Here is a 113462-nt window from a genome sequence, read left to right on the forward strand (position 1 = left end):
CAGAAAGTCAGCCTCTCCATACGGATCAAGCCTGACGGAATTCGATTTCAAGGACGAAGCGTGGTGTGCGGTCGACACGCCTGGGGCAAACGAGGCCCTGGCCTTGGCGCAGGATGCCCTGCTCGTCAGCGACGCCTGTATTCTCTGCATATCGCCGACGCCGGATGATGCCGTTCTGGCCGCACCTTATCTGCGCGCCATCGAGGCCTCCAGCACGCCCTGCGTGGTCTTCATCAATCGGATGGACGAGCCGCGCGGTCGACTGCGTGATGTCATTGCCGCACTTCAGACCTATTCCAACCATCCCCTCGTCTTACGACAGGTCCCGATCCGTGAAGGCGACACGATTGTCGGCAGCTGCGACCTGATTTCCGAGCGCGCCTGGCGCTACCGGGAGGGGCAGCCCTCCGCGCTGATCGAACTGCCGCAGGATGCCGCCGAGCGCGAGCACGAGGCGCGGGCAGAGATGCTCGAGCAATTGTCGGAGTTCGATGACTGGCTTCTCGAGGAGCTCATCGAAGACCGGGAGCCGGCAAGTGACACGCTGTTTGCCATCTCCTCGCGCATCCTCAAAGAGAACCGGGTTATCCCCGTGCTGTTCGGTGCCGCCTCCCACGGCAATGGCATCATGCGCCTGATGAAGGCCCTGCGCCACGAAGCCCCACCGGCAACGGCACTACGGACCCGTCTCGCAACAAGTTCCGGTGCGGAAGAAGCGGCACTTTCCGCCGCCAGTTTCCATGCTTATCACAAGGCCAATGTCGGCAAGACGGTGCTGGTTCGCGCGCTGGCCGACGGCTTGAAGCAAGGTGCCTCCTTGGGCGGCGCAACTCTGGGCCCGCTGCAGGAGGCCGGCAGCGGAAAGCCGATCAGTGGCAGCGTGCAGCCAGGCGGCGTCTTTGCCGCTCTGAAATCAGACCATCTGCCCGCGCCCGCCCTGCTGACACAGTCGGCAAGCGTCGAACCGCCCGACTGGACTACACCGCCGACACCGATGCTGGAGAGAATACTTGTTCCCGGCAGCGAGCGTGATGAAACCAAGCTCTCGGCAACGCTGGCGAAATTGGCGGAAACCGATCGCGGCCTGAAGGTGATGCAGGAGGAAGGCACCGGCGCAGCGCTGATCTGCGCTCAGGGACCGGTCCATCTGCGCGAACTTCGCAAGACGCTGTCGGAGGTCTTCCGGGTCGAAGTTTCGGACCGCGCGCCAAACCCAATCTACCGGGAGACCATCTCGAAGCCCTCGGACGTCCGCTACCGGCACCGCAAACAGACGGGCGGCGCCGGACAATTCGCCGATGTGCAGCTCAGCGTCCGGCCGAACGAGCGCGGCCAGGGCTTCACGTTCGGCGAAAGCGTCAAAGGCGGCACTGTGCCGCGAAACTACATACCGGCAGTCGAGGCCGGTGCCCGCGAAGCGATGGAGAAAGGGCCGCTCGGCTTCCAGGTCATAGACGTCGACGTGACTTTGACCGATGGCCAGTATCATTCGGTCGACAGCTCTGATTTCGCCTTCCGTGCGGCCGGCAAAATGGGCGTCAAGCAGGCACTTTCACAGGCGTCCGCCGTTCTCATGCAGCCGGTCGTACGGGTGGAAATCCACATCCCCTCGATCTTTTCGGGCGGCATTGTAACGCTCGTCTCCTCAATGAGAGGCCAAGTGCTCGGCTTCGATCGGGACGAGAACGCGAAGGGCTGGGACATATTTCGGGCACTCGTCCCCGGCGGGGTGCTTGACGAACTGGGGCGGTCGCTCAGGTCCGCAACGCAGGGCATTGGCCATTTTTCAAAGACTTTCGATCACTTCGAGGAGCTCTATGGCAAGGAGGCCGACACCATCATCAATGCGCACGGCGCGGGGGCACAAGCGCACTGACGATCATGCAGACGGCACGTCGAATACCTCGCCTGCCCTGAGCGGACGGAACCGTTCGGGCGGTATGCCATGCTCAGCCATGGCGGCTTTCAGCGCCTTGACCGGCGCATCGATCGCCTCGTCGGTCAGCTGGAACGTCGCAAAGTGATGCCCTGCCACATAGGCCGCATTCGCCAGCTGCATGCCCATCACCGCTTCCGCAGGATTCTGATGCTGGCCCTTCATGAACCAACGCGGCTCGTATGCCCCGAAGGGCAGGATGGCGAGGCGAAAGGCGCCATGCTTTTGCCGTGCAGCCTCATAGTTGACGCCGCCGTGGAATCCCGTATCCCCGACGTGGTAGATCTTCCCGGCCGGCGTCGCCAGGACGAAAGCAGCCCACAGCGCCATGCGGCGATCCCCGGTGCCGCGTGCCGACCAATGATGCACCGGTTCAGCATCGATGCTGATTCCCGCCAGGGATAGGCGCGTGCCCCAATCCATAGCCGTCACCTGCATGTCGGGCACCGCACTGCGAATGATCGTGTCGTTGCCGAGGGGCGTCACAACATGCGGCCGATGCTTTGCGTGCAAGAGCTTGAGCGTCACAACATCAAGATGGTCGTAGTGATTGTGGGACACAAACACGAGATCGATCGGCGGCAGATCGTCGATTGCGATGCCCGGCGCAACGGCGCGCTTCGGGCCGGCAAAGGTGAAGGGGCTGGCGCGCTCGGACCAAACCGGATCCGTGAGGATGTTAAGTCCCGCGACCTGCACCAACAGTGTCGCATGACCGACCATGGTCACCCGCAAATCATTTCCATCCACGCGCAGATCGGGTTTTGCTGGTGCGAACGGGCTTGGAACCGACCTCGGCCAGCGATCGCGACCGCCGCCGAACTGCCATCTCATCAAATCTCGGAAGCCGAGAGGCTCGATACCATCCGGATTGAAGAAATGCGTGCCGTCGAAGTGATCGGAAACGGGCCCCTGATAGTATGGATTGCGTCGCTTGGCTGTCGGCATTCGAAAGCGGTTCCGTTTGAGAGCAGAATAGGATCTGGGTTTGGGCGCGTGCTTTTGAAAGACCCGCGCGTGGTCTTTTCTCGGCGTTCCCTTGACTCCTGGCCCGTTTTCCTATTTATCGCCGCTCAATCTGCGACGAGCTTCAAGACTCGAGCCACCGACCGGGACCCGTTAAGAGGTATAAAGAGATCCCGGAGGTCCACACCCGACAGCGCGATGCGCCCTCGGGTGCTTTTTGGTTATGCGTCTTGTTTTCGTCAAGGAAAAGCACGAGGTTTCCGCTATCCCGGAAACACAAGGAAGAGCCGATGTTTGAAAACCTCCAGGACCGTCTTGGTTCCATTCTGAATGGACTGACAGGCCGTGGCGCGCTTTCGGAAAGTGATGTTTCCGCAGCGCTGCGCGAGGTTCGCCGTGCGTTGCTGGAAGCCGACGTCGCGCTCGACGTGGTGCGTGCCTTCACCGACCGCATCCGCGAAAAAGCCGTCGGCGCCGAGATCCTGAAGTCGATCAAGCCTGGCCAGATGGTCGTCAAGATCGTCCATGACGAGCTGATCGAGATGCTCGGTGGAGAAGGCGTCGGTGTCGACCTACACGCAGCCGCCCCCGTCGTCATCATGATGGTCGGTCTGCAGGGCTCGGGCAAGACTACCACGTCCGCCAAGATTGCCCACCGCCTGACGACGCGCGAGAAGAAGAAGGTGCTGATGGCATCGCTCGACACGCGCCGTCCGGCAGCGCAGGAGCAGTTGCGCCAACTCGGCGTCCAGGCGAGCATCGACACGTTGCCCGTCATCGCGGGCCAGTCGCCCACCGACATCGCCGCCCGAGCCGTGCAGGCAGCCAAGCTCGGCGGCCATGACGTCGTCATCCTCGACACCGCCGGCCGCACTCATATCGACGAACCCTTGATGGTCGAAATGGCCGATATCAAGAAGAAGTCGAATCCGCACGAAATCCTGCTGGTCGCAGACTCGCTGACCGGTCAGGACGCCGTCAACCTCGCCCGCAATTTCGACGAGCGCGTCGGCATCACCGGCCTCGTTCTGACCCGCATGGACGGCGACGGCCGTGGCGGCGCCGCGCTGTCGATGCGCGCCGTGACAGGCAAGCCGATCAAGCTGATCGGTGTCGGCGAGCGCATGGGCGAGTTGGAGGAATTCCATCCCCGCCGTATCGCCGACCGTATTCTCGGAATGGGCGACATCGTTTCGCTGGTCGAGCGCGCTGCCGAAAATATCGACGCCGAAAAGGCGGCCGCCATGGCCGCCAAGATGGCCAAGGGCAAGTTCGACCTGAACGACCTCGCCGACCAGCTGCGCCAGATGCAGAAGATGGGCGGCATGGGCGGCATCATGAGCATGATGCCCGGCATGGCCGGCATGAAGGACAAGATGGCCTCCGCCGGCCTCAACGACAGCCTGTTCGGCCGTCAGCTTGCCATCATCGGTTCGATGACCAAGGCCGAACGCGCCAACCCTGACATGCTCAAGCATTCGCGAAAGAAGCGCATCGCCGCCGGTTCCGGTACCGATGCCTCCGACATCAACAAGCTTCTGAAGATGCACCGTCAGATGGCCGACATGATGAAGATGATGGGCGGCAAGGGCAAAGGCGGGATGATGAAGCAGATGATGGGCGGCCTTGCCGGCAAGATGGGCCTCGGTGGCCTTGGCGGCGGCATGGGCGGCATGCCTGACCTCTCCAACATCGATCCGAAGCAGCTCGAAGCATTGCAGAAGCAGGCGGAAGCGGCCGGCCTCGGCAAGCCGGGCGGCGGCATGCCTGGCCTCGGCGGTGGTTTGCCGGGTCTGGGCGGCGCCAAGCTCCCCGGCCTTGGCGGTGGTTTCCCGGGTCTGCCCGGCTTGCCCAAAAAGAAGTGAAGGGTCGCGTAGAAGATGATTGATCCTGAAATCAAGGCCCAGCTTTCGAGCTATCGCCAGTCGATCGACAACATCGACGCGGCATTGGTCCATATCCTGGCCGAACGTTTCCGCTGCACCAAAGAGGTCGGCGTTCTCAAGGCCAAGTATAAGTTGCCGCCGGCCGATCCGGCGCGCGAAGAATACCAGATCGAACGCCTTCGCCACCTGGCGAAGGATGCCAATCTGGATCCGGATTTCGCCGAGAAGTTCCTGAACTTCGTCATCAAGGAAGTCATCCGGCATCATGAGCAGATCGCCGCGGATCACGCCGAAAACGGCGCCGCAGCAAAATGAACCATACCGCCAAACCAGGCGGTCCAAAAAATCCAAGGAGTAAAGAAAATGGCACTGAAAATTCGTCTCGCCCGCGGTGGCTCCAAGAAGCGCCCGTACTACCATGTTGTCGTCGCCGACGCCCGTTCGCCACGCGATGGCCGCTTCCTCGAAAAGCTCGGTTCGTGGAATCCAATGCTCGCCAAGGACGATGCAAAGCGCATTGAACTGAACGCCGAGCGCATCAAGCATTGGCTCGACAACGGCGCACAGCCGACCGACCGCGTTCTGCGCTTCCTCGACGAAGCTGGCGTTGCAAAGCGCGAAACCAAGAACAACCCGGTCAAGGCAAAGCCTGGCAAGAAGGCTCAGGAGCGCGCTGCTGAAAAAGCTCAGAAGGCCGCTGACGCTGCCGAAGCTGCTGCTTCCGCAGAATAATCGGGATCCTTCCCTTATGACGCGGGCGGCATGGCGACATGCCGCCCGTTTTCGTTTCCATTCCGCCGCACTTCGGTTAAGAGAAGCCCCAGATTTGCGGCTTCATGTGAAGGACGTCATGGCAAAGCTTGAAAATCCGGTTCTGATGGCAACGATCGGTGGTGCCCAGGGGCTGCGCGGCGAAGTGCGGGCCAAGGCCTATACCGCCGACCCGACCGCGCTCGGCGACTACGGCAATCTGCACAGCATGGATGGGCGCACCTTCGAGATCCTCGATATCCGGGAAATGAAGAACGTTGTCGTCGTCCGCTTCCGCGGCATCAACGACCGCAATGCGGCCGAGGCGCTGAACGGATTGGAGCTCTACATCGAGCGCGACAACCTTCCCGACGAGGAGCTGGAGGAGGACGAATTCTTCTACGCCGATCTCGAGGGGCTGGAAGCGCTCGACGACCAGGGCGTCAGCTACGGCACCGTGACCGGCGTTTTCGACTTCGGCGCCGGCGATCTCCTGGAACTGAAAGGGCCTGGCAAGCGCCCGGTACTGATCCCCTTCTCGGAAGTCTCGGTGCTCGACATCGACCTCGAAGGCGGCAAGATCACCATCGATCCGCTGGCCGCCGGCCTCGTCGACGGTGAGGATGGCGGCCCGAAATTCACGCCCGACAAGCCGAAAAAGAAGAAGTGAGGCCGTCGATGGCGTTCCGCGCGACCGTGCTGACCCTCTACCCGGAAATGTTTCCGGGCCATCTCGGCTACTCCCTTGCCGGCAAGGCAATCGAACGTGGCCAGTGGTCGCTCGATACCGTGCAGATCCGCGATTTCGCCACAGACAAGCACCGCACCGTCGATGACACGCCCGCCGGTGGCGGCGCCGGTATGGTGCTGAAGCCCGACGTTCTCGCCCGCGCCATCGATAGCGCCTGCGAAAATGACACCCGCCCGCGCCTGTTGATGAGCCCGCGCGGCAAGCCGTTGACCCAGGAGCGCGTGCGCGAACTCGCATCCGGCGACGGCGTTATCATCGTTTGTGGCCGCTTCGAGGGGGTGGATCAGCGTGTCATCGATGCACGCGAGCTCGAAGAAGTCTCGATCGGCGACTACGTGCTATCGGGAGGCGAACCGGCCGCGCTGACCGTGCTCGATGCGATCGTCCGCATTCTACCCGGCGTCATGGGCAACGATCTTTCCGGATTGCATGAGAGCTTCGAAGGCGGCCTGCTGGAGCATCCGCACTATACCCGGCCGCAAGAATGGGAAGGCCGGGAAATTCCGGCGATCCTTACATCGGGGAACCACGGTGCGATCGACAAATGGCGCCGCGAGCAGGCACTTCAGCTGACCCGGGAACGGCGCCCGGACCTGCTGGAAGAATAAGAAATGCCCGGGCGAAGCCGGGCACTCGATCGTCGGGGTGGTCAGCTGGTGGCTCCGACCGCCGAGCCGCGCGCGCTCATACGCAACACGTAGTAGACGAGGCCGCCAATGCCGACGCCGAAGAACCAGCCATAGGTCGCCCACCAATCCGGCAGGATTGACGTGAAGGTCGGCAGGATCGATGAGAACAGCGCACCGATCACGAAGGCGATGAAGGCATTCGTGTGCCAGCCGTTCTGGAAGCGGAACTCACCATTCTCCTGATAGAGGGCCGCAACGTTCAACTCACCCTTCCGGATGAGATAGTAGTCCACCATCATGATCCCGAAGATCGGCCCCATCGTCGAACCGATGAAGTTGACGAAGTGCGCGGCACCCGTTTCCCACGGTGCGAACGGATAAAGCGCCAGCGCAATCAGAGCAGCGATGTAACCACCCCGCTTGAAGCTGATCTGCCGGGGAAAGACATTGGAGAAATCGAAAGCCGGCGAGACGAAGTTTGCAACCACGTTGATGCCAAGCGTTGCGACGGCGAAGGTCAGAGCCGCAAGCAGCGCCAGGAACCAGCTGTCGAATTTCGCCGAGATCGCCTCCGGATGCAGCAGCACTTCACCGTAGACGGTGAACGCAGCCGTGGTCGTAACGCCCGCGACGAGGCAGAAGGCGATAAGGTTGATCGGCAGACCCCAGAGATTGCCCTTGCGAAGGGTTTTGGTGTCCTTGGCATAGCGGGAGAAATCGCAGAAGTTCAGGTAGAGAGCCGCGAAGTAGGTGATCCATGTCGCGGCAACCGCGGCAAGAGCCGGGAACGAGCCCGGTTCGCCCGGAATGCCCGCATCCTTCGTCTTCTCAAGCAGGACGTCGCGCGGGATCTCGGCTCCGAAGGAGAAGCTGCCTGCCTTGATGACAAGATAGACCGCCAGGACAAGCATCATCACCCAGACGGCCGGACCAGCCATATCTTGGAACTTGCGCACCGTCTCCATGCCACGCTGGATGATCAGGAGCTGCAGGGCCCAGACGACGACGAAGCATATGACCTCCAGCGTCGAATGGCTGAGCATGTGGCTACTTTGATGGAAGGCGAGCATGCCCTCGTTGCGGATCAAAAGGGCAACAATCGCGCCGGATGCCGCCGCCGTTTGCGCGCCGTACCAGAAGCAGGCGACGACCGCGCGCACGAGGGCCGGGGCATTGGCCCCGAACGTACCGAACGAGGCGCGGGCAAGAACCGGGAACGGCACCCCCGTCTTGACGCCGGCATTGCCGACGAGGCTCATGAGGAAGAAGATGACCAGCGATCCGATACCAATTGCGATCACGAAGTTGATGAAGCTGCCGCATAGCAGGAAAAGGCTCGCGGCAAGATAATAACCCCAGAGGCTGTGAACGTCCGAAGTCCACACATTGAAGATACTGAAGGCGCCCCACTTCCTCTCCTGCGCAGGCGCCAAGTCCTCGTTATATAACGAGGGCGACGGATTGCTTATTGTCATTCATTCCCCTCCGAAACCGAAACGGATCACAATTTGACCCAAACGAGAATCTGCTCCCCTCTTGTGCATTTGACAAATATTTAATCAAATGAGTCACAGGCTTGACAGCGAGCAAAGCCGGCAAAAGTCGCGTTTGGCGTTCGGCGCGGCGAAATTTCCAGCCCGAAGGGGTGACAAAGCCTGCGTAATAGGGTATCCGCACGCCCGGAATGGGAAATTTCCCATCAACCACGTAAAGAAAAACAGACGAATTCGCTCCTGCCCTCACCGGCAAATATCTGCGGCTTGACCAAGGATAGATCGTCAGAGCGCTCTGGCTGTTGAACCAACAAAGAGGTTGAGTCATGAATATCATTCAGCAGCTTGAGGCCGAACAGGTCGCCAAGATCGAAGCCCAGCGCACGCTTCCGGAATTCTCCCCGGGCGACACCGTTCGCGTCAACGTCCGCGTCAAGGAAGGCACCCGTACCCGCGTACAGGCCTACGAAGGCGTTTGCATCGCTCGCTCCGGCGGCGGTCTGCAGGAAAACTTCACGGTTCGCAAGATCTCCTACGGCGAAGGCGTCGAGCGCGTATTCCCGGTCTACTCCCCGGCTATCGAAAGCGTAGAAGTCGTTCGCCGCGGTAAGGTCCGTCGCGCCAAGCTCTACTACCTGCGCGACCGTCGCGGCAAGTCGGCTCGTATTGTCGAGAACACCGGCACCCGCGCCCGCAAGCTCAACGACGCCGAGCGTCAGGCCGTTGCCGAGGAAAAGGCACGTCTGGAAGCCGAAAAGGTTGCAGCAGCTCAGGCGCTCGCAGCCGAGAAGGCAGCACAGGAAGCCGCAGAAGCCAAGGCAGCAGCAGAAGCTGCAGCCGCTGCGGAACCGGCAGCAGAATAAGTTCTGCGGCAACGCAAAAATCTTCGCATGGAAAGGCGGTCTTTGGGCCGCCTTTTCTGTTTTTGGATGCCCGCATACGGCAATGCTCTTGCCATCGGCTTCGCACCTATGACAGGTTTCGCGAGCTATGTTTCGGGGAGATATTCAATGCCGTTTTACCGCACCGTCCTTGCTGGACTGACCGCTCTCATTCTGTCGCCACTGGCAGCCTTCGGCGCCGATCTTCCGAACCTTCAAGGCAAGTCGGTCGTCATCGTTACCGAGAACGCCTACCCGCCGCTGCAGTTCGTCGATCCGAAGTCGGGCAAGGCGATCGGCTGGGAATATGATGCGATGGACGAGATCGCCAAGCGGTTGAATTTCAAGGTCGAGTACCAGAACGCCAGCTGGGACGCGATGATCCAAGCCGTCTCGGACAACCAGTACAACATCGGCATGACCGGCATCACCATCAAGGATGATCGCAAGGCCAAGGTGGATTTCTCCGATCCCTACATGCGCTCGCAGCAGTTCATGCTGGTGCGCGGCGACGAGAAACGCTTCACCGACGCCAAGACGTTCGGTGCCTTCAGCGACGGCCTCGTCGGCGCACAGCCGGGTACCTCGCCTTTCTATACAGCCGTTTACGAGATTCTTGACGGCAACGAGCAGAACCCCCGCGTAAAGCTCTTCGAGACGTTCGGCGCCACCGTGCAGGCCCTCAAGGCCGGCGACGTCGACGTGGTGCTGACCGACAGCGTCGCCGCCAAGGGTTACGTCGATGCCTCCAACGGCGGCCTGAAGGTTATCGGCGGCCCGCTCGGCACCGAGGATTTCGGCTTCATCTTCCCGAAAGGCTCCGATCTGGTTGCGCCGGTGAATGCCGCGATCGCAAGCCTGAAGGCCGACGGCACCTTTGATGCCCTAAACAAGAAGTGGTTCCTCGACTACAAGATGGGCGAATGATCCTGTCTTCGGCTAACACGTGATGGCTCCTCAGCAAGCCCCTGGCGGGCATAGTAAGGGCGACTACCCCTGGTGGCTGGTCGCCCTTATCGTGATCGGCATCGTCCTTGCCGTCGTCATCATTACCAACGACATCTATGCGCAGGTCTTCCGCACCATCTTCAACGGCGTCGGCGTCACCACCTTCGTGACGTTGGTGGGATTCGCACTGGCGACCATCCTCGGCCTCGGCATAGCGCTGCTTGGGCTGTCCGACAGCGTCGCGCTGCGCCAGATCTCGCGCTTCTATATCGAGGTTATCCGCGGCGTGCCGATGCTGGTGCTGCTGTTCTATGTCGCCTTCGTCGGCGCCCCTGGCATCGTCGCCGCCTACAATTTTGTGACCACGCCGCTGGTCCAGGCCGGCGTGAGCGAGCCGGTGATGGTACGGGATTTCTCGCTGATGTGGCGGGCGATCATCGCCCTGATGATCGGCTATTCCTCCTTCATCGCCGAGGTATTCCGCGCCGGCATTCAGTCCGTCGATCATGGGCAGATCGAAGCGGCCAAAGCGCTCGGCCTGTCGCGCTATCACCGCTTCCGCTTCGTCGTCTTCCCGCAGGCGATCAAGGTGATCTTCCCGCCGCTGTCGAACGATTTCGTGGCGATGGTGAAGGACAGTTCGCTGGTCTCGGTACTCGGCGTTTCCGACATCACGCAGATGGGCAAGATCTACGCCTCCGGCTCGTTCCGCTTCTTTGAAACCTATTCGATCGTCACCTATATCTACCTCATCCTGACAATCGGTTTGTCGCTTGCCCTGAGGCAAGTGGAGAAACGGATGCGCGGTAGGGATCAGCGATAGCGGCTGAATGATTCGAATTGCCGCCGTCGCGAAAAATTGGTATGTGACAGCCCATGGAATCCAAGTTTAGTTGCATTGGGGCGCATATTTTCGTGCTGCAGGATCATTACCGCCTGCCGGCACGTTTCTTTGCGGCCGTTTCCGGTGCACTCAACAGCCGACTTCGTTGATCGAATGACGGCGCGGCGGACCCGTCCGCCCCCAGCTCCATTTCTCCATATGCATCCAAAAAACGGACTTACCGCCATGAGCGCACCGCGTACCCTTTACGACAAGATCTGGGACGACCATCTGGTCGATCAACAGGGCGACGGCACCTGTCTTCTCTACATCGACCGCCACCTGGTCCACGAAGTTACCTCGCCGCAGGCTTTCGAAGGCCTGCGGATGACCGGCCGCAAGGTTCGTGCGCCTGAAAAGACACTGGCTGTCGTCGACCACAACGTTCCGACCTCGCCGGATCGTCATCTCGGCATCAAGAACGAGGAAAGCCGCATCCAGGTCGAACAGCTGGCCATCAACGCCGCTGAATTCAACGTCGAATACTACTCGGAGAACGACAAGCGCCAGGGCATCGTCCACATCATCGGACCGGAACAGGGCTTCACCCTGCCGGGCATGACGATCGTCTGCGGCGACAGCCACACCTCGACGCACGGCGCCTTCGGCTCGCTTGCACATGGCATCGGCACCTCTGAGGTCGAGCACGTGCTCGCAACCCAGACGCTCATCCAGAAGAAGGCGAAGAACATGCTGGTGCAGGTCGACGGCCAGCTGCCGGCTGGCGTCACTGCCAAGGACATCGTTCTCGCCATCATCGGCGAAATCGGCACGGCCGGCGGCACCGGCTACGTCATCGAATATGCCGGCGAAGCTATTCGCGCGCTGTCGATGGAAGGCCGCATGACGATCTGCAACATGTCGATCGAAGGCGGCGCGCGCGCCGGCCTGATCGCGCCTGACGACATCACTTTTGAGTACATCAAAGGCAAGCCGCGTGCGCCGAAGGGCGAGACGCTGGAGCAGGCTATCGCTTACTGGAAGACCCTGAAGTCAGACGAGGGCGCGCATTTCGACCGGGTTGTGAAGCTCAACGCCGCCGAGCTGCCCCCGATCGTTTCCTGGGGCTCCTCGCCGGAGGATGTCATTTCCGTTCAGGGCGTCGTTCCGAACCCGGACGAAATCCCGGAAGAGACGAAGCGCGCTTCCAAATGGCGTGCGCTTGACTACATGGGCCTGAAGCCCGGCACCCCGATCACCGAAATCAACATCGACCGTGTCTTCATCGGTTCCTGCACCAACGGCCGTATCGAGGATCTGCGCGCCGTTGCCAAGGTCGTCGAAGGCAAGACCGTTGCCTCGACCGTCAATGCCATGATCGTTCCAGGCTCCGGCCTCGTGAAGGAACAGGCAGAGCAGGAAGGCCTCGACAAGATCTTCAAGGCCGCCGGCTTCGACTGGCGCGAGCCGGGCTGCTCCATGTGCCTGGCCATGAACGACGACCGCCTGAAGCCCGGCGAACGCTGCGCCTCGACCTCGAACCGCAACTTCGAAGGCCGTCAGGGCTTCAAGGGTCGGACGCACCTCGTCTCGCCGGCAATGGCCGCCGCTGCCGCGATCGCCGGCCACTTCGTCGATATTCGCGAGTGGAACTAACAATGGATAGCCTCCCTCTCGCAGACGAGGGGGAGGTTATCCCAGCAGACGCCGGACGTATTTGGTGAGACAATAGCTGCGTTCGATCCTGGGCTCCTTTTGGATGAGCAACATGAACGCCGCAAAGTCGACCGCGAAACGACGCCTCCTGCTTCTTCGCCACGCCAAGTCCGCGTGGCCTTCCGACACCGCGGACCACGACCGCCCGCTTGCCGGTCGAGGCGAGAAGGCGGCACCGCTGATGGGCCGCTATCTCGCTCACGAAAGACTTATTCCCGATCTGGTGCTCGTGTCGTCCGCTCGCCGCACGCAGGAGACTTGGGAACTCCTCGCCAAGAAGCTTCCATCCTCGATCACAAAAGAGGATGCGGAAGAATTGTACGAAGCGTCCGCGGCGAAAATCGCTGCCGTCATGCAGACCATCGGCCCGCAGGTTCGAACGCTCATGCTGATAGGGCACAATCCGGGATTTCAGGATCTCGCAGACGGTCTGATCGGCGAAGGCGATCCGGAGGCATGCGCTCGCATCAGAGAGAAATTCCCGACGGCCGCACTCGCCGTCATCGATTTCGATGCCGATCACTGGAAGGATCTGAAGCCGAGAAGCGGCATGCTGGAACGGTTCATCACGCCGCGCTCACTTGGCTGACTGCCAAAGACGGTATCTCCCCTCTCTCGAAGCGGAGAAGGGAGAGCGAAGTTTCGATCAGAAGTTGGCCGTGTACGGATCCGGCCCCATACGGGCGCCCTTGTCGTCGAGCTTGGCAATCGCCGCCATGTCGGTCGCATCGAGCTTGAAATCGAAGACCTTGAAATTCTCCTCGATGCGCGACGGCGTCACCGACTTCGGAATGACGACGAGGCCGCTGTCGATATGCCAGCGGATGATGACCTGCGCGGGCGTCTTTCCGTGCTTCTTGGCGATATCGGCAATCGTCGGATCGGCGATCAACTTGCCCTGACCGAGCGGGCTCCAGGATTCGGTGACGATGTTCAGCTTCCTGTGTGCTTCCTGCGCTGCCTTCTGCTGGAAATCGGGATGCAGCTCGATCTGGTTGATGACGGGAACGACGCCCGTGTCGCCGATGATCTGTTCGAGATGATCGGGATAGAAGTTCGAAACGCCGATGGAACGGGCGCGGCCTTCTTCCCTGATCTTCACGAAAGCCTTCCAGGTTTCGCGATACAGCCCACGGTGCGGAGATGGCCAGTGGATGAGGTAGAGATCGACATACTCCGTGCCGAGCTTCTTCAGACTGCCCTCGAACGCGCGCATTGTCGCGTCGTGGCCTTGGTCGGTATTGCGAAGCTTGGTGGTAACGAAAATGTCCTTGCGATCGAGACCGGACGAGCGGAGGCCTTCACCGACACCTTCCTCGTTGTCATAGCCGGAAGCCGTGTCGATGTGACGATAGCCGGCGGCAATGGCCGTACGCACCGTCGGTGCTGCGATGTCCTGGGGTGTCTGCCAAACACCGAGGCCGACCTGGGGAATGGAATGTCCGTCATGGAAAGTGATGATGGGTTGCTGTGCCACAATATGTCTCCGGAAGTTTAAGGAATTGGACGGGGCGTGATTGAACCCGCGTCCGTTGCGGATTTCCCTGCGCGCATTTCAGCCCGTGCGCCGGTCGAAAGGCATATAGGTCAGCAGGGCTGGTTTATCACCCCCACGGATCAAAGAACGCGAATGACTGTGCCCTTGCGCATGAAGGGCAGAAGGCGCCGCATATCGCGCGGATGAACCGCCACACATCCCGCGGTTGGCTCGTAGCCGGGCTTGATCAGATGCAAGAAGATTGCCGAGCCGCGATTTCGTGTCCGCGACGTGATATTCCAGTCCATGACGAGGCAGACGTCATAGAGCCCGTCCTTGCGCTTCATTTCCTCGTGGCTCGGCCGAAACGGCGCTCTGACGAGCCTGTTGTAATTCGCATTCTCGGGCTGGTCGCACCAAAGCATATCGCCACGAATGCGGCGAACCGCAAGTGGCGTCTCAAGACGGATGGGTCGGTCGCCGCGGCGGAAGCCGGAAAGCAGCGTCATCGAGGCTATGGGGGTGGCACCATCTCCCTCGCGCTTGCCAACCGTTCGGCCTGAACGACCGATTGCGGCGGGCACGGTAATCGTGCCGAACTGGATCAAAGCCCTGCTTTTTTTGCCCGGAGCAGGACGAACGAGGAGGGTCGTCGACTTTATCGGTCTCGGACGCCTTGTTTTCTCCATTTTTCTCACATGTGGTTGCGATTGCCAGGACAACGATTGAAATCATATAGCATCGTATACGACAACAGCTCGGTCGCCCGATCTTTGCCAATGGTAGAAAATTGGCGTAGGAATGAGGGACCGCAGGCGAGGGATAGAGCCGCATGACCGCACGCACCATTCTCTTGGTGGATGATGATGACGACCTCCGCGAGACACTCACGGAGCAGCTTTCTCTCTATGACGAGTTCACGGTCCTTCAGGAAATGACGGCGGCCAAGGGTGTCGAGCGCGCGCGATCAACGCCGATCGACCTGCTCATCATGGATGTGGGCCTGCCTGACATGGACGGCCGCGAGGCCGTGAAGCTGCTGCGCAAGGGCGGACTAAAAGCCCCGATCATCATGCTGACCGGCCATGACACAGACTCAGATACGATCCTTGGCTTGGAGGCCGGCGCCAACGACTACATCACCAAGCCATTCCGCTTTGCGGTCCTGCTTGCCCGCATCCGCGTACAGCTGCGACAGCATGAGCAAAGCGAGGATGCTACCTTCAATGTCGGCCCCTACGTCTTCAAGCCGAGCCAGAAGCTCCTTACGATGGACAGCGGCCAAAAGATTCGCCTGACCGAGAAGGAAGCGGCGATCATTCGCTACCTCTATCGCGCGGAACAAAAGGTCGTCACCCGTGACGTGCTGCTTGAAGAGGTATGGGGTTACAATTCCGGCGTGACGACGCACACGTTGGAAACCCATGTCTATCGGCTGCGCCAGAAGATCGAACGCGATCCCTCCAATGCCGAAATTCTGGTAACGGAAAACGGCGGCTACAAGATCATACCGTAAGATGGCACTGAACGATGACATCCGGCTGCTGTCGCAGCTTTCGCTGTTCCACGGCATGTCCGAGGATCAGTTGCGGCTGATCGCCTTCGGCGCGGATAGACGCGTCATTTCAGCCGGCCAGATGCTCTTTCGGGAGGGCTCGCCGGCGGAAAGCGCCTATGTCATCCTCGGTGGCGGCGTCGAACTCAGCCGGATGGGTCGCGATGGTCAGCCCGAAATTCAGAACACCGTCGGACCCGGCACACTTCTGTCCGAACTTGCGTTGATTACGTTGGTCGAGCGCAAGTTTACGGCCATTGCAACGGAAGACACCAGCATTATCCGCATCACCCGCTCGCTCTTCCATCGGCTGATCGAGGAGTATCCGGATGCCGCACGACTGATCGAGCATCGCATCCGCGACAACATCGCGGAGCTTGCGGCCAAGGCCGCTGCCCAACTTCACCGCTTTGTCTGACAGATCAGAGATTGAAGTGCGCCGTGACCGGCACATGGTCGGACGGCCGTTCCCAGCCGCGCGCTTCCTTCAGGATATCGATGCGCTGCAGGTGCGGCCCAAGGTCTTTTGAGGACCATATATGGTCAAGGCGGCGACCGCGGTCAGCTGCTTCCCAGTCCTTGGCGCGATAGCTCCACCATGTATAGAGCTTTTCGTTTTCCGGGACGTGCTGCCGCATCAGGTCGAGCCAGGCGCCACGCTGCATCACCTCGAGAAGACCTTCGGTCTCCACGGGCGTGTGGCTGATGATCTTGAGCAGTTGCTTGTGTGACCAAACGTCGTGCTCGAGGGGAGCAATGTTAAGGTCGCCGACAAGGATTGCCGAGGTGTTCGCCTCGCTATTTGCCTTGAGTTGTTTCATTTCCTCGACGAAATCGAGCTTGTGGCCGAATTTCGGATTGATCGTCCGATCCGGTTCGTCACCGCCGGCTGGCACGTAGAAGTTATGCAGGCGAATACGCCGGCTACCGCGCTCGAAGACGGCCGAGATGTGTCGCGCGTCACCGACGTTGCAGTAGTCCTGGCGGTGGTCCTCGACCAGCGGGAAACGCGATGCGATAGCAACGCCGTGGTAGCCCTTCTGGCCATGGATAATGATATGTTCGTAGCCCATTGCGCGCAATGGCGAGGCAGGAAACAGGTCGTTCGGAACCTTCGTTTCCTGAAGGCAAAGGATGTCTGGCTTATGCTTGAGGACGAATTGCTCGACGATCGGCATGCGCAGCCGCAGAGAATTGATATTCCAAGTAGTAACCGAGAAGCCCATTCGATTGCCTTTCAAAACCGGACAAACTGGCTTTAGAGCAAAGGCTGTGCCGATGGAACGGATGCGCGAAAAGAAAAACGCCCCGCGGGATCGCGGGACGTTCGTCTCGCAAAACAGCAGAAATCAATCTCGGTAAGCGGCCGTTCCCGGGATCACCTCGTACGGCACCCTGAACACCTTGTCGTCGAACTGGACGCCGGTCTTGACGTTGAAGACCATGACCGAGGTGTCCTTGCCCTGGTTGTCGGTGATCGTCCACTGGCGGAGATCGTAGGTCTTCGGATCGAACATCATGGTAATTGTCGAGTTACCAAAAACCGTGTTGTTGCCGAGAGCGATTGTCGTCAGGTCAGATTCCTGCTTGACGCTCTTCACCGACCCGGCCGACAAATCGATACGCTGCGCCAGCAGCAGACTGAGAGGCGTCTTGGACAGCGGATACAGATCCCACGTCTTGAGCTTCATATTCCCGACAGCCACGTTCTTTCCGTCAGCAATGACGCGGATCGGCGACGGGTTATCATAGTTGAAACGCAGCTTACCGGGGCGCTGGATGTAGAACTTTCCGCCCGTCTGCTCGCCGCGCGGGCCGAATTGAACGAATTCGCCCTGCATCGTGGCGACACTCGAGAAGTGGTCCGCGATCGCCTGTGCTGTAGCGTTGTTGGAAGCAGCGGATGCCGCCTGGGCATAGGCAGCGATCGGAATCGCGGACGCCGCAGCGACCGCCAGCGTACCCAAAAGATGGCGCCGGGTCAGCGAGATGCGGTCCAGGATGGAATCGGAGTTGTTCATCTATGTCTCCTTTATGCAATTTGAATGCTGCGGAAACGCGGCGCCTTCATGGCGTAGTTCGCAGACCTGCATAAACTAACGGTTTCAAGGCAATCAGGTTTCCGTGAAGACGGCGTCATTCAATTGCTGCCGACTTCAGCGGTCGAGAATATCGCCTTCGGTCGGAACCAGGATCTCGCGTTTACCAGCATGGTTGGCGGGGCCGATGATGCCTTCCTGCTCCATCCGCTCGATCAGTGATGCGGCGCGGTTGTACCCAATGCCAAGTCTGCGCTGAATATACGACGTTGACGCCTTTCCGTCACGCAGAACGATGGCGACGGCCTGATCATACGGATCGTCGGAATCGGAGAGATTGGACGTCCCGGCCGGACCACCACCGTAATCGCCATCGTCGTCCTCATCGGCCGTGATGGCGTCAAGGTACTGCGGCGCGCCTTGCGTCTTCAGATAAGAGACGATCTCTTCCACTTCCATGTCGGCAACGAACGGGCCGTGGACACGCTGAATGCGTCCGCCCCCGGCCATGTAAAGCATATCGCCCATACCGAGCAGCTGCTCTGCGCCCTGTTCACCGAGGATGGTGCGGCTGTCGATCTTCGACGTCACCTGGAAGGAGATGCGCGTCGGGAAGTTCGCCTTGATCGTACCCGTGATGACGTCGACGGACGGACGCTGCGTCGCCATGATAACATGGATGCCGGCAGCGCGCGCCATCTGCGCCAGGCGCTGCACCGCGCCTTCAATGTCCTTGCCAGCGACCATCATCAGGTCAGCCATCTCGTCAATAATAACGACGATATAAGGCATCGGCTGCAGGTCGAATTCCTCCGTCTCGTACATTGCCTCGCCCGTATGGCGGTCGAAGCCTGTCTGGACGGTTCGCGAGATCACGTCACCCTTGGCGAGCGCCTGTTCGACGCGGCTGTTGAAGCCGTCGATGTTGCGGACGCCGATCTTGGACATCTTCTTGTAGCGCTCTTCCATCTCGCGGACGGTCCACTTGAGCGCAACGACAGCCTTCTTGGGATCCGTGACGACGGGCGAGAGAAGGTGCGGAATGCCGTCATAGACCGACAATTCGAGCATCTTCGGATCGATCATGATCAGGCGGCACTGCTCGGGCGTCATACGATAGAGCAGGGACAGGATCATCGTGTTGATGGCGACCGATTTGCCGGAACCGGTCGTACCGGCGACCAGCAGGTGCGGCATCTTCGCAAGGTCGGCGATGACAGCCTCGCCGCCGATGGTCTTGCCGAGCGCCATGGCGAGTTTCGCCTTCGAGCCTTCGAAGTCGCGGGAGGCGATGAGCTCGCGCAGATAGACGGTCTCGCGCGTCGAGTTCGGGAGTTCAATACCGATCGCGTTGCGGCCTGGCACGACTGCGACGCGGGCAGCGATCGCGCTCATCGAACGGGCGATATCGTCGGCAAGGCCGATGACGCGGGACGATTTGATGCCCGGCGCAGGTTCCAGTTCGTAAAGCGTCACGACGGGACCCGGGCGAACATGGATAATCTCGCCCTTGACGCCGAAATCCTCGAGCACGCCTTCGAGCATGCGCGCATTCTGTTCCAGCGCATCAGCAGACAGCGTCGAATCACGCACGACATTCTTCGGTTCGGCCAGCAGGTGCATCGACGGAAGCTGGAAGCCTTCGGGACGAATGAACGATCCCTGCTGTTCGCGTTCGACGCGGGCACCGGGTTTGGGCCGCGCCGCAGGCTGCACGACGCGCGGCTCCGCACGCCCGGTGGGCTTGGCTGGGGCACGCATCATCCAGTCGTCGTCATCGGGCAGGATATCGGCCGGACGCGGCGGCATATCGTCGAACGGCAGATCGTCGTCATCCTCGTCATCATTAAGCGAAATGGATGGCGCAGAAACAACACGGCGCTGCGAGGCAGCGCGCGTTTCCATTGAAGGTTCCATGCGCTCTGCGCGCGCGAGCGGCGCCTTTGCGCGGACCGGCTCGTTCAGCTTGCCAAACTCATCATCATTGAAATCGTAAGGCGACTCGAAATCGCTCTGCCGCCGCTTGCGGGGACCCATGCCGAGCAGGCGCCGCATCCGAGCCTGGCTCATGTACCAGGCGTGTGTCAGCGCACCGAAGGCAAGCCAGCCACCATCATCGTCATCCTCGTCTTCATCGCCCACCGAACGCAGCTTCGAGCGAGTGTTTGCGTATTGCGCCTCTGCCTCGTCCTCTTCATCCTCGCTGCGACCGACGATACCGGCGGCAAACAGCATCATCCACACTGTCGGGACAGCAAACACGCAGCCGACCGCCGTCGCGAAGGCACCCGTCGGATAGGCGCCAACAAACAGCGCAGGAAACCGCAGGATCATATCGCCGATGACGCCGCCGATGCCATTCGGGATCGGCCAGGTGAGCGGCGGCGGGAAGCAACCGATGACGGCCGAGGAGAGCACGGAACCGAGGCCCCAGGCGGCGGCTCGCGCCGGAATACGGCTGAAACGGCGGCCTGAGATCAATGCGAGCGCCCAAGCCACGACCGGCAAAAGCGCGACGACACTGGCAAGGCCGAAGAATTGCATGGCGATGTCGGCGAAAGCGGCGCCGCTGTAGCCCAGAATGTTGCTCGGTTCGTTCCCGGTCGCATAGGAATAGCTCGGGTCCGCGACGTTCCAGGTCGCGAGCGCTGCGACTGCCAATGCGAGCAGCAGGAAGATCGCGAAGCCAAAAAGCGTCTGCGCCTGCCGGAACATGAAACCCGAAAGGGAAAAACGGTCCGGCCGGCCATCCATTGCTGGCGATGTGCTTCTTGCCATATGTGTACCCGTCCAATGCGTGAGAGCGTACGAATCGCCAAGCGGCTGCGCTCAGTGCCTTCGCCCCACCTAATCAGAGGACGGTTAAAGCGGTATTAACCATGCCGTCCCCACATCTTGCACCGGAAAATAAAAAAGCCCGAACCTATGGAGGTCCGGGCCAAGAGCGGTCTATTCGGATGAACAGGCCGCGACGGGCTGTTCAGCGGCGCCTGCTTCCGCAAGCGCCGCAATGCCTTGATTACGAGTGGTAGGCTGCTTCGCCGTGGGTTGCGAGGTCGAGACCTTCGCGCTCGGCTTCGACAGAGACGCGCAGACCAATGACGACATCAACGATCTTGTAGAGGATCGCGGAACCGACGCCCGACCATACGAGTGTCGTCAGGACGGCCTTCAGCTGAGCGAGAACCTGCGTCGCCGTACCCGGATAGCTGGCTGCGAAATCAGCCGTCGAGTAATCGACGATGCCTGCACCACCAAGTGCCGGGTTGACCAGGATACCGGTGCCAATAGCCCCGAGGATACCGCCGATGCAGTGAACGCCGAAGACGTCAAGGCTGTCGTCGTAGTTGAACTTGTTCTTCACGACGTCGACGAAGAAGTAGCAGACCGGCGAAACGATGAGGCCGAGAACGATCGAACCCATCGGGCCGGCGAAGCCGGCTGCCGGGGTGACGGCAACGAGACCAGCGACGGCACCCGAGGCTGCACCGAGCATCGAAGCCTTGCCGCGTGCAAAGTTTTCGACGAGGCACCAGGACACAGCGGCAGCAGCCGTTGCAACGAAGGTGTTGATCATAGCGAGCGAAGCATAGGCGTTGGCTTCGAGGTTGGAGCCGGCGTTGAAGCCGAACCAACCCACCCAGAGAAGCGAAGCACCGACCATGGTCAGGGTCATGGAATGCGGAGCCATGATTTCCTTCTTATAGCCCGTACGCTTGCCGAGCATGATGGCGCCGATGAGACCGGCAATACCGGCATTGATGTGGACGACCGTGCCGCCGGCGAAGTCAAGCGCGCCGTAGGAGAAGATCAGACCCGATGGCGAGGTGTAGGAGCTCGGACCGCCCCAGAACCAGACCATGTGTGCCATCGGGAAGTAGACGAACGTGACCCACAAGATAACGAAGAGCATGACAGCGGAGAACTTGATGCGCTCGGCAAAGGCGCCGACGATCAGCGCCGGCGTGATGCAAGCGAAGGTCATCTGGAAGCAGACGAAGGTCAATTCCGGAATGGCAACGCCCTTCGTGAAGGTCTCGGACAGGGTCGTCGTGTCGACACCCGCGAGGAAAGCCTTCGAGAAGCCGCCGACGAAGCTGTTGAGCGAACCGCCATCGGTAAAGGCGAGCGAATAGCCGTAAGTTACCCAGATGATCATCACCACGGCCGTGATCATGAAGACCTGCATGAGAACCGAGAGCATGTTCTTGGCGCGAACGAGACCGCCATAGAACAGGGCAAGGCCCGGGATCGTCATCAAAAGGACGAGAACCGTCGAGATCAGCATCCAGGTGTTGTCACCCTTGTCGACCGTCATCGCAGGAGCAGCAGCGGCGGCAGCAGGCGCAGCCGTCGTGGCGGCATCCTGCGCGAAGGCAGCGATCGGCGCGAGCAGCGCAGCCGACGCAGCAGCAAGCCGCGCATATGTGGAAGAAAACTTCGAAATTGACATTGAAAGAGGCTCCCTTGCTCTGCGGCTCTTACAGCGCTTCTGTGTCGGTTTCGCCGGTACGGATGCGCACGGCATGGTCGATCGAATAGACGAAGATCTTGCCATCGCCGATCTGGCCGGTCTTGGCAGATGACGCGATAGCCTCGACGGCCTTGTCGACGAGTTCGGAGGCAACCGCGATCTCGATCTTGAGCTTCGGCAGGAAGCTGACCGCATATTCGGTGCCGCGATAAATCTCAGTATGCCCCTTCTGGCGCCCGTAGCCCTTCACTTCGGTCACGGTCAGGCCCTGAATGCCGATCGCCGTGAGGGCTTCACGCACCTCATCCAGCTTGAACGGCTTGATAATGGCCATCACAATTTTCATCTGGTTTTCCATCCTTCGTTACCCTCGGCGCGGAGCCGACTCTCCTTGCCGCTGACGTTTTCCCAACAGCGACCGCGGATATACATTCAAAGGGCGTGCCAGATTCGAAGGGTTAAACTAACTCATTGAAAACTAAAACATATATAAATTGGCGCCAATAAACAGGCAAATGATTGCCCAATAATCGCGCATAAAAAATCCAAATGAACAAATATGCCTATAATTTATTCATTTGCCCTTTTACGAATCAGTCCCTCCTGCGCCACCGACGCAATCAGGAGACCGTCTCTCGTAAACAGACTACCGCGGGTCAGCCCCCTCGCGCCCGAGGCGGAGGGGCTGTCCTGCGTATAAAGAAGCCAGTCGTTGAGTTTTGTCGGCCGATGGAACCACATGGAATGATCGAGGCTGGCGACCTGGATCGCCTGGTCGAAGATCGACGTTCCATGCGGATGAAGCGAGGTATCGAGCAGGGTCATATCGGAGAGATAGGCAAGAATGGCAGCCTGATAGTACCGATCGTCGGGAACCGGCCCCGTTGCCCGAACCCAGACATGCTGCACCGGATCAAGCTTCTTATCCGAGAAATAGTGCGTGAGCGATATCGGCCGGATTTCGATCGGCCGTTCGCGCTCCCAGTATTTGCGAATCGGGGCCGGCGCGTTGGCGAGAAACTGAGCTGCGATCTGCTGTTCATCGAGCAGCCTCTCGGGAACGGGCACATCAGGCATGGCAATCTGGTGATCGAAACCGGGTTCCTCGATCTGGAACGAAGACGATAGAGCGAAAATTGCCTTTCCATGCTGGATGGCCACGACCCGGCGCGTATTGAAACTCGATCCGTCACGAATCCGCTCCACCTGATAGACGATCGGCACCGAGGGATCGCCGGGGCGCATGAAATAAGCGTGCAACGAATGCACGGTTCGTTCGCGCTCCACCGTGCGCTGTGCCGCCATCAACGCCTGCGCAATAACCTGACCGCCGAAAACGCGCTGCCAGCCGACCTGCGGGCTTCGTCCACGAAAGATGTCAACCTCGATCGGCTCAAGATCCAGCGTCGAAAGCAGGGTCTCCATCGCAGTCGGTTTTTCGGTGTCGCGCGTCATTTTGTATAGCTCCGGGCGGTAGGAAGTGCGGCAGCGATGATCTATATAGATCAATACGATATTCACAAGAAACGGAGCGGAACTCCATGCGGGACATGCTAGTTGTAGGCGCGGGTTATGTAGGGCTTTCCGCTGCCGTGGCAGTCAAGCAGGCGGCGCCTCACCTCGATATCGCGGTCGTCGAAGCAGCGCCTGCTGGTGTGTGGCAGAAGGACATGCGCGCCTCGGCCATTATCGCCGCTGCGACCAGGATGCTTGAGGTTTTCGGCATCTGGGACGAGATCGAGCCCGAAGCGCAGCCGATCACAAAGATGATCGTTACCGATTCGAAGGCATCCGATCCCGTGCGCCCGGTCTTCCTGACTTTCGACGGCGAAGTGGAGGATGGACGGCCTTTCGCGCACATGATTTCAAATGTCGCATTGGTCGGGGCACTCCGCGGAGCATGTGACCGGCTTGGCATCGAAATTCGTCACGGCTTCAGCGCGACCGGGCTTTCCATTGCCGATACGCATGCAACGGTCACGGCCTCGGATGGCAGCGTGCTGGAAGCCCGGCTCGTCGTCGCCTGCGACGGCGTCCGCTCACACGTACGGGATCTGGCCGGCATCAAGACAGTCTCTTGGGACTACGGCCAGTCGGGGATCGTCACGACGGTCGAGCATGAACGTCCGCATCATGGTTGTGCGGAGGAGCATTTCCTTCCGTCTGGACCTTTTGCCATCCTGCCGCTGAAAGGGAACCGCTCCTCGCTTGTCTGGACGGAGCCGACATCGGAGGCCAACCGTCTCGTCACATCCGACGATCTCATCTTTGAGGAAGAGCTGGAGCGCCGCTTCGGTCACAAGCTCGGTATCTTGAAGGTTGTCGGCGAGAAGCGGGCCTTCCCGCTCGGGTTGACGCTTGCAAGGGCTTTCGTTGCGCCGCGTGTAGCACTGGCCGGCGACGCTGCGCACGGCATTCACCCGATTTCGGGCCAGGGCCTGAATCTCGGCTTCAAGGATGTTGCCGCGCTTGCCGAGACCATCGTCGAAGCCGACCGGCTCGGCCTGGATATCGGTTCAATCAATATCCTCGAGCGCTATCAGGCATGGCGTCGCTTCGACACCTTCCGCATGGGCGTCACCACGGACGTGCTGAACCGGCTCTTTTCGAACGATATGGCACCACTGCGCGTCGCCCGCGATTTCGGTCTGGGTATCGTCGATCGCCTCCCCGGCCTCAAATCGTTCTTCATCGGACAGGCTGCCGGCACCACCGCCAGGGACAATCCCCGCCTGCTGGCAGGGCAGACAATTTAGTCAGTCGTCTAGCCCGCGCGCCTCTGAGACCAGCATGATCGGAATGCCATCACGGATCGGATAGGCTAGGCGCGCCTTCTCCGACACGAGTTCATTGTGCTCCCGGTCGTAGCTAAGCCGCCCCTTGGTCAGGGGGCATACCAGCAATTCCAGAAGCTTCGGGTCAACGCGGCTTAGCTTTTCATCCATAAGACGAACCTACTGCAGAACCGTGTCCGAGTCACCGAAGACACGCGCCAGCACGATCTCCGTGATCGCGATCAGCGTTTCGGCTCGCGTCTTTAGATCGGGCGCCTCCAGAAGGGCTTGCTTCTCGGCCGGTCCGAAGGGCGACATCATCGCGAGCGAATTGACCAAGGTCAGATTGCTGGCGCGCTCGACGCTTTCCCAATCGGCCTCGAGCTTGTTTGCGTCGAGATAGGCCTTGAAGGCGGCTAGAAGCGCTGCACGATCAACGGCATCCTCCTCGTCGCGCGCGGAAAGATCGGCAATGAAGGGCGCGATGCGAAAAGTCCGGAACGGATGATGTGTTTCCCGTTCCTCCAGCAGGCGAAAACGGCAGATACCCGTGAGGGAAACGATGTAGCGACCATCACCTGTCTCGGCGAACGAGGTAATGCGCCCAAGGCAGCCAACCGGGGCCAGATGAGCCTCGCCCGGCCCTTCCTGGTCGCCCAGGGCCGGCTGAACGATGCCGATTAGCCGATTGCCTGCCAAGGCGGCATCGAACATCGCAAGATAACGCGGCTCGAATATATTGAGGGGCAACTGACCGGTGGGCAGCAGCAGCGCGCCGCCAAGCGGAAAGACCGCGATCGTATCGGGCAGATCACCGGGTTTCAGATATCGTGCATTCCCCACTTGCATAGAGACTGGTCCTGCGTCACCGGCAAGCGCGACACGATGCGCCCGCACAAACGGAAATGTGGGGCCCGGCTCCGAAAACGCAAGGGCGCTGATCGAAACTTAGGGGGCGGATTAGGAAAACAGCATGGCGGAAAGCTTGCGCCGCGCCGAAACCGTGGCAGAATCCTTGAAACCCCAGACGTCGAAGAACTGCAGCAGCTGGCGGCGAGCACCATCGTCGTCGAAAGCCCGGTCCTTGCGCATGATATAGAGCAGATGCTCTGCCGATTCCTCGCGCCGACCCTCAACGTTGCGGATCTTAGCAAGTTTCAGCCGGGCTTCGTGATCATCGGGATTTCGCACCAACTCCTGCTCCAGGGCAACGGGGTCACCGAGCTTGCGCGCCTCCTCGATCTGGTCGAGCTTCTTCGATACGGCCTGGATCGCCGGGTCCTTCGCCGTTTCCTCTGGCAGTTCGGTCAGCGCCTCGCGCGCGCGCTCATGCTGGTTTGCCGCAATCATGCACTCCGCCATTCCCGCCAGCGCCTTGGCATTTTCGGGTTCGGCCTGCATGACGGCGCCGTAAAGCTGTGCGGCACCGTTGATATCGCCGGATGCCAGCAGCTCGTCAGCCTCCTTCAGCACGGCCTCGATTTCGGCCGCCTGATCGGCGCCGGCCGGACCAGCGATGCGGTCGATGAACTGATGAATCTGGCTTTCCGGCACAGCACCCATGAAGCCATCGGCAGGACGACCGCCGACAAAGGCGATCACGGCCGGAATCGACTGGATGCCGAGCTGGCCTGCGATCGAGGGATGGTCATCGATGTTCATCTTGACCAATTTGACGCGCCCTTGCGCTTCGTTGACGACCTTTTCGAGCACCGGAGTCAGCTGCTTGCAAGGACCGCACCAAGGCGCCCAGAAATCCACGAGAACCGGCTGGTTGCGTGATTCCTCGATGACATCCTTCGCAAAACCCGCCGTCGTCGTATCCTTGATATAGCCGCCCGCGCCCGGGGCCGGTGCTGCCCCGTAGTTTGCCGTAGCCGTCATCTGGCCAAAGGAATTGTTGTAAGGATTGTCGTTGCCGCTCATGGATATCTCCCGCCGCGCCGGTCAACCGGCTTTTCTAGCGCTAAAATCGTATGTCAGGACGTCACTTTCAAGACAAGCGGCTTGTGCCCTGTCGCTTCCATAAAGCGAATGAGGTCGCTGCTTGCGATCGATGTCGTGGCATCATTGGACAACGGATGACAATTGATGGTCTCGTCTTCCATCAGATCGACATCGAGAACGAACGTTACGTTTCCGCCCGTGTCGTTGATCGCTCCAAACGCCGTGACCGAACCGGGAACGACGCCAAGATACTCCATCAGCTTTTCCGGCTTTCCGAACGAGACCTTGCTGGCGGCGCCGATTAGCGTATGCACCGTCTTCAGATCCACCGTCGCGTTCTCTTCCACCGTCAGCAGGAAGAATTGATCCTTCTTGTCTTTGACGAAGAGGTTCTTTGTGTGGCCGCCGGGGATCTCGTCACGCAGCGCGACCGATTCGGCGACCGTGAAGACGGGCGCGTGATCCTTGGTGCTGTGCTTGATATCCAGGCCGTCAAGAAAGGCAAAAAGATCATCTCTGGTCTTCGGCGTCGCGTCGGTCATCATAAAATCCATGCGGTCAGGAGAGCGATAGGGTGCCTGATTACGTCCCGCCACCGTCTTTTGCAACGCTCGGAGTCGACGCTTTGCCCTGCATTTGCGGCACTTCCGATGACTTCAAGCGAGGTTCGAGAATTTTTCTTCGACTTTCCGTCATTTCCCTGTTGCATTTGAAAATCGTTTGGGCGATATAGCGCCCGTCGCCGCAAGGTGGCGCCCACGGTCCTCACAACTACCCCGGACCGCTGCGGATTGAGCGGGTGTAGCTCAGGGGTAGAGCACAACCTTGCCAAGGTTGGGGTCGAGGGTTCAAATCCCTTCGCCCGCTCCAATTTCCTCAAGGAAATCAACATCATAACAAGAGCCGCCGTAGGCGGTTTCGTTGTTCGAATTTCGTGTCGCCACCTTGTCGCCACCGCGAAAAAAAATCTGGCTTGGAAACCGCGAAGATCGCGGCCCGATATCACTTCACGACACCTCAAGACCCCGAAAGGGCGGAATTATGCTCACGGGTCTCCGCTTGGGAATGCGTCGACGGCTCACCGGCCGTGTCTCCCACAAGGTTTCAAAATAGTCCTTTCGTACTTGGACTATTTCCATCTTGCGGGCGGTGTGGATATCAGTAGGTTGCCGTACATGGTTTCGACGCAAGGACACTCATCGACTGTCGATGCGATCGGCGTAGGTTCATACACCGCGCCGGAAGCCGCTAGGCTTTTGAAAACGTCCGCTCTCAATGTGAACCGCTGGCTTCGCGGCTACACGTTCCGGCGCTCGGGCAAAGAGCACCACATGCCGCCGCTCTGGACAACCCAGCATGCGGAGATCGAGGAGCATCTGGAAACCGGCTTCCGCGATCTCATCGAGCTTCGGTTCGTCAAGGAATTCCTAGATGCTGGCGTCGGCCTATTGGCGATACGCAATTGCCTCGACTTTGCGCGCACATTCGCGAACGACGAGCGACCGTTCTCCACGCGTCGCTTTCAGACGGACGGCCGCACTATCTTCCTACAAAGCATCGAGCGATCCGTAGAGCCGAAGCTCCTCGATCTAAAGCGCCGACAGTACGTGTTCCAGCAGGTCGTTGAGCGCACGTTCAAAGAACTCGATATCGAGGACGATGCTGTTGCCCGGTGGCGTCCTTTCAACGGCAAGCAGTCGATCGTGATTGATCCCGGTCGCGCATTCGGTCAGCCGGTTGCCTCACAGTCTGGCGTTCCGACTGTTGCGCTTGCCGATGCCGTCGAGGCAGAGGGATCGGTCGAGGATGTCGCACGAATATTCGAAGTGTCAGTCAGCGTGGTTCGCGACGCGGTGCAGTTTGAACACGGATTGAAGAGAGCTGCGTGAAGGTTTTGGTGGACGAAAACCTTCCGCCCGCGCTCGCCCTCTCCCTACACGCATTGTTTTCTGGATGAAGCTCACGGGCCAAATGCCGTGGCCGCCGCGACTCGATGAGATCGCTGGGGAACAAAAAACGACGATCGGCGGCGCCAATTGTCGATTCTCGGATTTCGGAAACAGGATTAGCGGGAAGAATCGCGGGACGAGGTCCAGGCATTTTCCGCTGCATTCTTAGAAGGACTATTGTCGCACTGACCGCCGCGCTCGGTACCGTCGCGAGACGCTTCCACCTGCCGGTCGGCAATGTAAGGCGCCAGCATCTGCTCCAAATGAGCAGCGGTCAGGCCTGCTGCAAAGCTTCTCATCACATCCCTCACACTGTTTACGCTTTGTAAACATTTATCGGCTCGTGGCGCCGATCGAAACAATTCGATCGAACTCTCCACGGCTTTTGTTCGGATAAGACGAGCGACCCCCTAGCTAGGGTACGGCGACACCGAGTCGCTCGGCATGGGACACGAGCGAGGCCATGATGTTGGGGTGTAGCGCGACCCCTTCCGTCAGGGCGTTGCGCTTGCGCGCCAGGCCGTTCTCTCCCGGCAGCCGAACATGGGCAACGCCCGGTCGGGGCGGATTGCTGCGGCACGCATCGGCGAGCCAGCCGGTCTGCCGCAGAAAGGCATCGCGACCACCAAAGGCGTCAGGATCGAAGACCTGGACAGTGACAGCAGCGTTCGTGCCCTTCGGTCCGTCAACGCGGCCAAGTCCGGCAAGACCTTGCGTGAAAGCTTCGGCGTGAAGGGCCATGCCGTAGCCCTTCTGGCCATGATCAAGCCCTCCGACCGGTAGGAGCGTGCCGCCCCGTTCGATTACCCGCGGATCGCGGCTAGGCTCGCCATTCTCGTCCATCAGCCATTCGTGCTCATATTGCCGGCCTTCGCGAATCAGGCGCTGCGCCATGTTGACTGTCGTGATCGAAGCACTGATGTCGATCAGAATCGGATCGCCGGGGGTCGGGATGCCATGTGCGACCGGGTTCGGCGTGTAGACGCCCTTTCGGCCCCCGAATGGCGCGACCTGCGCGCCGGATGGGCTGGAGCTTGCGATGCTAACCATATAGCCGCGATCGGTAGCAATGGTTAGATAGGCGGCAAGGCAACCGATATGATGGCTGTCGGCGATCGCGATCGTCGCCGTGCCGTAGGTCAGCGCACGCTCGCTGGCAAGCTTCACTGCCTCCGCTGTCAGCCAGGCACCGGGAAGGCGGCGTCCCTGCCATGCAATGGCCGGCCCGCGGTCGGATATGACCTCAGGCATGCCTTCGCGCTTCATCACGCCATCGGCGATACTTTGCAGATACCAGCCGGCCAACGCCAGACCATGCGTCGTGTGCCCCATCAGATCGGCTTCGACGAGATAGTGAGCGACGGCGGTGGCCTTTTCCCCCTCAAGCCCGGCAACAGTAAACAATGCCCGCGCGAATTGGCGCAGCGTATCCGGTGCGTAGCGGATATCGGACGTCTCGCCCATAATTCTCTCCATCGGTTGCCGGCATCAGGCGGGTCAGCGCGCCAGAAAGCTGGGTCCAAGTGTTCGGCCGTCAAGCGCCGCAAGCACGTTCTCGGCCGCCATGATCGAAACGGCGCGTTTCGCATCGAGCGTGACGCCGGCGACGTGCGGCGTCACCAGTGTGTTCGACAGCTGGAACAGGGGATTGTCGATGCCGGGCGGCTCGACGGCGAAACTGTCCATCCCTTCTTCAAGGGCGGCGATCAACGCGTTCTCGTCGACGACTTCGCCGCGCGCCGTGTTGATCAGGAACGCGCCCTGCTTCGTCAGCCGGATACGGCGGGCGTCGATAAGGTTCTGTGTCTCCGACGTCAACGGACAGTGCAGGCTGACGATGTCGGAGTTCGCAAGAAGGGTATCGAGATCGGTCTCGCGGCAGACGCCATCGTGAAAGGCGCAGTCTGGCGCATGTGGATCGAAGGCCGATACGATCAGGCCGATGGCACCCGCCATTCTGGCAAGCGTCTGACCGATGAAGCCGAAGCCTACAAGACCGAGCCGCTGGCCGCGCAGTTCGCGTCCCCTGTACTGGTTCTTGTCCCAGATACCGTCCCGGATCAGCCCATCTTGGCGCGGCAGATCCTTGACCAGCGCCATGATCAGCGCAAGCGCATGTTCGGCAACCGAATGCCCGTTGCTGCCTGGGGTCATCGACACGGGAATGCCGAGCGCCGTGGCCGCTTTCACATCGATGTCGTTCGTTCCGACGCCATGCTTGGCGATATGCCGCAGCTTTCCGCTCGCTTGCATTTCCTCCGACCCGAGAAGATCGGCGAGCAGGCGCACAATAACCGCATCCGGCGTGTAGGCCTTCATTATCTCGACAACGGCCTGCCGGTCGATATAGGGAGGGGTGGCGATGACGCTTGCTCCGGCTTCTTCCAGAAGGGCACGGCCTTCCGGCGCCAGCTCGCCGCCGAGAATGACAACTGTCTTTTCCATCGCCACATCTCCTTCAAAGAGCAAAGCGGATCTAGCGGCGCAACGCTGCGTCCTCGACGATGCGGATAGCTTTCGGGACGTTAGGCCGCCTGCCGGCGCGGAGACCGCGCCATCATCCGCGCATAGGCGATAGCCGAAAGCATATTCACGTGGTTGGCCTTGCCCGTGCCGGCGATATCGAAGGCCGTACCGTGGTCAACCGACACGCGATCGATCGGCAGGCCGAGCGAGACGTTGACCGCCGTGTCGAAGGCGATGAGCTTGATCGGGATGTGGCCCTGGTCGTGATACTGCGCAATGACAAGATCGAAGGCGCCGTTATAGGCACGCGCAAACACGGTATCGGCCGAGATCGGCCCCACGACATCGATACCCTTCGCCTGCGCCAATTCGACTGCCGGCGCCAGGAATTCGGTATCCTCGGTACCAAACAGACCGTTTTCGCCGCAATGCGGATTGAGGCCGGCAACAGCGATGCGCGCCTTCTTGCCAAGGCGCATGAAGTGATTGTGGCCTGCCTCAATCGTCGCCAGGACACGCTCGGTCTTGGCGCGCTCGATCGCCCCTTTGAGCGAGATATGAGTGGAAACGTGGATGGTATTGAGCCGCTCTGAGGCGAGCAGCATAAAGGAACTCTTCGAACCCGTCAGGTGCGCCAGCAGGCCGGTATGACCATCATAGTGATGGCCAGCAAGGTTCATCGCTTCCTTGTTGATCGGAGCCGTGACGATCACATCGGCATCGCCTGACATCGCAAGATCGACGGCGCGACTGATGTAGCGCACCGAGGCATCGCCCGCGACCGGGCTGACCTTGCCGATCTCAGGCAGCGGTGCGCCAAGCTCCACTTCGTCGACCGCGATCTTGCTGACGCCGGCCGTATCTGCCGGCGCAAAGGAAAGTCCGGTTGCCGCAGCGCGATTGGCGCGCTCCAGCGCCTCGGTATTGCCGACGATGACGAAATCGCGCCGCTCCTGCTCCGGCATCGTGGCCAGCGCCTTGACGATCACTTCGGGGCCGACGCCTGCCGGATCGCCGAGCGTTACGGCGACTTTCGCATTCCTGTCCATCACTCACGGTCCTCTTTGGTAAAGCGCACTTTAAAAGGCGGCTTCATAGATCGAGCGGATATCGGCGCGTGACAGGTCGCGCGGATTATTGTCGAGCAGACGACGGATGGCAAAGGCATCATCAGCCATTGCATCCAGATCGCCTTTTGGCACGCCGAGACCGGAGAGCTTCATTTCAATCCCGAGTTCGGCGCAGAAGGAATAGGCCGCATCGAATACAGATTCGATGTTGTCCGAAGTCTTGCGGCCAAGCGCTGCCATAACGGCACTGGTCTTTTCAGGCACCGCTGGCGTGTTGAATGCGAGGACGTGCGGGAAGATCAGCGCGTTTGCCGCACCATGCGCCACATGCCAGCGAGTCCCAAGCGGATAGGCGAGCGCGTGGCCGCCAGCGGTATTGACCGGGCCGAGACAGAAACCGCCATAGAGGGAGGCGAGTGACAGGCCAGCGCGCGCTTCAGCGTCGGACCCATCCTTGACGGCGCGGGCCAGATATTTTCCAACCAACCGCGTACCCTCGATTGCGTAGAGGTCGACCATGGGATGCGCCTTGCGATTGGTGAACGCCTCAACACAATGCGCCATGGCATCGACGCCCGTCGCTGCGGTCGTGCGTGCAGGCACGCTGAAGGTCAGCGCCGGATCGACGACGGCGATATCGGCCAACATATGCACGCTCTCGACGGCAAGCTTGGCCATCGTCTTCGGATCGGTGACGAGGGCTCGGATGCCCGCCTCGCTGCCGGTGCCGGACGTCGTGGGCACCTGCGCCAGCGCAACGCGGCGCGGCCTCTTGACCTTGTTCGGCCCGACAACGTCATGCAGCGTCTGCGACGAACCGGAAAGAACGGCGGCAAGTTTCGCAAGATCCATGGCACTGCCGCCGCCGAAGCCGACGACAAGCTGGGCATCCGCCGCGTTTGCCACCGCCAATACCTTGTCGAGATTGGCCGTATCCGGCTCGGGCGTTACATCGGCAAACACCGTGATTTCACCCTTGAGCGCCAGCGCATCGACGCGCGTTGCGTTGAAGGCGTCGGAAATGACGAGGATTCTGACATAGCCTTTCTCGCTCGCCCACTTGCCGAGCCGCTCCGCCGTGCCGATGCCGAACTCGATCAGGTGCGGTCGGACGATTGTTATAGGCGAATCCAAGCTGACCACTGGACGACTCCTCCCTGCAAATGCTGCACTAAGATGTAAATTTGTTATACAATACCGCCACCTTTGGCAAGCGCGACATCACCCACATGGGAAAAAATTGCGTTTCGGCTGATCGTGCCGCGCATATAGCAAGGCCATATATTCAATCATATATTTGATATTAAACGCCAAACTAGCAGACATGATCGTCTGACAGTAGCGACATCAGGCTGGCGCCGCATTGTCAGCAAGGCGATATGAAGTTGTCAAAACAGGTGTTTAAACCCGACGCAACCGCCTGTTCTGAGCGCCGCGCCGGCTCTAGAATGTTCACAACTGACGACCGATGAAGGCGTCACGCAATCGCGTTAGTCGAAAGCCGGACGTATTTTATGGTTCGGCGGTAGTAGGTGTAGGCGATGTGCATGGCACCATCGGGCCCCTGGACGATCGAAGGGTAGGAAAACTCGCGATTGACCAAGTCCTTCGAGTTGTTGCTGAGGCAATATCCATCGCCGGTATCGAGGTCGATGTGGCGGGGGAAACTGGCGCCGCCATCACCGGAGAAGGCTAGGCTGAGTGGTGCGCGGGGCACGCCCCAGACTGCCTTACGGCGCTCGATCGTCGGCGCCGGCGCCACCTTGATATCCTCGTCGCCTTCGATCTCGTCGTAGAGCGATTGGCGCCGGGCATCCGACGTCAACGCGTTCGAATGGTTGTAAACCATTGCGATCATGCCGTTTTTCAGCTTGGTCGCCTGGATCGACGAGTTGTTGTTCGGCAGATCGATGGGTTGAGGCGCGCTCCAATGCTCACCGCCATCGCTCGAGCGGCTGGACAGAACCGATTCAGAGAACCGGTTGCGGTAGAAGGCGACAAGGTTGTCGCCGTCGAGCGGCACGATGTTCATGTGAACCGCGCCAACGCTGTCTGGGACCTCAGTCAGAGCCCAACTCTTGCCCTGATCGCGCGAGATCAGCACGCCTGCCGTATCCACGTCGCCTGTCCAGCGCTCGCCGGGCAAACCGATGCAGCGAAAGATCGGCAGGAGCCAGATGCCGCTTTTATTGACGAGGATCGGCTGGCGAACAAACGTGCCCGGGATATCGCAGAGAACGCGCACCCCTCCGAATGTTTTACCGCTGTCACCCGAGATCCGGCATTTGACAACAGAACCATCCTGATTGCCCGAGGTCTGCGAGGTGTAAAGCAGCCAAACCTTTCCGTCTGGCGCATTGAAAATCAAAGGATTTTGCTCTGATTTCGCCGGGTCGTCGGACATCTTCTCCGGCTGCGACCAATGCGTTGCTCCAGGAGCGAGCCGCGACATGTAAATCGAAATGTCGCCCATCCCCTCCATCGTGCCGCCGAACCAGACGCAGGTCAGCGTGCCATCGGGCAAAAAGGCGAGATTGGCTGCGTGGTTCTGGATGCACGGAGAGGGAAGGTAGGCATCGGCGCGCCCATTCTCGCTTGCATTCTCAACGACCTCGCCGGTCATCAGCGCCGGCACAGCCTCGGGTGGCAAACCTGTAAAGCTCATGGTCGCGCTCCTTACGGCAGCTTGGCGTAGGCTTCGGCAAGTGCGCCATGGTCGGCATCGCTGATCGGCATCAGCGGCGCGCGCGTGCGCTTCCAAGCAGCATTGCCGGTCTTGAGGCCGACCATGGCCTTGATCGTCGGGATTTGCACATAGGAATTAGAGAGCGTTCGGTAGGCATTGATGCGAGCCTGAGCGGCCTCGACCTCGCCAGCGTGCGCCTCGTCGTGCACCTTATCGAAAACAGTGCGCAGAGAATCCGCGACGAGATTAGAGGTTGCCGTGATGCAGCCCGCGCCTCCCGCCTTCAACAGTGGTAGCAGCAGCGGATCGGCGCCCGCCAACACGGAGAAGCCCGGGTAAGCCGCGATGATTGCCTGCATGTTGTTGAAATCTCCAGCAGATTCCTTGATTCCTACCACCGTGTCGGGGAAGGCTTCGATCAACCTGCCGATCAACGGAATGGAAAGCGGAACGCCCGAGACCTGCGGGATGTGATAGAGAACGACCTGCAGCCGGTTGTCGGCGACCTTTTCGAGAACTTGCGAGTAGGCGGCAAATAGCCCGTCGTCGGATACGCCTTTGTAGTAGAAGGGCGGCAGCATCACGACCTTCGTCACGCCGAGGGAAAGAGCATGCTTGGTCAGCTCCACCGTTTCCGGAATGGCGACAACGCCGGTTCCCGGTAGCAGTTTGTCAGCCGGCACACCTGCCTTGAGCGCCGCCTCTAGAATCGCCCGGCGCTCGCCGGAGGAAAAGGAATTTGCTTCGCCCGTCGTGCCAAGCAAGGCGACACCGTGGCAACCTTCCTGCAGCAGACGCCGGCAGTGCTCGGTGAACAGGCCAAGGTCCGGGCTGCTATCCGCATTGAGCGGCGTTGCGGCCGCGCTGAATACGCCTGTAATCTTGTGATCGCTCATATCGTCCTCCTCGGATGAACGCCGCATCGCTGGGCGGCAAAGGCGGGAATCCAGGCCCGCGGATGCGGTTTTCTTCGTCTCCACAAGATGTGTTGTCAATATGACAATACAAGACGGTAGCCACTTCATTTTTTAAGCTACGGAAAATGTTGATAAAAATTTTTACAGTTTTTCCAGAACCGACACATAGATTAATTTATGTTGACATATTTACATTATCGAGCGAGTGTCTGCGCCATGTCGTGACGCACTTTCGGGATAGAGTGGAAAGTGGAGACGCCATCAATTTTGCCATGGGAGGACAACATGACTGATCGCAATGAAGAAAAATCTGCGCAGGGAACGCAGATGTCACGCCGCGAGGCATTGAAGCTCGGCCTCGCCGCCGGTGTCGGCCTCACCGTATTCGGGATGAAGGCCCGTATCGTGTTCGCCGATGAAGGACAGGTTCTCAAGGCCGCGCATCCGGCGTTCGACCAGGACTGGTCGCCGCTGCGTGGCGGCGGACGTCCTTTCCGCTGGAACTCGATCTGGTGGGCTTCGCCGATGTATTTCGACAGCGAAGGCAAGATCAAGCCATACGTCTTCACCAGCTGGGAATCCTCCGACAACAAGGTCTGGACCTTCAAGATCGATCCGAAGGCCGTCTTCTCCGATGGCAGCAAGATCACCTCGGCCGACGTCAAGGGCTCATGGGAAGTCGCGTCCATGCCGAACACCAAGAGCCAGCGCGCCGATCAGGTGCTGAGCAAGGTTCAGGGTTACAAGGAAATCAGCGGCGGCTCGGCCACCGAACTGACGGGCGTTGCTACGCCTGATGAAGGCACTGTTGTCGTGACCCTGACGGATGTCGATCCAATCTTCTTCATGCGCCTTGCCAACCATATCGCTCCGATCACCAAGGCAGCGCAGTCGCGCGGCAGCGATGGCGAGGAAGTCGCCGATTGGTACAAGCCCGACAGCAGCCCGGTGTTCTCCGGCCCGTTCAAGCTGACCAGCCTCGATATCGATGCCGGCAAGCTGGTATTCGAGCCGAACGAGAACTTTTTCGGGCCGAAGCCGAAGCTTGCCCGTATCGAGATCACATCGGTGGAAGACAACGTCACTGCGACCTCGCTGATCAACTCGGGCGAGTTCAACGCCCACACCGAGCTTGTGACCTCCACCATCATCCAGGATCTCGGTCCCGAATTCTCCTCGGGCCCGCTGATCCCTACCAGCCAGCACTTCTGGTTCAACATCAGCCGCGCTCCGATGGACGATCCGAAGGTTCGCCAGGCGCTGATCATGGCGATCGATCGCGACGGCCTGTTCAAGGCATCCTATCCGGATGGACCGCACAGGAAGGCTGATCAGATTCTCAATTCCGTCCCCGGCGCCGACAATTCCGGCTTCGAGCCCTACCCCTACGATCCGGCAGCGGCCAAGAAGTTGCTTGCCGAATCCAGCTACGGTGGTCCCGAGCGCCTGCCGAAGATCCTCTTTGTCGGCATCTCGGCCCCGGCCATCGAAGCCGCTGCCCAGTTCATCGCCGAACAGTGGCGCCAGAACCTCGGCATCACCGCTGTCGACATGAAGCCGCAACAGGACTCCTATGCCGGTCCTGACCAGAACGCGGTCCAGATCTTCCGCGATGACGTTGGGACACGCGTACCTGACGCCGCCTCCTATCTCGCCGGCTGCATCGCCTCGACCTCGTCGAACGCACAGAACAAGCTTGGCGGGTACAAGAACGATAAGGTTGATACAGCCCTTGCCGAAGCGGCCACGAAGCCGGCTGACGACCCGCAGCGCATCAAGCTCGCGCAGGATGCCCAGAAGGCATTCCGCGACGATTGGGCCTTCATTCCGTGGTATTCTCAGGCGATGTCGCGCTGGGCCACCAAGGAGGTCAAGGGCATGGAAAAGAACCTCGACTGGCAGGTCGTGGCGCCCTGGGACATCTCGGTCGGCTGAGCCGGCGTCCGAAAATCGCCTCCGGGCATTTGGCAACCGCGCGAAGACCGCAAGGCCTTCGCGCAAGTTTCAAGAACAGACGGCATCTCTGCGGGGACGACCCGAATAGCGAGCCATGCCGACAACAGGTGGGAGGTAACCTTGTTACGCTACGTGCTAACCCGGTTTGCCATCTGGATTCCGTCCGTCCTGATAGTCATGCTGGCCGTGTATGCGCTGGCCTTCTACGGCGCCGGCGATCCGATCAAGCTGATCTTTCTGCGCGCACCCGGCGACGTTGCCTATAATCCCGAGCGCATCGAAGCGATCCGCGAAAGCGCCGGCCTGAACAAGCCGTTCATCGTGCAGTTCGGCCTTTATATCTGGAACCTGCTGCATGGCCAGTTCGGCAACTCGCTGACCTCGGGCCGGTCGGTCTGGGCCATGGTTTCGGCTGCTGCGCCGGTTTCCTTCCAACTGGCGCTCTGTTCCATCATCTTGACCGCCGTCGTCGCCATTCCGCTCGGCATGATCGCAGCGCTGAACCAGAACACGAGGCTCGATTACACGATCCTTGGCAGTGCGCTCTTCCTGTGGGCGATCCCGGCCTACGTCGCTGGTCCGCTGCTCATGGTCGCCCTGATCGTGCTGTTGCCGATGATCAAGGTGCCCTACGGCTGGGGCGGCGTCCTTGACGCACGTATCATCTTGCCGCTGATCGTGCTGTCGTTCCAGCCGATCGCGCTCATCGTGCGCCAGACGCGTGCGGCGGTCATCGAGGTTCTCTCGGAGGACTTTGTACGCACTGCCCGCGCCAAGGGCGTTCCGGAAATCGTGGTGGCTCTGCGCCACATTCTACGCCCGGTATTGACGCCTGTCGTGACCCAGCTCGGCCTGATCATGATTACCATCGTCAACGGCGCGATCTTCGTCGAACTCGTTTTTGGTCTGCCGGGCCTCGGACGCCTCACCGTTCAGGCGCTGACCAACTCCGACTACCCCGTCATTCTGGCAATTACGCTGATCGGATCCTTCCTGGTCATGGCCTCGAACCTCTTGGTCGACGTGCTCTATCCGCTGCTTGATCCGCGCGCCAATGATGCAAGAAGGAGCCGCTGACCATGTCCGCCATCCCTCTCTCCACGATCGAAGACACGCAGGAAGAACCCCCGGTCAACCTGTGGCGCGACGCCTGGCATCGCCTGAAGCGCAACAAGCTTGCCCTGTTCGGCCTGATTGTCGTCCTGATCCTCGGCTTCACCGCGATCTTTGGTCCCTACCTGGCGCCTTACGATTATCTGGGCCAGGATCTGCAGGCGCGAAACGCCGTTCCCTCGCTGCACCATCTTTTCGGCACGGACGATCTCGGCCGCGACGTCTTCAGCCGCGTCGTCTTTGGCACGCGCACGGCTTTCCTGGTTGCGATCGTCGTGACCTTGATTGCCGTTGCGATCGGTCTCGTGCTTGGAGCCATTGCCGGTTTCTTCGGCAATCCATTTGACAGCGCCATCATGTGGCTGACGGATGTGACCATGTCGGTGCCGAACCTGCTGCTCGTTGTCGTTATCAATGCGTCCCTGAAGACACCGATCGCGAAATGGATGGAGGCCCAGTACATGGCAACCCTCAATCCATTCTATCGCCAGACGATATGGGTGGATTTCTTCCTGGTCTTCGGCTCGATGGCGCTTATCTCCTGGCCGCCGTATGCGCGCTTGGTGCGCGCCCAGGTGCTGTCGATCCGCAGCCGCCCCTATATCACCGCGGCCCAGGCTCTCGGTCTGTCCAACTGGCTCATCATGAAGCGTTACGTGGTACCGAACGCGCTTGGACCGCTGATCGTTTCCGTCAGTGCTGGTCTCGGCACCGCGATGGTTCTAGAAAGCGCCTTCAGCTTCCTCGGCGTTGGCGTCAATCCGCCGACTCCGAGCTGGGGCAACATGATTTCGGACGGTCTACGCGTCTGGCAGCATTATCCCCATCTCCTCGCCGCACCGGCAGCCGTTCTCGGCCTTGCCTCGGTTGCCTTCAGCTTCCTCGGCGATGGCCTCAACGACGCACTCAATCCGCGGGGCAGCAAGTGATGAACACGACCAAATCCAGTGAACGACTGCTCGATGTCCGCGGCCTCACCGTCGAAATCGACGGACGCAACGGCCCTGCCGTTGTCGTCGACGGGATCGACCTCCATGTCAACAAGGGCGAGACGCTCGGCGTCGTCGGCGAGTCCGGCTGTGGCAAGAGTCTGACGATGCTGAGCCTGATGCGGCTCCTGCCCAACAAGATCAAGGTCAGCAAAGGCTCGGCCAACTTCGACGGCAATGACTTGCAGAAGATGTCGAACAAGGAACTCCGCAAGGTGCGCGGCGGCGATATCGGGTTCGTCTTCCAGGATCCGATGACCTCGCTAAACCCGGTCATGCGGGTCGGCGACCAGATCTGCGAGCCACTGATCTATCATCGCAAGATGAGCAAGGCGCAGGCCCGCGCACGTGCCGTCGAACTGCTGCGTCTCGTCGGCATTCCCGGTCCGGAAGAGCGGCTGCAGGCCTATCCGCACGAATTGTCTGGCGGCATGCGCCAGCGCGTAATGATCGCCATTGGCCTTGCTTGCAATCCGAAGCTGCTGATCGCCGACGAACCGACGACGGCGCTCGACGTCACCATCCAGGCCCAGATCGTCGATCTCGTGAAGGATCTGCGCGCCAAGCTCGGCATGTCGGTGGTGTGGATCACTCATGACCTGGCGCTGATCGCCGGTCTGGTCGATCGCGTCGCCGTGCTTTACGCCGGCACCGTCGTCGAGGATGCGCCGGTCGATGAACTCTACGCTCGCCCGAGCCATCCCTACACGCGCGGTCTCTTGGCCTCGATCCCGAAGCTGTCGGATGCACCGGCAAGCCGGCTGAGCTCGATCGGCGGGACACCGCCCGAACCGGGTCGCCGGCCGAAGGGCTGCCCCTTTGCGCCGCGTTGTCCGCTGGCGGAAGCGATTTGCCACGAGCGCGTACCGAAGCTCGAGCCGCTGGCCGGCGCTGGAAATCACCGGACCGCCTGTTTTGTCGTCCAGAAAATGCAGGAGGCTGCGTGATGGGTGCCCAACCGCTGCTCAGGGTCGAGAACCTCGTCAAGCATTTCCACGTCAAGCTCGGCGCCTTCGGCGAACGCACGGCGACGGTCTATGCGCTCGACAACGTCAATCTCGATATCATGGAAGGCGAGACACTGAGCCTCGTCGGCGAATCCGGTTGCGGCAAGTCGACGACCGGCTTCACCATCCTCAACCTCTACAAGGCAACCAGTGGCAAGGTCGTCTACAAGGGCCAGGATCTGGCAACGCTGGACGAGAAGCAGATGCGGCCCTTCCGCCGCGACCTGCAGATCGTCTTCCAGGATCCTTATTCTACACTCAACCCGCGCATGACGATCGGCGAGGCGATTGGAGAGCCGATCCTGTTCCACAAGCTCTGCACCAAAGCGGAACTGAAGGACAGGGTTGCGACGCTGCTGACCGACGTCGGCCTGTCGACCCGCTTTGCCCAGCGCTATCCGCACGAGCTTTCCGGCGGCCAACGGCAGCGTGTCGTCATCGCCCGCGCGCTCGCCTGCCAGCCCAAGTTCATCGTCTGCGACGAAGCGATCTCCGCACTCGACGTTTCCATTCAGGCGCAGATCATCAACCTTTTGCTCGACCTGCAGGAAAAATACGGCCTGACCTACCTGTTCATCGCCCACGATCTGGCCGTCGTTCGCCATATCAGCACCCGTGTCGGCGTGATGTATCTCGGCCGTCTGGCGGAGCTTGCAACCCGCCAGGAGCTGTTCGACAACCCGCTGCATCCCTACACCAAGGCGCTGCTATCGGCCGTTCCGGACACCGATCCGGAGCTGGAACGCAACCGCAAGCGCCAGATCCTGCAGGGTGACGTGCCAAGTCCGCTCAATCCGCCGACCGGCTGCCGCTTCCATACGCGATGCCCAATCGCCATGGCGGTTTGCAGCAGGACGGTTCCGGAATGGAAGGCAGCCAAGCCCGGCCATCTCGTCGCCTGCCACGCGGTCAACACAGGACAAACCACATGACGTTGAAGGTCGCGATCATCGCTGACGATCTGACCGGCGCACTCGACACGGGAACCCCCTTTGTCGATGCCGGGCTTTCCGTTGCTGTCGCGATCGAGGTCGAAGCCATCTCGGATGCGCTTGTGACCGGTTGTGAGGTCGTCGTGGTCAACACGGCCTCAAGAGCTCTCCCGGAGGAGGAAGCGGCAGGAAGGGTCAGCGTTGCGGCGAAGGCCCTTCTTGCCGCCTCGCCTCAGATGGTTCTGAAAAAGATAGACTCCCGTCTCAAGGGGAATGTTGCAGCAGAAAGCGCAGCTATTGCCGCCATCTTCGGCCACGAGGCAATCGTCGTGGCACCAGCCATTCCCGATCAAGAGCGCTTGACCCGCAATGGCCATGTCGTCGGCCGTGGCGTCAACGAGCCGCTACCGATTGCCGATCTCTTCAAGACAACCGACAGCCAGGTCCTCGTTCGTGACGCCGAGACTGATAGCGATCTCGACCGGCTGGTCGGCAAGCACGACTGGAAGATCACACTTGCCGTTGGCGCGCGCGGCATCGGAGCTGCGCTTGCTCGCAAGATCGGCAGGGCCCACAAAGCAGGCCGACCCTTTGCGGCATCAAATCGGACAGTTTTCGCCGTCGGCTCCCGCGACCCGATCACGGCGGTACAAATGACCAAGCTGGAGGCTTCCGGTATCCTGACCGCGGCCATTGATGCTCCCGTGGGAGTGCTACCGGACGAACAGTCGTCAGGCCTGCCGGTGCTTCTGCGCTGTACAGGCAAAGTCACCGGCGAGACCGCGGCAGTTGCCGACCGGTTCGCGAAGGGCGTAAAGTCGATCATAGATGCGACGCGCCCGGAGATGCTGATGGTTGGCGGTGGCGATACGGCGCTGGCAGTTTTTCGCGAACTCGGAATTCGGATCCTGAGGCCGCAGGGCGAAATCGAGGCGGGCATTCCGTGGTTTGACGTCGCAACCGCCGATGGCCTGCGTTTCCGCTGCGCGGTGAAGTCCGGGGGCTTCGGTAATTCTGATAGTTTGGTAAGACTGATTGCACAGAATCAGGCGGCATAGGACAATGCCGACGGGGAGAATGAAGGTGGACGAAGCAAACGGTGTATCGGCGAATGCGCAAGCGGCGCCTGCGACAAAGCCGGAGCGCGGTAAGGCCGTCAAGCTGGTCGATCGGGTATTCGATCAGTTGCAAGAGCGCATTCGCTCGGGAAATTATCCGCCGGATTCACGACTTCCCGGTGAGCACGAGCTTGCATCGATGCTTGGCGTCTCGCGCCCCATCGTGCGCGACGCGTTGGCACGCTTGCGCGATCAGGGCATCGTCTACGCCAGGCAAGGTGCCGGCACCTTCGTCGGCGCTCATGGCTCGCCGACGACGCAGCTTTCCTATTCGCCGGTCAAGACGATCGCCGATATTCAGCGCTGCTATGAGTTTCGCCTGACGATCGAGCCTGCTGCCGCCTATTTTGCTGCCAAGCGCCGCGACGAGGCGGCGATTCAAAAGATTGCAGCTGCTCTCGCCGATCTCCGTGAGGCGACCAGCCACCAGCTTCATCGCACTGACGCCGACTTCACGTTCCATCGTGCGGTCACGGAAGCCGCCAACAACCATTACTACACGGCCTCGATTGATGCCCTGAAAGCGCATATCGCGGTCGGCATGCATCTTCACGGTCTGTCTCTGCTTGGCCCGCGCCAAGGTCTTGAGCAGGTCTACGAAGAACACAACAAGATCTACCTCGCCATCGTCGAAGGTCGCGCGGAAGACGCGCGGGCGCTGATGAAGGCGCATCTCGAGGGCTCGCAGAGCCGCCTCTTCGAAGGCCGCGCGCTGGACCTTTCGATGTAGCCTACGCGGTCGGCTTGACAGCTTTGCTACTCTGGTTCTAACCTTTTCGCATTCACCAGGGGGGTCCCGGCAAGGGGCTGAGATACTGCTATCGCGCGCAGTGACCCGTTGAACCTGATCCAGTTCATACTGGCGTAGGGACGGTGCAAGCGCTCGAAGGCATTGGATTCTCGCGAGGAAACCGTGTCGGCGTCTTTTCATCATTCCGGCTGAGGACTGGGTCTCCAAACGCAAACTTGGAGCCTCAAACCATGAATATTGCCGCAAAGAATATCACCCCGACCGTTACGACAGGCCCATTGCCGGCCTCTCGAAAAATCTACATTCCCGGAGAAATCCACCCTGATGTCCGCGTCCCGATGCGCGAGATCAGCCTTCACCCGACATCGGGCGAACCGCCGGTCACGGTCTATGATTCCTCGGGCATCTATACCGTCGAAGGTGCCGACATCCGCATCGAGCAGGGACTTCCAGAACTGCGCCGCGGCTGGGTGGTCGCCCGCGGTGACGTCGAAGCCTATCAGGGCCGCCAGGTCCGCCCCGAAGACAACGGCTTTGCCAGCGGCGGACGGCTGACACCGGAATTTCCCGGCAAGCGCCAGCCGCTCCGCGCAAGGGACGGCAAGGCCGTGACCCAGCTCGCCTATGCGCGCGCCGGCATTGTCACGCCGGAGATGGAATTCATCGCGATCCGCGAGAACCTTGGCCGCAAGGCGCAGGCGGAGGCTATCACGCGCGACGGCGAAAGCTTCGGCGCCCGGATTCCGGATCACGTAACCCCGGAATTCGTCCGGCAGGAGATTGCCGCCGGCCGCGCGATCATCCCCGCCAACATCAACCATCCCGAATCCGAACCGATGATCATCGGCCGGAACTTCCTGGTGAAGATCAACGCCAATATCGGCAACTCCGCCGTCACGTCCTCCATGGCCGAAGAGGTCGAGAAGATGGTCTGGGCTGCCCGCTGGGGCGCCGACACAGTCATGGATCTCTCCACCGGCCGTAACATCCACAACATCCGCGAATGGATCATCCGCAACTCGCCACTGCCGATCGGTACCGTTCCACTCTATCAGGCGCTTGAGAAGGTCGAGGGCATTGCCGAGAACCTGACCTGGGAAGTCTATCGCGACACCCTGATCGAGCAGGCCGAACAGGGGGTCGACTATTTCACCATCCACGCCGGCGTGCGGCTGCACTACATTCCGCTCACCGTCAACCGCGTCACCGGCATCGTCTCGCGCGGTGGCTCGATCATGGCCAAGTGGTGTCTTCATCACCACCGCGAGAGCTTCCTCTACGAACATTTCGAGGAGATCTGCGACATCTGCCGCGCCTATGACGTCTCCTTCTCGCTCGGCGACGGCCTGCGTCCGGGCTCGATTGCCGACGCCAACGACGCGGCACAGTTCGCCGAGCTGGAAACGCTCGGCGAACTGACGAAGATCGCTCGGGCCAAGGACTGCCAGGTCATGATCGAAGGGCCCGGCCACGTGCCGATGCACAAGATCAAGGAGAACATGGACAAGCAGCTCGCCGTCTGCGGCGAGGCGCCCTTCTATACGCTGGGGCCGCTGACCACCGACATCGCACCCGGCTACGACCACATCACCTCGGGCATCGGTGCTGCGATGATCGGCTGGTTCGGCACGGCGATGCTCTGCTACGTCACCCCGAAGGAGCATCTTGGTCTACCCGACCGCAACGACGTGAAGACCGGCGTCATCACCTACAAGATCGCTGCCCACGCCGCCGATCTCGCCAAGGGGCACCCGGCCGCTCAATTGCGCGACGACGCCCTGTCGCGCGCTCGCTTCGAATTCCGCTGGGAGGACCAGTTCAACCTCGCGCTGGACCCCGAAACCGCCCGCAGCTTCCACGACGAGACGCTGCCGAAGGAGGCGCATAAGGTGGCGCACTTCTGCTCCATGTGCGGCCCGAAGTTCTGCTCGATGCGGATCTCGCACGACATCCGGGCCGAGGCGCAGAAGGAAGGGCTCGACGCGATGGCGGCGAAATACCGCGAGGGCGGCGATCTCTACATGCCAATTGATGCCGTCGAACAGTCGGGCGACTGATATGCATGTGCTTGTCAAAGGGGCCGGCGTTGCCGGCCTCGTCGTCGCCCACGAACTCAGCCTTCGCGGTGCCGATGCGACGGTCATTGATCCCGGTAAAGGTTCCAGTCAGGCAGCCTCCTGGCTCGCGGGCGGCATGCTCGCGCCCTGGTGCGAGCGCGAAAGTGCCGAGGAAGCCGTATTGCTGCGAGGCCGCGATGCTCCCGACCGGTGGGACATGATACTGCCGGGGGAGGTACAACGAAACGGAACCCTGGTGGTTGCTCCCGCCCGCGACCAGAGCGAGCTCAATCGCTTCGCCGGTCGCACAAGCGGCCATAGATGGTTGGATGAAGAAAATATCGCCTCATTGGAGCCAGCTCTGGCAGGGCGCTTCAGGCGCGCCCTTTTCTTCCCACTCGAAGGACACCTCAATCCAAGGCGAGTCTTGTGTCTGCTGCGAGAAAAACTTGTCGATCGACGTATTGCATTCATCGACCGAGAGGCCGAAGAGACCGACTACGACGACATCGTGGATTGCACTGGCGCAGCGCGGATCGGGCAGACGAGCGGACTTCGCGGCGTTCGCGGCGAAATGCTTTATCTGGAAACCGCCGAGGTTACCCTCACCAGACCCGTTCGCCTGCTGCATCCCCGCTTTCCTGTCTATATCGTTCCGCGCGGAGATGGCCTGTTCATGGTGGGTGCCACCATGATCGAGACGGAGTTCGACGGTCCGATCTCGGCGCGTTCGATGATGGAGTTGTTGAACGCCGCCTATGCAGTGCATCCCGCCTTCGCGGACGCTGCCGTGGTCGAAACCGGCGTGGGCATCCGGCCGGCATTCGCCGACAATTTTCCCCGCGCGACCCGCGAACGCGGTGCGGTCGTGCTCAACGGCCTCTATCGCCACGGCTTCCTGCTTGCACCCGCAATGGCGCAGGAAGCCGTTGACCTTGTCTTCTCCAGAACGGAACCAGGAGGAAATAGCCGATGAAACTGATCGTCAACGGCGAGCATCACGACCTCATTGCAGCAACGTTGTCGCAACTGCTGACGCTGATGGAATACGAGGGCGAATGGTTGGCGACCGCCGTCAACGGCGAAATCGTCCACCGCGAGGACCGTGTCGACCACGCACTCAACGACAATGACAGGATCGAAATCTTGTCACCGATGCAGGGCGGCTGAATGATGCTGAAGCTCTATAACACTGAAATGTCGTCCCGCTTGCTTCTTGGCAGCGCGCGATACCCTTCGCCCGCGATCCTAGCGGAGGCCGTCAAGCGATCAGAAACAGAGATCGTCACCGTCTCATTGCGCCGAGAGAGCGCTGGCGGGCGTAGCGGCGGCGCCTTCTTCGAACTGATCCGGGCGCTCAGCGTCCGCGTGCTGCCGAACACAGCCGGCTGCCATGGGGTCTCCGAGGCCGTGTTGACAGCCCAGATGGCGCGAGAGCTGTTTGGCACCAGCTGGATCAAACTGGAGGTGATCGGCAATCACGATACGCTTCAGCCTGATGTCTTCGGACTGGTCGAGGCAGCGCGTATCCTTTCAAGCGACGGCTTTCAGGTTTTTCCCTACACAACCGATGACCTTGTGGTCGCCGAGAGGCTGCTCGAAGCGGGATGCCGGGTGTTGATGCCCTGGTGTGCCCCGATCGGCAGTGCCGCGGGACCGCTCAACCTTTCGGCGCTGCGTTCGATGCGCGCGCATTTTCCCGACATCCCATTAATCGTCGACGCCGGCATCGGCCGGCCTTCGCACGCGGCAACCGTCATGGAACTCGGCTTCGATGCGGTCCTTTTGAACACCGCCGTTGCCGGCGCCGGCGACCCGGTTGCCATGGCCGGCGCATTTGCCAAGGCGATCGAGGCGGGCCGGCAAGCGTTCAGCGCCGGCTTGCTGGAGCCGCGCGATGTCGCAGTCCCGTCGACACCTGTCATTGGAAAGGCCGTCTTCGCATGAAACTCGATCCCTTCTATCTCATCGTCGACAGCGCCGATTGGATCGCGCGGCTCGTGCCCATCGGCGTCAGGCTCGTGCAGTTGCGGATCAAGAACAAAGCGCCCGCGCAGTTGCGGGCTGAAATCCGCACCGCGAAAGCGATTTGCGCCTTGAACGACTGCCAGCTGATCGTAAACGACTACTGGCAGCTCGCCATCGAAGAAGCGTGCGCTTTTGTTCACCTCGGCCAGGAGGACCTGGAAACGGCCGACCTGGACGCCATTCGTGCCGCCGGCCTGAAGCTCGGGCTGTCGACCCATGACGATGCCGAACTCGAAACAGCAAAGGCAGCAAAGCCGGACTATATCGCGCTCGGCCCGATCTATCCGACCATTCTGAAGCAGATGAAATGGTCGCCGCAAGGACCGGAACGCCTGCGCACTTGGAAGGCCCACGTCGGCGATCTGCCGCTCGTCGCCATCGGTGGGCTGAACGTCGATCGAATAAAGGGCGTTCTTTCTCGAGGCGCCGACAGTGCTGCTGTCGTGACCGATATCACCTTGAACCCCGATCCCGAGGCGCGAACACGGCAGTGGCTCGCTGCCACCGCACCCTGGCGAACGGTGAAAATTCCATTGGGTGAGTAGCCGGGCGGCCGAGGGACGTGCTGTCGCACGCCTTCAAAAATGATTGATTTGCGCGTCATGCTTCGCCATTTTGAACGGGGGCTAGACAACAAGTTGGGTTTGGCACGTATGTTACAACGGACCGAGGAATCGGATGTCGCGCTGATCGACAGGCTTCAGCGGGGCGCATTCAATTATTTCCCGAAGCATTACAATCCCGAAAACGGACTTGTTGCGGATACGTCAGTCGCGGGCGTCCCCTGCAGTATCGCTGCGGTCGGCTTTGCCTTGTCGTCCTATACCGTCGCGGTCGAGCGTGGCTGGATGGAGCGCGCCGACGCGATAGAGCGCACGCTGAAGACACTTTGCTTCTTTGCCAACGGGCATCAGGGCCGTGAGCGACACGCGATCGGCTATCGCGGTTTCTTCTATCACTTCCTGCACATGGACACTGGCCATCGCGCCTGGAACAGCGAACTGTCGACAATCGACACCACGCTTCTGGTTGCGGGCATGTTGACCGCGGCGGCCTATTTCGACCGCAACACCGAAGCCGAGATTGAAATCCGCAGACTCGCAAGCTTGGTCTATCAGAGGATCGACTGGCACTGGGCTCTCAACAAGGGCGAGACGGTCTGTATGGGCTGGAAGCCAGGCAGTGGCTTCCTGCGTTGGCGCTGGCAAGGCTACGACGAGGCGGTCCTGCTTTATACGCTGGCGCTTGCCTCCCCGACGCATCCAATCCCGGCCTCGAGCTACGATGCCTTCACCGCGAGCTATTCGTGGATGCTGTTCGGCGACCAACCATATGTCTATGCCGGCCCGCTCTTCATTCACTTCTTCTCACATGCCTGGATTGATTTCCGCGGAATCCAGGACAAGGCGATGGCCGATCGCAACTGGGACTATTTCCGCAACACGCAGGTATCGATCGCCGTGCAGCGGGACTATGCGGAGCGCAATCCCGGGCACTTTGTCGGCTACAACAAGGACATCTGGGGCCTGTCTGCCTCGGATGGCCCGCCGCCGACCCGCAACATGCGTGGCGGTCGCCACCCGCGCGTGCTCGGCTATGCCGCCCGCGGCGCGCCGCTCGGACCCGATGACGGCACGATTGCACCCTGGGCAGCGCTCGCCTCCCTCCCGTATGACCGCCAGGCTTCGCTCGATGGCCTTCGTGCCCTTATGTCCACTTACCCGAACCTGCTCTATGAGGATCGTTTTCCCGATGGATTCAATCCGACCGTGAAGACCAAGCGACCTGAAGGCTGGGTCGACGACCGCTGCGTCGGTATCGATCAGGGACTTCTTGTAATGACGATCGAAAATGATCGGTCCGATTTCATATGGGGTCTCATGCGGCGCTCTCCGGTGATCCGGCGCGGTCTCGAGCGCGCTGGTTTTACCGGCGGCTGGCTGTCGGAAGACGAAAGCTTCGAACGGAAAATCGCCTGATCAGCGGTTGCCGAAAACATGCGCCTTGCCGGCGATATCGAGACGAACGCGATCGCCCTGTGACGGAAGTGCGACGCTCGAGGTCTTGATCATGATCGGCGGCAGGGCGACGCCTTCGAGTGACACAGCAACAGTGCAGGTCGCTCCACCGAATTCCACTTCGACGACCCGTCCGCGATAGGTCTGCTCGCTTTGATCAGGAACGACCCTGATCTGTTCAGGCCGCAACATGATCTCAACCTTGCCCTGATGACCGACATCGACCGCGACACGGCCGAGCGCGCAATCGGCAAAGCCGTTGCGAGCGACTGCCGGGAGCATCACCGCGTCGCCGAGGAACAGGGCTGTCTCTCGATCGAGGGGCTGCAGGTAAACCGATTGCGGCGAGCCGGCCTGGATCAACCGCCCTTCCCGCAGGACGGCAACCTGATCGGCGAAGGAGAGCGCCTCCGCCTGATCGTGCGTGACGAGGATCGCCGTGATGCCTGCGGACTGAAGAACGCGTGCCACGGCCTTCCGCATATTCTCGCGCAGACCTGTATCGAGTGCGGAAAACGGTTCATCGAGCAACATCAAGCGCGGCTTGCGGCCGAGCGCGCGGGCAAGCGCCACACGCTGTTGCTGGCCGCCGGAAAGCTGGTGCGGCCGGCGGATCAGCATGTTGCGGTCCAGCTCGACCATATCAAGCAGGTCGATAATGCGTCGCTCGCGATCGGGCGCGCCGCGCTCGAAGCCAAAACCGATATTGTCGGCAACACTCAGATGTGGGAACAGCGCGCCGTCCTGCGACACGATGCCGATGCCTCGCTTATGCGCGGGCACTGCTACGGGACCATCGGCCAGAAGCTCGCCGTCGAGCGTCACTTGGCCGCCATCGGGCTGCTCAAAACCGGCGATGATGCGCAGCAGCGTGGTCTTGCCCGACCCTGAAGGCCCGACGACGGCAGTGCGGCTGCCTGCGGCAACATCGAGTGAAATATTCTGCAATGCCTGGACATGCCCGTAGCGCTTGCTGATGCGATCGATCGTAAGCAGCGTCATTGTCCGGCTGTCCGTTTCGATTGGGCATAGAGAAGAAGGGTGAGCGGCAGCGATAGCACGACCATCATGAATGCGTAAGGCGCCGCCGCCACGTAGTCGATTTCGCTGGTCAGCGACCAGAACTTCGTCGCAAGCGTCTCGACGCCGTTCGGCGCCAGCATCAATGTCGCGGTGAGCTCGTTCGTGATGCCGAGACCGACAAGTGCGACGCTGGCGGCTGCACCCGGCGCGGCAAGCCGCATGGTGATCTGCCTCACGGCCTGGGCAGGCGTGCGGCCAAGCCCCATTGCCGCACGCTCAAGCTCCACGGGCGCCTGAGCGATGCTGGCGCGAAGACCCACCATAGCACGCGGCAGGAACAGCAGTATGTAAGCAACAATGAGGGTCGCGAAGGTTTGATAGAGCGGCAGAACAAGACGGACCGTAATCGTCACCAGCGCCAGCGCAACGACCACACCCGGCAACGAGCCGACATAGTAGTGGCAGGCTTCGAGCAGGCGCTGAAGACGCCCCGGCGCACGCACAGAGAGCCACGCCATCGGTGCGGCGGCAATCGTGGCGAGCACGCCACCGGCAATGGCAAGAACGATGGTTTGTGCGAACGCATTGCCGACCGTGTCGACATGCCAGACCTCAAGCCCGCCGAGATAGAGCCACCGCACCAGCGTTGCGAAGGGGACGCCGAGCGTCAAGGCCGCAAGTCCCACCTGCAGCACGATGGCCGGCACGACGAACCAGCCGAGCCGACGACGATCCGCTGGCCGGGCTGAGCCGGATCCGACCCGGGCATATCGTTCATTGCCGCGCAATAGGATTTCGAGACCAAGCAGAAACAGGCAGCAGCAGACAAGAACACCCCCCAGCATGTTGGCGGCCGGGCTGTTGTAGGCGGATTGGAACTGGTCGACGATCGCGGTGGCGAACGTGTCGAAACGGATCATCACGTAAAGACCGTATTCCGACAGCAGGTGCAGCCCGATCAGCAGCGAGCCGCCGCAGATGGAGAAGCGCAATTGCGGCAGGATGGTGCGGAAGAACAAACGCCAAGGCCCGAGCCCGAGGGACGCGGCTGCATCCTCGATGGCAGGATCAAGCCGGCGCAAGGCAGCGGCGACCGGGAGGTAGAGAAACGGAAAATAGGCAAGTACGGAAACGAAGATGCCGCTTTGCAGCCCGCGCATCCCGGGGACAAGGCTGATCCAGGCGTAACTATGGACGAAGGCCGGCACCGCGAGAGGCGCAACCGCCAACCACGACCAGAGCCGGGCGAAGGGTATATTCGTCCGTTCAACCAGCCAGGCAAGCGTCACGGCAAGGACGATCGACAGGGGAATGGTAAAGGCTTCCAGCAGCACCGTGTTGACGAGCAGTTCGCCAACGCGCGCACGAAACACCAAGTCCTTGACGGTCTGCCAGCCGACATCAAAGGTTATCCAACCGATGAAACCAAGCGGCACCAGACTGAACAACGCTACGACGGAGGCAAACAGGATAACGGAAAGGTGGGGCAACCGCGCCCGCAGCCGATCTATTCCCGCCACCGGCCGAGCGATCGGCCCTTCATGGCCGGGAGCAAGCAATCTGTTGTCCTGCAGCAAGGCCGCCGCCTTCATACGCTGAAAAAGGAAGGCAACCGCCTTGAAAGGCGGTTGCCGATTTCGGCATGCCCTACGTTTTTCTTGAGCCAAAAGCAATAGTTTTGACAGTCAGGGCCTTTAACGGAAAGACTAGATGATGCCGGCGGCAGTCATCAGTTCCGTCACCTTCTTGCTGTTCAGCTTGGCAGCATCGACCTTCGGTGCGTTCAGATCAGCCAGCGGAACGAGCTTGTTGTTTGAAGTGGCATCCTTACCGATGGCGTATTCGTAGGATGTACCGTTCTTGAGGACGTCCTGGCCGGGCTGGCCGGTCACGAACTTCAGGAAGGCCTGAGCCTCCTTGGCATGCTGGCTCGACTTCAGGACGCCGCCGCCGGAGATGCTGACGAATGCGCCCGGATCCTGGTTCTTGAAGTAGTGCAAGGCGACGTTCTTGCTGTTTTCGCCGGTCTTCGCCTGATCGCCGAACCAGTAGTAGTGATAGATCACCGCGCCTTCGACTTCACCGGCATTGACCGCCTTCATGGCGACGCTGTTGCCCTTGTATGGCGTGGAGTTTTCCTTGAGTGCCTTAAGCCAAGCCGCCGTTGCTTCCTCGCCCTTGAGTTCGAGCAAAGCGCTGACGATCGCCTGGAAGTCAGCGCCGGCCGGCGAAGCGCCCCAACGACCCTTCCAGGCCGGATCCGCGAGGTCGAGCAGCGACTTCGGCAACTTGTCTTCGGTCAGCTTCGTCTTGTCGTAGGCAAAAACGGTGGAGCGAGCGGCGATGCCGGTCCACATGCCATCAGACGGACGATATTGCTCGGGAACCTGGTCCAGGGTCTCCTTGTCAACGGGCGCGAAGAGGCCAGCGGAATCGACCAGCGTCATGGCCGGTGAGTTCTCGGTCAGGAAAACGTCGGCCGGCGATGCATCGCCCTCCTGAACGATCTGGTTGGCGAGCTGCATGTCGCCGCCCTGGCGCATCGTTACCTTGATGCCGGTTGCCTTGGTGAATGCGTCGATCCACTCGCGCCCGAGGCTCTCATGCTGAGCGTTGTAAACGACGATACCTTCGGATTCCTGTGCCATAGCACCACTGGCGACCAGCGAAGCCGCGGCAAAGACCGAGGCAGCGAGCGCTACAGCACCGGAAGCGCGATTAAAGGAAATTTTCATGAAGCCCTCCATGGTGTTTCACCCGAGATCCCCGAGGTGATGAGAGCCCCTATATTTTTGTTGATTTGGTATTTCAAGTTTTAGAGATGGTTCAGGGATCACGAATACTTGAAATCGTTCATCAACTTTAGAATCGTTCTAGCTAGAGCGATTGGATGGTGGCAATAACGTCACACTCGACCTCGATGCCGCTTTCCAGCGCCTGTCTACGAGCCGTTTGGCCGCGGCGCCCCGGGAGCCGAACACCGGGGTCAGATGAGATCTCGCCCACCAGCATGGCCAATCGCTCAGCAACACCACTTCCACCGCTGGCGATCGGGTTGATGACGATCAGCATCTGTCCAAGACCGGGTGCTGAACCTTTGTCATCGAAGAGCGACGAGGACTCGAAGGAGAAGTTGGCCCCGGTCAACGCGCCGGCGAGGATTTCGACCATCATCGCCAACGCCGCACCTTTGGCCTCTCCAGATGGGGCCATCGTCCCCTCGAGCGCGGCAATAGAATCCGTCGTCGGCTGACCGTTCCGGTCAAAAGCCCAATCCGCGGGGATATCGACGCCTTTCTGGCGCGCCGCCATCACCTTGCCGCGGGCGACCCGAGAGAGTGCAAGGTCAATGACGAGAGGGTCGGCCTGAGGGATCGGCGCGGCAAACGCGATGGGGTTCGTTCCAAACACGGGTTTGCGCCCGCCCCAGGCTGCCATGGAGGCTGTAGCATTGGCGACCATTAGAGCGACAAGCCCCATTTCCGCAAACCGCTCAACGGTCAAGGCAAGGACGCCGGCGTGGTGCGAACGGCGAACTGCCGCCAAGGCAATGCCCTGCTCCCGGGCAATCTCGGGAAGAACCGAGGCGGCGAGATCGAAGGCAGGATAGGCGTAGCCGTGACAGGCATCGATCCGCACGACTGCGGGAAAAAGACGGTCGAGCTGCGGCTTGGCAAATCCATCAACCTTGCCTGCCTTCGCCTGCTTTGCGTAAGCCTCGACACGGCGCAGGCCATGGCCTGCCTGTCCGGCAGCTTCGGCGGCAGCAAGCGCCCTGGCGACCGAGCGCGCATTTGCCTCGTCCACGCGATTGCGCGTCAGGGCATCGATAACCAGCGTTTCCGCCGCAGCCAAAGTCAAATGCATGAGGAACCTGCACAGAAGAAAAAGGGCAGATGACGTGTTATGTCATCGCCCTTGCAGCTGCAATGGAGCAGCAATCATTCAACGTCGAACTTCACGCCCTGTGCGAGCGGCAGTGTCTTGCCGTAATTGACCGTGTTCGTCGCCCTGCGCATGTAGGCTTTCCAGGCATCCGAGCCGGATTCGCGGCCACCGCCAGTTTCCTTCTCGCCACCGAACGCACCACCGATTTCGGCTCCGGACGGACCGAGGTTGATATTGGCAATTCCACAATCCGAACCGCGAGCCGAAACGAAGGTCTCGGCTTCGCGCATGTCATTCGTGAAGATCGAAGAGGAAAGCCCCTGCGGCACGGCGTTGTGCAGTTCCAGTACCTGATCGAAGTCTGTGTACTTCATCACGTAGAGGATCGGCGCAAACGTCTCATGCTCGACGGGACCAGTCTGGGAAGGCATTTCGACGAGAGCCGGACGGACATAGAAAGCGTCGTCCGCACCGTTTTCGACGCGCTCGCCACCGGCAACTTTGCCACCGGCCGCCCTCGCCTGCTCCAAAGCGGACTGCATGTTGCTGAAGGCCTGCTTGTCGATCAGCGGCCCGACCAGCGTCCCGGCTTCCAGAGGATTGCCGATCGACACGGAGCCATAGGCCTTCTGAAGGCGCGGAACGAGTTGGTCATAGACGCTCTCGTGAACGAACAGACGGCGCAGCGTCGTGCAGCGCTGGCCGGCCGTACCCATGGCGGAGAAGGCAACACCGCGCAGCGTCAGATCAAGATCTGCCGTTGGGCAGATGATCGCGGCATTGTTGCCGCCGAGTTCGAGGATGGCGCGGGCGAAACGCTGCGACAGGCGAGGACCGACAGCGCGACCCATGGCCGTCGAGCCGGTCGCGGAGACGAGCGGCACCTTGGGATGGTCGACGAGGACTTCGCCGACATCGCGGCCACCGATGAGCAACGTCGACAGGTTGGCAGGCGCGGCCCCGCCTTCGGCAACGAACCGCTTCACTGCCTTTTCAAAAAGCGCCTGAACGGCAAGGGCCGTCAACGGCGTCTTTTCCGACGGCTTCCAGACCGTCGAGTTGCCGCAGACAAGCGCCAGGGCGGCATTCCAGGACCAGACGGCTACAGGGAAATTGAAAGCCGAGATGATGCCGACGACGCCGAGCGGATGCCAGCTTTCCATCATGCGGTGCTCGGAGCGTTCCGTTGCAATGGTCAGACCGTAGAGCTGGCGTGACAAGCCGACCGCAAAGTCGCAGATGTCGATCATTTCCTGGACTTCGCCGAGCCCCTCGGAGGTGATCTTGCCAACCTCGATCGAGACAAGTCGACCGAGAGCGGTTTTGGCAGCACGGAGCTCTTCGCCGAGCAGGCGCACGAGTTCACCGCGCTTCGGCGCCGGAACGGCACGCCATTCAAGGAATGCCTTGTGGGCGGCCTCGATGGCGGCCTTTGCCTCGGAGCCCGAATGCTCCTTCAGCACACCGATCTCCTTGCCGGTGACCGGAGAGCTGACACGAAGCGTGCCGCCGCTATAGCGGTCGGCACCGACACCCAGTTCAGTGAGCAGTTCTTTCGTCCTGGTGGCGAGATCAAGTGCAGACACGGTCATTGGTTCAACCTCGGTGTTTTCAAAAACGGGCGTCGGCGAAGTGGGCGACTTGGGCGCCGGCTTCGTACCACACTTCCTTCACTGCACGGAAGCTCGGCTCGGACGGCGTGGTAAGCGGCAATGGCAGGTCCGCTTCCGTCGTCTGCCCCAGGATGAGCCGGGCAAGCGTATGGCCGAAGACCGTACCGGGCGCGATACCGCGACCGTTATAGCCAGAGAAACCGACGACATTGGGCGCGAACCTGTGGAACCGGGGCAACGCATTGTCGGTCATCCCGATCTTGCCATACCACTCACATTCGAACTCGACATCGCCAAGCTGCGGAAACAGCTTCTTCAGCGACCGTTTGGCCCAGGCCGTGTGGATCCCTAGCCCGGTATTGCGCAGAGCACCGACACTGCCGAAAACCAAGCGTCCGGCCTGGTCCATACGGTAGGACGACAGGATTCCCTTCGTATCCCAAACCCCCTCGCGCCCGGCGAGAATAGAACCGCGCAGATTGTCGCTGAGCTGTCTGGTCGCAAGATTGAAATAGGGCAGGTGCACTTGTTCGTTGCGCACCTCCTCCCAGGGACCGGTGCTATATGCGTCAGTCGCCACGATGATCCAGTCGGCCGTCACCTCACCCTTTGCAGTCTTTACGGTCCAGCGATTGCCGTTTCGCTCGGTCTTGATGACGGGGCTCGATGTATGGATGCAAACGCCGGCCTTAACCGCTGCATGGGCCAGACCGCGGGCGTAGGCGAGCGGCTGCAGCGTACCTGCGCGCATGTCGAGCAATGATCCCGTATAGGCATTGCTGCCGACACGCTTGGCTGTCCCGGCGGCGTCCAGCAGCGTCACTGGCGCTCCGAGCGCTGCCCATTGCCGCGCGCGGCCCTCGATCTCCTTCAAGCCACTCGCACCGACGGCAACATGAAGCGTGCCGTTTCGTTCGAGCTCGCAGGCGATGCCGTGCTTGTCGATCAATTCCATCACCAGCCTCGGCGCATTACCCAACAGGTCGAGCAAACGTTCGCCGTAAACCGGCCCTAGAACACCCGGAAGGTCGTCAGGCATGACCCACATGCCGGCGTTGATGAGGCCAACGTTGCGGCCCGCACCGCCAAAGCCGATTTCCTTGGCTTCCAGCAACACGACCTTCGAGCCCGCTTCGGCCAGATGCAGACTTGAGGAAAGGCCGGTATAACCTGCGCCCACGACGACGACATCGGCGCTCACGGCGCCCGCGAGCGAAGATGTCACGGGCGGTAGAGGAGCGGTCTTTTCCCAAAGTCCGTGGGAACGGGGATCGTTCAGCATCGATCAAAATCCATCCATTAAACTGGCGGCATTCTAGCGCCGCGCGATTGCTTGTAAAACCGCTGATCAGGCTTCCGATCGCAGCCCGGGATGGCGAGCCCAGCAGATCGATCGCATTTCCAGTTCATTCCGATTCTGTCGGATGAATTACTTTACAAAGCCGGATAAGCCGTAAATATCGACATTTAGGAAACAGCTTATTCTGAAATGGAATGATGGATGCTGCCATCACGACGCTTTCTTCCGTCGACATCCTTGCTTGTCGCCTTCGAGTCCGTTTCCCGGACCGGTAGTGTGACGGCCGCCGCGCGCGAACTCGACCTCACACAGAGCGCCGTCAGCCGCCAGATCAAGGCGCTGGAAGAGCAACTCGGCGTCGAACTGTTCGTGCGCGAGCGCCAGACCGTGCGGTTGACGCTCGCCGGCGACGGCTATGCGCGCGAGATACGCGAGGCGCTGCGGCGCATTTCGAGCGCATCGCTCAACCTTCGCGCCAACCCGCACGGCGGTACGCTCAACCTGGCCATTCTCCCGACCTTCGGGACACGATGGCTGGCACCCCGGCTCGGAGGCTTCCTCGCAGCCAATCCGGGGGTGACGATCAACCTCGTCACCCGACTGTCGCCCTTTGACTTCCGGCTCGATTCCATTGACGCGGCCATTCACTTCGGCCACCCGCATTGGCCTGGCGCGGAGCTGACATTGCTGATGTCGGAGAAGACCATACCGGCCTGCAGCCCCGGGTTCCGCAGCCGGCACGCGATCAGCACCGCGCAAGATTTGCTCGACGTTTCACTGCTGCATCTGACGACGCGGCCGGATGCCTGGGAACGCTGGTTCGCCGGAAATGGCGTGAATTTTCAGACCGTGCACGGCATGCTTTTCGACCAGTTCGCGACCGCCGCCCAAGCGGCGATGGCGGGTCTCGGCGTTGCGCTGCTGCCGACCTTTCTCATCCACGACGAGCTCAAGCGTGGCGACCTGATTGCAGCCGTCGATTGCGAAATGGAAAGCAGCGAGCGCTACTATCTTGCCTATCCGACAGAACGGGCCGACTACGCGCCTTTGGAAGCATTTCGCCGCTGGATCGTTCGAGAAGCCGCCACCTAACGGAACAGCTTGCGCCGACATGGCGCTTTCGATCATTATGCGCCGACCCAGAAATATGATGCAGGAAACTCCCATGAAGCCCATTTTCGTTCAGCTCCAGTGCGCACCCGGCAAGACCTACGAGGTCGCCGATGCCATTTACCAAACAGAGCGCGCTTCCGAGCTCTACTCGACGAGCGGCGACTACGATCTCCTGCTCAAGGTCTATGTCGAAGAAGGCCAGGACATCGGCAAGTTCATCAACGACAACATCGCCAACATCCCTGGTATCGTGCGTTCACTGACGACGCTGACCTTCAAGGCTTTCTGAGCCGCTTTCAAGCGCGCCGATCCGGCAGGTGCCAAATGGACAAGTTGCAGGCTGAGCCTCAAAATGAGAGCGCTCGTGAGCCGCCGAGGCTTGTTATCGCACCGGAAGGCGCGTCTCCATTCGCCGATCCCGACAGCGGAAGCAACCGGACGCGTTTGGCGGTGCCGGGCGCAAGATGAAACCAATCGTCATCTGGTCGATAGCCATCGACATTGACGTGGACGGACTGAGCGAACCTGTCGGCTGAGATATCGAGTCCCCACGCATCGTCCTGTCGCGTCACCGACACCTGGATTTCGGCGTCGTGAAAGGCCTTGGAGCGCCCCAACGGAAAATGGAAGGCGTCGGCGACCACAGGACCACCGTTCGGCAGACGCAGGCGAGCGACGGTGACGTCGTGAGAAGGCGGACCGAAGCGGAACGCGTAGGTTGTGTCAAAGAATGCGCCAAAGAGATCGGTGGCGGCAAAGGCCTCGCGGCTTCTCGGCGCCAAGGCCAGAATGCGGCCGCCACTAACGACGTGCTGCTTGCCATGCCGCAGGCAAACCAGCTCGAGATCGAGCTGGAGAGCGTGTTCGGTCTCATTGAGCACGTGAATGTCGAGGCCACTCGTACCCTCGTCGGTCACAACCACCTGCACCGGTCGGAAAGCGCGGCGCAACGCATACCAGACCGGCTTTGGTTCTCCGGTCGAATCGATCACCCCCCAACCAGCACCGGGCATCAGGTCCTGCAGGGTCCAGACCAGTGCACCGTTGCATGTCGACCCGTTGCGGCGCCATTCGGCAAAGCTCGCTTCCGCAACTTCGCCGGTGACGACGCGGGAAAGATCCAGGTACCGCTCGCGATCTTCGCGACGAAGCCGCGCCGGATCCTCGCGATAGAGTTCTGCCAGATAGAAATCCCTGACGTCCTCGAAATCCCATGACGCGCCGCGATCGCGGGGAACCCGCGATTTCCACAGCGGACTGTGGACTGGCGGTACATCCAGGTGGCGCTGCAGCGTTCGCTGTTGCGGCACATGGGCGAAAGCCAAGCTCTCGGCTGCAAACCGCACGTTCGCGCGTCGCGCGTCGTCGAGCGGTCGCATATAGGCGCCCACCCCGTAATAGTGGGTAATACCTGCGTTCGGAGAAAATGGCATCGCGCCGCCTGAGGGCGAGTTCGCCACATAGGGGATGTCAGGCCTCATGCGGCCGGCAATCGCTGGAATGATCTCCTCCGTAATGGGGCCGGCCCAATACTCACGCGGCAATCCGAGCATGGCCGCCTGCTGATAGATCTCGCTGCCGCCGCAGAGTACCGCCAGTGACGGGCATCCCTGGACAGCGTGCAGGAATTCCTCGACCTCCGCGTGGACATGCGCAGTAAGAGCCTTGTCGTTCTTCGGATAATCGAAATTGGCAAACATGAAGTCCTGCCAGACGAGCAGACCGAGTTCGTCGCAGAGCTGAAAGAAGTCCGGCGTCTCGTAGGCCATCGTCCCGCCAATGCGGATCATGTTCATGCCCGCCTGGGCCGCAAGGCGGAGGAACGGCTCGTAGTCAGCCTTCCCACCTGGCAACCGAACGATGTCCGCCGTCGTCCAGACGGCACCACGGCAAAAGACGCGCTCGCCGTTGATCAGCAGCGCAAAATCATCGCCGTGCGCTCCCCGGTCGACGTCGATGCGCCGAAAGCCGGTTCGGCCTGCGTGATGCTCAACACCGTCAACGACGATCGAGAAATCATAAAGGTGAGGCGCGCCGTGCGTATGCGGCCACCAGAGATCGACGTCCTTCAGCCTGAGGATTGCCGAGTAGTGGTTCTCTCCGACCTTTTCGAAAGCCTGCTGAATATCTCCGCAGCCAAGCACAAGGTCCGGATTGTCGACATTCGTATGAAGCGAAACGCTCAGCCGCCCGGTGCCGTCCGCCTCAAGCACGGCACGCACCGAGACGTTGTCGATCGAAACGACATCGCGGCGGACGAGCGTGATGGGTCGCCACGGACCGACGGCATGAATTTCCGGACACCAGCCCGGCATGCGCCCAAGAAGCGACGTGCGGACGTTCTTCAAGCCCTGCGGCGTGATCATCTGCGGCCGCCAGCGAGCGCGTGGGCCGGGTTCGGCCAGCCGCGGTGCAAGCGCTCGGAAGCAAAGCGCGAGCTCGTCTCCGCCAGACAGCGTCACCGGTATCTCGTACATGGTGAACATGCTTTCCGACGACAGGATCTCCTGGCCGTTGAGAAAGACATGACACAGCGTCGCCAGCCCCTCGAAGCGAAGGATCGCATCACCGGGCTGCGCATCAAAAAGCCGGCAAAGATACCACGCATCGCGGGTATCGAGCGGCTCCGGATTTTCACGGTCGAAGTGCCCGGCCTTTTCCAAGGCCCCGGCAACTGTCCCTGGCACTTCGGCGGCGATAAACTGTGCTGATAAGGGGATGTCATGTGGGGTTGCACAAGCGCCCGGTTCCGTCAGAACCAGATTCCACCCTTCGGCGAGCAGAGTTTCCTCTGCACCGACACTCGCCAACCGTCCCCGCATACTCAGACCCCCGGCTTCACAAGCGCTCCTTGAGCGAAGCCATCATGGAATCCCATGCATCGGCTGCCGGATCAAGCGCCGTGCGCAGCGGATCGTATTTCTTGCGGGTCAAGGCCCGGGCGAGCTGGAACTGCACCGACTTTGCGACTTCGGAAATTCGGCGCGCATCATCGATGGCGGACGAGAATTCACTGGCGGAGAGCCAAGCCAGATGATCGCCGGCAAGCTCGAAATTGGCACCGAACTGACGCAACGTGTTGAACGCGTACTTGTGAAAGAAACCAAAAGGCCGCTCTGCCATTGCCTCCACCTGCTGCGGAAACACTTCAGCGAAGGCGCAGATCGGGTTCGAGACGGGTCTGCGGCTGAAGTGCAGTCCGAGAAGTTTGCGTGCCGTAGTGCTCGTACGAGCATCGTCAGGCATACGAACGGGAAACTTCGCAAATTCCGTGTAGGGGAGAAACGGCCGATCTTCTGCCGTCAGATGCAGGTGGAACAGCCCGTCAAAGTCTTCCCCCTCGAGCTCGAAATAGCCGCCATTGTGGAAATACTCGACGCGCTTTCCAGCAAAGTCGAGCCTGTTGATTGCTATCGTGGTCTTGCCATGTTCGGTCCGATAGGCAGTGCCGTGCGTATCGGGCATATAGAACGAATCCATCTCGATCAGGCAAAGACGCCCGCGCGCAATCTGCACCTCGGCGTGCCATTCGACGCGGTCGAAGATGGCAAGTTCGGTGACGCGGATGTCGTAAAGTGACTCAAGATCCTCGAGCGGCACTTTGAAGAAGGTGAATTGATCGCCTTCGAAGTCTTGTGTGAGCGTGAAGCCAAGCATCGCCTCCGGCGCGGCACCGACGGCGTTCAACACTTCGATCCAGAGGTCGACGTAGCAATTGGTTTCCGGCCACATGCGCTCGCTGGAATGCAGCGCATGCGGCTGATAACCGTCCGGGCGCACCTGCGGGAAGACGGCTTTCATTGATCCGTTCAGCCCCACAGCGCTTGACGCACGCTGGAAGGCCAATGCTCGACCTCGAGCCCGTGGTGATGGAACAGGGCAAGAGCGATGCGTTCAAGCCCGAAGCCAACGCAGGCGGTATGCGCAACGCTGCCGTCTTCGAGATAAAGGTCCCATTTCGCGCCGAACGCGTCCTGATGGTAGTTGAAGCTCATGCAGGCCGTCGGCTTCGCGACCGAAGTGATCGGAATGAGCAGCTCGAACTTCAGGTTCTGATCGCGCTGATTGTTGGCGAGCATCTTGCCGGCGCGGCCGAAGAACGGATCGTTCGCGACATCGATGGTCACATCCAGGCCGACTGCCTTCATCATTTCGATGCCGCGGTCCATCCAGCTTTGACGGAAATCCGTGACGTGCTGCTCCGTACCCATGCAAATGTATTCGCGCATGCGGAAAAGTTGCTGGCGGGCTGGATCCCGCGACGGCTCATGGCGGAAGCAATAGGACTGCAGATCGAAGAGGCCGCCGCTCATCGGCAGTTTGCCGCGGCGAGCAATCGTCGGATAGAGCGGATAGCACGCTGCAGGAGTCAACACGATGTCGGTTGCCTGCTGATCCTTCGTCCAGTCATCGCCCACTTCCATGCACTGAAGGAGGTTGATGTGGTCGAGTTCACTGCCGCAGAAACTGTGAACAGTGCCGGCGAGCTGCGGGAAGCTCTTCATGTAACCGCTCTTCTCGAAGAAGGCGCGGTTCATCCCGGGCGGAAAACGCATCACTTCAGCGCCGTCGGCGCCGCCGAATTTGTCGATCAGCCGCTCGAAGGCGGCAATGACGTCTTCGAATTGTCCGCTGCGTCCGTAAAGGCCGTCAACGCCCGTATCGATCAAGAGGCCAGATTGAAAAAGCCTGTCTAGAAACGTTGTCTGCACGTCCATGTGGTCACCCCAGTAGGCTAGTGTCCTGCTTGTGGACAAGAAGCATACTCGACGTGTTGCCGAGAATGCGGTCGTTCGAGATCATGAGTTGCGCAGAATGGGCATCGCGCAGATGGCGGCCGACGCTGAATGGCGTGCCGTTCTTGTAGCCCATGATCCCGCAAATCAGCATCACATGATTGACGATTTCGAGAATCGTTTCCGATGAGGCGATCTTCACGTTGTTCATTGTGACGGCAAAGCCCATGGAGGATAGCTTGTCTGCGTCGCTCTTGGCATCCTCGTAGGCCTTCAGGCCGGCGACGACGTTCGAGCGAACCATCTGCAGCAGGTTGGACACCTCGGCCAGTCGCAGGGCTCCGGGCGGTGGCGCACCGGGCGACTTGCGGGCAGCGGCGCGCACGAATGCCTGTGCGCGGCCCACTGCGTCGACGGCGATGCCGTACCAAACACTGCTCCAGAGAAGATGCGACGATGCCAGCATCGATTGAGCTGCGATCTCTGCAAAGGGCTTCGGCAGGACCTGTTCGGCTGGCGCCTCGCCTTTGAACAGGAAGCCGTCCGAACACGTACCGCGCATGCCAAGCGTGTTCCACGCATGCGTTTTTTCCAACGCGTACTGCTCCTTGACGAAAACGGTCAGAACCTGATCCGAAGAGGCCGCATTTGCGTGGGCGCGCGACGTAATCATGATCGCATCGGCGTAGGAGCCGTACGATATGACCGTCGCGTCTTTCTCCAGACGGCAAATGTCACCGTCCACCTCGACGGCGCAGATGCTATTCCTGAGATTGCCGCCGATACCGCCTTCCGTCGTCGCCGACGCGATCAGCAATTGCTCGACCGCCACGCGTTGCATGAAAGCCTGATGCCATTCACTCTCGGCGCCGTGCTCGACAAGGCTGCAGAGCTTGATGTGATGCATGGCAAAGACCATGGCAGCCGCGGAACACGCCTGCCCGAGCATCGAGCATAGCTCGGCGATCTGCGCAATCGTTGCGCCTTCACCACCGAAGTGGCGCGGGATCTGAATTCCGAGCAGCCGCCCAGCCTTCATTGCATCCACGGCTTCGTGCGGGAACCTCCCATCAAAATCGACGGAATCCGCATGCTTTGCCGCGATCGCGGACACGCGGGCGACCCTGGCGGCAAGATCCTCTTGCGCGATTTTGACCGGAAAGTTCATTTAGGCGACCTTCCGGCTATCTTTGATCTGGTCGACAGTCTTCGCGATCGCCGCGATGCTGGCGAAAGACCTGCGATTCAAGAGATTGTCGGGAAACTCGATGTCAAAAGCCTCTTCGATGCCAAGCATAAGCTGCACGGAAGCAAACGAAGTTAGGCCGACCGCATAGAGGTCGGCATCATCGGCGACTTGATCGACAGAGACTGGAAGCTTTCCGAATTTGGCCAGGAGCTCACGGATCGTAGTATTCATTATGACTTCTCCAAGATGATCATATCTCGAGTGGCGAAACTGCCTTGTTCTCGGAATAGGCGTAGTCTGGAAAAGACAAAATTCTCCTAAATGACGTAGTTAAAGCGAGCTAAGCGGCTCAGCTAAATTCTTATAAAGGAAACCGGAGGAAGCAGAACCTATGTTAGATTTCAATATTTTGTCCGAGAATTGCATTCACACGTCGTGTGAGCGCCTTACGACACACTGTCCAAGAACAACACTTCTCTCGTCCATTTTTCCACTAGGCAACAGGAGGATAAAGGTGCTCGGCGCCGCGATAGTCCGAAACTGAATAGCAGCCCTCGCCCGTCTTTCTGATCGACTGTTCAGCGATTACGGCCTTGCCGTGGCCACCGGGTATGTCGAGTATGTAGGTGGGTTGGCAGAGACCGGAAATCCGGCCGCGCAAAGCGGCGACTATTTTCTGTCCTTCTTCGATCGTCAGCCGAAAATGGCTCGTTCCGGGCGCGAGATCCGGATGGTGCAGGTAGTACGGCTTCACACGGGTCTCGACAAAGGCCTTCATCAACTCTGCAAGCACGGTCGGATCATCATTGACGCCCTTAAGGAGCACCGATTGGCTGATCATGACTATTCCGGCATCGACGAGGCGGGCGCAGGCCGCACGCGCTTCGTTCGTGAGCTCGCGCGGATGATTGGCATGCAGGGCCAGGAAAACAGTTTTGCCACTCGCTCTCAGCGCCGCAATCAGGGCCGCATCGACTCTGGACGGATCAACGACAGGGATACGTGTATGGAACCGCACGATCTTCACGTGACCGATCGACGCCAACTGGCGAAGAATGTCTTCCAGCCGCCGCGGAGACAACACCAACGGATCGCCGCCCGTCAGGATCACCTCCCAGATTTCCTCGTGGTCGCGGATGTAGGCAAAGGCTGCCGTCATGGCCCCGGGGTCCAGCGTGCCGAGGCCCTGCGGACCGACCATCTCGCGGCGAAAGCAGAAGCGACAGTAGACCGGGCATACGTGAACGGCCTTCAACAACACCCGGTCGGGATAGCGATGAACGATCCCTTGCACGGGACTGTGGGCTTCGTCGCCGATCGGGTCCGCACGCTCTTCCTGAGCAACGATAAGTTCGACCGGGTCCGGCACGAATTGCCGGGCGATCGGGTCTGCAGCGTCCGTGCGATCGATGAGACCCGCGACCGTTGGCGTCAATGCAATGGCGTAATGCGCGGCAACCTCCGCCAACGCTTCCCGGTCTCTTTGACCGAGCAGCCCGGCGCGTTCCAGACCCTCGACGGTCTTGATAGGTCCGACACTATTCATCTGCCATACTCCGCGACCGGCGCCCACATCACCTGATCGATCCTCGACGCCCCGGTTGCCAGCATCACCAACCGGTCGAAGCCAAGGGCGATACCGCTCGCCTCCGGCATGATGGCAAGGGCGTCCAGAAAATCCTCGTCGATCGGATAGGTCTCGCCATAGATGCGGGCCTTCTCGGACATCTCGATCTCGAAGCGGCGGCGCTGTTCCGCCGGATTGGTGAGCTCACCGAATCCGTTTGCGAGCTCGACACCACAGGCATAGACCTCGAAACGTTCGGCAACGCGAGGATCATGCCCCGACGGACGCGCCAGCGCTGCCTCCGACACCGGATATTCGTCAAGAATGGTGACGCAGCCGAGGCCCAGCTGAGGTTCGACCTTTTCAACGAGCACGCGGCTAAACAAATCCGCCCAACCGTCATCATCGGCAACGCGCATGCCGATCCGCTTCATCTCGCAGGCGAGATGCGCCCGATCCGTCGCACCGTCGGTCGCAACGGACGCCAGGAGATCTATACCCGCGTGGCGGTCGAAAGCTGCGGCAACGCTTATCCGGTCCGGCCCCGCGAACGGATCGCACTCGCTTCCTCGATAGGTCAGGCGTGTCGTCTTCGTGGTTTCTGCTGCAAGCGCCAAAATGCGAACGCAGTCCATCATCAGGCTCTCGTAGCTTTCGTCCACACGATACCATTCAAGCATCGTGAATTCCGGATGATGCAACGGACCGCGCTCGCGATTGCGGTAGACGTGGGCGAAGCAGGCGATGCGCTGCTCTCCGGCCGAAAGCAATTTCTTGCAGGCAAACTCAGGCGAGGTATGCAGATAAAGCGACGCCGCCTTCTGACCGTCGGTCGTCAATGCTTCGGTGGCAAACGCATGAAGATGCGCCTCGTTGCCTGGCGACACCTGCAGCGTCGCGGTGTCGACTTCCAGAAAATCCTCGCTCAGGAAGTAGCCCCGCAGCGCAGACTGGATCGCATTCCGCCCAATCAGGAACGGGCGACGGTCCAAATGCACGCTCGGCGTCCACCACGGCGATACTTTGGCGATCGAGGGCTTCATCGGCATTGTCCTGACCGACCTAGCCAACGCTGGGGCTGGCTATTTGCCGGATTTTAGGTTAGTTGCGCCCCCAAAGAACAGTCAATTGCGTCTTTGAGGCTGTATCGACAGTCCTCTACGACGCCAAAAGCCGAGTTACAAGGAAGTCTTAATGGTCAAGGTCATCGCCTCTTCCGTCCGCAAGGGCAACGTTCTCGACGTGGATGGTAAGCTCTACGTCGTTCTGACTGCCCAGAACTTCCATCCGGGCAAGGGCACGCCGGTTACCCAGGTCGACATGCGTCGTATCGTCGACGGCGTTAAGGTCGCTGAGCGCTGGCGTACGACCGAACAGGTCGAGCGCGCCTTCGTCGAAGACGTGAACTTCCAGTATCTTTACGAAGATGGTGAAGGATTCCATTTCATGAACCCGGCGACCTACGATCAGGTGGTCGTGAACGATGAAACGATGGGCGATCAGAAGGCCTATCTGCAGGAAGGCATGACCTGCATCCTGTCGATCCATGAAGGCGTTCCGCTTGCGCTCGAGCTGCCGCGCCATGTGACCCTCGAAATTACGGAAACCGAACCGGTCGTTAAGGGCCAGACGGCTTCTTCCTCCTACAAGCCGGCAATGCTGTCGAACGGCGTGCGCACCATGGTGCCCCCGCATATCAACGCCGGCACGCGCGTGGTTATCGCCACGGAAGACAATTCCTACGTCGAGCGCGCAAAGGACTGATCGTCCGCCTCATGCGCTGAGAAAACGAAGGCCGCATCGGAAACGACGCGGCCTTTTCCCTGTCAGCAGCTACGGTCATATCGCGACTGCCGTTCAAACAAAAAAGCGCCGATCACGTCGGCGCTTTTTTCTTAAGGTAATGACGTTAGGTCGCAGGCTACCTCAGTCGGCCCCGCCTTAGTAGCGCGGGCAACGTGCTTCGTAGCGGCGGCCGTATCGGTCCCTGTAGACGCAGTAGCCACGACGCTCAACGGACTGGCCGATCAATGCGCCAGCGAGACCGCCGGCTACGGCACCGATTGCTGCGCCGCCCCAGCTGTTGCTGACAGCACCACCAATAATGGCGCCGCTGCCTGCACCGATCGCGGTGCCTTGTTCAGTCGCCGTGCAAGAAGCAAGCGCGCCAACAAGGGCGCCAATAAGAACAATCTTTTTCATCATGAGATAACCCCTAGTTTTTTCGTCGCTTAGATGCGACCCATTAGCACAAGGATAATAATAATTACGAGAACTAGTCCCAAACCGCCGGAAGGTCCATAGCCCCATCCACGGCTATAACCCCAATTTGGTAAGGCGCCGATCAAAAGCAGAATAAGGATGATGAGAAGTATCGTGCCAAGCATGGTTCAAGTCCTCGACCTCATTGCACTCGGAATGGACGAGAAACACGCATCACGGATTTTTGTTCCATACGTATCAAATCTTCCGCTTTGACGGTAAAAACCACCCGATCAAGCCCGATTTTCGGTCGCTCCGCGTAACGCAGCACCAACGCGAAAAGGTTCAGCCAGAAGTCGCCCGGAAATTTCCGGTAAAAGCGGTTAACAAGCCAAATGCAAACCCGCCCACGCGTATGACGCGAATTTTGCGATTCAGCATCTTGTGGGAAAAAGCGATTCAAAATCAATACTTAGCCGTGAACAAACACTGAATCAGCCGGAGTCAGCGATTCGTCTCCGATTCGTTCTCAAGCTGTTCCGAATCGGAAAACGAGCAATCTGCAAGCTATTCGCGCAACAGAAAACCGCGCAGTAAATTCAAATCAGCCCTTGCGTTTGAGACAACGGCTGTCCATGTGTTGTCTGCTTCGGAGAGGAGCTGACTTGATCTGGGGCACCCCCGCCTCATCTGCAGGACCATGACACTGACATCGCAGCCGATGATACTGAGTGGGCGCGGAGTAACCGCGGTGCTCGGGCCAACCAATACCGGCAAGACGCATTATGCCATCGAGCGCATGGTTGCCCACGGCACCGGCGTGATCGGGCTGCCGTTGCGGCTGCTGGCACGCGAGGTCTACACACGCGTCGCCGAAAAGGTCGGAATCCAGAATGTTGCGCTGGTAACGGGCGAGGAGAAGATATCGCCTCCCAACGCCCGCTTTTCGGTCTGTACCGTCGAGGCAATGCCGCGCGAGACCAAGGCAGCTTTCGTCGCCATCGATGAAGTTCAGCTTGCCGGCGATCTGGAGCGCGGGCACATCTTCACGGACCGCATCCTGCATCTGCGCGGCCGCGACGAAACACTGTTGCTCGGCGCCGGCACGATGCGCCCGATTCTGCAACAACTTCTCCCCGGAATCACCGTGGTCGAGCGACCCCGGCTTTCTCACCTGTTCTATGCTGGACAGAAGAAGACCACCCGCCTGCCGCAGCGCTCGGCGATTGTCGCTTTCTCTGCGGACGAAGTCTATGCGATCGCTGAGTTGATCCGCAGACAGCGGGGCGGGGCGGCCGTGGTTCTTGGAGCTCTCAGTCCGCGCACCCGCAATGCGCAGGTGGCGCTTTATCAGGCCGGGGATGTGGAATATCTGGTCGCGACGGATGCGATCGGCATGGGTCTCAATCTCGATGTCGATCACGTCGCCTTCGCGCAGGATCGCAAATTCGACGGCTATCAGTTCCGCAACCTCAACCCTGCTGAACTCGGGCAGATTGCCGGTCGCGCAGGCCGCCATGTTCGCGACGGAACATTTGGCGTCACCGGCCAAGTGGACCCTTTTGATGAGGAATTGGTCGAACGCATCGAAGGTCATGAGTTCGACAATGTAAAAGTGCTGCAGTGGCGCACAAAGAACCTCGATTTCGCTTCCATTCATGCGCTGCGGGCGAGCCTTGAAACCGGCCCTACCGTTTCCGGCCTGACACGCGCTCTGCCCGCCGTCGACCAGCAAGCGCTGGAACACCTGTCGCGTTACCCGGAAATCATTGACCTTGCTGACAATCCGGCGCGGGTCGAGAAGTTGTGGGAGGCGTGCGCGCTGCCGGACTACCGGCGTATTGCCCCGGCTCAACACGCCGATCTCATCTCTACCCTCTTTTCCGATCTCGTGCGCTATGGCACGGTAAACGAGGACTTCCTTTCCGAGCAGGTACATCGTGCGGATCGAACAGACGGTGAAATTGACACGCTTTCGGCGCGAATCGCGCAGATAAGGACTTGGACCTATGTGTCGAATCGGCCCAATTGGCTTGCCGATCCGACACACTGGCAGGAAAAGACGCGGGAAATCGAAGATCGATTGTCCGATGCGTTACATGAAAGGTTGACGAAACGCTTTGTTGATCGCAGGACATCTGTGCTCATGAAGCGCCTGAGAGAGAATGCGATGCTGGAAGCTGAAATCAGTGTAAATGGCGATGTCTTCGTTGAAGGACATCATGTGGGGCAACTGTCGGGATTCCGGTTCACGCCCATTTCGGGAGCGGATGGACCGGACGCTAAGGCTGTTCAGTCTGCTTCGCAAAAGGCGCTCGCTCTGGAATTCGAGGCACGTGCTGCTCGCCTCCATGCGGCCGGCAATGGCGATCTCGCGATCGGCTCCGACGGTTCGATCCGCTGGTTGGGTGATCCGGTGGCACGTCTGGCGGGCAGCGATCATGTGATGCGCCCGCGCGTCATTATTCTCGCCGACGAGCAGTTGACCGGCAATGCGCGCGACCACGTGGCCGCTCGGGTCGAGCGCTTTGTGAATCATCATATCAGCACGGTTCTGAAGCCGCTTGACGATCTGTCCCGCGCAGAGGATCTGCAGGGCCTGGCGAAGGGCCTGGCATTTCAGCTCGTCGAGAACCTCGGTGTTCTGTTCCGGCGCGACGTAACCGAAGAGGTAAAGTCCCTGGATCAGGATGCGCGCGCCTCGATGCGCCGCTATGGCGTTCGCTTCGGCGCCTACCATATCTTCGTTCCCGCTCTTCTGAAGCCCGCGCCGGCGGAGCTCATCACGCTCCTCTGGGCGCTGAAGAATGACGGTCTCGACAAGCCCGGGTATGGCGATCTCATTCCTGTGCTTGCTGCGGGCCGCACTTCGGTCGTGACCGATCCAGGTTTCGAGCGCACGTTCTACAAGCTGGCCGGCTTCCGGTTCCTTGGCAAACGCGCAGTTCGCATCGATATCCTGGAGCGCCTGGCGGATATCATTCGCCCGCTGCTTCAATGGAAGCCCGGCCAGGCCAATCGACCGGAAGGCGCATATGACGGCCGTCGCTTCACCACGACGACCGCCATGCTTTCGATCCTTGGCGCCACCCTCGAGGACATGGAAGAGATCCTGAAGGGACTTGGCTATCGTGCCGATGCCGTGAAGGTAGAAGAGGCGGCAGCCTATTTGTCGGCTCAGGACGCCTCGGCGGCACCGACGACCGAAACTGCAACCGAGGAGAATGCCGAGAAAGCGGATCATGACGATGCCGACAGCACATCGGAGGAGCCCGCCTCGGAAGTCCCCGCTGCCGAAGCAGTGACCGCCGAACAGCCCGTCGCCGCCACCGCCGAAGAGGCCGAGGAGCCGAAGCCGGTTCTTCTCTGGCGCCTCGGTGGCCGTACGGACAATCAGCGTCAGGCTCGCAGCCCCGGCGAACGGCGTGGCGGCAACAATCGCGGCCAGGACCGCGGACCTGGTCATCGTCGCCAAGGTGGTGAAGGCGGAGAGGGCCGCGACGGCGACCGCCAGCATCATGGCAAGGATGGCGGCAAGCCACAGCAGGGACGCGGCGACCGCAACGAACAGCGTGGCGACCGTCAGGACCGGGGTGATCGCAAGGATCGCAACAACCGCGGCGGCCCGCAGCCGTTGCGCTTCGAGGCAAAGCCACCGCGCAAGGAAAAGCCGATTGATCCGGATTCTCCTTTCGCCAAGCTCGCTGCCTTGAAGGAGCAGATGAAGAAGTAAGCAGATGGGCGGGGCGACACAGCCAGGAAGCGGTTCGCGACAGCGCATCGACAAATGGCTGTTCTTCACTCGTATGGTGAAATCGCGCTCGCTGGCACAAAGCCACATTCAATCCGGGCATGTACGGATCAATGGCGAGCGCGCGCTCCAACCGAGCCAAACGATCAAAGCAGGCGACAAAGTCGAGCTCTCACTGGACAGGCGCGACATTGTCCTCATCGTCAGGTCGGGAGGTGAGCGACGTGGCCCGTACGAGGAAGCCCGGCTGCTCTATGAGGACCTTACGCCGCCACCCGATGAGGCAAGGCGCTTGACGCCTTACGAACAGGCGATCCGTGCCACCGGCACGGGCAGGCCCACGAAGAAGGATCGCCGTGCAATCGACAGGCTGATCTCGGACGAGGATTAGAAAACTCTGTCCAAACTGCCGGGTTTTGCGATTTCTTTATTCTTGAAATCCGCAGGCAAAGCCGATACGTCACAGTCAACTTGCCGGATAGCGTGACTGCCTCCCAAGCCTGTCAACGCTTCCTCTCCGGTTAGGGGAATGGCGCGACGTTCCAGGTTGCCCGGCCCCACTGTATGGAAGTCCTGGAGTTCTTCATGACCTATGTCGTGACCGACAATTGCATTCGCTGCAAATATACCGACTGCGTGGAAGTCTGCCCTGTCGACTGCTTCTATGAAGGCGAGAACTTCCTCGTCATTCACCCCGACGAGTGCATCGACTGTGGCGTTTGCGAACCGGAATGTCCCGCCGAGGCGATCAAGCCGGATACGGAGCCGGGCCTCGACAAGTGGCTCAAGATCAATGCCGAGTATGCCAGCATCTGGCCGAACATCACGGTCAAGAAAGACGCCATGCCTGAGGCAAAAGAATTGGACGGCGAAAGCGGCAAGTTCGAGAAGTATTTCTCGGAAAAGCCCGGATCAGGCGACTGATCCCATCTGGCTCAGAATCTGAGCCTGAAACCGTGTTCAGTTGGCTGAAAAAGGCCTGAAGCGTGCCGCCGGCATATGGGTGGCATGTGTTGCGCGCATGACTCAGGCGCAGTAAATTATTGATTTCCTCATATTTTTGTGATAGCTTTTATAAACTGATCCATTTGCGGCATGAAGCATGCCCGAACCACCACGAAAGCAAAACAAATCCACAAACGCGGTTTCCGTGACATATCAACGCCTTGAGCCGCGAGGCTCCAAGCTTGTGCGCATGGATATGCTCGTTTTTGTCCGGTTGGACCAGAAGTAAGTCACCCGACGGATCTGACCGTCTCATCCGGGCCTGACTGACCCGGCTCCGGCTGCAGCCGGAAGCGTAACAGGGAGTTTTTGAATAGAATGACGACCCAGCAGAAAAAACCTTCTTCCGCACGTCACGGCTTCAAGACCGGTGAATCGATCGTGTACCCCGCACATGGCGTCGGTACCATCAGCGCCATCGAAGAGCAAGAAGTAGCAGGCATGAAGCTTGAACTTTTCGTTATCGATTTCGAGAAGGACAAGATGCGCCTGAAAGTGCCGGTCGGCAAGGCCATGAGCATCGGCATGCGTAAGCTCTCCGAAACCGATTTCGTCGAGCGTGCATTGAAGGTTGTGCAGGGCAAGGCGCGCGTCAAGCGCACCATGTGGTCCCGTCGCGCCCAGGAATATGATGCCAAGATCAATTCCGGCGACCTCATCTCCATCGCTGAAGTTGTCCGCGATCTGTATCGCGCCGAGAACCAGCCGGAACAGTCCTATTCCGAACGCCAGCTTTACGAAGCTGCACTTGATCGCATGGCACGCGAGATCGCTGCCGTGAACAAGATGTCGGAAACGGAAGCCGTCCGTCTCGTAGAGACGAACCTCAACAAAGGTCCGAAGCGCGGCAAGGCAATCGAGGAAGACGAATCTCAGGACGAAGCTGCATAAGCTCCTTGTTTTTCTTGCAAAAAACCCGGCCTCGCGCCGGGTTTTTTTTTGGAACTTTTTCCATCCTGGTGCGTTTAAAGGGTGTAGCTGCGGACCGCGTCGGGAACTGACATCACCCTCGAACGCTCGCATTCCTGTAAACGTTCGATGAGGAGCGGATCATGCCTTCCACGTTCTGCCTATCCGGCAACTTGAAGAAACTGGTCCTACCCGGCCGTATTACCGGCGCATAACCCTAAGCTAGGGTCCCATCTGGAAACGTCCAGAGTTCGGGGCCTTTATACGTTCAAGACATGAATTTGGTCTGGGCAGCAATGTCCGGAAGCAAGCATTCTTTGCCCTTTTTTGGCGTGACGCCTGAATTCAGGAGACCGATATGAAGAACATGTCAGCAGACCGGCGCATGATTAAAATCGCCATGGCGGCTCCCTACCTTGCTCGAGAAGAGGAACACGATCTCGCAATCCGCTGGAAGAACAATGATGACCGTGGCGCCCGTAATCAGATAGCCATGGCCCACATGCGCCTCGTCATCTCAATGGCGGGAAAATTTCGCAATTTCGGCCTACCGATGAGCGACCTCGTGCAGGAGGGCTACGTCGGTCTGCTGGAGGCCGCAGCACGCTTCGAGCCCGAGCGTGATGTCCGCTTCTCCACCTATGCAAGTTGGTGGATCCGCGCCTCCATCCAGGATTACATCCTTCGCAATTGGTCGATTGTTCGCGGCGGTACGAGCTCTGCTCAGAAGGCCCTGTTCTTCAATCTTCGTCGTTTGCGCGCCAAGCTCGCTAGGGGTGACACTCAGCTTACTCTCCAATCCATCCACCAGGAGATCGCCGCCGCTCTCGGTGTCAGCCTCTCCGACGTCCAGACGATGGATGCAAGGCTTTCAAGCAACGACGCCTCGCTTCAAGCGCCTTCGGTTTCAGGCGATGCCGACAGCGCCGAGAAGATGGACTTCCTCGTCAGCGATGATCCTCTCCCTGACGAGCAGGTATCGAACATGATCGATGGCGAACGCCGACGCAACTGGCTCGCGTCCGCCTTGAAGCACCTCAATGAGCGGGAAATGAAGATCATTAGCGCTCGCAGACTTGCGGAAGACGGCGCTACGCTTGAGGAACTCGGCGCCGACCTCGGCATTTCCAAGGAGCGCGTCCGGCAGATCGAAAGCCGGGCAATGGAAAAACTCCGCAGCGCACTCGTCACCGCCGACCCTTATATGGCCGCATCGGCCTAACAGAGCTTACTCCCCCAGTGATGCAACTAGCCCGGTGAAAACCGGGCCTCTTCTTATTCTGCGATGATCTTGACGCGGTCGCCCGGAGAAACGGAGGCGCCGGTCGGCAAAGCGTTGATAAGCTTGAAGAGATCGAGCTTTCGATCCGTACCCATCATCCGCGCAGCAAGCGTCGTGATGTTTTCGCCGGGCCGGACTTTGACGACCCTTATACGCAGAGGCTTCAGTGAAGCCGTCTCTTCCGGTGTCATTCGGCGGAAGCTTGCCCGCAATACATCGGCTGTCTGCTGCAGCGTCTGGCTCCCCTTCGGCACCGCCGTCAGGAACCGGAAGATCTGCGAATTGTTGCGGATGACGGTGACGTCGAAATCCCATCGATCTGCGCTCGCGCGCGCCGTTGCCGCCTCCATCCCATTGACCGTGATCTGCTGGATGGTGGAGGGGTCGAGACCGGTTACCCAGCCGCTGGAGATATAGTTGGTCAGGCTCTGGTTTTGACTATCGGCGACGCCATCGAAGCGGATCGCGACATCGCCCGGGCCGGTCGCCATGACCGCCTCGACCTTGTTGTCGATCTTGAAATCAGGTGGTACGTCGAAGCGGATACCGAGCCCGCCATGCAGGAAAGTCTGGCCGCGGACATAGCCCTCCTCCGGGCTGTCGCCGTAGAGCAGGCCATCGATCCCGTCGAGATAATAGTCCCTGCCCTTGTCGCCAACCTTGCCTTCCTGGCCAAAGGCGCGCGCATGGTCGCGCGCCAGCTCGATACGCTGCGCCGAGTTCGGGTGGCTAGACAGGAAGTCGAGGCTCTGGTCGGCCTCGGGATCGACCGACATGAAGCGGCTGTAAGCGGCCATCGAATCCAGGAACCGCGCCGCCGCATAGGGATCGTAGCCCGCTTCTCCGAGCATACGAACGCCAATGACGTCTGCCTGCAGCTCCTGCTGGCGCGAGAAAGCGGCCAATCGGAGCTTGCCGCGAGCCAGAGCCTGCTTTCCGGCAATGTCGCTGGACAGCACCTCGGCAACGACGCGGCTGGCGATCACTTCCGCTTCCTCACGCTTCTGCCGTTCGATGCCATGGTTTGCCGTGACGTGGCCCATCTCATGCGAGAGAACGGCAGCGACCTCGGATGCGTCGTTGGCAAGTGCCAGCAGGCCGCGCGTTACATAGAGATAGCCGCCCGGCAGTGCAAAGGCGTTGATAGCTGGCGAATTCAAGATGGTGATGCGGTAGGACTGGCTCGGATTCTCGGAGACGGCCGTCAACGCGCCTGCGATACGGGCAACCAGGCGCTCGGTCTTTGGATCCCTGTACTCGCCCCCATAGCTTGCAACGATGCGCGGATGCTCGCGAGCGCCCATGGCAGCGCGCGGATCGTTCTTCTGCACCTCATCGACGATCTGCGGATTGGAAGACGGTGCGACGCTTGGCTGATAGGATTGCTCGAGAATAGACTGGCAGCCGTACAGTGCCATGCTTGTGGCACAGATGAACAAGGTCCGTCGGACCAGACGGCACGCTGCAGAGAGCACATCACTGGAAGGCGCGGGCCATTTCCACGTCGTCATGCTGTCCAGTCTGGCTCTCCAAGTCATCTTGCTTGTCGGCCGGCCCGCTTGCGCGACCCGGTCGGTCTCATGGTGATTCAACAGGCGTCCGTCCCCGCTCTTGCACTGCACAATCGGGGACACAAGGCTTTGCTGTAACTGATTTCCGCATCGGTTGCATAGCGAGGTTCTGACTAAATGTGGCGCCGTTGTATTTTAGCAAGCCTAACGTGCTTTTTGGAGTTTCCTCGGTCGCCCCAAATTATGGCGAAAGTGCCGTTGTGACGGTCAAATTCGTCAACTGCGGAGAAATTGCGTCAAACCAGGATGATCCTCGCAACCCAAAAACTTGCCAATCGGAGCCGCCACGACAATCCTGCCGCCTTCGATGAAGAGGCCGAAATCTGCGATGCGTTTGACCTCGTCCGGATCATGCGACACGACGACGACCGTATTGCCGGTCTCGCGATGCATATCGAGCAGCAGCGCCGCCATTCCGTTTCGCAAACCGGGGTCGAGCGCCGCGAAGGGCTCGTCCAGCAGCAGCACTGGACGGTTGCGAACAAGCGCGCGCGCAAAGGCGGCCCGCTGCCGCTCCCCGCCGGACAGCGTACCCGGCATTCGCCGTTCGAAACCGGCAAGCCCCACCTTTTCAAGCGCAGACGTGATCGATCGGCGATCGGCGGCCGTGAGTTTCATCGCCGGATTGATACCAAGGCCGATGTTGGTGAAAATATCGAGATGTGCAAACAGGTTGTTGTCCTGAAATACGAGAGAGACGGCTCGTCTCGCCGGGTACTCGTCGGTGACGTCCTTTCCCGCGATCAGAATCCGCCCTCGGCCGGGCACATCGAAGCCGGCGAGCAGATTCAGAAAGGTCGACTTACCGGCCCCGGACGCGCCCGTCACGGCAATGACGGCGCCGGCGGGAAGCCGGCAATCGAAATGAAAGTCTTGCCTCCCAAGTTGGAGACTGACATCGCGCATCTCGATCGAGAACTGCGGATCATGCATGGAAAGCCCCCTCGCGCCGCGCAGGCCCCATGGTCCCGGCGATCGTGAGCAGCAGGCAGACGAGGCCAAGGATCAATGCCAGCCCATCCGCATCGTTGGTCCGGTAGCTCCCCATGCGGCTATAAACGAGCCAAGGCAGCGTGACGAAACGATCCGAGCCGAACAGCGCAACGGCGCCCAGATCGCCGAGCGACAAGGCCATCGCGAACGAAAATGCCGTGAGCATCGGCTTGAACAGCGCCGGCATGTCGACCAGGCGCAGCCGCGCCCAGCCGGTGACACCAAGGCTCGCCGCGAGCTTCTGCGTCCGGCGCTTGTGAACGATGAAAGCCGGCTCGAGGACGCGCATCACAAAGGGCAGGGACATCAAAGCGTTGATCGCGACAATCAGCAGCGGAGCGAATACGCTGACGTCGCCGAAATTGTTCAGTGCAAGAAACCATCCCGTCGCAAGGACGATCGGCGGCACCAGCAACACCAGCGACGACACGCCACCCGTGGCAGCAAAAAATGCTCTCGCGCCGGAGGCCGCTGAACCCCGGAGAAGTACGGCGCGGCGCGCGCTCACCAGTGTCATCGAGATCAGCAAAGCGAGAACCGCTGCGGAGATCGAAATGGCAAGGCTGGTCGCAGCCGACTGCCAGAAAATGCATTCGCTCAGCAGCTTCATCAGATCGGACCGGAGACCCGCCAGGACGACGGACATCAAAGGTAGCCCGAGAAACAGCGCGGCGAGCATCACGACGCTGCCATCTGCAAGCCGCACGGCCAGCAGGTGGCCGTCCGGACGCCTGACGGCCTTACCTGCCGTCATACCTTCGTCCTCCGGAACAGGAAGAAGCGACAAGCCGCCAAGAATCACAGCGGCCAGGACGATCTGGAGCAGGGAGAGAGCGACGGCCCTGCCTGGGTCGAAATCAAAGCGAAGCGATTGATAGATGGCAACCTCGACCGTCGTTGCCGCAGGCCCGCCACCCAATGTCAGCACGAGCGTGAAGCTCGTGGCGCACAGCATGAAGATCAGGCCCGCGATACCAGGAACGACCGAGCGCAGAACCGGCCATTCGATGAAGCGGAAAATCGAACCAGGCCGCATGCCGAGACCACTTGCCATCAGCCAATATTCCGCTGGAACACGCTCCAGCGCCGCCAGCATCAAGCGGCACGCAAGTGGCATGTTAAAGAACACATGCGCCAGCAAGATCCCGGAAAACCCGTAGATGCTGATCGGTTCCGCCATGCCGAGCTCGAGCAACAACGAGTTCAGTATCCCCTGGCGGCCCCAGATTCCGATCAATCCGAGCGCGCCGATCAAAACAGGAAGCCCCATCGGCACAGCCATGAGGCGAATGATCCAAATACGGCCGGGGAAATGCCGCTGACGTGCTAGGGCCTGTGCGACTGGAATGGCAAGAACGACGGACAGGAGTGTCGAAAGCAGAGCCTGCAGCAAGGTGAACCGCAGGACCCGAAGAATGTAGGGTTCGAACACCGCCGTCAGAATAGACGAAGCTCCGCTCGAAAGAAGCAAGGCAAAGGCTGCAAGGCCCACGAAACCGGCGATGCCGACGAGGCTCACGGCCCCGCCCAGCATCACCCGTCGCATCTCAGCCTTTGTCAAAAGCATCAGTTCATGCTCATGGCGGCCAGCCACTCGTCGATCCAGGCCTTGCGGTTCTCGGCGACTTCATCCGAGCTCATCAAGAAGGTCCTTGAGGGGCTCACAAGCTTGCCGAATGCGTCGGGCAGCGGTTGCGATGTCGGCGAAACCGGCATCATCCAGTTGTTGGTCGGGATGGTATCCTGAAAGCCCGGCGTCACCATGAATTTCAGGAAATCGCGCGCAAGCTCCTTGTCGTGCGCATTCTTCAGCAGGCCGGCCACTTCGATCTGTATGTAATGGCCCTCTGAAAATGCGGCAGCCTGATAGCGGTCCGTATTTTCCGCGACCATATGGTAGGCAGGCGAGGTCGTGTAGGAGAGCACCATCGGTGCCTCGCCCTTGGTGAACAGCCCATAGGCCTCGGACCATCCGGGAGTTACCGTCAGCACGCGCTTCTTGAGTTTTGCCCAAGCTTCGGGCGACTTGTCGCCGTAAACAGACTTTACCCACAGCAAGAGACCGAGCCCGGGCGTCGAGGTGCGCGGATCCTCTATGACTATCTTCTGCGAAGGGTCGCCTTCGACCAGCTCCTTCATGCTTTGCGGTGGGTTCTTGATTGTCTGCGTGTCGTAGATGACGGCGAAGTGGCCATAATCATAAGGCACGAACACGTCGTCCTTGTAGTCGCCCGGCACCTCAAGCGCGGCGACATCGACACCACTTGCCTCGAACAGGCCGGTTGCTTTCGCTTCCGTAGTCAGGTTCGTGTCCAGGCCGAGCACGACGTCTGCCTTCGTAGCGGCGCCTTCGAGCTTGAGACGCGACAACAGCGCCACGCCATCGGCCACACTGACGAAATTGACGCTGCAGCCGCAGGTCTTCTCGAATGCTTCCTTGACCTTCGGCCCCGGTCCCCATTCGGATGTGAAGCTCTCGTAGGTGTAGACGGTGAGTGTCTTGTCCGCCGCCTGCGCGCTTATGCCGGCAAGGCCAACAGTGGCGACAAAGGCCGCGGCAAGCAGCGAACGGCTCGTGAATATGTGTTCGAACATGGCACCTCTCCTCTGGTTTGCTTGAAGGGGAAAAGGGCGGTGCCAGATGTCACGCGTCTAATCCCTCCGCCGGTGTTAGCCGGATCAGGTTCCGCGGGTTGGCTTTCAGCCTCTCAGCCGCGCACCGAATGGCACGAGGCACCCCGTTAGAGCGTTTGAAGATGTATCGCCACGCTTGGTCTGTTGCAAGTGTCGGCCTCAGTCCGCCACCGGCATTTACTCCGCTGCTTCGGCACTGGCTGCCGGCCGCACCTCGGCCGCGCGAGGCAACTGCGTCGGCTTCAGCATCAAGGCGGCGCAAAGGCCGATGAGTGCGATCGCGCAGGAAGCCATGAAAAGCGGAATGAAGGCATTGGCATAGGCTTCCGCCACAGCCTGACGCGCAACCTCCGGCAAAGCTGCCAGCATCTTCGGCGTCAGCTGCTCGATATCGGTCACGCCGGGAATGGAAAGTCCCGTCTTGCCGAGCTGCGAGCCAACGATCGCGCCATAAATGGAGATGGCGATCGATGCGCCGCCCATGCGCGAGAGCGTTACCGACCCGGTCGCCGCGCCGACGTCGCGGGCGGGCGCCGCATTCTGAACGCCAACGATGGGCACCTGTTGTGCGAGGCCTACACCAAAACCGTGCAGCGCCATCACCGCCCCGATAAGCAAGACCGGCGTTCCTGCATGAACCTGAGTGAGCAGCACGAATGCGAGGGCACTGCAGGTCAAGCTTGCTATTGCAAACGGCTTATAGCGCCCGGTGATGGAGATGATGCGCCCGGCCGAGAGCGACCCGCAAACGATGCCGCCGGTCAAGAGAATAAAGAACGCTCCGGCCGCCGACGGTGAAAGGCCGGTCGTCGTCTGCAGGAACAGCGCAAAATAATTGACCATGCCAATGCCGATCGCGCCGCTCATGATCGACATCACAAGCAACAGGCTGAACGTGGAATTGCGGAACAGCGACAAAGGAACAATCGGTTCGGAGGCGCGACGCTCGACGAAAATCCATCCGATGACTGCAGCGACGCCGAGCACCACCATGGCGAGGTTCTGCGGTGCCACCAGCGAACCGAAGAGCTGAGCGCCATCGGCGGCCAGCACAATGCTTGCCGTCGTCAAGGCGAGCAGCAGAGCGCCGGCATAATCGATCTTCGGACGACGATTCGGCTTTCGGTAAGGCAGCATCAGAGCCAGACCGACAAGGACAACAAAACCGATCGGAACGTTGACGAGGAAGATCGAGCGCCAACCGAAGAGATCGCTCATCGCGCCACCGAGCACCGGTCCGATAGCGCCGGACGCCATCAACACAAGGCTCGAATAGCTCTGGTAACGCGCGCGTTCGCGGGGCTCAAACAAATCTGCGTTGACCGCAAAGATCGATACCATGATCCCACCGCCGCCAAGCCCCTGCAGCACGCGGGCCGCAATCAGCGTGTTCATGGATATAGCCAATCCGCAGACGGCGGAGCCGACCGTGAAGATCAGGATCGCGGCCATCATCACATACTTGCGGCCGAAGAGATCACCAAGCTTGCCGTAAAGCGGCATCACTGCGCTCACAGCGAGAAGATAGGCCGAGCCGATCCAGCCAAACCGCTCGAGATCGCCGAACTCACCGACGATCGTCGGCAGGGCCGTTGCAACGATCTGGTTGTCGAGCGTCGCCATGAACATGGCTGCCATCAGGAAAAGGAAGAGGATGAACCGCCGACGATGATCTGTCACAAGCGGCGGCGCGGCAATTTGAGTGTCCATGAAGCGTCGTTCCGAATGAGGGTGTTGAGGCAACTTATGTGCTATTAGCATATATTTGTCAATGTCACTTGATTGACCTCGGCATATTCTCAATCGACACATGACATGCTATATTTCCGGAATGAACGAGAGCTTGATGAACCTCACCAACACGGACCCGGCCACCAACGAACCGGGCATTCTGCGCATCGGTCAAAGCATGACGCGCATGCGCCTCATGACCGGGCGCCGACTGATCGGGCGGCTCGCCATCCAGAGTGTGACTCCCGGTCTTGAGCTATCGCACCTTGACGTACTGGACGCTGTGCGGCGCGCTCAGGAGACCGGTGACGTAACAGTCGGGACGATCGCCGAGATGATGCGGATCGATCCGTCGCGCGCAAGCCGCATCGTCGCGGATATGGTCGGACGTAATATTCTGCGGCGAAAGGCATCACAGACCGATGCGCGACGGATCATTGTGGTGATGACCCCACTCGGACAGAGGCTGTTGTCGGAGATACGCGCGCAGAAGCTCACCTTCGTTTCCGAAGTGGTCAAAGACTGGAAACCGGAAGAGATCGAGGCGTTCGGGGAGCTGTTCGAGAAGTTCATTTCCGGCTACGAGGACGTTTTTCAAGCGCGCATCAAGGATATCGTCGACGAAGCCTGAACGGCGACCCTTTCCCTTCCCCCCCGCTTTGCGCTATGGGCAATGCGCATGAGCCAATCCACCTACACCATTCTGCTTGGCGGCGAGTTGCAGGTAACCGATCGTCTGCGCGAGGCCATCTCGGACAGCTGTTTCATTGCGGCCGACGGGGGAATGCGTCACGCGGCTGCGCTCGGGGTCGTTCCGGAGCTCTGGGTCGGTGATTTCGACTCGACGCCGGCTGATCTTGCGGGCGCCTTTCCGGCTGTGCCGAGACAACCCTACCCCGCCGCAAAGGCTTCGACCGATGGTGAGATCGCCGTCTCCGAAGCGATCGCACGTGGGGCGAAACGTCTTATTTTGGCAGGCGCCCTCGCGGGTGAGCGTTCCGACCATGCCATCCAGCACCTGCTCTATGCCGTCAGCCTTGCAGAACAGGGCTATGACGTGCTTCTGACGTCGGGCTGGGAGGAGGCCGTGCCACTGGTTGCCGGCGCAATCGAGCTGGACCTGCCGCCTGACAGTCTCTTTTCGGTTCCCGGTTTCAGCGAACTTCACGGCCTGACGATCGAGAACGCGCGCTACCCGCTGGCCGATTTCCATTTGCCCTTCGGCTCGTCGCGCACCATTTCCAATGTCGCGAAGGGCAAGGTGCGCTTTTCGCTCGAGAGCGGCCGAGCCATTGTGCTCGCCCGCCCCTATGACCTTTCCGGAGTCTGATCTTTGGCGCCCCCCATTCTGAAACTCGATGACGTCTTTCTCAGCTTCGGCGGCACCCCATTGCTTGCCGGCGCCGCCCTGCAGGTGGAGCCTGGAGACAAAATCTGTCTCGTCGGCCGCAACGGCTCTGGAAAGTCGACGCTTCTGAAAATCGCCGCCGGCATCATCGAAGCGCAGTCGGGCGAGGTCTTCCGCCACCCGTCGTCAACGGTGCGCTACCTCGAACAGGCCCCTGATTTCGCAGGCTACAAGACCGTGCAGGCCTATGCCGAAGCGGGGCTTGGTCCTGGCGACGACCACTACCGTGTTACCTATCTCCTCTCGCACCTCGGGCTCACCGGCGACGAGGATCCCAACAATCTCTCAGGAGGCGAGGCACGCCGCGCCGCCCTGGCACGTGTCCTTGCGCCCGAGCCCGATATCCTGCTCCTCGACGAGCCGACCAACCATCTCGACCTGCCGACCATCGAATGGCTGGAAAGCGAACTGCAGAAGAGCCGCAGTGCGCTCGTCCTGATCTCCCACGACCGGCGCTTCCTCGAGAAGGTTTCGACGGCGACCGTCTGGCTGGACCGCGGCACCTCGCGGCGGCTCGACAAGGGCTTCGCCCATTTCGAGGCCTGGCGTGATCAGGTGCTGGAAGCGGAAGAACTTGAACAGCACAAGCTCGGCAAGGCAATCGAGCGCGAAGAGCACTGGCTGCGTTACGGTGTCACCGCACGGCGCAAGCGCAACATGCGCCGCCTCGGCGAACTGCAGACCATGCGCACGCAATATCGCGGTCACAAAGGCCCGCAAGGGACCGTGCAGGCCACGGTTTCCGACGCGCAGGAATCCGGCAAACTCGTTATAGAGGCCGACAAAATCACGAAGACCTTCGGGGATAGGCCCATTGTCGCACCCTTCTCCATCCGCGTGCATCGCGGGGATTGCATCGGTCTCGTCGGCCCGAACGGCGCCGGCAAGACGACGCTCCTGAAGATGCTCACCGCACAACTCGCGCCGGACAGCGGCATGATAAAACTCGGTACCAATCTGGAAATCGCGACCCTGGATCAGAAGCGCGAAGACCTCAATCCAGACGAAACGCTCGCCCACTACCTGACGGATGGCCGCGGCGAGAACCTGCTCGTCAACGGTGAACAGAGGCACGTGACCGGCTACATGAAGGAGTTCCTGTTCCAGCCTGAACAGACGCGTACGCCGATCAGGAATCTATCCGGTGGGGAGCGCGCGCGACTGATCTTGGCGCGGATCATGTCGCGTCCGGCAAACCTATTTATCCTCGACGAGCCGACCAACGATCTAGACATCGAGACGCTGGATCTGCTGCAGGAAATCGTTGCAGGCTTCCCCGGCACTGTCATCCTCGTCAGCCACGACCGCGACTTTCTCGACCGCACGGTAACGTCGACGATCGCCCCGGCGGTCCCGGATGCGCCTGATGGACGTTGGATCGAATATGCGGGCGGCTATTCGGACATGCTCGCGCAACGAAAGGGCATCGCCGACGAGCGAAGGAAGGCCGAGAAGGCGGCGCAACGATCGAAACCGCAGGAAGCAACAGCCCCGGCCGAGACGGCGAAAGGCAAGGCTAAGCTGTCCTTCAAGCAGAAGTTCGCGCTCGAAAATCTCCCGAAGGAAATGGCCAAGGCCGAAGCCGAGATCGCAAAACGGGAGGAGCGGATGACGGACTCCGGCCTGTTCACCAAGGACCCCGCCACATTCAACCGTCTTGCAGCGGAGATGGAGAAGCTTCGGAACAGCCTGACGAAAATGGAAGAGGAATGGCTGGAACTCGAGATGCTGCGGGAGGAATTGGAGGGCTAAGGCCCCCTCTCGCGCCCGATCAATCCGACCCGTCTTGCCCGCGCGAACTGGCTTTCACGTTTCATTGATTCGTCAGCGTTCGACTGGCAGGACTAATCTGCGCCCCGTATCCGCAGCTTGCACGACGGCAAGGAAAGCAGACTATGCCACACAATCTCAAAGCATCTACCGCGCTCGTCTGGGCCGCGGGTTTCCTCGTTATGACATCGCACGGCGCGCTTGCCCAGGAAGCGCAACGCGTGCGTGGCGCGATTGAAAGCCTGAGCGGCAACACGTTGGTGGTCAAAACCCGAGAAGGCACCGAGCAAACGGTGACGTTAAAGCCAGACTGGAAGGTCCGCGGCATCAAGAAGGCCGCCGTGGAAGACATCAAGCCGGGCGATTTCGTTGGCGTTGCATCACTGCCAAAAGCTGATGGCGGCGATGGCGCTCTCGAAGTGCTGATCTTTCCGGGAGCGATGAAGGGCACCGGAGAAGGCAGTCGCCCTTGGGACCTGAGGCCAAACAGCACGATGACCAACGCGACGGTCGCGAAAGCCGTCAAGGCAGTCGATGGCCACACCATCACGCTGACATATCAGGGCAAGGAAAAGACGATATCGATCGCCGACGATACACCGATCGTCACCTTCGCCCCTGCCGGAAAGGCAGACCTCGTCGCAGGAGCGCGCGTGATCGTGATGGGAGAAAGAGCTGCAGACGGCACGGTGTCCGCAGCAAACGTCACAGTCGGTAAAAACGGCGTCGTGCCGCCGATGTAAGCCGTCAGAGCGCGGGTGCGGGTGCGCTTGGCGCTTTTGCCACGACCTTCACTTCCGGCTTCGCATGCAGAGCTTCCAGATGCAGCACGCGGGGCTTGAAAGTGTCGACGAAGGCGTCTGAGCGACCGATGTAGATCATCGTGGTGTCAGGCATCGAAGCCAGGACGTCCATCATCGACGATTGCAATTCCGGCTCCATGCCTTCCAGCACTTCGTCGAACACGATCCATTTCGGTCGTACGAGAAGCAGGCGAGCAAAACCGATCGCACGCTGCTCGTCGGAATCGAGCAGCTTGTCCCACCGGGCCCGGGTATCGAGCCGGGAAACCAGATGGTGGAGTCCTGCCTTTTCCAGTGCTGCCACAACGTCGTCATTCCGATAGGTGTCCGCAGACTCGGGAAACGCCAGCGCTTCGCGGAGCGAACCCCCGGGGATGTAAGCCGATTGCGCGACGAAAAGCATGTCGTCCGTGGGCGGCAAGCCGATCTTACCGCCCCCGCATGGCCAAAGCTCGGAGAGTGCAAGGAACAGCAGTTTGCGGTTCACGTTGTGATCGCCGTTGATCATGACCTTTTCGCCGGCCTTGATCGTCACGGCGCCTTCGTGGATGCGGAACCCGCCGCACTGGTCGATCTCTTCGCCAATCTTAGATGCGATCCGTACATGGTCCAGCGTCAGTGTTCCGGGCGGGCTGCGCTCGTAGCTAATCGTGCCCCTGAGATTGATCTCGTCGCTCATGGTGGTGAGCGCTTGACGAAAATCGGTGACACGCATCAGTGTGGCGCGCCATTCGGCAATGGGACCGAAGTTCGCCACATACCAGCGAAGCGCCGTGTTGACTTGGTTGAAAGCACCGACCGATACCATCAGCTCGCCAAACGTCAGGCCGCCGGAGAAGTATGCCGGTGCGGCTACAATGATCGGGATGACCACGACAAGCCAGCCGTAGCCGGCTGACACCCAGGTGAGGTTGACGTTGGCCATCGCCACCCGCTTGATGACGGCGAGCACCGCGCTGATGTCGGTATTGATACGCTGCTGCTCGTTCTCCTCGCCGCGCGCCACCGTAATCGCCGGCATGTTCTCGTTGGCATGCATCAGCGCAAAGCGAAGTTCCGCCTCCTTCGAGAAACGATCCGCATTGAGCTTCACAAGCTTGCGGCCTACCAGCTGGCTGAGAATCGATGCGGACGCCGCATAGAAGATTGCGGCCCAAACCATATAGCCCGGAATGGAGAAGGCATAGGTGCCGAAACGGAAGATAAAGCCGCTGGACAATTCCCATAGCACGCCGATGAAACTGATCAGCAAGATCGTCGCCTGGACCAGCCCGATCATCAGGGTCGTCGTGCTTTCCGCGAGGTTGCGGGCATCTTCGTGTAGGCGCTGATCGGGATTGACGCCGATGAGGCCGCTCGCCGAAAGCCGAAGCGCACGCTTGCGATGGAGCCATTGGTTGACGAGATCGCGCGTCAGTCCTTCGCGCATGTAGAGCGCGGTCATCTGGTTCAGCCAGGCCTGCACGACGTTGAGCAAGAGCAGCATGCCCGCGATCAGCGCGAAGACCTTCAGCTGATGGAAGAACCCATGCAAATCGCGCCGAGCAATGCTGTCGTAAAAGGGCGCGTTCCACTGGTTGAGGATGACGGTCGCATAGGCGGTGGCGAGAATGATGGCAATCAGCGCCGTTGCGATCAGCAAGACCCTTCCGCGCACGGGTGAATGCCAGAAAGCCGAGAACATGACCTTCAAGCGATAGCCCAGGCTCAGATCGTATCCTACTCTGTCTTGCCCTTGAATGCTTGGCCTGCCTTCGAGGTCATCTGCCATTACGCGTCCCTAGCCGTCATTCTACTTCAATAAACATCGTGATTCGTTGTGTCCACCAACAGATTCTAGCAGTCATTAACGTGGGAGTGACTTCGCATCGACCCCTCCGTTTGTTTGGGCAATTGATTCGCAGGCCGACTAACGCTATTTAGAACGCTCCGTGGTGATTTGGCCGGCCGGCTTGCAGCCACGTTAAAGAAGTCGCTAAAGGGCCGCGTGCGGACCGATAGCGATGTATTCGTTGTTTTGATCGAGTGACCGCAATGCCCATCAAGATCCCCGATACCTTGCCTGCATTTGAAACCCTGGTTCAGGAAGGCGTGCGCGTGATGACCGAGACGGTGGCTATCCGTCAGGACATCCGACCGCTGCAGATCGGGCTTCTCAACCTCATGCCGAACAAGATCAAGACGGAATTGCAGATGGCCCGCCTGGTCGGCGCGTCTCCACTGCAGGTGGAGCTTTCGCTCATCCGCGTGGGTAACCACAAAGCAAAGAACACCTCGGAAGACCATCTTCTCGCCTTCTACCAGACGTGGGAGGAAGTGAAGCACCGCAAGTTCGATGGCTTCATCACTACCGGCGCGCCGATCGAGACGCTGCCCTACGAGGACGTGAACTATTGGCGCGAAATGCAGCAGATTTTCGACTGGACGGAAACCAACGTCCATTCGTCGATGAACGTCTGCTGGGGCGCGATGGCCGCGATCTATCATTTCCACGGTGTTGCGAAGTACGAGCTCAAGGAGAAGGCCTTCGGCGTCTACCGGCACCGGAACCTGAAGCCGTCATCCGTTTACCTGAACGGTTTCTCGGACAATTTCGAAGTGCCGGTGTCGCGCTGGACCGAAGTCCGTCGCGGCGACATCGAAAAGTTGGAAAGCCTTGAGATCCTGATGGAATCCAACGAAATGGGCGTCTGCCTCGTGCATGAGCGGAAGGGCAAGAGGCTCTATATGTTCAATCATGTGGAATATGATTCAACGTCGCTTTCCGACGAATATTTCCGCGACGTGAATGCCGGCGTTCCGATCAAGATGCCGCACAACTACTTCCCGCACAATGATCCGTCGCTGACGCCGCAAAACCGCTGGCGCAGCCACGCGCACCTGTTGTTCGGCAACTGGATCAACGAGATCTACCAGACCACGCCGTACGATCTCAACGATATCGGCAAAAGCGACTGACAGGAGCAACGCCAAGCGGCTGGGCGGAGCGCGTCCCCTGCCTGGCAGCGTTTGTTTTTTGCGGCACACCCGTTGCGGTTTGCGGCAAATGGGGGCAGGTTCCCTGCCTCACTCAATAAATCTGGACGGTCGTTATGGCGGAATTGTTGAAACGGGAAGTTTTTGGGCAAACCAAGTCGGGAGAAACTGTCTATCGGATCGAGATCAAAGGTGGCGGGCTGACAGCCAAGATCATCACCTGGGGTGCCGTCATTCAGGATCTCCGCCTCGACGACCACGATGCCCCGCTTCTGCTCGGCTTCGACGATTTCGACAGCTACCCTGCTCACTCCTCCTACTTTGGCGCAACGCCCGGACGCTGCGCAAACCGCATCGGCGGCGGCAAGTTCATGCTGGATGGCAAGAACTATCAACTCGATCTCAACGAGAAGGGCGTGACCCATCTTCATGGCGGCAGGGACAACATCGCCAAGCAGAACTGGACAATCGTCGAGCATGATGTCGACCGCGTTGTGCTGAAGATCGTCGATCCGGACGGTCGCGCCGGCTATCCGGGCAACTGCACCATCCAGGCAACCTACTGGGTGCATGGCAGCGGCGAACTCTCCGTCGTCTACGAATCGACCAGTGATCAGCCGACGATCGCCAACGTTTGCCAGCATGCCTATTTCAACCTCGACGGCCGCGACGATGCGCTCGGCCACGACATCATGATCGCAGCCGACGGCTACCTCGTCACCGATGAACTGCAGGTCCCGACGGGTGAGATCCGACCGGTCGCCGGAACTGTCTTCGACTTCCGCGAGATGTCGCCGATGAAGCGGTTCGACGGCAGCGAGCAGGCGCTCTACGATCACAATTTCTGCCTTTCCGATGACCGGACCGCCAAACGGTCCGTCGCGCTTGCCCGCAGCCTAAACTCGGGCGTTTCGCTGGAAGTACGCACGACGGAGCCCGGCGTCCAGTTCTATGCCGCCTTCAAGCTCAACGTGCCTGTGCCCGGCCTGGGGGGACGCAAATATGGTCCGTTCGCCGGCTTCTGCCTGGAAACGCAGATCTGGCCTGATGCAATCAATCACGAGGGATTTCCGAACGCTATTCTGCGCCCGGGCGAAGTCCTGCGTCAGGAAACGGACTACGTTTTCTCGAAGAGCTGACGCTCCCATCTTGTGCTCGAATGAACAAACCCTCGCAGGCCGGCTGCGAGGGTTTTTCTTTTTGGAGTGATTTCCCGCTTGCGATTGGTTCTAAATAGGTTCTATTATTGGAACATGGATAGAACCAGTTTGATAGCCGAGCTGAACAGCCGTGGTCTGCGCGACGAGGCGTTGACGGGACCGCTTTACAAGCGGCTGGCGCAGGCCTTGACTGGCCTGATTCAGGAAGGATTACTGAAGCCTGGAACGGCACTCCCCGGCGAGCGCGATATGGCCGAAGCGCTGAAGGTCGGACGCGTGACTGTTCGAACCGCCTATCGTGACCTGATGAACGCTGGCACGCTCGAGTCTCGGCACGGGAGCGGCACCTTCGTTTCCAGCAAGGTCGAACGCATGGAACAATCGCTGTGGCGGCTCTCCTCGTTCTCTGCCGACATGCGCTCGCGCGGGCGCGCCCCTGCCGCAAGGATCTTGTCTCGGACGGTCAATACGCCATCTCCTGAGGAGGCGTTCCTGCTTGGCCTCGGCCTTGATGAACCCGTCCTTCGCCTCGATCGTCTGCGTCTTGCCGACGGGCTGCCGCTTGCGATCGAACGCGCTGTCGTGCCGATAAAATTCCTTGGAGAAAATGGTGGTGGAGAAGGATCTCTTTACGAAGCACTCGCGGCAAACGGCCACCGGCCCGTTCGGGCGCTGCAGAGATTGACGGCGGTCACGCTCGATCCGTCATCGGCCGCGGCGCTGCACGTGAATGCCGGCGCGCCCGCGCTACTGATCGAACGCGTCTCGCGCCTGGACGACCAACGTGTCGTCGAATACACCCGCTCCCACTATCGTGGCGATGCATATGATTTTGTTGCGGAATTGAGAATTGGAGATGACCTATGAGTGAAAGCCAGTCGCTAATGTTGCAGGAAGCCGGCCAATCGCCGGAGGTCGTCGCAACCTTGCTTCAGAAAGAAAAGTCCGCCTTCGCCGAAATTGCAAAGCTGTTTGCATCGGGCGCTCCGACCGTGGTGACGACGGCAGCGCGCGGGTCGTCGGACCATGCCGCGACCTTCTTCAAATACCTGTTCGAGATCACCTGTGGCGTGCCGGTCGCATCGGTTGGCCCATCGATCGCGTCGGTCTATGGTGCGTCTCTGCATCTGAAGGGGGGCATCCACTTCACGGTGTCGCAATCCGGCGCAAGCCCCGACATCATTGCCTTGCAGGATGCGGCAAAGCATGGCGGCGCAACGACGATCGCCGTCGTCAACGTCACCGACAGCCCGCTCGCCAAGCAGGCCGACATCGTTCTCGGCCTGAATGCTGGCCCGGAGAAGAGCGTGGCAGCGACCAAGTCCTTCATCGCCTCGGTCGCCGCGCTTTCCGGTGTCACGGCTGCCATCAGCGGCAAGCGCGATCTGCATGCCTCCTTGGAAAAACTCCCGGAAGCCCTCCAGGCGACCAGTGGGATCGATACGAAGGCAGCAGAGGACGTTCTTTTCGAAGCCAGCTCACTTTATACGGCCGGTCGCGGCCCCGCTTTCGCCATTGCGCTCGAGGCAGCATTGAAAGCCAAGGAGACCGCCAGCTTGCACGCGGAAGCCTTCTCGCTTGCTGAATTGATGCATGGGCCGATGCGTCTTGTTCAGCCGGGCTTCCCGATCGTCGCCTTCACGCCTGATGATCCGGCATTCAGCAACAACGTCCAAGCGCTTGAGCGGCTGCGGAAGCTCGGCGCAACCACCGTGCCGTTCTCGGGCCAGCCGGTCTCCGGCATCAATTTGCAGGTGCCGACGACGGGCAGCGGTCTGCTCGACCCGCTCGTTTCGCTGCTCGTCTACTATCGCCTGATCGAGTCAGTCACACGTCGCAAGGGCTTCGACCCGGACAAGCCGGCCAATCTGCTCAAGGTCACGGAGACGATGTGATGGTTCGCAAGATCTTCTCCGGCGCCAGGATCTTCGACGGCCAACGCTTCCACGACGATAAGGCGCTCATTGTGTCGGACGGGCGCGTTGAGGCCATTGCGACGGCAAGCGAACTGCCCGACGGCGAGCACACGCGGTTCGAAGGCGGGATTCTTTCAGCAGGCTTCATCGATGCGCAGGTAAATGGGGGTGGCGGGCGAATGCTCAACGACGAGCCCTCTGCAGCCTCCATGTACATGATTGCCGACGGTCATCGGCCCTATGGCACGACTGCGCTGCTGCCGACGCTGATCACCGATACGGCGGACGCGACGGCGGCGGCGATCGAGGCGGCCAAGGAAGCCGTCAAGACGAATCGCGGCGTGTCGGGTCTCCATCTTGAAGGCCCACATCTGGCGCCGGCGCGCAAGGGGGCACATCTTGCCGAACTCATGCGCCCCGTTGAAGACAAGGACGTGACCGCCTTCATTGCGGCCAAGGAAGCGATCGGTACCCTGCTGGTAACGATGGCGGCCGAGCAAGTAACCTCACAACAGGTACGCGAACTCAGCGAAGCCGGCGTCACCGTCAGCATTGGCCATTCCGATTGTTCCAGCGAGGCGGCGGAGGCTCGCTTCGACGCCGGTGCGCGAGGTGTCACCCATCTTTTCAATGCCATGAGCCAACTCGGCCACCGGGCGCCCGGCCTCGTCGGTGCCGCCATCGATCATCCTTCGGTCTGGTGCGGCATCATTGCCGATGGCCATCATGTTGATCCAAAGGCGCTTCGAACCGCTCTTCGCGCCAAACGGGGTGAAGGCAGGCTCTTTTTCGTCACCGACGCGATGTCGCTGGTTGGATCGGAGCAAGACTCCTTCACGCTGAATGGCCGCACCGTCCGACGCGAGAGAGGTGGCTTCTGCTCGAAGCTGGTTCTGTCCGACGGCACGCTTGCCGGCTCCGACGTGGATATGGCGTCGACCATCCGCTATGGCGTTACCTATCTGGAACTTCCGCTCGCAGAGGCCCTTCGCATGGCGACGCTCTACCCGGCGCGCTTCCTGCGGCTGGAAGACCACGGCCACCTTTCGCCGGGTGCCCGAGCCGATCTGGTGCATCTGACCGATGCTCTCGAGGTCACTCGGACCTTCATCAGCGGCGAAGCGGCCTAGAAATCGAGGACGTGATGACAGCGATCACCGATGCTTACTTCTCCAATCTGATTGGCCGACTCGAGACTTTGAAGATTGAGCTCGCCGAGCCCATGGCTTTGGCGGCCAATGCGATCCTAGAAGCCGCACGCAATGACAAGCGGGTCTATGTGTTCGGCACCGGACACTCGCACATGCTGGCCGAAGAGGTGCACTATCGGGCGGGTGGCCTCGCTTTCACCGTTCCGATTCTCGTTGGCTCCGCGATGCTGCACGAGGGCGCGGTGATCAGCTCCGTCTATGAGCGGACAGAAGGATTGGTGCGGCCGGTGCTGGAACGTTACGGCATGCAGCCGGGCGATGTCATCATCATCGCGTCGAACTCCGGCGTGAATGCAGCGCCGATCGAAGCCGCCGATTATGGCCGCGAGATCGGCGCCAAGGTGATCGCGATCACGTCGGTCTCCTATTCAAGTGCGGTCGCGAACGGCCGACGCCGCCTTGCTGACATCGCCGATGTCGTGTTGGACAACGGTCTTCCTCCCGGCGATGCAGTGATTGCGCTTCCAGGCACGGAGCTAAAAGTCGGCCCGGTTTCGACCGCTATCGGCGCGACGGTCCTCAACGCGATCTTCGCTGACGTCGCTTGGGAGCTGTCGAAAGGCGGCGACGCACCGATTTATCTCAGTGCCAATATGCCTGGTGCTGCAGCGGTGAATCAGCGACTGGTGACGAAATATCGACCGCGCAATCCTCATCTCTAAGAGCGATCGATTGTCAACGCCACGCTGACAGTCGGTTGCCAAAGTTCAATCTACCAGGCCGTGAGGGCGAGGCGCATATTTCTTTCAAGAACAGCGGCGGAGGCTAAGCCCCGCCGGACTTTGAAAGGAATGGTCGCATGGCCCAGATCATCTTGAATTCAGCGGTTGCCATCCTCATTGCGGCCGCCTTCGTAACCACAGCCACCGCCGCTCTTCGCGGCGAAGGCCGTGCAATGCAGAAGGTGCCGGTCAGGGTTAAACCAACGCGCCATCCAAAGGGCTGAAAGACAGCCAAGTAATTCCTCAAATCGGCCCCAATATCGACACCGGGTTGAACGACCAATGCGTCGTGGGGCATTTGGAGTGCAGGGCAATGACGAAAATTATTGGTGCGGCCGCAGTGTTGACAATCGCCATGGCGACCTATGCGGCATACTTGAATCCATACGATACGCGCAGCCAGCAAGGCCGCTATTCGCAGCAGATCGAGAGCCACGATAACGGCCTTACGGCGTCCATCCGCTAAACGAACAACTGACCGCCATTGGCGCTTAGCGTCGATCCGGTGATGAAACCTGCGTCGTCAGAAACCAGGAAGACGACACAGCGCGCCACCTCTTCCGGTTCGCCGAGACGGCCAACCGGAATCTGCGGAATGATCCGCTCGTTCAGCACTTTCTCCGGCACTGCAAGAACCATTTCCGTACCGATATAGCCTGGGCAGATCGCGTTCACGGTGATGTTCTTGGCAGCCCCTTCCTGCGCAAGCGCCTTGGTGAAGCCGAGGTCTCCGGCCTTCGCAGCCGAATAGTTCACCTGTCCCATCTGACCCTTTTGGCCGTTGATCGAGGAAATGTTGACGATCCGCCCGTAGCTTCGGTCGCGCATGCCCCCCCAGACCTGGTGTGTCATGTTGAAGAGACCGGTGAGGTTGGTGTTGACGACCTCATGCCACTGCTGCGGTGTCATCTTGTGGAACATTGCGTCCCGGGTGATGCCGGCGTTGTTGACAAGGACATCGATCACACCGAGTTCGGCCTCGACCTTCGCGATGCCTTCGCCGCATGACGTGTAGTCGGAAACATCCCATTTGAAGACCGGAATGCCTGTGGCGCCGTGAAAGGCGTTCGCCTTTTCGTCGTTGCCAGCGTAGTTGGCGGCAACCGTATAGCCGGCATTCTTCAGCGCGAGAGAAATCGCGGCGCCAATGCCGCGGGTACCACCAGTGACAACAGCCACCCTGCTCATGTTCCGCTCCCTTATTTGAGGGCCCCGCTATGCTGCGGGGCTCAGGTTCTAGTTGGACTGCCTGCTATTCAAAGAGCTTCGAAACACATTGCGACGCCCATGCCGCCACCGATGCAGAGCGTCGCCAATCCCTTCTTCGCGCCACGGCGCTTCATCTCGAAAAGGAGCGTATTGAGCACCCGCGCGCCGGAAGCGCCGATTGGATGGCCGATCGCGATCGCACCACCGTTGACGTTGACAATCGAAGGATCCCAGCCGAGGTCCTTGTTGACGGCACAGGCCTGCGCGGCGAAGGCTTCGTTCGCTTCGACGAGATCGAGATCGCCGACCGACCAGCCCGCCTTCTCCAGCGCTTTGCGCGACGCCGGAATTGGGCCGGTTCCCATGACCTGCGGATCTACGCCTGCTGTCGCCCAGGAGACAATGCGGACGAGCGGCTGGATGCCCCGACGAGAGGCTTCGGCCTCGGTCATCAGCACGGCTGCGGCGGCGCCATCGTTCAGGCCGGAGGCATTCGCTGCAGTCACCGTGCCGTCCTTGTCGAAAGCCGGGCGCAGTTTGGCCATCGAGTCTAACGTCGCGCCGTAACGGATATACTCGTCGGCATCAACCGTCACGTCGCCTTTTCGTGTCTGGATGACGAAGGGGATGATTTCATCGCTGAATCGGCCCGCCTTTTGCGCGGCTTCCGCCTTATTCTGCGACGCGACGGCAAATCGGTCCTGCTCCTCGCGGGAGAGCTGCCACTGGCGCGCAATGTTCTCGGCGGTGATGCCCATGTGATAGCCATAGAAGGCATCTGTCAGGCCGTCCTTGATCATGGTGTCGACCATCTTCATGTCGCCCATTTTCACGCCGCCTCGCAAATGCGCCGCATGCGGCGCCATCGACATCGACTCTTGGCCGCCCGCGACGATGATCTTTGCATCGCCGAGCGCGATCTGCTGCATGCCGAGCGCGACGGCGCGAAGACCCGAGCCACAGAGCTGGTTGACGCCCCATGCGGTCGCTTCCTTGGGAACGCCGGCCTTCATGGCCGCCTGGCGGGCGGGATTCTGGCCTTCGCCAGCCGGAAGAACCTGACCGAGAATGACTTCATCGACTTCGCCGGCCTCGACACCTGCACGCTCCAGCGCGCCCTTGACCGCAGCCGCACCCAGTTCATGGGCGGCAACGGTGGCGAAGGCGCCATTGAATGAGCCAACGGCAGTGCGACCTGCACTAGCGATGACGATGGATGAACTCGACATGACGATCTCCTCGTTAACTCCACCAGATATAGCGAAACTGACAAAGCTTCATCGCCAAGTCAAACGACAAGACTCTACCATTGAATTTTAGGGATTGCTTACGCTGAGGCAAATTATCTCTGACTTAAAAGGGGTTGCCGCATCGCACAAAGAGATTGTCACTGGGCTTCGTTTGCGTCTACATTCCTCGGTGGAGGAATTTCCATAACAATCAGACGGGCTTCGGGAGACTGATATGGCGAAGAATGACGGGCAGATCGTAATCAAGAAATACGCCAATCGCCGCCTCTATAACACAGGCACCAGCACTTACGTGACGTTGGAAGACCTGGCGGAGATGGTGAAGAAGGGTGAGGATTTTACAGTCCAGGATGCAAAGAGCGGCGACGACATTACCCACTCGGTACTGACGCAAATCATTTTCGAACAGGAATCCAAGACGGGCAACACGCTCCTGCCGATCTCGTTCCTCCGCCAGCTGATTACCTACTACGGCGACCAGATGCAGATGGTCGTTCCGAGCTTCCTGGAACATTCCATGCGCGCCTTTACCGAACAGCAGTCGCAGATGCGCGAGCAGGTCACACGCGCTTTCGGCGAAACGCCTATCGGCAAGAACCTGCAACTGCCGATGCAGATGGTCGAAGACCAGGTCCGTCGCAATACCGAGATGTTCCAGCAAGCGATGCAGATGTTCTCGCCGTTCATGACACCGCCGGCTAAGGAGAGCCGCAAGGCGGAGGCAAAAGACATCGACGAGCTGAAGGAACAGCTGCGCGCGCTTCAGAACAAACTCGACAATCTATGAGCTTCAGAGCCCGATCGAAACATCGCGCCCGGCCGTGCGAATAGACACGGCAAAGCCGCCAATCACATCAATCAACGCAATCGTCATCAGGATGAAGAAAACCTGGGTGGCTGCATCTTGGACGAGGAGAAACTCGACCAGGAAGGCTATGAAGACGAGCATTGACAGCATGTGATTGGCCAGGCTGCCGCCAGCATTGCGCGTCGCCCTCAGTATTTCGAAGAATAGCACCGCAAGTGCGATGACGATGAAAAGATCGCCAAGCGACATGCTCCACATGGCTCCCGAAATCATCGACAAAACGATGACGTCGTTTTGCAACGAGGGAAGCCCGCCGCCGCCCATCAGGCCCAGCATCGACATATTGTAAAGAATGAATGGAATAATCATCAGCGGCACAGCATTGAACATCTGGCATATCTCCCCTCAGCGAGGGAATAGTGCCGTAAACAGCCGCATCACTTCAAGGCATCAAAAGAATGTATTTGTCGCGGGAAAAAGCAAAAGGCCGGCACAGGGCCGACCTCGCAAATCCTACTCAGGCAGAACGCAAATGTATTATGCGCTTTCCTTCGGCGTCAGAACCTGACGGCCGCGATACATACCGGTCTTCAGATCGATATGGTGGGGGCGGCGCAGTTCGCCGGAGTTCTTGTCTTCAACGTAGGTCGGAGCCTTCAGTGCGTCTGCAGAGCGGCGCATACCGCGCTTGGACGGGCTCGTTTTTCTCTTCGGTACAGCCATTTTTATTACTCCACTTCACGGGCAAACACATCCAACGGCCAGACTGGCGGCCGAAACGACGGATCGCGATTTCGGAAATTTTGCGCGCTTATACATGCCTTGGGGGAGCTTGACCAGTCCCCAAGCTTATTTTTTGAGATTCATGCGATTCCGAGGTCAGACCTCGTCTTCCTCGACGATCCAGGCCTCGGCCCGCGCCGCCTCCTCCCACTTCTTCCAGGCCGGATGCGCCTTGACGGCGGCGATATAGCTCAGAGTATCGCTGGCAGAAACCAGGTCGTAGACGTCGAAGCGGTTGACAACAGGTGCGAACATCGCATCGGCGCCGGAAAAAGCGCCAAAAAGGAACGGTCCGCCAGAGTGAGCGCGCAGGTCACGCCAGATCGTCTCGATGCGGGAAACGTCGGCCATGACGCCGTCAGCGAGCGCGATCTTTCCCTTCGGCCGCCGGATATTCATCGGGCAAGCGTTGCGCAAGGCCGTGAAACCCGAAAGCATCTCCATGGAAACAGCGCGTGCCACCGCTCTCTTGTCGCGCTCCTTTGGCCAGATCCCGGCTTCCGGGAAAAGCTCGGCAACATACTCGATGATCGCCAGCGACTGCCAGACACGAACGTCGCTATGCTGGAGCACCGGCACCTGACCTGTTGGCGAGAACTCCTTGAAGTGCAGATTGCCGGCCGCGAAATCGAAAGGGACAAGCACTTCCTCGAAGGGAACACCCGCGGCCGTCATGGCGATCCATGGTCGAAACGACCACGACGAATAGTTCTTGTTGCCGATATAGAGCGTCAACTTTTCCATAGGGTCTTCCTTTTACGCTGCGGGCGCTGTGCCGGCGATCCCTCGATCAGATGGCAGACGACAGTATTGCCCGGCTCACGCAGAAACGTGCCGGTTGCGTCGTAGCGCGTCCCGAAATGACTTGGCGGAGTAGGGTTATGGGTGGCGGAATAAGTCAGCAGTGCGGACGAAAAGGCGGCAGAGATCATCGCTGGTAGTCCAGTCGTTGGTGGCGGGATTTCCGTCCATACTTTTAAAGCACGAATGCCAGATGACACTCATGAACACCAACGACTTATTGCGATATCAATCATAAATGCATCTGATGTAATCGCCCGACCCTCGCGCGCGCCGCTCGATGAGGCTGGCGAGCCGTCGCAATCCCCGCCCGGGCTTGCCCGCATTGCGATCAAAGGGGTTGGGAAGCGCCACGGCGAGAAGGGCAGCCTGCCGGCTGGTCAACTTCGATGCCGGCACTTTGAAATGGTGGCGCGCGGCAGCCTCGATGCCATAGATCCCGGGGCCCCATTCGGCAATGTTGAGGTAGATTTCCATCAGCCGTCGCTTTGACCAGATAAAGTCTGCGGTCACAGCCAATGGCAGCTCCAGCGCCTTGCGAACGAAGGAACGGCTATTCCACAGAAACAGGTTCTTTACCGTCTGCATCGGGATCGTGCTGCCGCCACGGGTGGAGTGACCGCTTAGCGTATCCTCCAAGAGCATGCGCATCTCACCCCAATCGACGCCCCCATGGAAGCAGTACTGTCCGTCTTCGGACATCATTACCGACTGAACAAGAACCGGTGAGATCTTGTCGATTGAGACCCATTGCCGGTCGTAACCGCGCAGCAGCACCAGATCGCGAAGCATGAGCGTGGAAACCGGGTGGATGAAGGGCAGCAGGTAAAGGACGATCAAGACGTACGGGAGGATGACGAGCGCCGCCAGCGCGAGAACGATGCGCATGATCACAGGGCGACCTTTAAGCCAGACAAACGCGTGCCTGTGAAACGGCACGGTCATGCGATCCTCTGTCTCCGGCGTTATGTCCAATTCCCCGACCCAGTCTCTTGCCCTTCTCCTCCATACCGTTTGCGAACTGGCATTGCCAGAGACAAAGGAAATCTTCGCCCCACCATCGACAATTCCGTTGCAAGCAGAAGGCGGCTCATGTCAAACAGCGCGCCATGGACGCAAGCTCTGAAACATTCGAAGCCAGACTGGCCGCCACCGCGCGCGAGGTCGAGGCTGTGCTCGACATCCTGCTGTCTCCAGCTGCGCTGAACGACGAAATTGCCCGGCCGGAGAGCCTGTGTTCGGCGATGCACTATGCCGTCCTGAACGGCGGCAAGCGACTGCGGCCTTTCCTTGTCGTGGAAACGGCATCGTTGCTCGGCGGCGACAGGAGCGCGGCGCTGAGGGTGGGAGCGGCACTCGAATGCGTGCACTGTTATTCGCTCGTTCACGATGATCTGCCGGCGATGGACGATGACGACCTGCGCCGAGGCAAGCCGACGGTGCACATCGCTTACGACGAAGCGACTGCCATTCTCGCGGGGGACAGCCTGCTGACCTATGCCTTTGACATCATCGCAGCGCCTGAAACGAGCTTGCCGGACACAGCCAAAGTGGCATTGACGCTGGCCCTGGCGCGCGGCGCCGGCATTGGCGGCATGGCAGGCGGCCAGGCTCTCGACCTTGCTGCCGAAAAACAGATCCCGGACGAACAAGGCATCGTTACGCTGCAAGCCATGAAGACAGGCGCGCTCATCCGCTTCGCCTGCGAGGCAGGCGCCATCATCGCCGGTGCGTCGGCAGAGGATCGCGCGCGATTGCGCCAGTTCGGCGAGAGGATCGGCCTCGCCTTCCAGCTCGCCGACGACATTCTTGATCTCACCTCCGATGCCGCCACAATGGGCAAGGCGACAGGCAAGGATGCCGGTCGCGGAAAAGGCACGCTGGTGGCACTGCATGGTATCGCATGGGCGGAAACCAAGCTTGCCGAGCATGTGCGCGAAGCCGAAGCATTGCTGTCTGCCTACGCCGAGCGCAGCATCATTCTCGCCGAAGCTGCTCGCTTCATTGCCGGACGCAAGAGCTGAAAAAATCGTCACCGGGACAATATTTCTGCCACCACACGAGACACAGTCTCTTGTCGATCGTCGGGAACCGCGCCTAAGAAACGAGGCCAAGATCCAACCGACCGAATAAGAAACGTAAGATGCATGAGATCCTGACCTACCTCCCGCAGATTCTGCCTGCCTACGTCGCTTATTTGATCGCCGTCATCAGCCCCGGCCCGGCAATCATGGCAATCGTGTCGACGTCGATGACGCATGGCCGCAAGGCAGGCATGACCATCTCGCTCGGCATCTTTGCGGGCTCGTTCACTTGGGCCTGTGCTGCCGCTCTCGGCCTGGCAACCATCCTCCAAACCTACGCCATCGCGCTCGAGATCCTGAAGATTTTCGGCGGAATCTATCTGCTATATCTCGCCTACAAGGCCTTCAAGGCCGTACGCGCCAGCGATGGCCTGCCGCAGCCTGTCGTGCAAAAGAGCCTCACGGCGCGCGCCCTGCTGCTGCGCGGCTACGGCATTCACGTTACCAATCCGAAGGCCATCTTTTCGTGGCTGGCGATCATAGCGCTCGGCATGCCGCAGGGCGCTCCGGCGTCCGTCGCCGGCATGATCATCGGCGTCTGCATGGCAACAGGCTTTACCATCTTCATGGGCTACGCAGTATTGTTCTCGACACCGCACGCACTGAAGATTTACCGCAACCTGCGCCGCTGGATCGAAGGGGCTATGGCCGCCTTTTACTGTGTTGCGGGGCTGAAGCTGCTGGCCAGCCGAATCTGAGTGCTTTCGACCGCGCCTTATTCCGCGGCCGTCTTCTGCCCAAATCGCTTGTCGATGTAGTCGGCGACAAGCGCCTCGAAGTCGGAAGCGATATTCGGTCCGCGCAGCGTCAATGCCTTGCTGCCATCGATGAACACAGGCGCAGCCGGCGTTTCACCGGTGCCAGGCAATGAAATGCCTATGTCAGCGTGCTTGCTTTCACCCGGCCCGTTGACGATGCAGCCCATGACCGCAACGTTTAGCGCTTCGACGCCCGGATATTTCTCGCGCCAGACCGGCATGTTCTTGCGGATGTCGTTCTGGATGTTCTGCGCCAATTCCTGGAAAACGGTCGAGGTCGTGCGCCCGCAGCCGGGACAAGCAGCAACGACAGGGATAAACTGACGGAAGCCCATTACCTGCAGCAGCTCTTGGGCGACCTGTACTTCGCGCGTCCTGTCGCCATTCGGCTCCGGCGTCAGCGACACGCGGATGGTATCGCCAATCCCCTGTTGCAGTACATAACCCATGGCAGCCGATGAGGCGACAATCCCCTTGCTGCCCATGCCGGCTTCGGTAAGACCGAGATGCAACGCATGATCAGAGCGTTCGGAGAGCATCGAATAGACGGCGATTAGATCCTGTACCTGGCTAACCTTGGCCGACAGGATGATGCGGTTGCGCGGCAGACCTATCTCTTCGGCAAGATTGGCCGAAATCAACGCGGACTGCACGATCGCTTCGCGAGTCACTTGGCGCGCCGAAAGCGGTGAGCCAGCTTCCGCGTTCTGATCCATCAGCGTCGTGAGTAGCTCCTGATCGAGCGAACCCCAGTTGACGCCGATGCGCACCGGCTTGTCGTAGCGGATCGCCATCTCAATGATGTCGCCGAACTGCTTGTCCTTCTTGTCCTTGAAGCCGACATTGCCCGGGTTGATACGGTATTTCGCCAACGCCTCGGCACAGGCCGGATGATCGGCAAGAAGCTTGTGGCCAATGTAGTGAAAATCGCCGACGAGCGGCACGTCCATGCCAAGCCGCAACAGCCGCTCGCGAACCTTGGGAACCGCAGCCGCACTTTCGTCGCGATCCACGGTGATCCGGACAAGCTCCGAACCCGCCTTGAAGAGAGCCGCCACTTGCGCGACGGTCGCGTCGACATCCGCCGTATCGGTATTCGTCATCGACTGGACGACAACGGGCGCGCCGCCGCCCACGATGACGCCGCCAACATCGACGGCGACGGATGCGCGGCGCGGTTTCGGATCAAAATCTGCAGCAGAAGACATATAGAGTTCTTGAACCCCTGAAATTCGTGTCTTTCAGGTGGATCATGCCCGCTTTGTTGTCAACCGCCCCGCGCATCACTTTTGCTTGGAGCCTGCTTCAGTGCCCGCCCGATATGCCGTCAGCATAGCGCGCCAGATTGGAAAACAGCAAAACGACCACCAAGAGCACCGGCAGCGCCATGAACACGATGCTGAAGCCGATATGCTCGGCCACGAAGCCGATTGCCGACGGCGCGACCAGCATGCCGGAATAGCCCATGGTGGTGACGACAGAGAGCCCGATCCCGGCTTTCAGACCTGGAATGTTGCCGGCGGCGGAAAAGGCGATCGGCACCATATTGGAAATGCCGATGCCACACAGGGCAAAGCCGACGATCGCCATTTCGGCATCGGGCGCAAAAGCTGCAAGCAACATGCCCGCGATGGCAAAAAGCGTGCAGATGCGCAACGTTTTGACTCCACCCAGGCGATCACGAACGAGATCCCCCGCAAATCGCATGATGGCCATCGTCAGCGAAAACGCCGCAAAGCCAAAGCCGGAAAGGGCAATCGAGGCATCCAGCTCCTGCCGAAGATACAGAGCGCCCCAATCGAGCACTGCGCCTTCCGGAACCATTGAAAACAACGCCATGAGCCCGAGTAGCCAAGGAAGCGGTACAAGCGGCAGCCGCGCCTTCTCTTTCCTCTCGTCAGGATGCGGCGGATCGGCAAGGATCATCGGCCAGGCGACACCCAGGAAGATTGCCGCAAGCAATGTTGCCAAGTCGGCATGCCCGAGCACGCCGAGCTTGGCGATCACCAGGCCACCGAGGCCAGAACCGATCAAGCCGCCCAGGCTCCAGAAGGCATGGCAGGACGACATGATCGCGCGCCGCATCGATTTCTCGACGGCGACGGCGTTGGCATTCATCGCAACATCCATTGCGCCGATGAAGCCACCGAACAGAAAGAGCGAAACCGCTCCCGTAGCAATATTGGGCGCCAGAGTGAGCGCCAGAAGGATTGGCAGCAGGCAAAGGGCGGCCACCTGCACGACGAGCCGCGAGCCATGGCGTGCAATTTGCGCACCGGCAATCGGCATCATTGTCAGTGAGCCCAGACCGAAGACCAGAATCATGAGTCCAAGCTGGAACTTGCTCAGCTGCAGGCGTTCAGCAAACTCCGGGATCTTTGGCGCCCAGCAGCCGACCAGGAAACCGTTCATCAAGAAGAGCAGCGAAACGGCTGCTCTGTTCTTCGTTACAAAACCGGTCCTGACGGCCGACGCCATTTTCGTCTGAGTATCCATCTTTTCTTCCGATATCCCCCGAGCACCCGGCTTAAGGCCGATTGCCGCTTTGAATGAATTACGCCGCCTCGCCAGCGACAATCGTTTTGCACCCACGGTCGCGATATTGCGCAATGACGTCAGGCTCGACATCGCGCTCGACAACCAGGCATTCGCAATGGGCCACCGGCAGCACCGCATGAGGCGCCGCCGTCCCGAATTTCTCTGACGTGACGGCAACCATAACCTTCCGGCTCCTTGACGTCGCAAAGCGCTTGAATTCGGCGTCCTCGAAACCGAATGTGGTCACTCCCGCGGCCAGGTCGATGCCGCAAGCTCCAAGAATACAGAGATCCGGCGACAGGGATTCCATATCGCGCATCGCCTTGGCGCCCAGCGCGCCGCCGACCTGTCGATCGATCATCCCGCCAATCAGGATGACACTGATCGCAGGTTTCTCGATCAGCGCCGCGGCGATGGCGGGTGCGTTTGTCGCCGCGGTCAACGTCATGTCCGGCGGTAATGCGGCCGCAATGGCAAGGTTAGTGCTTCCCGCGTCGAAGAAAACCATCGAACCAGGCGTAATCTGTGAGACTGCAGCCAGCGCCAGCGCGCGTTTCCGATCACTTGCAACACCCATGCGATGCTTCATGCTGCCACCAGCCGAAGAAACCGGCAACGCGCCTCCGTATACACGTTCGCAAAGGCCCGCAGCCGCCATCTCGCGAAGGTCGCGGCGCACCGTATCCTCGGACACGCCGAACTCTACCGCCAGTGCGGCAGCCAGAACGCGCCCATGGGTTTGCAGCTTGCGGGAAATGGCGCTTTGCCGCTCTTGCATCAGAAGTTCGTTCATGTTCGTGCCGGTTCTGTCAATCTCGCCATCAATCGTGCATAAATACGCATAAACAAGTATGATCACGCGCGCAAGACCTGTCGCGGACACGTTTCCTCGCAGCCTGAAACAAGCCGCGCCAAACTCGCCATAAATGAGAAAAATATTCGCACGTGCCCATTTTCTTCGCAGTTTTCTACGCTTCCCCTCAGATGCTTTTCTGCGATTTTCGCAACATCGAACACACCGGGTGAATTGGATATAAAAATGAACCTTCTGAAGACCATCGCCGCCGCAGCGCTCATTCAGGCCGCCGCGCTACTTCCTGCCGTTGCCGGCGAAAACCTCGCCGCCATCAAATCATCAGGCATCTTCAAGATCGGCACCGAAGGAACTTACGCTCCGTTCACCTATCATGACGACAGCAGCAAGCTCGTCGGCTTCGACGTGGAGATCGGCGAAGCGGTTGCTGCCAAGCTTGGCGTCAAGGCAGAATTCGTCGAAGGCAAATGGGACGGGCTGATCGCCGGTCTCGATGCGAAGCGCTACGACACCGTCATCAACCAGGTCGGTATTACCGAGGCGCGCAAGCAGAAATACGACTTCTCCGAGCCGTACATTGCGTCCAAGGCCGTCCTCATCGTCCGCGATGGCGACGACAGCATTAAGGGCTTTGCAGACCTCAAGGGCAAGAAGTCGGCTCAGTCGCTGACCAGCAACTTCGGCAAGCTCGCCGAGCAGTCCGGCGCCGAACTCGTCGGCACTGATGGCTTCGACCAATCGATCCAACTCGTGCTAACCAAGCGCGCAGACGCGACGATCAACGACAGCCTTTCCTTCCTCGACTTCAAAAAGCACAAGCCGGAAGCTCCGGTGAAGATCGTCGCCCAGCAGGAAAATGCCGACTATTCCGGTATTATCATCCGCAAGGGCGAGCCGGAACTGCTGGAAGCAATCAACAAGGCGCTTGCCGACATCAAGGCTGACGGCACCTACAAAAAGATCTCTGACAAATACTTCGGCCAGGACGTTTCGAAGTAAGTCATACCGCCGGCGGCTTGCTGCCGCCGCCACTTCCTTTATATGTGCCTGAAAAGCGTTCAGCGAAACCTCGCTGGACGCATCTTTCTTTGGGGATTGCACCTTGCCGAACTGGCTTCATTTGATGGCGGATTCGCTCGGACCGCTCCTCTGGGCCGGCCTGATCTTCACGATCCCGCTGACACTCCTTTCCTTTGCGTTCGGCCTGATCCTCGGGCTGATCACCGCGATCGGGCGGCTCTTCGGACCGGCGCCGGTTGCCGCGATCGCCCGCTTCTATGTCTGGGCTATCAGAGGCACGCCGCTGCTGGTGCAGCTTTTCGTGATCTTCTATGGACTGCCGAGCATCGGCATCCTGCTCGATGCCTTTCCGGCAGCACTGATCGGCTTCACCCTCAACATCGGCGCCTACAGCTCCGAGATCATCCGCGCCGTCATCTCCTCCGTACCGAAGGGGCAGTGGGAAGCGGCCTACTCGATCGGCATGAGCTGGCGTCAGGCAATGAGCCGCACGATCCTGCCGCAGGCTGGGCGCGTTGCGGTGCCGCCGCTTTCCAATACGTTCATTTCGCTGGTGAAGGACACCTCGCTTGCAGCCGCCATTACGGTCCCGGAGCTGTTCCAGGCTGCGCAGCGAATTGTCGCGACCACTTACGAGCCGCTGATCCTCTACATCGAGGCTGCATTGATATACCTTGCCTTGAGCTCCGTCCTATCAGCGCTGCAGGTCCGCCTCGAGCGTCGCTTTGCGCGCTACGGCGGTATGCTGGAGGCAAACGCATGATCGAGCTTTCCCATATCGAAAAGCGCTTCGGCGACGCCGTTATCTTGAAAGATATCAGCATCCGCATTCCGGAAGGTAGCGTTACGGCCCTCGTCGGCCCGTCAGGTGGTGGCAAGAGCACGCTGCTGCGCTGCATCAACCTGCTCGAGATCCCGACAGCAGGCATGATCCGCCTCGGCGAGGAGAAGCTGAGCTTTGCGCAGGGCCAGAAGACCGGCTGGCAGGCGATTCAGAAGATCCGCCGGCAGACCGGCATGGTATTCCAGAACTTCCAGCTCTTTCCGCATCAGACAGCCATCGAGAATGTGATGGAAGGGCTCGTCACGGTTCTGAGGTGGCCGAAGGAGAAGGCACGGGAGCGGGCAATGGAATTGCTGACGAAGGTCGGAATGGCGCACAAGGGCGATGCCTGGCCCTCGACGCTCTCGGGTGGTCAGCAACAGCGTGTTGCAATCGCCCGCGCGCTTGCCCCGTCTCCGCGCGTTCTTCTCTGTGATGAACCGACATCGGCGCTCGACCCCGAACTCTCCGCCGAAGTCGTCGACGTTCTCGGTCGTCTCGCCCGCGAAGGCACAACCATGGTGATGGCGACGCATGACCTGCGCCTCGCCTCCAAGATCGCCAACGACGTGGTCTTCCTCGAGGCCGGCAGCGTGGTCGAGACGGGAAGCGCAAGGAACATCTTCACGGCGCCGCAGCGCGAGCGCACCAAGCGCTTCATCTCGACGATCAACGCCGCCCATACCTACGACATATAGGCATGCGCGGCGACAGATTCTTTTAAACCGCGCGCGCCGCCTTCAGCGCCTTGCCCCACCAGATAAGCTGGTCGATTTGGTTCTTGGCGGCCTCGACGAGGTGCGCGTAGTCGTTCAGGCTCTTTGCCTCCTTGGCGACTGAGAGATATTCCGGGAAAGATATGTGAACGCCCGTCTTCACGGAAACGGCGCTCATTTCCACGAAAATCAGCCGCAGCTGCTCGACTGCGCGGGCGCCCCCGACACCGCCATAGCCGACGAAAGCGACTGGCTTATGCACGAACTCCCCGAGATCGATCGCATTCTTGAGAACTGCGGTCGGGCCGTGGTTGTACTCGGCGGCCGTGAAGATATAGCCATCGAACGCGCGCAGCTTCTTCTTCCAGCGCTCCGCCGTTTCGTTTTCAGCCGAGCTCGCGCTCGCCTGCCCGAGGAAAGACATCGGGTAGTCCAACAGGTCGAGAACTTCAACCTCGAGTTCGGGGCGGCTTACGGCAATTTCGGCAATCCAATTGGCGGGGTGCTCCGCAAAGCGGCCGATTCGTGTGCTTCCGACGATAACGGCAATCTTGAGCTTACTCATATTAACCCTTTCATAAAAAAAGAAGGGCAGCCCGAAGGCCGCCCCTCGGTCATTCTAATGTTGGTCAGCCGGCGTAGCTGACCAACAGATCCTTTGCATCGATCTGATCGCCGGCCTTGACGAGCACTTCCGCGATCGTGCCGTCCTTCTCGGCATGAATTGCCGTTTCCATCTTCATGGCCTCGATGGAAACCAGCACGTCGCCGGCATTGAGCGCCTGGCCTGGTGAGACGAAGACGCGCGAGATGACGCCCGGCATCGGGGCACCGACATGGGCGGCATTGCCCGGCTCCGCCTTGCGGCGGGCGGCAGCGCCGGTGGCGCCATGCGCACGATCCGGGACCTTGATACGGCGTGGCTGTCCGTTCAGTTCGAAGAACACGGTGACCATACCCTGGCTGTCCGTGCCGCTCATCGCCTGGTTGACGATGACCAGCGTCTTGCCCTTCTCGATGTCGGCAAACAGTTCCTCGCCATCAGCAAGACCGTAGAAATAGGCAGGCGTCGGCAGCACCGAGACCGGGCCGTAGGTGTCGGAGGCCAGTGCAAAGTCGGTGAAGACCTTCGGATACATCAGATAGGAGGCGAATTCATAGTCGCTGACCGCGCGCTCCAGCTTGGTCTCGATCGTCTTGCGCTCGACATCAAGATCGGCATCTTCGAGCAGCGAGCCCGGGCGGACCGTATAGGGTGCATCGCCCTTCAGCGCCTTCTTCTGCAGCGCTTCCGGCCAGCCCGACGGCGGCTGGCCGAGGTCGCCCTTGAGCATCGAAACGACCGATTCCGGGAAGGAGACCTCCTTGTCGGCGCTGACGACGTCGGCAACGGTCAGGTCCTGCGACACCATCATCAACGCCATGTCGCCGACGACCTTGGAGGACGGCGTCACCTTGACGATATCGCCGAACATCTGGTTGGCATCGGCATAGGCCTGCGCCACTTCGTGCCAGCGGGTTTCCAGGCCAAGCGAGCGGGCCTGCTCCTTGAGGTTGGTGAACTGGCCGCCTGGCATTTCGTGCAGATAGACTTCCGATGCCGGCCCCTTGAGGTCGCTTTCGAAGGCAGCGTACTGATGTCGGACCGCTTCCCAATAGAAGGAGATGCGGCGGATCCATTCCGGATCGAGGCCGGGATCGCGCTCGGAGCCGCGCAGTGCCTCAACGATCGAGCCGAGGCAAGGCTGCGAGGTATTGCCGGATAGTGCGTCCATTGCCGCATCGACAGCATCGACGCCGGCGTCGACGGCCGCGAGAACGGTTGCCGCGGCAATGCCCGAGGTGTCGTGCGTGTGGAAATGGATCGGCAGGCTGGTCGCATCGCGCAGCGCCTTGAACAGGACCTTGGCGGCAGCCGGCTTCAAGAGACCGGCCATATCCTTGAGGGCGATGATATGCGCACCGGCCTTTTCGAGCTCAACGGCAAGATCGGTGTAGTACTTGAGATCGTACTTCGGACGCGCAGAGTTCAGGATGTCGCCGGTGTAGCAGATCGTGGCTTCGCAGAGCTTGTTCTCTTCGGCGACCGCATCCATCGAGACGCGCATGTTGTCGACCCAGTTCAAGCAGTCGAAGACCCGGAAAAGATCGATGCCGCCCGCTGCGGCCTGCCGAACGAAGTATTTGACGACGTTATCAGGGTAGTTCTTATAGCCGACGCCGTTCGCCCCGCGCAGCAGCATCTGCAAGAGCAGGTTGGGGGCGGCCTCGCGCACGAGCGACAGCCGTTCCCACGGATCTTCCGTCAGGAAGCGCATCGACACATCGAAGGTCGCACCACCCCAGCATTCGAGTGACAAGAGGTTTGGCAGGGCATGCGCGTAGGTGCCGGCGATACGGGCGATATCATAGGTGCGCATGCGGGTGGCAAGCAGCGACTGATGGCCATCGCGCATCGTCGTATCGGTCATCAGGATGCGCTTTTCGTTGCGCATCCATTCGCCGAACTTCTTCGGGCCGAGCTTGTCGAGACGCTGCTTCGTGCCGTCGGGAATACCGTTGCCGTTGGTATAGGGCACGATCGGCTCGGCGATACCTGCCGATGGCTTCGGGCGATCCTTGGCTTCCGGATGACCGTTGACCGTCACATCGGCGAGGTAGGTCAGAAGCTTGGTTGCGCGGTCCTGTCGCTTGACCTGCTGGAAGAGCTCCGGCGTCGAGTCGATGAAGCGCGTGGTGTAGCTGTTATCCCTAAACCTCGGATGCGTGATGATGGCTTCCAGGAAGGTCAGGTTGGTGGCCACGCCGCGGATGCGGAATTCGCGCAGCGCCCGGTCCATGCGGGCGATCGCCTCCGGCGGGTTCGGTGCCCAGGCCGTGACCTTGACCAGCAGCGGGTCGTAGTAGCGCGTGATGATCGCACCGGAATAGGAGGTGCCGCCATCGAGGCGGATGCCGAAGCCGGACGCCGAACGATAAGCGGTGATACGGCCGTAATCCGGAATGAAGTTGTGCTCCGGGTCTTCGGTGGTGATGCGGCATTGCAGGGCGTGGCCGTTGAGGCGAATGTCCTTCTGCTGCGGCACGCCCGATTCCGGCGTCCCGATCGCAAAGCCATCGAGAATATGAATCTGCGCCTTGACGATGTCGATGCCGGTAACGACTTCGGTGACCGTATGCTCGACTTGGATGCGCGGATTGACTTCGATGAAGTAGAACTTGCCGGTATCGACATCCATCAGATACTCAACCGTGCCGGCACCGATGTAGTTGGTGGCGCCCGCGATCTTCAGCGAGTAGGCCGCCAGTTCCTGGCGCTGCGCCTCGCTCAGATAGGGGGCCGGCGCACGCTCGACGACCTTTTGGTTGCGGCGCTGGATCGAGCAGTCGCGCTCGAAGAGGTGCACGACGTTGCCATGCGTATCGCCAAGGATCTGGCTTTCGACATGGCGCGCACGCTCGACGAGCTTTTCCAGATAGACCTCGTCCTTGCCGAAGGCGGCCATTGCCTCGCGCTTGGCTTCCGTCACCTCGCGCGCAAGATCGGCCTCCGAGCGAATGACGCGCATGCCGCGCCCGCCACCGCCCCAGGAGGCCTTCAGCATCACGGGGTAGCCGATCGCGGCCGCCATCCGGGCGACTTCGGCCATATCATCCGGCAGCGGCTCCGTTGCCGGCACGACGGGCACGCCGACCGAGATCGCCAGATTGCGCGCCGCGACCTTGTTGCCGAGCTGGCGCATGGTATCGGCCGTCGGGCCGATGAAGATGATGCCGGCCTTGTTACAGGCATCGACGAATTCCGGGCTTTCCGACAAAAGGCCGTAGCCCGGATGGATTGCATCGGCACCGGACAGCTTGGCGACGCGGATCACCTCATCAATCGACAGATAGCTCTCGATCGGCCCGAGATCACGGGCAAGATGCGGGCCGCGGCCGACCTGATAGCTCTCGTCGGCCTTGAACCTGTGCAGCGCCAGTTTGTCTTCTTCCGCCCATATCGCGACCGTTTTTATCCCGAGCTCGTTGGCCGCGCGAAACACGCGGATGGCAATTTCCGAACGGTTGGCAACAAGTATCTTGGAAATGGGCAATGCAGTCTCCTCACGGCATCGAAACGGGCAATGCTGCACCCGCGAAGAGAAGTCTTAACGCGCTGTCACGGAAAGTTCAATTTCTTGAACCGCCCCAAATAGAATTTCTCTAAGGTTAGGTGATGAGCCCATGCCGGAAGGCGACAGCAACTGCATGCTGCCTATTTTTGGCTTTCAGCTTGTCTTGCAGGCCATTCATGTACCAGTCGACGGTGTGGTTTGAAATCGTGAGGCGTTTGCCGATCTCCACCGAGGTCATGCCTTCCGCAAGGTATTGAAGTATTTCCATCTCGCGGCGCGTCAAGCGCGTGTCGATACCTGAGACGTGTTCAAGTGTCTGCGCCTCCCCCTTCAGATCAAGCAGACGCCAGAACGCCTTTCGGGCAACGGCATCAAAAAGGGAGATCTCGACAGGAGAGAGGTCCACCGGCGTTCCGCCGACGCTCATGTTTCCGAGGATGCCGTTTCGGCCATGGATGGGGAAAATGTAGCCATCCTTCAGGCCATGGCTATGTGCGTCCGCCATCATTTGCTCCATACGGCGGTGATGCGGATCCTTGCGAAAAGCCGCCAGACTGTCCTTCCAACGAAATGGTCTTTGCGCATATGCGAGATAGCGTATCGTCGGATCGGTCAGAACGTATTTCTTCGAAATATAGATCTGCGGCCATTTCTCTGGCCAATGGCCGGCCAACATAAGACTGATTGGATCTTCGGTAGCTTTCAGATGTCGCAAAAGGCCGTAATACTGGAAGCCGTAGGAGCGGATGATATGCTCCAGCTCGCCGACCACTCGCTCGGGCCTCCGACACTCGTCCAGAACGACAAGCAATTGAATTAATGAATGAATATTCACAGAAATGCCCCTACCCCAATTGGGCTCCGTGCCGAATGGTCACGACTAATGGACGTGCCTGGTTTGGGCGCCCTTCGACGCAATCAAAATGTCAATCTATGGTGTGCCAACGCGGCCTTGCAGCGCAAGTGAAAATTGCGAAATTCACGATACGCCCCAAAAAATTTCAGAGCGGTCCCTTGGAACGGATCTGCGCACGCCGCAGGCGCAAAAGAATCGGGCCACCATTGCCTGCCTGAACGCTCTGTTAATCGCTGGTTCAGGTATCTTTTTGTAGCGTTGCAACGTCCCTTATTTCGCACCTGCACAAGAGGTATCGCCGTGTCGCTATTC

The 113462-nt window shown here is 60.1% G+C and carries 110 protein-coding genes, 1 tRNA gene and 3 riboswitches (2 of these 114 cut by a window edge); of the genes, 56 read left to right on the forward strand and 55 right to left on the reverse strand.

Translation table 11 applies throughout. The features are described from left to right. Window positions 1-1876 carry the 3' portion of an elongation factor G gene (locus BSG20_RS04575; RefSeq protein ID WP_072369495.1) on the forward strand. It extends 83 nt beyond the left edge of the window, so the window shows 1876 of its 1959 coding nt (coding positions 84-1959); its start codon lies beyond the left edge, outside the window; the stop codon is at window positions 1874-1876. A gap of 3 nt (window positions 1877-1879) precedes the next feature. Here BSG20_RS04575 and BSG20_RS04580 read toward each other — a convergent pair whose 3' ends face one another. After that, on the reverse strand, window positions 1880-2884 hold the full coding sequence (locus tag BSG20_RS04580; RefSeq protein ID WP_072369498.1) for an MBL fold metallo-hydrolase: 1005 nt from the start codon (window positions 2882-2884) through the stop codon (window positions 1880-1882). 308 nt (window positions 2885-3192) lie between these two features. On the opposite strand from BSG20_RS04580, the gene ffh reads away from it, so the two are divergent. The 5 genes from ffh (at window position 3193) to trmD (ending at window position 6897) form a co-directional block, all read left to right on the forward strand. Then, entirely contained in the window at window positions 3193-4767 is a 1575-nt protein-coding gene (ffh, locus tag BSG20_RS04585) for a signal recognition particle protein (RefSeq protein WP_072369501.1), read from the forward strand. Window positions 4768-4782: 15 nt separating this feature from the next. Beyond that, the gene (locus tag BSG20_RS04590) at window positions 4783-5103 is read left to right on the forward strand and encodes a chorismate mutase (RefSeq protein WP_024315320.1); all 321 of its coding nucleotides are present in this window, start codon (window positions 4783-4785) and stop codon (window positions 5101-5103) included. Between the two features lie 48 nt (window positions 5104-5151). Continuing rightward, window positions 5152-5520 carry a 30S ribosomal protein S16 gene (rpsP, locus tag BSG20_RS04595; protein ID WP_037116424.1) on the forward strand — a complete coding sequence of 123 codons (369 nt, stop codon included), beginning with the start codon at window positions 5152-5154 and terminating at the stop codon, window positions 5518-5520. A 118-nt stretch (window positions 5521-5638) separates the two neighbouring features. Next, window positions 5639-6208: a ribosome maturation factor RimM gene (rimM, locus tag BSG20_RS04600; protein WP_072369504.1), complete on the forward strand. Its 570-nt coding sequence runs from the start codon at window positions 5639-5641 to the stop codon at window positions 6206-6208. Between the two features lie 8 nt (window positions 6209-6216). Continuing rightward, window positions 6217-6897, forward strand: coding sequence for a tRNA (guanosine(37)-N1)-methyltransferase TrmD (gene trmD / locus BSG20_RS04605; protein ID WP_072369511.1), 681 nt, complete (start codon window positions 6217-6219; stop codon window positions 6895-6897). A gap of 41 nt (window positions 6898-6938) precedes the next feature. Here trmD and BSG20_RS04610 read toward each other — a convergent pair whose 3' ends face one another. Beyond that, window positions 6939-8393: an NCS1 family nucleobase:cation symporter-1 gene (locus BSG20_RS04610; RefSeq protein WP_072369513.1), complete on the reverse strand. Its 1455-nt coding sequence runs from the start codon at window positions 8391-8393 to the stop codon at window positions 6939-6941. Between the two features lie 344 nt (window positions 8394-8737). On the opposite strand from BSG20_RS04610, the gene rplS reads away from it, so the two are divergent. The 5 genes from rplS to BSG20_RS04640 all read left to right on the forward strand — a co-directional run bounded on the left by rplS (window position 8738) and on the right by BSG20_RS04640 (window position 13368). After that, window positions 8738-9274, forward strand: coding sequence for a 50S ribosomal protein L19 (gene rplS, locus BSG20_RS04615; protein ID WP_037116434.1), 537 nt, complete (start codon window positions 8738-8740; stop codon window positions 9272-9274). A 147-nt stretch (window positions 9275-9421) separates the two neighbouring features. Then, window positions 9422-10219: a transporter substrate-binding domain-containing protein gene (locus BSG20_RS04620; RefSeq protein WP_072370156.1), complete on the forward strand. Its 798-nt coding sequence runs from the start codon at window positions 9422-9424 to the stop codon at window positions 10217-10219. 22 nt (window positions 10220-10241) lie between these two features. Then, complete coding sequence (locus BSG20_RS04625; RefSeq protein WP_072369514.1) at window positions 10242-11063, forward strand: amino acid ABC transporter permease; 822 nt, start codon at window positions 10242-10244, stop codon at window positions 11061-11063. A gap of 246 nt (window positions 11064-11309) precedes the next feature. Further along, entirely contained in the window at window positions 11310-12719 is a 1410-nt protein-coding gene (gene leuC / locus BSG20_RS04635) for a 3-isopropylmalate dehydratase large subunit (RefSeq protein ID WP_024315328.1), read from the forward strand. 112 nt (window positions 12720-12831) lie between these two features. Beyond that, window positions 12832-13368: a SixA phosphatase family protein gene (locus BSG20_RS04640; RefSeq protein ID WP_072370159.1), complete on the forward strand. Its 537-nt coding sequence runs from the start codon at window positions 12832-12834 to the stop codon at window positions 13366-13368. A gap of 57 nt (window positions 13369-13425) precedes the next feature. Here BSG20_RS04640 and BSG20_RS04645 read toward each other — a convergent pair whose 3' ends face one another. Both BSG20_RS04645 and BSG20_RS04650 read right to left on the reverse strand, forming a co-directional pair. Then, window positions 13426-14256, reverse strand: a complete 831-nt coding sequence (locus tag BSG20_RS04645; RefSeq protein WP_072369516.1) for an aldo/keto reductase — start codon at window positions 14254-14256, stop codon at window positions 13426-13428. A gap of 140 nt (window positions 14257-14396) precedes the next feature. Next, on the reverse strand, window positions 14397-14945 hold the full coding sequence (locus BSG20_RS04650; protein WP_072369519.1) for a L,D-transpeptidase family protein: 549 nt from the start codon (window positions 14943-14945) through the stop codon (window positions 14397-14399). 143 nt (window positions 14946-15088) lie between these two features. On the opposite strand from BSG20_RS04650, the gene BSG20_RS04655 reads away from it, so the two are divergent. Next, complete coding sequence (locus BSG20_RS04655) at window positions 15089-15772, forward strand: response regulator transcription factor (protein ID WP_072369521.1); 684 nt, start codon at window positions 15089-15091, stop codon at window positions 15770-15772. A gap of 1 nt (window position 15773) precedes the next feature. Beyond that, window positions 15774-16229 (forward strand): cyclic nucleotide-binding domain-containing protein, encoded by a 456-nt coding sequence (locus BSG20_RS04660; protein WP_072369523.1) that lies wholly within the window; start codon window positions 15774-15776, stop codon window positions 16227-16229. 4 nt (window positions 16230-16233) lie between these two features. Here the strand turns inward: BSG20_RS04660 and xth are convergent, their stop codons facing one another. The 6 genes from xth to tesB all read right to left on the reverse strand — a co-directional run bounded on the left by xth (window position 16234) and on the right by tesB (window position 23779). Next, a complete protein-coding gene (xth, locus tag BSG20_RS04665) occupies window positions 16234-17037 on the reverse strand; it encodes an exodeoxyribonuclease III (RefSeq protein WP_072369525.1) in 804 nt (267 codons plus the stop codon). Between the two features lie 123 nt (window positions 17038-17160). After that, entirely contained in the window at window positions 17161-17832 is a 672-nt protein-coding gene (locus BSG20_RS04670) for an outer membrane lipoprotein carrier protein LolA (protein ID WP_072369526.1), read from the reverse strand. Window positions 17833-17967: 135 nt separating this feature from the next. Next, window positions 17968-20628, reverse strand: coding sequence for an FtsK/SpoIIIE family DNA translocase (locus tag BSG20_RS04675; protein WP_072369529.1), 2661 nt, complete (start codon window positions 20626-20628; stop codon window positions 17968-17970). A gap of 241 nt (window positions 20629-20869) precedes the next feature. Then, window positions 20870-22303, reverse strand: coding sequence for an ammonium transporter (locus tag BSG20_RS04680; protein ID WP_072369532.1), 1434 nt, complete (start codon window positions 22301-22303; stop codon window positions 20870-20872). A 28-nt stretch (window positions 22304-22331) separates the two neighbouring features. Then, on the reverse strand, window positions 22332-22682 hold the full coding sequence (locus BSG20_RS04685) for a P-II family nitrogen regulator (protein ID WP_007794422.1): 351 nt from the start codon (window positions 22680-22682) through the stop codon (window positions 22332-22334). Between the two features lie 212 nt (window positions 22683-22894). After that, the gene (tesB, locus tag BSG20_RS04690) at window positions 22895-23779 is read right to left on the reverse strand and encodes an acyl-CoA thioesterase II (protein WP_072369535.1); all 885 of its coding nucleotides are present in this window, start codon (window positions 23777-23779) and stop codon (window positions 22895-22897) included. Window positions 23780-23865: 86 nt separating this feature from the next. Between tesB and BSG20_RS04695 the strand changes: the two genes are divergently transcribed. Beyond that, on the forward strand, window positions 23866-25080 hold the full coding sequence (locus tag BSG20_RS04695; protein WP_244541247.1) for a ubiquinone biosynthesis hydroxylase: 1215 nt from the start codon (window positions 23866-23868) through the stop codon (window positions 25078-25080). Here the strand turns inward: BSG20_RS04695 and BSG20_RS04700 are convergent, their stop codons facing one another. The 4 genes from BSG20_RS04700 to BSG20_RS04715 all read right to left on the reverse strand — a co-directional run bounded on the left by BSG20_RS04700 (window position 25081) and on the right by BSG20_RS04715 (window position 27587). Then, on the reverse strand, window positions 25081-25269 hold the full coding sequence (locus BSG20_RS04700) for a Trm112 family protein (protein ID WP_072369540.1): 189 nt from the start codon (window positions 25267-25269) through the stop codon (window positions 25081-25083). Window positions 25270-25278: 9 nt separating this feature from the next. Further along, complete coding sequence (locus BSG20_RS04705) at window positions 25279-25947, reverse strand: LON peptidase substrate-binding domain-containing protein (protein WP_072369543.1); 669 nt, start codon at window positions 25945-25947, stop codon at window positions 25279-25281. A 111-nt stretch (window positions 25948-26058) separates the two neighbouring features. Continuing rightward, window positions 26059-27024: a thioredoxin gene (trxA, locus tag BSG20_RS04710; protein ID WP_072369546.1), complete on the reverse strand. Its 966-nt coding sequence runs from the start codon at window positions 27022-27024 to the stop codon at window positions 26059-26061. A 53-nt stretch (window positions 27025-27077) separates the two neighbouring features. After that, window positions 27078-27587 (reverse strand): prolyl-tRNA synthetase associated domain-containing protein, encoded by a 510-nt coding sequence (locus tag BSG20_RS04715; RefSeq protein ID WP_072370162.1) that lies wholly within the window; start codon window positions 27585-27587, stop codon window positions 27078-27080. A 253-nt stretch (window positions 27588-27840) separates the two neighbouring features. On the opposite strand from BSG20_RS04715, the gene BSG20_RS04720 reads away from it, so the two are divergent. Both BSG20_RS04720 and BSG20_RS04725 read left to right on the forward strand, forming a co-directional pair. After that, window positions 27841-27915: transfer RNA gene (locus tag BSG20_RS04720), tRNA-Gly, on the forward strand. 305 nt (window positions 27916-28220) lie between these two features. Further along, entirely contained in the window at window positions 28221-28934 is a 714-nt protein-coding gene (locus BSG20_RS04725; protein ID WP_072369549.1) for a hypothetical protein, read from the forward strand. A gap of 176 nt (window positions 28935-29110) precedes the next feature. Here the strand turns inward: BSG20_RS04725 and BSG20_RS04730 are convergent, their stop codons facing one another. The 7 genes from BSG20_RS04730 to BSG20_RS04760 form a co-directional block, all read right to left on the reverse strand. Continuing rightward, window positions 29111-29293 carry a hypothetical protein gene (locus tag BSG20_RS04730; protein ID WP_072369552.1) on the reverse strand — a complete coding sequence of 61 codons (183 nt, stop codon included), beginning with the start codon at window positions 29291-29293 and terminating at the stop codon, window positions 29111-29113. Window positions 29294-29408: 115 nt separating this feature from the next. Continuing rightward, window positions 29409-30458 carry an Ldh family oxidoreductase gene (locus BSG20_RS04735; protein WP_072369555.1) on the reverse strand — a complete coding sequence of 350 codons (1050 nt, stop codon included), beginning with the start codon at window positions 30456-30458 and terminating at the stop codon, window positions 29409-29411. A gap of 33 nt (window positions 30459-30491) precedes the next feature. Beyond that, on the reverse strand, window positions 30492-31439 hold the full coding sequence (locus tag BSG20_RS04740) for a hydroxyacid dehydrogenase (protein ID WP_072369558.1): 948 nt from the start codon (window positions 31437-31439) through the stop codon (window positions 30492-30494). 80 nt (window positions 31440-31519) lie between these two features. Beyond that, complete coding sequence (pdxA, locus tag BSG20_RS04745) at window positions 31520-32509, reverse strand: 4-hydroxythreonine-4-phosphate dehydrogenase PdxA (protein WP_072369560.1); 990 nt, start codon at window positions 32507-32509, stop codon at window positions 31520-31522. A 30-nt stretch (window positions 32510-32539) separates the two neighbouring features. After that, window positions 32540-33673 (reverse strand): iron-containing alcohol dehydrogenase, encoded by a 1134-nt coding sequence (locus tag BSG20_RS04750; protein ID WP_072369563.1) that lies wholly within the window; start codon window positions 33671-33673, stop codon window positions 32540-32542. Between the two features lie 334 nt (window positions 33674-34007). After that, complete coding sequence (locus BSG20_RS04755) at window positions 34008-35195, reverse strand: sialidase family protein (RefSeq protein ID WP_072369565.1); 1188 nt, start codon at window positions 35193-35195, stop codon at window positions 34008-34010. 11 nt (window positions 35196-35206) lie between these two features. Further along, the gene (locus BSG20_RS04760) at window positions 35207-36112 is read right to left on the reverse strand and encodes a dihydrodipicolinate synthase family protein (protein WP_072369567.1); all 906 of its coding nucleotides are present in this window, start codon (window positions 36110-36112) and stop codon (window positions 35207-35209) included. Between the two features lie 306 nt (window positions 36113-36418). Here BSG20_RS04760 and BSG20_RS04765 point away from each other — a divergent pair, with 306 nt between their 5' ends. The 13 genes from BSG20_RS04765 to BSG20_RS04825 all read left to right on the forward strand — a co-directional run bounded on the left by BSG20_RS04765 (window position 36419) and on the right by BSG20_RS04825 (window position 50063). Next, the gene (locus tag BSG20_RS04765) at window positions 36419-38068 is read left to right on the forward strand and encodes an ABC transporter substrate-binding protein (protein ID WP_072369576.1); all 1650 of its coding nucleotides are present in this window, start codon (window positions 36419-36421) and stop codon (window positions 38066-38068) included. Between the two features lie 141 nt (window positions 38069-38209). Continuing rightward, window positions 38210-39166, forward strand: coding sequence for an ABC transporter permease (locus BSG20_RS04770; protein WP_072369578.1), 957 nt, complete (start codon window positions 38210-38212; stop codon window positions 39164-39166). 2 nt (window positions 39167-39168) lie between these two features. After that, window positions 39169-40131, forward strand: a complete 963-nt coding sequence (locus BSG20_RS04775) for an ABC transporter permease (protein ID WP_072369580.1) — start codon at window positions 39169-39171, stop codon at window positions 40129-40131. Beyond that, the gene (locus tag BSG20_RS04780; RefSeq protein ID WP_072369582.1) at window positions 40131-41138 is read left to right on the forward strand and encodes an ABC transporter ATP-binding protein; all 1008 of its coding nucleotides are present in this window, start codon (window positions 40131-40133) and stop codon (window positions 41136-41138) included. The genes BSG20_RS04775 and BSG20_RS04780 overlap by 1 nt, the downstream gene beginning before the upstream one ends. Beyond that, window positions 41138-42130, forward strand: coding sequence for an ABC transporter ATP-binding protein (locus BSG20_RS04785; RefSeq protein ID WP_072369584.1), 993 nt, complete (start codon window positions 41138-41140; stop codon window positions 42128-42130). Before BSG20_RS04780 ends, BSG20_RS04785 begins: the two co-directional genes overlap by 1 nt. Beyond that, window positions 42127-43188 carry a four-carbon acid sugar kinase family protein gene (locus tag BSG20_RS04790; protein ID WP_072369587.1) on the forward strand — a complete coding sequence of 354 codons (1062 nt, stop codon included), beginning with the start codon at window positions 42127-42129 and terminating at the stop codon, window positions 43186-43188. Before BSG20_RS04785 ends, BSG20_RS04790 begins: the two co-directional genes overlap by 4 nt. A 25-nt stretch (window positions 43189-43213) precedes the next feature. Beyond that, entirely contained in the window at window positions 43214-43978 is a 765-nt protein-coding gene (locus BSG20_RS04795) for a FadR/GntR family transcriptional regulator (protein WP_177309808.1), read from the forward strand. Between the two features lie 47 nt (window positions 43979-44025). Then, window positions 44026-44137: riboswitch (TPP riboswitch) on the forward strand. Between the two features lie 92 nt (window positions 44138-44229). Then, a complete protein-coding gene (gene thiC, locus BSG20_RS04800) occupies window positions 44230-46056 on the forward strand; it encodes a phosphomethylpyrimidine synthase ThiC (RefSeq protein ID WP_072369600.1) in 1827 nt (608 codons plus the stop codon). 1 nt (window position 46057) lies between these two features. Beyond that, window positions 46058-47032, forward strand: coding sequence for a glycine oxidase ThiO (gene thiO, locus BSG20_RS04805; protein WP_072369603.1), 975 nt, complete (start codon window positions 46058-46060; stop codon window positions 47030-47032). After that, a complete protein-coding gene (gene thiS / locus BSG20_RS04810) occupies window positions 47029-47226 on the forward strand; it encodes a sulfur carrier protein ThiS (RefSeq protein WP_024315362.1) in 198 nt (65 codons plus the stop codon). The genes thiO and thiS overlap by 4 nt, the downstream gene beginning before the upstream one ends. 3 nt (window positions 47227-47229) lie before the next feature. Continuing rightward, window positions 47230-48003: a thiazole synthase gene (locus BSG20_RS04815; protein WP_072370164.1), complete on the forward strand. Its 774-nt coding sequence runs from the start codon at window positions 47230-47232 to the stop codon at window positions 48001-48003. Beyond that, window positions 48000-48629: a thiamine phosphate synthase gene (locus BSG20_RS04820; protein WP_072369606.1), complete on the forward strand. Its 630-nt coding sequence runs from the start codon at window positions 48000-48002 to the stop codon at window positions 48627-48629. Before BSG20_RS04815 ends, BSG20_RS04820 begins: the two co-directional genes overlap by 4 nt. Before the next feature lie 108 nt (window positions 48630-48737). Further along, window positions 48738-50063, forward strand: a complete 1326-nt coding sequence (locus BSG20_RS04825) for a glucoamylase family protein (RefSeq protein WP_072370167.1) — start codon at window positions 48738-48740, stop codon at window positions 50061-50063. On the opposite strand, the gene BSG20_RS04830 is transcribed toward BSG20_RS04825, so the two are convergent. The 6 genes from BSG20_RS04830 to BSG20_RS04855 all read right to left on the reverse strand — a co-directional run bounded on the left by BSG20_RS04830 (window position 50064) and on the right by BSG20_RS04855 (window position 57908). Next, window positions 50064-51104, reverse strand: a complete 1041-nt coding sequence (locus BSG20_RS04830) for an ABC transporter ATP-binding protein (protein WP_072369609.1) — start codon at window positions 51102-51104, stop codon at window positions 50064-50066. Beyond that, a complete protein-coding gene (locus BSG20_RS04835) occupies window positions 51101-52717 on the reverse strand; it encodes an ABC transporter permease (protein ID WP_072369612.1) in 1617 nt (538 codons plus the stop codon). Before BSG20_RS04835 ends, BSG20_RS04830 begins: the two co-directional genes overlap by 4 nt. 114 nt (window positions 52718-52831) lie before the next feature. Next, a complete protein-coding gene (locus tag BSG20_RS04840) occupies window positions 52832-53860 on the reverse strand; it encodes an iron ABC transporter substrate-binding protein (RefSeq protein WP_072370170.1) in 1029 nt (342 codons plus the stop codon). Window positions 53861-54002: 142 nt separating this feature from the next. Further along, on the reverse strand, window positions 54003-54992 hold the full coding sequence (locus tag BSG20_RS04845; protein ID WP_072369614.1) for an Ldh family oxidoreductase: 990 nt from the start codon (window positions 54990-54992) through the stop codon (window positions 54003-54005). 74 nt (window positions 54993-55066) lie between these two features. Then, a complete protein-coding gene (gene amaB / locus BSG20_RS04850) occupies window positions 55067-56605 on the reverse strand; it encodes an L-piperidine-6-carboxylate dehydrogenase (protein ID WP_072369617.1) in 1539 nt (512 codons plus the stop codon). Between the two features lie 19 nt (window positions 56606-56624). After that, complete coding sequence (locus tag BSG20_RS04855) at window positions 56625-57908, reverse strand: NAD(P)/FAD-dependent oxidoreductase (RefSeq protein ID WP_072369620.1); 1284 nt, start codon at window positions 57906-57908, stop codon at window positions 56625-56627. Between the two features lie 219 nt (window positions 57909-58127). On the opposite strand from BSG20_RS04855, the gene BSG20_RS04860 reads away from it, so the two are divergent. Both BSG20_RS04860 and BSG20_RS04865 read left to right on the forward strand, forming a co-directional pair. Beyond that, window positions 58128-59018, forward strand: coding sequence for a LysR family transcriptional regulator (locus tag BSG20_RS04860; protein ID WP_072369623.1), 891 nt, complete (start codon window positions 58128-58130; stop codon window positions 59016-59018). 73 nt (window positions 59019-59091) lie between these two features. After that, on the forward strand, window positions 59092-59328 hold the full coding sequence (locus BSG20_RS04865) for an Lrp/AsnC ligand binding domain-containing protein (protein WP_024315373.1): 237 nt from the start codon (window positions 59092-59094) through the stop codon (window positions 59326-59328). A gap of 58 nt (window positions 59329-59386) precedes the next feature. Here the strand turns inward: BSG20_RS04865 and BSG20_RS04870 are convergent, their stop codons facing one another. The 7 genes from BSG20_RS04870 to epmA all read right to left on the reverse strand — a co-directional run bounded on the left by BSG20_RS04870 (window position 59387) and on the right by epmA (window position 67574). Beyond that, window positions 59387-61861: a glycoside hydrolase family 2 protein gene (locus BSG20_RS04870; RefSeq protein WP_072369626.1), complete on the reverse strand. Its 2475-nt coding sequence runs from the start codon at window positions 61859-61861 to the stop codon at window positions 59387-59389. A gap of 16 nt (window positions 61862-61877) precedes the next feature. Beyond that, window positions 61878-62840 (reverse strand): DUF1839 family protein, encoded by a 963-nt coding sequence (locus BSG20_RS04875; protein WP_177309809.1) that lies wholly within the window; start codon window positions 62838-62840, stop codon window positions 61878-61880. Between the two features lie 8 nt (window positions 62841-62848). Further along, a complete protein-coding gene (locus BSG20_RS04880; RefSeq protein WP_072369632.1) occupies window positions 62849-63757 on the reverse strand; it encodes an amino acid--[acyl-carrier-protein] ligase in 909 nt (302 codons plus the stop codon). Window positions 63758-63761: 4 nt separating this feature from the next. Further along, entirely contained in the window at window positions 63762-64943 is a 1182-nt protein-coding gene (locus tag BSG20_RS04885; RefSeq protein WP_072369635.1) for an acyl-CoA dehydrogenase family protein, read from the reverse strand. Beyond that, window positions 64944-65195: an acyl carrier protein gene (locus tag BSG20_RS04890; protein WP_024315378.1), complete on the reverse strand. Its 252-nt coding sequence runs from the start codon at window positions 65193-65195 to the stop codon at window positions 64944-64946. It abuts the gene before it with no gap. Between the two features lie 262 nt (window positions 65196-65457). Then, the gene (locus BSG20_RS04895) at window positions 65458-66510 is read right to left on the reverse strand and encodes a lysine-2,3-aminomutase-like protein (RefSeq protein ID WP_072369637.1); all 1053 of its coding nucleotides are present in this window, start codon (window positions 66508-66510) and stop codon (window positions 65458-65460) included. Next, complete coding sequence (gene epmA, locus BSG20_RS04900; protein ID WP_072370173.1) at window positions 66507-67574, reverse strand: EF-P lysine aminoacylase EpmA; 1068 nt, start codon at window positions 67572-67574, stop codon at window positions 66507-66509. The genes BSG20_RS04895 and epmA overlap by 4 nt, the downstream gene beginning before the upstream one ends. Before the next feature lie 151 nt (window positions 67575-67725). Here epmA and efp point away from each other — a divergent pair, with 151 nt between their 5' ends. Further along, complete coding sequence (gene efp, locus BSG20_RS04905; RefSeq protein WP_024315381.1) at window positions 67726-68295, forward strand: elongation factor P; 570 nt, start codon at window positions 67726-67728, stop codon at window positions 68293-68295. Between the two features lie 177 nt (window positions 68296-68472). Here the strand turns inward: efp and BSG20_RS04910 are convergent, their stop codons facing one another. Beyond that, window positions 68473-68736: a YMGG-like glycine zipper-containing protein gene (locus tag BSG20_RS04910; protein WP_072369640.1), complete on the reverse strand. Its 264-nt coding sequence runs from the start codon at window positions 68734-68736 to the stop codon at window positions 68473-68475. Between the two features lie 26 nt (window positions 68737-68762). Beyond that, the gene (locus BSG20_RS04915) at window positions 68763-68918 is read right to left on the reverse strand and encodes a DUF3309 family protein (protein WP_017962528.1); all 156 of its coding nucleotides are present in this window, start codon (window positions 68916-68918) and stop codon (window positions 68763-68765) included. Between the two features lie 515 nt (window positions 68919-69433). Between BSG20_RS04915 and BSG20_RS04920 the strand changes: the two genes are divergently transcribed. From BSG20_RS04920 to BSG20_RS04940, 5 genes are all read left to right on the forward strand, one after another. Then, a complete protein-coding gene (locus tag BSG20_RS04920; RefSeq protein WP_072369643.1) occupies window positions 69434-72466 on the forward strand; it encodes a helicase-related protein in 3033 nt (1010 codons plus the stop codon). A 4-nt stretch (window positions 72467-72470) separates the two neighbouring features. Next, on the forward strand, window positions 72471-72875 hold the full coding sequence (locus BSG20_RS04925) for an RNA-binding S4 domain-containing protein (protein WP_072369646.1): 405 nt from the start codon (window positions 72471-72473) through the stop codon (window positions 72873-72875). Between the two features lie 194 nt (window positions 72876-73069). After that, a complete protein-coding gene (gene fdxA / locus BSG20_RS04930; protein WP_047518847.1) occupies window positions 73070-73408 on the forward strand; it encodes a ferredoxin FdxA in 339 nt (112 codons plus the stop codon). A 399-nt stretch (window positions 73409-73807) separates the two neighbouring features. After that, window positions 73808-74380 (forward strand): CarD family transcriptional regulator, encoded by a 573-nt coding sequence (locus tag BSG20_RS04935; RefSeq protein WP_024313341.1) that lies wholly within the window; start codon window positions 73808-73810, stop codon window positions 74378-74380. 376 nt (window positions 74381-74756) lie between these two features. Then, complete coding sequence (locus BSG20_RS04940) at window positions 74757-75620, forward strand: RNA polymerase factor sigma-32 (protein WP_072369649.1); 864 nt, start codon at window positions 74757-74759, stop codon at window positions 75618-75620. Window positions 75621-75673: 53 nt separating this feature from the next. On the opposite strand, the gene BSG20_RS04945 is transcribed toward BSG20_RS04940, so the two are convergent. The 5 genes from BSG20_RS04945 to BSG20_RS04965 all read right to left on the reverse strand — a co-directional run bounded on the left by BSG20_RS04945 (window position 75674) and on the right by BSG20_RS04965 (window position 82588). Further along, window positions 75674-77218 (reverse strand): M48 family metalloprotease, encoded by a 1545-nt coding sequence (locus BSG20_RS04945; RefSeq protein WP_072370176.1) that lies wholly within the window; start codon window positions 77216-77218, stop codon window positions 75674-75676. A 249-nt stretch (window positions 77219-77467) separates the two neighbouring features. Beyond that, window positions 77468-78184, reverse strand: a complete 717-nt coding sequence (locus BSG20_RS04950) for a thiamine ABC transporter ATP-binding protein (RefSeq protein ID WP_072369652.1) — start codon at window positions 78182-78184, stop codon at window positions 77468-77470. Continuing rightward, window positions 78177-79811, reverse strand: a complete 1635-nt coding sequence (gene thiP / locus BSG20_RS04955; RefSeq protein WP_072369655.1) for a thiamine/thiamine pyrophosphate ABC transporter permease ThiP — start codon at window positions 79809-79811, stop codon at window positions 78177-78179. Before thiP ends, BSG20_RS04950 begins: the two co-directional genes overlap by 8 nt. Further along, window positions 79811-80839 carry a thiamine ABC transporter substrate binding subunit gene (gene thiB / locus BSG20_RS04960; RefSeq protein ID WP_072369658.1) on the reverse strand — a complete coding sequence of 343 codons (1029 nt, stop codon included), beginning with the start codon at window positions 80837-80839 and terminating at the stop codon, window positions 79811-79813. Before thiB ends, thiP begins: the two co-directional genes overlap by 1 nt. A 44-nt stretch (window positions 80840-80883) precedes the next feature. Beyond that, a riboswitch (TPP riboswitch) is annotated at window positions 80884-80995 on the reverse strand. A gap of 60 nt (window positions 80996-81055) precedes the next feature. Continuing rightward, window positions 81056-82588, reverse strand: coding sequence for an MDR family MFS transporter (locus BSG20_RS04965; RefSeq protein WP_072369661.1), 1533 nt, complete (start codon window positions 82586-82588; stop codon window positions 81056-81058). 121 nt (window positions 82589-82709) lie between these two features. Here BSG20_RS04965 and BSG20_RS04970 point away from each other — a divergent pair, with 121 nt between their 5' ends. From BSG20_RS04970 to BSG20_RS04985, 4 genes are all read left to right on the forward strand, one after another. Further along, on the forward strand, window positions 82710-83240 hold the full coding sequence (locus BSG20_RS04970) for a MarR family winged helix-turn-helix transcriptional regulator (RefSeq protein WP_072370179.1): 531 nt from the start codon (window positions 82710-82712) through the stop codon (window positions 83238-83240). A 48-nt stretch (window positions 83241-83288) separates the two neighbouring features. Next, window positions 83289-83939, forward strand: a complete 651-nt coding sequence (locus BSG20_RS04975; protein WP_072369664.1) for a thiamine diphosphokinase — start codon at window positions 83289-83291, stop codon at window positions 83937-83939. 3 nt (window positions 83940-83942) lie between these two features. Further along, entirely contained in the window at window positions 83943-85769 is a 1827-nt protein-coding gene (locus tag BSG20_RS04980; RefSeq protein ID WP_072369667.1) for an ATP-binding cassette domain-containing protein, read from the forward strand. 200 nt (window positions 85770-85969) lie between these two features. Continuing rightward, window positions 85970-86530 carry a DUF5666 domain-containing protein gene (locus BSG20_RS04985; RefSeq protein ID WP_244541253.1) on the forward strand — a complete coding sequence of 187 codons (561 nt, stop codon included), beginning with the start codon at window positions 85970-85972 and terminating at the stop codon, window positions 86528-86530. A gap of 4 nt (window positions 86531-86534) precedes the next feature. Here BSG20_RS04985 and BSG20_RS04990 read toward each other — a convergent pair whose 3' ends face one another. After that, entirely contained in the window at window positions 86535-88361 is a 1827-nt protein-coding gene (locus BSG20_RS04990) for an ABC transporter ATP-binding protein/permease (protein WP_072369674.1), read from the reverse strand. 150 nt (window positions 88362-88511) lie between these two features. Then, window positions 88512-88589, forward strand: a riboswitch (SAM riboswitch). A gap of 35 nt (window positions 88590-88624) precedes the next feature. Between BSG20_RS04990 and metA the strand changes: the two genes are divergently transcribed. The 8 genes from metA (at window position 88625) to BSG20_RS36295 (ending at window position 95041) form a co-directional block, all read left to right on the forward strand. Beyond that, window positions 88625-89548 carry a homoserine O-acetyltransferase MetA gene (gene metA / locus BSG20_RS04995; protein ID WP_072369677.1) on the forward strand — a complete coding sequence of 308 codons (924 nt, stop codon included), beginning with the start codon at window positions 88625-88627 and terminating at the stop codon, window positions 89546-89548. 134 nt (window positions 89549-89682) lie between these two features. Next, window positions 89683-90705: an aldose epimerase family protein gene (locus BSG20_RS05000; RefSeq protein WP_072369680.1), complete on the forward strand. Its 1023-nt coding sequence runs from the start codon at window positions 89683-89685 to the stop codon at window positions 90703-90705. A 114-nt stretch (window positions 90706-90819) separates the two neighbouring features. Further along, window positions 90820-91593 carry a GntR family transcriptional regulator gene (locus tag BSG20_RS05005; protein ID WP_072369683.1) on the forward strand — a complete coding sequence of 258 codons (774 nt, stop codon included), beginning with the start codon at window positions 90820-90822 and terminating at the stop codon, window positions 91591-91593. After that, window positions 91590-92621: an SIS domain-containing protein gene (locus BSG20_RS05010; protein ID WP_072369686.1), complete on the forward strand. Its 1032-nt coding sequence runs from the start codon at window positions 91590-91592 to the stop codon at window positions 92619-92621. Before BSG20_RS05005 ends, BSG20_RS05010 begins: the two co-directional genes overlap by 4 nt. Beyond that, window positions 92621-93772 carry an N-acetylglucosamine-6-phosphate deacetylase gene (gene nagA, locus BSG20_RS05015; protein WP_072369689.1) on the forward strand — a complete coding sequence of 384 codons (1152 nt, stop codon included), beginning with the start codon at window positions 92621-92623 and terminating at the stop codon, window positions 93770-93772. The genes BSG20_RS05010 and nagA overlap by 1 nt, the downstream gene beginning before the upstream one ends. Window positions 93773-93786: 14 nt before the next feature. Then, entirely contained in the window at window positions 93787-94515 is a 729-nt protein-coding gene (locus BSG20_RS05020) for an SIS domain-containing protein (protein ID WP_072369692.1), read from the forward strand. A 137-nt stretch (window positions 94516-94652) separates the two neighbouring features. Next, window positions 94653-94799 carry a hypothetical protein gene (locus BSG20_RS36290; RefSeq protein ID WP_167371529.1) on the forward strand — a complete coding sequence of 49 codons (147 nt, stop codon included), beginning with the start codon at window positions 94653-94655 and terminating at the stop codon, window positions 94797-94799. A gap of 89 nt (window positions 94800-94888) precedes the next feature. After that, the gene (locus BSG20_RS36295) at window positions 94889-95041 is read left to right on the forward strand and encodes a hypothetical protein (RefSeq protein WP_167371530.1); all 153 of its coding nucleotides are present in this window, start codon (window positions 94889-94891) and stop codon (window positions 95039-95041) included. Here BSG20_RS36295 and phbB read toward each other — a convergent pair. Further along, window positions 95038-95763 carry a beta-ketoacyl-ACP reductase gene (gene phbB, locus BSG20_RS05025; protein WP_072369695.1) on the reverse strand — a complete coding sequence of 242 codons (726 nt, stop codon included), beginning with the start codon at window positions 95761-95763 and terminating at the stop codon, window positions 95038-95040. The two genes, BSG20_RS36295 and phbB, sit on opposite strands and share 4 nt — an antisense overlap. A 68-nt stretch (window positions 95764-95831) precedes the next feature. Next, complete coding sequence (locus BSG20_RS05030; RefSeq protein WP_072369698.1) at window positions 95832-97013, reverse strand: acetyl-CoA C-acetyltransferase; 1182 nt, start codon at window positions 97011-97013, stop codon at window positions 95832-95834. A gap of 235 nt (window positions 97014-97248) precedes the next feature. Here BSG20_RS05030 and phaR point away from each other — a divergent pair, with 235 nt between their 5' ends. Next, window positions 97249-97821, forward strand: a complete 573-nt coding sequence (phaR, locus tag BSG20_RS05035) for a polyhydroxyalkanoate synthesis repressor PhaR (RefSeq protein WP_072369701.1) — start codon at window positions 97249-97251, stop codon at window positions 97819-97821. A gap of 3 nt (window positions 97822-97824) precedes the next feature. Here phaR and BSG20_RS05040 read toward each other — a convergent pair whose 3' ends face one another. The 5 genes from BSG20_RS05040 to mtgA all read right to left on the reverse strand — a co-directional run bounded on the left by BSG20_RS05040 (window position 97825) and on the right by mtgA (window position 100401). Then, the gene (locus tag BSG20_RS05040) at window positions 97825-98232 is read right to left on the reverse strand and encodes a hypothetical protein (RefSeq protein WP_024313322.1); all 408 of its coding nucleotides are present in this window, start codon (window positions 98230-98232) and stop codon (window positions 97825-97827) included. Window positions 98233-98379: 147 nt separating this feature from the next. Further along, window positions 98380-98565 (reverse strand): 50S ribosomal protein L32, encoded by a 186-nt coding sequence (gene rpmF / locus BSG20_RS05045; RefSeq protein ID WP_003543812.1) that lies wholly within the window; start codon window positions 98563-98565, stop codon window positions 98380-98382. A 156-nt stretch (window positions 98566-98721) separates the two neighbouring features. Beyond that, the gene (locus tag BSG20_RS05050) at window positions 98722-99369 is read right to left on the reverse strand and encodes a glutathione S-transferase family protein (protein WP_072369704.1); all 648 of its coding nucleotides are present in this window, start codon (window positions 99367-99369) and stop codon (window positions 98722-98724) included. After that, window positions 99357-99557, reverse strand: coding sequence for a DUF1868 domain-containing protein (locus BSG20_RS05055; RefSeq protein ID WP_306372221.1), 201 nt, complete (start codon window positions 99555-99557; stop codon window positions 99357-99359). Before BSG20_RS05055 ends, BSG20_RS05050 begins: the two co-directional genes overlap by 13 nt. Window positions 99558-99654: 97 nt before the next feature. Then, a complete protein-coding gene (gene mtgA / locus BSG20_RS05060) occupies window positions 99655-100401 on the reverse strand; it encodes a monofunctional biosynthetic peptidoglycan transglycosylase (protein WP_177309810.1) in 747 nt (248 codons plus the stop codon). Between the two features lie 134 nt (window positions 100402-100535). On the opposite strand from mtgA, the gene BSG20_RS05065 reads away from it, so the two are divergent. Both BSG20_RS05065 and BSG20_RS05070 read left to right on the forward strand, forming a co-directional pair. Beyond that, entirely contained in the window at window positions 100536-101450 is a 915-nt protein-coding gene (locus BSG20_RS05065) for a polyprenyl synthetase family protein (protein ID WP_072369707.1), read from the forward strand. A gap of 119 nt (window positions 101451-101569) precedes the next feature. Then, the gene (locus BSG20_RS05070; protein ID WP_072369710.1) at window positions 101570-102208 is read left to right on the forward strand and encodes a LysE family translocator; all 639 of its coding nucleotides are present in this window, start codon (window positions 101570-101572) and stop codon (window positions 102206-102208) included. A gap of 17 nt (window positions 102209-102225) precedes the next feature. Here the strand turns inward: BSG20_RS05070 and ispG are convergent, their stop codons facing one another. The 3 genes from ispG to BSG20_RS05085 all read right to left on the reverse strand — a co-directional run bounded on the left by ispG (window position 102226) and on the right by BSG20_RS05085 (window position 105599). Further along, a complete protein-coding gene (gene ispG, locus BSG20_RS05075) occupies window positions 102226-103476 on the reverse strand; it encodes a flavodoxin-dependent (E)-4-hydroxy-3-methylbut-2-enyl-diphosphate synthase (RefSeq protein WP_072369713.1) in 1251 nt (416 codons plus the stop codon). Window positions 103477-103573: 97 nt separating this feature from the next. Next, complete coding sequence (locus BSG20_RS05080) at window positions 103574-104764, reverse strand: MFS transporter (protein ID WP_072369716.1); 1191 nt, start codon at window positions 104762-104764, stop codon at window positions 103574-103576. 58 nt (window positions 104765-104822) lie between these two features. Beyond that, window positions 104823-105599, reverse strand: a complete 777-nt coding sequence (locus BSG20_RS05085) for a DeoR/GlpR family DNA-binding transcription regulator (protein WP_093041042.1) — start codon at window positions 105597-105599, stop codon at window positions 104823-104825. A gap of 246 nt (window positions 105600-105845) precedes the next feature. On the opposite strand from BSG20_RS05085, the gene BSG20_RS05090 reads away from it, so the two are divergent. The 3 genes from BSG20_RS05090 (at window position 105846) to BSG20_RS05100 (ending at window position 108161) form a co-directional block, all read left to right on the forward strand. Then, window positions 105846-106619 carry an amino acid ABC transporter substrate-binding protein gene (locus tag BSG20_RS05090; RefSeq protein WP_072369719.1) on the forward strand — a complete coding sequence of 258 codons (774 nt, stop codon included), beginning with the start codon at window positions 105846-105848 and terminating at the stop codon, window positions 106617-106619. Between the two features lie 103 nt (window positions 106620-106722). Beyond that, window positions 106723-107403, forward strand: coding sequence for an amino acid ABC transporter permease (locus tag BSG20_RS05095; protein ID WP_072369722.1), 681 nt, complete (start codon window positions 106723-106725; stop codon window positions 107401-107403). Further along, window positions 107400-108161, forward strand: a complete 762-nt coding sequence (locus BSG20_RS05100; RefSeq protein ID WP_072369725.1) for an amino acid ABC transporter ATP-binding protein — start codon at window positions 107400-107402, stop codon at window positions 108159-108161. Before BSG20_RS05095 ends, BSG20_RS05100 begins: the two co-directional genes overlap by 4 nt. Before the next feature lie 22 nt (window positions 108162-108183). On the opposite strand, the gene BSG20_RS05105 is transcribed toward BSG20_RS05100, so the two are convergent. From BSG20_RS05105 to BSG20_RS05115, 3 genes are all read right to left on the reverse strand, one after another. Beyond that, window positions 108184-108744 (reverse strand): NADPH-dependent FMN reductase, encoded by a 561-nt coding sequence (locus BSG20_RS05105; protein WP_024313310.1) that lies wholly within the window; start codon window positions 108742-108744, stop codon window positions 108184-108186. Between the two features lie 64 nt (window positions 108745-108808). Next, on the reverse strand, window positions 108809-112273 hold the full coding sequence (gene pyc, locus BSG20_RS05110) for a pyruvate carboxylase (RefSeq protein WP_072369728.1): 3465 nt from the start codon (window positions 112271-112273) through the stop codon (window positions 108809-108811). A 115-nt stretch (window positions 112274-112388) separates the two neighbouring features. Beyond that, complete coding sequence (locus BSG20_RS05115) at window positions 112389-113129, reverse strand: helix-turn-helix transcriptional regulator (RefSeq protein ID WP_072369731.1); 741 nt, start codon at window positions 113127-113129, stop codon at window positions 112389-112391. Window positions 113130-113450: 321 nt separating this feature from the next. Between BSG20_RS05115 and BSG20_RS05120 the strand changes: the two genes are divergently transcribed. Next, window positions 113451-113462, forward strand: the beginning of a protein-coding gene (locus tag BSG20_RS05120) for a glucan ABC transporter ATP-binding protein/ permease (RefSeq protein ID WP_072369734.1). The gene runs 1752 nt beyond the window's last position; only the first 12 of its 1764 coding nucleotides appear in the window; it begins with the start codon at window positions 113451-113453; the stop codon falls past the right edge of the window.

It is taken from the genome of Rhizobium tibeticum (assembly GCF_900110205.1).
Classification (GTDB): Bacteria; Pseudomonadota; Alphaproteobacteria; order Rhizobiales; family Rhizobiaceae; genus Rhizobium; species Rhizobium tibeticum.

What these genes read in the sequence shown, in the direction of transcription:
- BSG20_RS04695 (WP_244541247.1), top strand. Translation starts at nt 23,866, where the DNA reads ATGCGGGACATGCTAGTTGTAGGCGCGGGTTATGTAGGGCTTTCCGCT.
- BSG20_RS04760 (WP_072369567.1), bottom strand. Translation starts at nt 36,112, where the DNA reads ATGAGCGATCACAAGATTACAGGCGTATTCAGCGCGGCCGCAACGCCG.
- rimM (WP_072369504.1), top strand. Translation starts at nt 5,639, where the DNA reads ATGGCAAAGCTTGAAAATCCGGTTCTGATGGCAACGATCGGTGGTGCC.
- BSG20_RS05055 (WP_306372221.1), bottom strand. Translation starts at nt 99,557, where the DNA reads ATGATCTCTGCCGCCTTTTCGTCCGCACTGCTGACTTATTCCGCCACC.
- BSG20_RS04725 (WP_072369549.1), top strand. Translation starts at nt 28,221, where the DNA reads ATGGTTTCGACGCAAGGACACTCATCGACTGTCGATGCGATCGGCGTA.
- BSG20_RS04730 (WP_072369552.1), bottom strand. Translation starts at nt 29,293, where the DNA reads ATGAGAAGCTTTGCAGCAGGCCTGACCGCTGCTCATTTGGAGCAGATG.
- BSG20_RS04735 (WP_072369555.1), bottom strand. Translation starts at nt 30,458, where the DNA reads ATGGGCGAGACGTCCGATATCCGCTACGCACCGGATACGCTGCGCCAA.
- BSG20_RS04610 (WP_072369513.1), bottom strand. Translation starts at nt 8,393, where the DNA reads ATGACAATAAGCAATCCGTCGCCCTCGTTATATAACGAGGACTTGGCG.
- BSG20_RS36290 (WP_167371529.1), top strand. Translation starts at nt 94,653, where the DNA reads ATGGCCCAGATCATCTTGAATTCAGCGGTTGCCATCCTCATTGCGGCC.
- BSG20_RS04715 (WP_072370162.1), bottom strand. Translation starts at nt 27,587, where the DNA reads ATGACCGACGCGACGCCGAAGACCAGAGATGATCTTTTTGCCTTTCTT.
- phaR (WP_072369701.1), top strand. Translation starts at nt 97,249, where the DNA reads ATGGCGAAGAATGACGGGCAGATCGTAATCAAGAAATACGCCAATCGC.
- BSG20_RS04815 (WP_072370164.1), top strand. Translation starts at nt 47,230, where the DNA reads ATGCTGAAGCTCTATAACACTGAAATGTCGTCCCGCTTGCTTCTTGGC.
- BSG20_RS05050 (WP_072369704.1), bottom strand. Translation starts at nt 99,369, where the DNA reads ATGGAAAAGTTGACGCTCTATATCGGCAACAAGAACTATTCGTCGTGG.
- BSG20_RS04895 (WP_072369637.1), bottom strand. Translation starts at nt 66,510, where the DNA reads ATGAATAGTGTCGGACCTATCAAGACCGTCGAGGGTCTGGAACGCGCC.
- BSG20_RS04825 (WP_072370167.1), top strand. Translation starts at nt 48,738, where the DNA reads ATGTTACAACGGACCGAGGAATCGGATGTCGCGCTGATCGACAGGCTT.
- BSG20_RS04890 (WP_024315378.1), bottom strand. Translation starts at nt 65,195, where the DNA reads ATGAATACTACGATCCGTGAGCTCCTGGCCAAATTCGGAAAGCTTCCA.
- BSG20_RS05090 (WP_072369719.1), top strand. Translation starts at nt 105,846, where the DNA reads ATGAACCTTCTGAAGACCATCGCCGCCGCAGCGCTCATTCAGGCCGCC.
- BSG20_RS05080 (WP_072369716.1), bottom strand. Translation starts at nt 104,764, where the DNA reads ATGGATACTCAGACGAAAATGGCGTCGGCCGTCAGGACCGGTTTTGTA.
- BSG20_RS04660 (WP_072369523.1), top strand. Translation starts at nt 15,774, where the DNA reads ATGGCACTGAACGATGACATCCGGCTGCTGTCGCAGCTTTCGCTGTTC.
- BSG20_RS04685 (WP_007794422.1), bottom strand. Translation starts at nt 22,682, where the DNA reads ATGGAAAACCAGATGAAAATTGTGATGGCCATTATCAAGCCGTTCAAG.
- BSG20_RS05070 (WP_072369710.1), top strand. Translation starts at nt 101,570, where the DNA reads ATGCATGAGATCCTGACCTACCTCCCGCAGATTCTGCCTGCCTACGTC.
- BSG20_RS04830 (WP_072369609.1), bottom strand. Translation starts at nt 51,104, where the DNA reads ATGACGCTGCTTACGATCGATCGCATCAGCAAGCGCTACGGGCATGTC.
- BSG20_RS04705 (WP_072369543.1), bottom strand. Translation starts at nt 25,947, where the DNA reads ATGCAAGTGGGGAATGCACGATATCTGAAACCCGGTGATCTGCCCGAT.
- BSG20_RS04910 (WP_072369640.1), bottom strand. Translation starts at nt 68,736, where the DNA reads ATGATGAAAAAGATTGTTCTTATTGGCGCCCTTGTTGGCGCGCTTGCT.
- rpsP (WP_037116424.1), top strand. Translation starts at nt 5,152, where the DNA reads ATGGCACTGAAAATTCGTCTCGCCCGCGGTGGCTCCAAGAAGCGCCCG.
- trmD (WP_072369511.1), top strand. Translation starts at nt 6,217, where the DNA reads ATGGCGTTCCGCGCGACCGTGCTGACCCTCTACCCGGAAATGTTTCCG.
- BSG20_RS04775 (WP_072369580.1), top strand. Translation starts at nt 39,169, where the DNA reads ATGTCCGCCATCCCTCTCTCCACGATCGAAGACACGCAGGAAGAACCC.
- BSG20_RS04855 (WP_072369620.1), bottom strand. Translation starts at nt 57,908, where the DNA reads ATGCTGAACGATCCCCGTTCCCACGGACTTTGGGAAAAGACCGCTCCT.
- BSG20_RS04965 (WP_072369661.1), bottom strand. Translation starts at nt 82,588, where the DNA reads ATGGACACTCAAATTGCCGCGCCGCCGCTTGTGACAGATCATCGTCGG.
- BSG20_RS04935 (WP_024313341.1), top strand. Translation starts at nt 73,808, where the DNA reads ATGACGACCCAGCAGAAAAAACCTTCTTCCGCACGTCACGGCTTCAAG.
- BSG20_RS05100 (WP_072369725.1), top strand. Translation starts at nt 107,400, where the DNA reads ATGATCGAGCTTTCCCATATCGAAAAGCGCTTCGGCGACGCCGTTATC.
- trxA (WP_072369546.1), bottom strand. Translation starts at nt 27,024, where the DNA reads ATGAGCGGCAACGACAATCCTTACAACAATTCCTTTGGCCAGATGACG.
- BSG20_RS04920 (WP_072369643.1), top strand. Translation starts at nt 69,434, where the DNA reads ATGACACTGACATCGCAGCCGATGATACTGAGTGGGCGCGGAGTAACC.
- BSG20_RS04835 (WP_072369612.1), bottom strand. Translation starts at nt 52,717, where the DNA reads ATGAAGGCGGCGGCCTTGCTGCAGGACAACAGATTGCTTGCTCCCGGC.
- BSG20_RS05005 (WP_072369683.1), top strand. Translation starts at nt 90,820, where the DNA reads ATGGATAGAACCAGTTTGATAGCCGAGCTGAACAGCCGTGGTCTGCGC.
- BSG20_RS04700 (WP_072369540.1), bottom strand. Translation starts at nt 25,269, where the DNA reads ATGGATGAAAAGCTAAGCCGCGTTGACCCGAAGCTTCTGGAATTGCTG.
- BSG20_RS04925 (WP_072369646.1), top strand. Translation starts at nt 72,471, where the DNA reads ATGGGCGGGGCGACACAGCCAGGAAGCGGTTCGCGACAGCGCATCGAC.
- BSG20_RS05065 (WP_072369707.1), top strand. Translation starts at nt 100,536, where the DNA reads ATGGACGCAAGCTCTGAAACATTCGAAGCCAGACTGGCCGCCACCGCG.
- BSG20_RS05085 (WP_093041042.1), bottom strand. Translation starts at nt 105,599, where the DNA reads ATGAACGAACTTCTGATGCAAGAGCGGCAAAGCGCCATTTCCCGCAAG.
- BSG20_RS05020 (WP_072369692.1), top strand. Translation starts at nt 93,787, where the DNA reads ATGACAGCGATCACCGATGCTTACTTCTCCAATCTGATTGGCCGACTC.
- BSG20_RS05105 (WP_024313310.1), bottom strand. Translation starts at nt 108,744, where the DNA reads ATGAGTAAGCTCAAGATTGCCGTTATCGTCGGAAGCACACGAATCGGC.
- BSG20_RS04790 (WP_072369587.1), top strand. Translation starts at nt 42,127, where the DNA reads ATGACGTTGAAGGTCGCGATCATCGCTGACGATCTGACCGGCGCACTC.
- BSG20_RS04880 (WP_072369632.1), bottom strand. Translation starts at nt 63,757, where the DNA reads ATGGACGTGCAGACAACGTTTCTAGACAGGCTTTTTCAATCTGGCCTC.
- BSG20_RS04875 (WP_177309809.1), bottom strand. Translation starts at nt 62,840, where the DNA reads ATGAAAGCCGTCTTCCCGCAGGTGCGCCCGGACGGTTATCAGCCGCAT.
- nagA (WP_072369689.1), top strand. Translation starts at nt 92,621, where the DNA reads ATGGTTCGCAAGATCTTCTCCGGCGCCAGGATCTTCGACGGCCAACGC.
- BSG20_RS04580 (WP_072369498.1), bottom strand. Translation starts at nt 2,884, where the DNA reads ATGCCGACAGCCAAGCGACGCAATCCATACTATCAGGGGCCCGTTTCC.
- ffh (WP_072369501.1), top strand. Translation starts at nt 3,193, where the DNA reads ATGTTTGAAAACCTCCAGGACCGTCTTGGTTCCATTCTGAATGGACTG.
- BSG20_RS04885 (WP_072369635.1), bottom strand. Translation starts at nt 64,943, where the DNA reads ATGAACTTTCCGGTCAAAATCGCGCAAGAGGATCTTGCCGCCAGGGTC.
- BSG20_RS05030 (WP_072369698.1), bottom strand. Translation starts at nt 97,013, where the DNA reads ATGTCGAGTTCATCCATCGTCATCGCTAGTGCAGGTCGCACTGCCGTT.
- BSG20_RS04785 (WP_072369584.1), top strand. Translation starts at nt 41,138, where the DNA reads ATGGGTGCCCAACCGCTGCTCAGGGTCGAGAACCTCGTCAAGCATTTC.
- BSG20_RS04915 (WP_017962528.1), bottom strand. Translation starts at nt 68,918, where the DNA reads ATGCTTGGCACGATACTTCTCATCATCCTTATTCTGCTTTTGATCGGC.
- thiB (WP_072369658.1), bottom strand. Translation starts at nt 80,839, where the DNA reads ATGTTCGAACACATATTCACGAGCCGTTCGCTGCTTGCCGCGGCCTTT.
- BSG20_RS04945 (WP_072370176.1), bottom strand. Translation starts at nt 77,218, where the DNA reads ATGACTTGGAGAGCCAGACTGGACAGCATGACGACGTGGAAATGGCCC.
- leuC (WP_024315328.1), top strand. Translation starts at nt 11,310, where the DNA reads ATGAGCGCACCGCGTACCCTTTACGACAAGATCTGGGACGACCATCTG.
- BSG20_RS36295 (WP_167371530.1), top strand. Translation starts at nt 94,889, where the DNA reads ATGACGAAAATTATTGGTGCGGCCGCAGTGTTGACAATCGCCATGGCG.
- BSG20_RS04650 (WP_072369519.1), bottom strand. Translation starts at nt 14,945, where the DNA reads ATGGAGAAAACAAGGCGTCCGAGACCGATAAAGTCGACGACCCTCCTC.
- xth (WP_072369525.1), bottom strand. Translation starts at nt 17,037, where the DNA reads ATGGGCTTCTCGGTTACTACTTGGAATATCAATTCTCTGCGGCTGCGC.
- BSG20_RS04975 (WP_072369664.1), top strand. Translation starts at nt 83,289, where the DNA reads ATGAGCCAATCCACCTACACCATTCTGCTTGGCGGCGAGTTGCAGGTA.
- BSG20_RS05010 (WP_072369686.1), top strand. Translation starts at nt 91,590, where the DNA reads ATGAGTGAAAGCCAGTCGCTAATGTTGCAGGAAGCCGGCCAATCGCCG.
- BSG20_RS04840 (WP_072370170.1), bottom strand. Translation starts at nt 53,860, where the DNA reads ATGAAAATTTCCTTTAATCGCGCTTCCGGTGCTGTAGCGCTCGCTGCC.
- BSG20_RS04755 (WP_072369565.1), bottom strand. Translation starts at nt 35,195, where the DNA reads ATGAGCTTTACAGGTTTGCCACCCGAGGCTGTGCCGGCGCTGATGACC.
- thiC (WP_072369600.1), top strand. Translation starts at nt 44,230, where the DNA reads ATGAATATTGCCGCAAAGAATATCACCCCGACCGTTACGACAGGCCCA.
- ispG (WP_072369713.1), bottom strand. Translation starts at nt 103,476, where the DNA reads ATGTCTTCTGCTGCAGATTTTGATCCGAAACCGCGCCGCGCATCCGTC.
- BSG20_RS04655 (WP_072369521.1), top strand. Translation starts at nt 15,089, where the DNA reads ATGACCGCACGCACCATTCTCTTGGTGGATGATGATGACGACCTCCGC.
- rpmF (WP_003543812.1), bottom strand. Translation starts at nt 98,565, where the DNA reads ATGGCTGTACCGAAGAGAAAAACGAGCCCGTCCAAGCGCGGTATGCGC.
- thiS (WP_024315362.1), top strand. Translation starts at nt 47,029, where the DNA reads ATGAAACTGATCGTCAACGGCGAGCATCACGACCTCATTGCAGCAACG.
- BSG20_RS04845 (WP_072369614.1), bottom strand. Translation starts at nt 54,992, where the DNA reads ATGCATTTGACTTTGGCTGCGGCGGAAACGCTGGTTATCGATGCCCTG.
- BSG20_RS04640 (WP_072370159.1), top strand. Translation starts at nt 12,832, where the DNA reads ATGAACGCCGCAAAGTCGACCGCGAAACGACGCCTCCTGCTTCTTCGC.
- BSG20_RS04620 (WP_072370156.1), top strand. Translation starts at nt 9,422, where the DNA reads ATGCCGTTTTACCGCACCGTCCTTGCTGGACTGACCGCTCTCATTCTG.
- BSG20_RS04680 (WP_072369532.1), bottom strand. Translation starts at nt 22,303, where the DNA reads ATGTCAATTTCGAAGTTTTCTTCCACATATGCGCGGCTTGCTGCTGCG.
- BSG20_RS04675 (WP_072369529.1), bottom strand. Translation starts at nt 20,628, where the DNA reads ATGGCAAGAAGCACATCGCCAGCAATGGATGGCCGGCCGGACCGTTTT.
- BSG20_RS04740 (WP_072369558.1), bottom strand. Translation starts at nt 31,439, where the DNA reads ATGGAAAAGACAGTTGTCATTCTCGGCGGCGAGCTGGCGCCGGAAGGC.
- thiO (WP_072369603.1), top strand. Translation starts at nt 46,058, where the DNA reads ATGCATGTGCTTGTCAAAGGGGCCGGCGTTGCCGGCCTCGTCGTCGCC.
- BSG20_RS04985 (WP_244541253.1), top strand. Translation starts at nt 85,970, where the DNA reads ATGACATCGCACGGCGCGCTTGCCCAGGAAGCGCAACGCGTGCGTGGC.
- phbB (WP_072369695.1), bottom strand. Translation starts at nt 95,763, where the DNA reads ATGAGCAGGGTGGCTGTTGTCACTGGTGGTACCCGCGGCATTGGCGCC.
- metA (WP_072369677.1), top strand. Translation starts at nt 88,625, where the DNA reads ATGCCCATCAAGATCCCCGATACCTTGCCTGCATTTGAAACCCTGGTT.
- fdxA (WP_047518847.1), top strand. Translation starts at nt 73,070, where the DNA reads ATGACCTATGTCGTGACCGACAATTGCATTCGCTGCAAATATACCGAC.
- thiP (WP_072369655.1), bottom strand. Translation starts at nt 79,811, where the DNA reads ATGCTTTTGACAAAGGCTGAGATGCGACGGGTGATGCTGGGCGGGGCC.
- rplS (WP_037116434.1), top strand. Translation starts at nt 8,738, where the DNA reads ATGAATATCATTCAGCAGCTTGAGGCCGAACAGGTCGCCAAGATCGAA.
- BSG20_RS05040 (WP_024313322.1), bottom strand. Translation starts at nt 98,232, where the DNA reads ATGTTCAATGCTGTGCCGCTGATGATTATTCCATTCATTCTTTACAAT.
- tesB (WP_072369535.1), bottom strand. Translation starts at nt 23,779, where the DNA reads ATGACGCGCGACACCGAAAAACCGACTGCGATGGAGACCCTGCTTTCG.
- BSG20_RS04765 (WP_072369576.1), top strand. Translation starts at nt 36,419, where the DNA reads ATGACTGATCGCAATGAAGAAAAATCTGCGCAGGGAACGCAGATGTCA.
- BSG20_RS04590 (WP_024315320.1), top strand. Translation starts at nt 4,783, where the DNA reads ATGATTGATCCTGAAATCAAGGCCCAGCTTTCGAGCTATCGCCAGTCG.
- BSG20_RS04870 (WP_072369626.1), bottom strand. Translation starts at nt 61,861, where the DNA reads ATGCGGGGACGGTTGGCGAGTGTCGGTGCAGAGGAAACTCTGCTCGCC.
- BSG20_RS04970 (WP_072370179.1), top strand. Translation starts at nt 82,710, where the DNA reads ATGAACGAGAGCTTGATGAACCTCACCAACACGGACCCGGCCACCAAC.
- BSG20_RS04990 (WP_072369674.1), bottom strand. Translation starts at nt 88,361, where the DNA reads ATGGCAGATGACCTCGAAGGCAGGCCAAGCATTCAAGGGCAAGACAGA.
- BSG20_RS04780 (WP_072369582.1), top strand. Translation starts at nt 40,131, where the DNA reads ATGAACACGACCAAATCCAGTGAACGACTGCTCGATGTCCGCGGCCTC.
- BSG20_RS04950 (WP_072369652.1), bottom strand. Translation starts at nt 78,184, where the DNA reads ATGCATGATCCGCAGTTCTCGATCGAGATGCGCGATGTCAGTCTCCAA.
- BSG20_RS04625 (WP_072369514.1), top strand. Translation starts at nt 10,242, where the DNA reads ATGGCTCCTCAGCAAGCCCCTGGCGGGCATAGTAAGGGCGACTACCCC.
- BSG20_RS04820 (WP_072369606.1), top strand. Translation starts at nt 48,000, where the DNA reads ATGAAACTCGATCCCTTCTATCTCATCGTCGACAGCGCCGATTGGATC.
- amaB (WP_072369617.1), bottom strand. Translation starts at nt 56,605, where the DNA reads ATGACCGTGTCTGCACTTGATCTCGCCACCAGGACGAAAGAACTGCTC.
- BSG20_RS04865 (WP_024315373.1), top strand. Translation starts at nt 59,092, where the DNA reads ATGAAGCCCATTTTCGTTCAGCTCCAGTGCGCACCCGGCAAGACCTAC.
- BSG20_RS04860 (WP_072369623.1), top strand. Translation starts at nt 58,128, where the DNA reads ATGCTGCCATCACGACGCTTTCTTCCGTCGACATCCTTGCTTGTCGCC.
- efp (WP_024315381.1), top strand. Translation starts at nt 67,726, where the DNA reads ATGGTCAAGGTCATCGCCTCTTCCGTCCGCAAGGGCAACGTTCTCGAC.
- BSG20_RS04670 (WP_072369526.1), bottom strand. Translation starts at nt 17,832, where the DNA reads ATGAACAACTCCGATTCCATCCTGGACCGCATCTCGCTGACCCGGCGC.
- epmA (WP_072370173.1), bottom strand. Translation starts at nt 67,574, where the DNA reads ATGAAGCCCTCGATCGCCAAAGTATCGCCGTGGTGGACGCCGAGCGTG.
- BSG20_RS05000 (WP_072369680.1), top strand. Translation starts at nt 89,683, where the DNA reads ATGGCGGAATTGTTGAAACGGGAAGTTTTTGGGCAAACCAAGTCGGGA.
- BSG20_RS04940 (WP_072369649.1), top strand. Translation starts at nt 74,757, where the DNA reads ATGAAGAACATGTCAGCAGACCGGCGCATGATTAAAATCGCCATGGCG.
- pdxA (WP_072369560.1), bottom strand. Translation starts at nt 32,509, where the DNA reads ATGGACAGGAATGCGAAAGTCGCCGTAACGCTCGGCGATCCGGCAGGC.